The sequence below is a fragment of the Lentzea jiangxiensis genome (genome assembly GCF_900104175.1).
Lineage (GTDB): Bacteria > Actinomycetota > Actinomycetes > Mycobacteriales > Pseudonocardiaceae > Lentzea > Lentzea jiangxiensis.
Window position 1 is genome coordinate 56439 of record NZ_FNIX01000013.1, and the last position, 111819, is coordinate 168257.

General features: G+C 70.7%; 113 protein-coding genes, 1 tRNA gene, 3 pseudogenes and 2 riboswitches (2 of these 119 running past the window's edge). Of the genes and pseudogenes, 72 read left to right on the forward strand and 45 right to left on the reverse strand.

The annotated features are described in order from the left end of the window. From BLQ91_RS27610 to BLQ91_RS27620, 3 genes are all read left to right on the forward strand, one after another. A protein-coding gene (locus tag BLQ91_RS27610) for a branched-chain amino acid ABC transporter permease (protein WP_090101297.1) crosses the window boundary here: on the forward strand, positions 1-93 show its 3' portion. The gene continues 1008 nt to the left of window position 1, outside the view; the window shows 93 of its 1101 coding nt (coding positions 1009-1101); the start codon falls outside the window, past its left edge; the stop codon is at positions 91-93. 13 nt (positions 94-106) lie between these two features. Continuing rightward, on the forward strand, positions 107-1393 hold the full coding sequence (locus tag BLQ91_RS27615) for an ABC transporter substrate-binding protein (protein ID WP_090101299.1): 1287 nt from the start codon (positions 107-109) through the stop codon (positions 1391-1393). A gap of 125 nt (positions 1394-1518) precedes the next feature. Beyond that, entirely contained in the window at positions 1519-1782 is a 264-nt protein-coding gene (locus BLQ91_RS27620; RefSeq protein WP_143022840.1) for a hypothetical protein, read from the forward strand. Here BLQ91_RS27620 and BLQ91_RS27625 read toward each other — a convergent pair. From BLQ91_RS27625 to BLQ91_RS27645, 5 genes are all read right to left on the reverse strand, one after another. Further along, positions 1771-2673, reverse strand: a complete 903-nt coding sequence (locus BLQ91_RS27625; protein WP_090101303.1) for an alpha/beta hydrolase — start codon at positions 2671-2673, stop codon at positions 1771-1773. The genes BLQ91_RS27620 and BLQ91_RS27625 overlap by 12 nt on opposite strands. Then, on the reverse strand, positions 2673-2978 hold the full coding sequence (locus BLQ91_RS27630; RefSeq protein ID WP_090101305.1) for a putative quinol monooxygenase: 306 nt from the start codon (positions 2976-2978) through the stop codon (positions 2673-2675). Before BLQ91_RS27630 ends, BLQ91_RS27625 begins: the two co-directional genes overlap by 1 nt. Positions 2979-3092: 114 nt before the next feature. Further along, positions 3093-4046 (reverse strand): TolB-like translocation protein, encoded by a 954-nt coding sequence (locus BLQ91_RS27635; protein ID WP_090101307.1) that lies wholly within the window; start codon positions 4044-4046, stop codon positions 3093-3095. After that, positions 4031-5248 (reverse strand): MFS transporter, encoded by a 1218-nt coding sequence (locus tag BLQ91_RS27640; protein ID WP_090101309.1) that lies wholly within the window; start codon positions 5246-5248, stop codon positions 4031-4033. The genes BLQ91_RS27635 and BLQ91_RS27640 overlap by 16 nt, the downstream gene beginning before the upstream one ends. Positions 5249-5267: 19 nt before the next feature. Next, entirely contained in the window at positions 5268-6626 is a 1359-nt protein-coding gene (locus BLQ91_RS27645; RefSeq protein ID WP_090101311.1) for a CBM96 family carbohydrate-binding protein, read from the reverse strand. 168 nt (positions 6627-6794) lie between these two features. On the opposite strand from BLQ91_RS27645, the gene BLQ91_RS27650 reads away from it, so the two are divergent. Continuing rightward, entirely contained in the window at positions 6795-7373 is a 579-nt protein-coding gene (locus tag BLQ91_RS27650) for a hypothetical protein (RefSeq protein ID WP_090101313.1), read from the forward strand. On the opposite strand, the gene BLQ91_RS27655 is transcribed toward BLQ91_RS27650, so the two are convergent. Further along, positions 7336-8322 (reverse strand): PHP domain-containing protein, encoded by a 987-nt coding sequence (locus BLQ91_RS27655; protein ID WP_090101315.1) that lies wholly within the window; start codon positions 8320-8322, stop codon positions 7336-7338. The genes BLQ91_RS27650 and BLQ91_RS27655 overlap by 38 nt on opposite strands. Before the next feature lie 73 nt (positions 8323-8395). On the opposite strand from BLQ91_RS27655, the gene BLQ91_RS27660 reads away from it, so the two are divergent. After that, positions 8396-11224, forward strand: coding sequence for a helix-turn-helix transcriptional regulator (locus BLQ91_RS27660; protein WP_218130434.1), 2829 nt, complete (start codon positions 8396-8398; stop codon positions 11222-11224). A gap of 14 nt (positions 11225-11238) precedes the next feature. Here the strand turns inward: BLQ91_RS27660 and BLQ91_RS27665 are convergent, their stop codons facing one another. Then, a complete protein-coding gene (locus BLQ91_RS27665) occupies positions 11239-12186 on the reverse strand; it encodes an MASE1 domain-containing protein (protein WP_218130435.1) in 948 nt (315 codons plus the stop codon). Positions 12187-12530: 344 nt separating this feature from the next. Here BLQ91_RS27665 and BLQ91_RS27670 point away from each other — a divergent pair, with 344 nt between their 5' ends. The 3 genes from BLQ91_RS27670 (at position 12531) to BLQ91_RS27680 (ending at position 17194) form a co-directional block, all read left to right on the forward strand. Next, complete coding sequence (locus BLQ91_RS27670) at positions 12531-13175, forward strand: zinc-binding dehydrogenase (RefSeq protein ID WP_143022841.1); 645 nt, start codon at positions 12531-12533, stop codon at positions 13173-13175. Positions 13176-13209: 34 nt separating this feature from the next. Next, positions 13210-15348, forward strand: a complete 2139-nt coding sequence (locus BLQ91_RS27675; RefSeq protein WP_090101323.1) for a molybdopterin oxidoreductase family protein — start codon at positions 13210-13212, stop codon at positions 15346-15348. 64 nt (positions 15349-15412) lie between these two features. Next, positions 15413-17194, forward strand: coding sequence for an AMP-dependent synthetase/ligase (locus BLQ91_RS27680; RefSeq protein ID WP_090101325.1), 1782 nt, complete (start codon positions 15413-15415; stop codon positions 17192-17194). Positions 17195-17373: 179 nt separating this feature from the next. Here the strand turns inward: BLQ91_RS27680 and BLQ91_RS27685 are convergent, their stop codons facing one another. After that, positions 17374-18357: a LacI family DNA-binding transcriptional regulator gene (locus BLQ91_RS27685; protein WP_090101327.1), complete on the reverse strand. Its 984-nt coding sequence runs from the start codon at positions 18355-18357 to the stop codon at positions 17374-17376. Positions 18358-18476: 119 nt separating this feature from the next. Further along, a complete protein-coding gene (locus BLQ91_RS27690; protein WP_143022842.1) occupies positions 18477-18800 on the reverse strand; it encodes a hypothetical protein in 324 nt (107 codons plus the stop codon). 262 nt (positions 18801-19062) lie between these two features. Here BLQ91_RS27690 and BLQ91_RS27695 point away from each other — a divergent pair, with 262 nt between their 5' ends. Continuing rightward, complete coding sequence (locus BLQ91_RS27695) at positions 19063-19299, forward strand: ribbon-helix-helix domain-containing protein (RefSeq protein WP_090101331.1); 237 nt, start codon at positions 19063-19065, stop codon at positions 19297-19299. A 97-nt stretch (positions 19300-19396) separates the two neighbouring features. After that, a complete protein-coding gene (locus BLQ91_RS27700) occupies positions 19397-20272 on the forward strand; it encodes an alpha/beta hydrolase family protein (RefSeq protein ID WP_090101333.1) in 876 nt (291 codons plus the stop codon). Here the strand turns inward: BLQ91_RS27700 and araD are convergent. From araD to BLQ91_RS27715, 3 genes are read right to left on the reverse strand one after another with little or no spacing between them, the layout of a single operon-like run. Then, positions 20269-21975, reverse strand: coding sequence for an L-arabinonate dehydratase (gene araD, locus BLQ91_RS27705; RefSeq protein WP_218130436.1), 1707 nt, complete (start codon positions 21973-21975; stop codon positions 20269-20271). The two genes, BLQ91_RS27700 and araD, sit on opposite strands and share 4 nt — an antisense overlap. Continuing rightward, complete coding sequence (locus BLQ91_RS27710; RefSeq protein WP_090101337.1) at positions 21972-22877, reverse strand: dihydrodipicolinate synthase family protein; 906 nt, start codon at positions 22875-22877, stop codon at positions 21972-21974. Before BLQ91_RS27710 ends, araD begins: the two co-directional genes overlap by 4 nt. Further along, entirely contained in the window at positions 22864-23511 is a 648-nt protein-coding gene (locus BLQ91_RS27715) for a GntR family transcriptional regulator (RefSeq protein WP_245733842.1), read from the reverse strand. The genes BLQ91_RS27710 and BLQ91_RS27715 overlap by 14 nt, the downstream gene beginning before the upstream one ends. 197 nt (positions 23512-23708) lie before the next feature. Between BLQ91_RS27715 and BLQ91_RS27720 the strand changes: the two genes are divergently transcribed. The 5 genes from BLQ91_RS27720 to BLQ91_RS27740 all read left to right on the forward strand — a co-directional run bounded on the left by BLQ91_RS27720 (position 23709) and on the right by BLQ91_RS27740 (position 27543). Further along, on the forward strand, positions 23709-24257 hold the full coding sequence (locus BLQ91_RS27720; protein ID WP_090101339.1) for a hypothetical protein: 549 nt from the start codon (positions 23709-23711) through the stop codon (positions 24255-24257). 298 nt (positions 24258-24555) lie between these two features. Then, entirely contained in the window at positions 24556-25227 is a 672-nt protein-coding gene (locus BLQ91_RS27725; RefSeq protein ID WP_090101341.1) for a GntR family transcriptional regulator, read from the forward strand. 2 nt (positions 25228-25229) lie between these two features. After that, the gene (locus tag BLQ91_RS27730) at positions 25230-26165 is read left to right on the forward strand and encodes a DUF1996 domain-containing protein (RefSeq protein WP_245733843.1); all 936 of its coding nucleotides are present in this window, start codon (positions 25230-25232) and stop codon (positions 26163-26165) included. A 122-nt stretch (positions 26166-26287) separates the two neighbouring features. After that, entirely contained in the window at positions 26288-26839 is a 552-nt protein-coding gene (locus BLQ91_RS27735) for a sigma-70 family RNA polymerase sigma factor (RefSeq protein WP_090101345.1), read from the forward strand. Continuing rightward, positions 26836-27543: an anti-sigma factor family protein gene (locus BLQ91_RS27740; protein ID WP_090101347.1), complete on the forward strand. Its 708-nt coding sequence runs from the start codon at positions 26836-26838 to the stop codon at positions 27541-27543. The genes BLQ91_RS27735 and BLQ91_RS27740 overlap by 4 nt, the downstream gene beginning before the upstream one ends. Positions 27544-27609: 66 nt before the next feature. On the opposite strand, the gene BLQ91_RS27745 is transcribed toward BLQ91_RS27740, so the two are convergent. Next, entirely contained in the window at positions 27610-28554 is a 945-nt protein-coding gene (locus BLQ91_RS27745; protein ID WP_090101349.1) for a zinc-binding dehydrogenase, read from the reverse strand. Between the two features lie 115 nt (positions 28555-28669). Between BLQ91_RS27745 and BLQ91_RS27750 the strand changes: the two genes are divergently transcribed. Then, on the forward strand, positions 28670-29458 hold the full coding sequence (locus tag BLQ91_RS27750) for an oxygenase MpaB family protein (RefSeq protein WP_176959983.1): 789 nt from the start codon (positions 28670-28672) through the stop codon (positions 29456-29458). Here the strand turns inward: BLQ91_RS27750 and BLQ91_RS27755 are convergent. Together BLQ91_RS27755 and BLQ91_RS27760 are read right to left on the reverse strand one after the other, a co-directional pair. After that, the gene (locus tag BLQ91_RS27755; RefSeq protein ID WP_090101352.1) at positions 29433-30821 is read right to left on the reverse strand and encodes an aminobutyraldehyde dehydrogenase; all 1389 of its coding nucleotides are present in this window, start codon (positions 30819-30821) and stop codon (positions 29433-29435) included. The genes BLQ91_RS27750 and BLQ91_RS27755 overlap by 26 nt on opposite strands. Further along, positions 30818-32470 (reverse strand): thiamine pyrophosphate-binding protein, encoded by a 1653-nt coding sequence (locus BLQ91_RS27760; protein WP_090101354.1) that lies wholly within the window; start codon positions 32468-32470, stop codon positions 30818-30820. Before BLQ91_RS27760 ends, BLQ91_RS27755 begins: the two co-directional genes overlap by 4 nt. A gap of 381 nt (positions 32471-32851) precedes the next feature. Here BLQ91_RS27760 and BLQ91_RS27765 point away from each other — a divergent pair. The 6 genes from BLQ91_RS27765 to BLQ91_RS27790 all read left to right on the forward strand — a co-directional run bounded on the left by BLQ91_RS27765 (position 32852) and on the right by BLQ91_RS27790 (position 37507). Beyond that, positions 32852-32923: transfer RNA gene (locus BLQ91_RS27765), tRNA-Glu, on the forward strand. 119 nt (positions 32924-33042) lie between these two features. Then, positions 33043-33705 (forward strand): SAM-dependent methyltransferase, encoded by a 663-nt coding sequence (locus BLQ91_RS27770; RefSeq protein WP_090101356.1) that lies wholly within the window; start codon positions 33043-33045, stop codon positions 33703-33705. Positions 33706-33815: 110 nt separating this feature from the next. Next, positions 33816-34472 (forward strand): DUF4383 domain-containing protein, encoded by a 657-nt coding sequence (locus tag BLQ91_RS27775; protein ID WP_090101607.1) that lies wholly within the window; start codon positions 33816-33818, stop codon positions 34470-34472. A 107-nt stretch (positions 34473-34579) separates the two neighbouring features. After that, positions 34580-35260 carry a M50 family metallopeptidase gene (locus tag BLQ91_RS27780; RefSeq protein WP_218130437.1) on the forward strand — a complete coding sequence of 227 codons (681 nt, stop codon included), beginning with the start codon at positions 34580-34582 and terminating at the stop codon, positions 35258-35260. A gap of 123 nt (positions 35261-35383) precedes the next feature. Next, a complete protein-coding gene (gene argS / locus BLQ91_RS27785) occupies positions 35384-37117 on the forward strand; it encodes an arginine--tRNA ligase (RefSeq protein ID WP_090101361.1) in 1734 nt (577 codons plus the stop codon). 72 nt (positions 37118-37189) lie between these two features. Further along, the gene (locus tag BLQ91_RS27790) at positions 37190-37507 is read left to right on the forward strand and encodes a WhiB family transcriptional regulator (RefSeq protein ID WP_090101363.1); all 318 of its coding nucleotides are present in this window, start codon (positions 37190-37192) and stop codon (positions 37505-37507) included. Here the strand turns inward: BLQ91_RS27790 and BLQ91_RS27795 are convergent. Together BLQ91_RS27795 and BLQ91_RS27800 are read right to left on the reverse strand one after the other, a co-directional pair. Beyond that, entirely contained in the window at positions 37480-38283 is an 804-nt protein-coding gene (locus BLQ91_RS27795; protein WP_090101609.1) for a SigB/SigF/SigG family RNA polymerase sigma factor, read from the reverse strand. The two genes, BLQ91_RS27790 and BLQ91_RS27795, sit on opposite strands and share 28 nt — an antisense overlap. A 23-nt stretch (positions 38284-38306) precedes the next feature. After that, a complete protein-coding gene (locus tag BLQ91_RS27800) occupies positions 38307-38675 on the reverse strand; it encodes an ATP-binding protein (RefSeq protein ID WP_240010175.1) in 369 nt (122 codons plus the stop codon). Between the two features lie 144 nt (positions 38676-38819). Between BLQ91_RS27800 and BLQ91_RS27805 the strand changes: the two genes are divergently transcribed. Next, positions 38820-39512, forward strand: a complete 693-nt coding sequence (locus BLQ91_RS27805; protein WP_090101367.1) for an ATP-binding protein — start codon at positions 38820-38822, stop codon at positions 39510-39512. On the opposite strand, the gene BLQ91_RS27810 is transcribed toward BLQ91_RS27805, so the two are convergent. Together BLQ91_RS27810 and BLQ91_RS42900 are read right to left on the reverse strand one after the other, a co-directional pair. Further along, positions 39509-39868, reverse strand: coding sequence for an STAS domain-containing protein (locus BLQ91_RS27810; RefSeq protein WP_245733845.1), 360 nt, complete (start codon positions 39866-39868; stop codon positions 39509-39511). The two genes, BLQ91_RS27805 and BLQ91_RS27810, sit on opposite strands and share 4 nt — an antisense overlap. 141 nt (positions 39869-40009) lie before the next feature. Further along, a complete protein-coding gene (locus BLQ91_RS42900; protein WP_143022843.1) occupies positions 40010-40678 on the reverse strand; it encodes an ANTAR domain-containing protein in 669 nt (222 codons plus the stop codon). Positions 40679-40931: 253 nt separating this feature from the next. Here BLQ91_RS42900 and BLQ91_RS27820 point away from each other — a divergent pair, with 253 nt between their 5' ends. The 8 genes from BLQ91_RS27820 to gcvP all read left to right on the forward strand — a co-directional run bounded on the left by BLQ91_RS27820 (position 40932) and on the right by gcvP (position 48343). Continuing rightward, the gene (locus BLQ91_RS27820) at positions 40932-41147 is read left to right on the forward strand and encodes a hypothetical protein (RefSeq protein WP_090101369.1); all 216 of its coding nucleotides are present in this window, start codon (positions 40932-40934) and stop codon (positions 41145-41147) included. A 108-nt stretch (positions 41148-41255) separates the two neighbouring features. Next, positions 41256-41837: a cardiolipin synthase ClsA gene (gene clsA, locus BLQ91_RS27825; RefSeq protein WP_090101371.1), complete on the forward strand. Its 582-nt coding sequence runs from the start codon at positions 41256-41258 to the stop codon at positions 41835-41837. Between the two features lie 42 nt (positions 41838-41879). Continuing rightward, on the forward strand, positions 41880-42263 hold the full coding sequence (gene gcvH / locus BLQ91_RS27830) for a glycine cleavage system protein GcvH (RefSeq protein ID WP_090101373.1): 384 nt from the start codon (positions 41880-41882) through the stop codon (positions 42261-42263). Between the two features lie 113 nt (positions 42264-42376). Further along, on the forward strand, positions 42377-42835 hold the full coding sequence (garA, locus tag BLQ91_RS27835) for a glycogen accumulation regulator GarA (protein WP_030476302.1): 459 nt from the start codon (positions 42377-42379) through the stop codon (positions 42833-42835). A 33-nt stretch (positions 42836-42868) separates the two neighbouring features. After that, a complete protein-coding gene (locus tag BLQ91_RS27840) occupies positions 42869-43423 on the forward strand; it encodes a MerR family transcriptional regulator (protein ID WP_090101614.1) in 555 nt (184 codons plus the stop codon). 152 nt (positions 43424-43575) lie between these two features. Next, on the forward strand, positions 43576-44049 hold the full coding sequence (locus BLQ91_RS27845; protein WP_030476304.1) for a bifunctional nuclease family protein: 474 nt from the start codon (positions 43576-43578) through the stop codon (positions 44047-44049). Between the two features lie 328 nt (positions 44050-44377). Further along, positions 44378-44944 carry a MerR family transcriptional regulator gene (locus tag BLQ91_RS27850; RefSeq protein WP_090101376.1) on the forward strand — a complete coding sequence of 189 codons (567 nt, stop codon included), beginning with the start codon at positions 44378-44380 and terminating at the stop codon, positions 44942-44944. Between the two features lie 261 nt (positions 44945-45205). Continuing rightward, positions 45206-45301, forward strand: a riboswitch (glycine riboswitch). A 3-nt stretch (positions 45302-45304) separates the two neighbouring features. Continuing rightward, a riboswitch (glycine riboswitch) is annotated at positions 45305-45404 on the forward strand. Between the two features lie 47 nt (positions 45405-45451). Next, positions 45452-48343, forward strand: coding sequence for an aminomethyl-transferring glycine dehydrogenase (gene gcvP / locus BLQ91_RS27855; RefSeq protein WP_090101378.1), 2892 nt, complete (start codon positions 45452-45454; stop codon positions 48341-48343). Between the two features lie 45 nt (positions 48344-48388). Here the strand turns inward: gcvP and BLQ91_RS27860 are convergent, their stop codons facing one another. The 4 genes and pseudogenes from BLQ91_RS27860 to BLQ91_RS27875 form a co-directional block, all read right to left on the reverse strand. After that, the gene (locus BLQ91_RS27860) at positions 48389-48571 is read right to left on the reverse strand and encodes a hypothetical protein (RefSeq protein ID WP_090101380.1); all 183 of its coding nucleotides are present in this window, start codon (positions 48569-48571) and stop codon (positions 48389-48391) included. A gap of 12 nt (positions 48572-48583) precedes the next feature. Next, a complete protein-coding gene (locus BLQ91_RS27865; protein ID WP_090101382.1) occupies positions 48584-49189 on the reverse strand; it encodes a class I SAM-dependent DNA methyltransferase in 606 nt (201 codons plus the stop codon). A 178-nt stretch (positions 49190-49367) separates the two neighbouring features. Next, a pseudogene (locus BLQ91_RS27870) lies at positions 49368-49859 on the reverse strand (maleylpyruvate isomerase N-terminal domain-containing protein); the annotation flags it as partial. Positions 49860-49861: 2 nt separating this feature from the next. Further along, positions 49862-50239, reverse strand: a complete 378-nt coding sequence (locus BLQ91_RS27875; RefSeq protein ID WP_090101383.1) for a DUF3224 domain-containing protein — start codon at positions 50237-50239, stop codon at positions 49862-49864. 49 nt (positions 50240-50288) lie between these two features. Here BLQ91_RS27875 and BLQ91_RS27880 point away from each other — a divergent pair, with 49 nt between their 5' ends. Continuing rightward, positions 50289-51260 carry a helix-turn-helix transcriptional regulator gene (locus BLQ91_RS27880; protein WP_090101384.1) on the forward strand — a complete coding sequence of 324 codons (972 nt, stop codon included), beginning with the start codon at positions 50289-50291 and terminating at the stop codon, positions 51258-51260. Positions 51261-51479: 219 nt separating this feature from the next. Here BLQ91_RS27880 and BLQ91_RS27890 read toward each other — a convergent pair whose 3' ends face one another. Continuing rightward, positions 51480-53186, reverse strand: a complete 1707-nt coding sequence (locus tag BLQ91_RS27890) for a substrate-binding domain-containing protein (protein WP_090101385.1) — start codon at positions 53184-53186, stop codon at positions 51480-51482. A gap of 63 nt (positions 53187-53249) precedes the next feature. After that, positions 53250-54065 carry a 3-methyladenine DNA glycosylase gene (locus BLQ91_RS27895; protein WP_245733862.1) on the reverse strand — a complete coding sequence of 272 codons (816 nt, stop codon included), beginning with the start codon at positions 54063-54065 and terminating at the stop codon, positions 53250-53252. Positions 54066-54141: 76 nt separating this feature from the next. On the opposite strand from BLQ91_RS27895, the gene BLQ91_RS27900 reads away from it, so the two are divergent. Next, on the forward strand, positions 54142-54582 hold the full coding sequence (locus BLQ91_RS27900) for an iron chaperone (protein ID WP_090101387.1): 441 nt from the start codon (positions 54142-54144) through the stop codon (positions 54580-54582). On the opposite strand, the gene BLQ91_RS27905 is transcribed toward BLQ91_RS27900, so the two are convergent. The 4 genes from BLQ91_RS27905 to BLQ91_RS27920 all read right to left on the reverse strand — a co-directional run bounded on the left by BLQ91_RS27905 (position 54579) and on the right by BLQ91_RS27920 (position 58392). Continuing rightward, complete coding sequence (locus BLQ91_RS27905) at positions 54579-54824, reverse strand: hypothetical protein (RefSeq protein ID WP_090101388.1); 246 nt, start codon at positions 54822-54824, stop codon at positions 54579-54581. The genes BLQ91_RS27900 and BLQ91_RS27905 overlap by 4 nt on opposite strands. 110 nt (positions 54825-54934) lie before the next feature. After that, on the reverse strand, positions 54935-55960 hold the full coding sequence (locus BLQ91_RS27910; protein WP_090101389.1) for a hemolysin family protein: 1026 nt from the start codon (positions 55958-55960) through the stop codon (positions 54935-54937). Beyond that, positions 55957-57267, reverse strand: coding sequence for a hemolysin family protein (locus tag BLQ91_RS27915; RefSeq protein ID WP_090101390.1), 1311 nt, complete (start codon positions 57265-57267; stop codon positions 55957-55959). The genes BLQ91_RS27910 and BLQ91_RS27915 overlap by 4 nt, the downstream gene beginning before the upstream one ends. A 108-nt stretch (positions 57268-57375) precedes the next feature. Then, entirely contained in the window at positions 57376-58392 is a 1017-nt protein-coding gene (locus BLQ91_RS27920) for a LacI family DNA-binding transcriptional regulator (RefSeq protein ID WP_090101615.1), read from the reverse strand. Between the two features lie 119 nt (positions 58393-58511). On the opposite strand from BLQ91_RS27920, the gene BLQ91_RS27925 reads away from it, so the two are divergent. The 3 genes from BLQ91_RS27925 to BLQ91_RS27935 are packed head-to-tail and all read left to right on the forward strand — an operon-like array spanning position 58512 to position 61469. Next, the gene (locus BLQ91_RS27925) at positions 58512-59654 is read left to right on the forward strand and encodes a Gfo/Idh/MocA family protein (protein WP_090101391.1); all 1143 of its coding nucleotides are present in this window, start codon (positions 58512-58514) and stop codon (positions 59652-59654) included. Next, positions 59647-60681 carry a dihydrodipicolinate synthase family protein gene (locus BLQ91_RS27930; RefSeq protein WP_425412551.1) on the forward strand — a complete coding sequence of 345 codons (1035 nt, stop codon included), beginning with the start codon at positions 59647-59649 and terminating at the stop codon, positions 60679-60681. Before BLQ91_RS27925 ends, BLQ91_RS27930 begins: the two co-directional genes overlap by 8 nt. Next, positions 60663-61469 carry a sugar phosphate isomerase/epimerase family protein gene (locus BLQ91_RS27935; protein WP_218130438.1) on the forward strand — a complete coding sequence of 269 codons (807 nt, stop codon included), beginning with the start codon at positions 60663-60665 and terminating at the stop codon, positions 61467-61469. Before BLQ91_RS27930 ends, BLQ91_RS27935 begins: the two co-directional genes overlap by 19 nt. Before the next feature lie 130 nt (positions 61470-61599). Here BLQ91_RS27935 and BLQ91_RS27940 read toward each other — a convergent pair whose 3' ends face one another. Further along, entirely contained in the window at positions 61600-62634 is a 1035-nt protein-coding gene (locus BLQ91_RS27940) for a serine hydrolase (protein WP_090101396.1), read from the reverse strand. 50 nt (positions 62635-62684) lie between these two features. Here BLQ91_RS27940 and BLQ91_RS27945 point away from each other — a divergent pair, with 50 nt between their 5' ends. Further along, entirely contained in the window at positions 62685-63368 is a 684-nt protein-coding gene (locus BLQ91_RS27945; RefSeq protein WP_090101617.1) for an SDR family oxidoreductase, read from the forward strand. Between the two features lie 40 nt (positions 63369-63408). On the opposite strand, the gene BLQ91_RS27950 is transcribed toward BLQ91_RS27945, so the two are convergent. From BLQ91_RS27950 to BLQ91_RS27960, 3 genes are read right to left on the reverse strand one after another with little or no spacing between them, the layout of a single operon-like run. After that, entirely contained in the window at positions 63409-64212 is an 804-nt protein-coding gene (locus BLQ91_RS27950; protein ID WP_090101398.1) for an alpha/beta fold hydrolase, read from the reverse strand. A 19-nt stretch (positions 64213-64231) separates the two neighbouring features. After that, a complete protein-coding gene (locus BLQ91_RS27955) occupies positions 64232-64663 on the reverse strand; it encodes a cupin domain-containing protein (protein WP_090101400.1) in 432 nt (143 codons plus the stop codon). Continuing rightward, positions 64660-66144 (reverse strand): GGDEF domain-containing protein, encoded by a 1485-nt coding sequence (locus tag BLQ91_RS27960; RefSeq protein ID WP_245733847.1) that lies wholly within the window; start codon positions 66142-66144, stop codon positions 64660-64662. Before BLQ91_RS27960 ends, BLQ91_RS27955 begins: the two co-directional genes overlap by 4 nt. 142 nt (positions 66145-66286) lie before the next feature. On the opposite strand from BLQ91_RS27960, the gene ruvC reads away from it, so the two are divergent. The 7 genes from ruvC to BLQ91_RS27995 all read left to right on the forward strand — a co-directional run bounded on the left by ruvC (position 66287) and on the right by BLQ91_RS27995 (position 72514). After that, the gene (gene ruvC, locus BLQ91_RS27965) at positions 66287-66853 is read left to right on the forward strand and encodes a crossover junction endodeoxyribonuclease RuvC (RefSeq protein ID WP_090101402.1); all 567 of its coding nucleotides are present in this window, start codon (positions 66287-66289) and stop codon (positions 66851-66853) included. A gap of 31 nt (positions 66854-66884) precedes the next feature. Beyond that, positions 66885-67466: a Holliday junction branch migration protein RuvA gene (gene ruvA, locus BLQ91_RS27970; protein ID WP_090101404.1), complete on the forward strand. Its 582-nt coding sequence runs from the start codon at positions 66885-66887 to the stop codon at positions 67464-67466. After that, entirely contained in the window at positions 67466-68476 is a 1011-nt protein-coding gene (gene ruvB / locus BLQ91_RS27975; protein WP_245733848.1) for a Holliday junction branch migration DNA helicase RuvB, read from the forward strand. The genes ruvA and ruvB overlap by 1 nt, the downstream gene beginning before the upstream one ends. A gap of 93 nt (positions 68477-68569) precedes the next feature. Then, positions 68570-68923 (forward strand): preprotein translocase subunit YajC, encoded by a 354-nt coding sequence (gene yajC, locus BLQ91_RS27980; protein WP_090101409.1) that lies wholly within the window; start codon positions 68570-68572, stop codon positions 68921-68923. Positions 68924-69052: 129 nt separating this feature from the next. After that, a complete protein-coding gene (secD, locus tag BLQ91_RS27985) occupies positions 69053-70843 on the forward strand; it encodes a protein translocase subunit SecD (RefSeq protein WP_090101411.1) in 1791 nt (596 codons plus the stop codon). Position 70844: 1 nt separating this feature from the next. After that, positions 70845-71999 (forward strand): protein translocase subunit SecF, encoded by a 1155-nt coding sequence (gene secF, locus BLQ91_RS27990; protein WP_090101413.1) that lies wholly within the window; start codon positions 70845-70847, stop codon positions 71997-71999. Positions 72000-72022: 23 nt separating this feature from the next. Further along, entirely contained in the window at positions 72023-72514 is a 492-nt protein-coding gene (locus BLQ91_RS27995; RefSeq protein ID WP_090101415.1) for an adenine phosphoribosyltransferase, read from the forward strand. Positions 72515-72566: 52 nt separating this feature from the next. Here BLQ91_RS27995 and BLQ91_RS28000 read toward each other — a convergent pair whose 3' ends face one another. Together BLQ91_RS28000 and BLQ91_RS28005 are read right to left on the reverse strand one after the other, a co-directional pair. Next, complete coding sequence (locus BLQ91_RS28000; RefSeq protein ID WP_090101417.1) at positions 72567-72890, reverse strand: hypothetical protein; 324 nt, start codon at positions 72888-72890, stop codon at positions 72567-72569. Positions 72891-72923: 33 nt separating this feature from the next. Next, positions 72924-73199, reverse strand: coding sequence for a hypothetical protein (locus BLQ91_RS28005; RefSeq protein ID WP_143022844.1), 276 nt, complete (start codon positions 73197-73199; stop codon positions 72924-72926). 236 nt (positions 73200-73435) lie between these two features. On the opposite strand from BLQ91_RS28005, the gene BLQ91_RS28010 reads away from it, so the two are divergent. From BLQ91_RS28010 to BLQ91_RS28030, 5 genes are all read left to right on the forward strand, one after another. After that, the gene (locus tag BLQ91_RS28010) at positions 73436-74743 is read left to right on the forward strand and encodes an HNH endonuclease signature motif containing protein (RefSeq protein WP_176959985.1); all 1308 of its coding nucleotides are present in this window, start codon (positions 73436-73438) and stop codon (positions 74741-74743) included. After that, on the forward strand, positions 74740-75612 hold the full coding sequence (locus BLQ91_RS28015; RefSeq protein ID WP_176959986.1) for a helix-turn-helix domain-containing protein: 873 nt from the start codon (positions 74740-74742) through the stop codon (positions 75610-75612). Before BLQ91_RS28010 ends, BLQ91_RS28015 begins: the two co-directional genes overlap by 4 nt. Beyond that, positions 75566-75742 (forward strand): DUF397 domain-containing protein, encoded by a 177-nt coding sequence (locus BLQ91_RS28020; protein ID WP_090101424.1) that lies wholly within the window; start codon positions 75566-75568, stop codon positions 75740-75742. Before BLQ91_RS28015 ends, BLQ91_RS28020 begins: the two co-directional genes overlap by 47 nt. Positions 75743-75864: 122 nt before the next feature. After that, complete coding sequence (locus BLQ91_RS28025) at positions 75865-78150, forward strand: RelA/SpoT family protein (protein WP_425412552.1); 2286 nt, start codon at positions 75865-75867, stop codon at positions 78148-78150. 77 nt (positions 78151-78227) lie between these two features. Next, complete coding sequence (locus BLQ91_RS28030) at positions 78228-79139, forward strand: DUF6891 domain-containing protein (protein WP_090101428.1); 912 nt, start codon at positions 78228-78230, stop codon at positions 79137-79139. 54 nt (positions 79140-79193) lie between these two features. On the opposite strand, the gene BLQ91_RS28035 is transcribed toward BLQ91_RS28030, so the two are convergent. Then, on the reverse strand, positions 79194-80051 hold the full coding sequence (locus BLQ91_RS28035; RefSeq protein WP_090101429.1) for a peptidylprolyl isomerase: 858 nt from the start codon (positions 80049-80051) through the stop codon (positions 79194-79196). Positions 80052-80165: 114 nt separating this feature from the next. Here BLQ91_RS28035 and BLQ91_RS28040 point away from each other — a divergent pair, with 114 nt between their 5' ends. The 3 genes and pseudogenes from BLQ91_RS28040 to BLQ91_RS28050 all read left to right on the forward strand — a co-directional run bounded on the left by BLQ91_RS28040 (position 80166) and on the right by BLQ91_RS28050 (position 82833). Continuing rightward, the gene (locus tag BLQ91_RS28040; RefSeq protein ID WP_090101430.1) at positions 80166-80861 is read left to right on the forward strand and encodes an MBL fold metallo-hydrolase; all 696 of its coding nucleotides are present in this window, start codon (positions 80166-80168) and stop codon (positions 80859-80861) included. Positions 80862-80866: 5 nt separating this feature from the next. Next, positions 80867-82114: pseudogene (hisS, locus tag BLQ91_RS28045) on the forward strand (histidine--tRNA ligase); the annotation flags it as partial. Positions 82115-82206: 92 nt separating this feature from the next. Beyond that, positions 82207-82833 carry a hypothetical protein gene (locus tag BLQ91_RS28050; protein ID WP_090101432.1) on the forward strand — a complete coding sequence of 209 codons (627 nt, stop codon included), beginning with the start codon at positions 82207-82209 and terminating at the stop codon, positions 82831-82833. A 51-nt stretch (positions 82834-82884) separates the two neighbouring features. On the opposite strand, the gene BLQ91_RS28055 is transcribed toward BLQ91_RS28050, so the two are convergent. Further along, complete coding sequence (locus BLQ91_RS28055; protein ID WP_090101433.1) at positions 82885-83721, reverse strand: spermidine synthase; 837 nt, start codon at positions 83719-83721, stop codon at positions 82885-82887. 46 nt (positions 83722-83767) lie between these two features. Here BLQ91_RS28055 and BLQ91_RS28060 point away from each other — a divergent pair, with 46 nt between their 5' ends. Continuing rightward, positions 83768-84121, forward strand: coding sequence for a DUF1304 domain-containing protein (locus tag BLQ91_RS28060; protein ID WP_090101434.1), 354 nt, complete (start codon positions 83768-83770; stop codon positions 84119-84121). Here the strand turns inward: BLQ91_RS28060 and BLQ91_RS28065 are convergent. The 3 genes from BLQ91_RS28065 to pnuC are packed head-to-tail and all read right to left on the reverse strand — an operon-like array spanning position 84048 to position 87047. Next, entirely contained in the window at positions 84048-85439 is a 1392-nt protein-coding gene (locus tag BLQ91_RS28065) for a YibE/F family protein (protein WP_342670669.1), read from the reverse strand. The two genes, BLQ91_RS28060 and BLQ91_RS28065, sit on opposite strands and share 74 nt — an antisense overlap. Then, positions 85417-86478 (reverse strand): AAA family ATPase, encoded by a 1062-nt coding sequence (locus BLQ91_RS28070; protein WP_090101437.1) that lies wholly within the window; start codon positions 86476-86478, stop codon positions 85417-85419. Before BLQ91_RS28070 ends, BLQ91_RS28065 begins: the two co-directional genes overlap by 23 nt. After that, positions 86475-87047, reverse strand: a complete 573-nt coding sequence (gene pnuC, locus BLQ91_RS28075; protein ID WP_245733849.1) for a nicotinamide riboside transporter PnuC — start codon at positions 87045-87047, stop codon at positions 86475-86477. The genes BLQ91_RS28070 and pnuC overlap by 4 nt, the downstream gene beginning before the upstream one ends. A 45-nt stretch (positions 87048-87092) precedes the next feature. On the opposite strand from pnuC, the gene BLQ91_RS28080 reads away from it, so the two are divergent. Beyond that, positions 87093-89069: an intein-containing Rv2578c family radical SAM protein gene (locus BLQ91_RS28080; RefSeq protein WP_090101439.1), complete on the forward strand. Its 1977-nt coding sequence runs from the start codon at positions 87093-87095 to the stop codon at positions 89067-89069. Here BLQ91_RS28080 and BLQ91_RS28085 read toward each other — a convergent pair. The 3 genes from BLQ91_RS28085 to BLQ91_RS28095 are packed head-to-tail and all read right to left on the reverse strand — an operon-like array spanning position 89056 to position 90692. Further along, positions 89056-89583, reverse strand: a complete 528-nt coding sequence (locus BLQ91_RS28085) for a DUF4865 family protein (RefSeq protein WP_090101440.1) — start codon at positions 89581-89583, stop codon at positions 89056-89058. The genes BLQ91_RS28080 and BLQ91_RS28085 overlap by 14 nt on opposite strands. A gap of 13 nt (positions 89584-89596) precedes the next feature. Further along, the gene (locus tag BLQ91_RS28090; RefSeq protein ID WP_245733850.1) at positions 89597-89941 is read right to left on the reverse strand and encodes a nuclear transport factor 2 family protein; all 345 of its coding nucleotides are present in this window, start codon (positions 89939-89941) and stop codon (positions 89597-89599) included. 19 nt (positions 89942-89960) lie between these two features. Next, positions 89961-90692: a putative protein N(5)-glutamine methyltransferase gene (locus tag BLQ91_RS28095; RefSeq protein ID WP_245733851.1), complete on the reverse strand. Its 732-nt coding sequence runs from the start codon at positions 90690-90692 to the stop codon at positions 89961-89963. 126 nt (positions 90693-90818) lie between these two features. Here BLQ91_RS28095 and BLQ91_RS28100 point away from each other — a divergent pair, with 126 nt between their 5' ends. From BLQ91_RS28100 to BLQ91_RS28135, 8 genes and pseudogenes are all read left to right on the forward strand, one after another. Then, positions 90819-91346, forward strand: coding sequence for a TetR/AcrR family transcriptional regulator (locus tag BLQ91_RS28100; RefSeq protein ID WP_090101619.1), 528 nt, complete (start codon positions 90819-90821; stop codon positions 91344-91346). After that, a complete protein-coding gene (locus BLQ91_RS28105; RefSeq protein WP_090101445.1) occupies positions 91343-92074 on the forward strand; it encodes a TIGR03084 family metal-binding protein in 732 nt (243 codons plus the stop codon). The genes BLQ91_RS28100 and BLQ91_RS28105 overlap by 4 nt, the downstream gene beginning before the upstream one ends. Then, positions 92071-93593, forward strand: a pseudogene (locus BLQ91_RS28110) (acyclic terpene utilization AtuA family protein). Before BLQ91_RS28105 ends, BLQ91_RS28110 begins: the two are co-directional and overlap by 4 nt. After that, positions 93590-94702: an acyl-CoA dehydrogenase family protein gene (locus BLQ91_RS28115; protein WP_090101455.1), complete on the forward strand. Its 1113-nt coding sequence runs from the start codon at positions 93590-93592 to the stop codon at positions 94700-94702. Before BLQ91_RS28110 ends, BLQ91_RS28115 begins: the two are co-directional and overlap by 4 nt. After that, entirely contained in the window at positions 94702-96252 is a 1551-nt protein-coding gene (locus tag BLQ91_RS28120; RefSeq protein ID WP_090101465.1) for an acyl-CoA carboxylase subunit beta, read from the forward strand. The genes BLQ91_RS28115 and BLQ91_RS28120 overlap by 1 nt, the downstream gene beginning before the upstream one ends. A gap of 5 nt (positions 96253-96257) precedes the next feature. Further along, positions 96258-98090 (forward strand): ATP-binding protein, encoded by a 1833-nt coding sequence (locus BLQ91_RS28125; protein WP_090101620.1) that lies wholly within the window; start codon positions 96258-96260, stop codon positions 98088-98090. After that, positions 98087-99226 carry an acyl-CoA dehydrogenase family protein gene (locus BLQ91_RS28130; protein WP_090101466.1) on the forward strand — a complete coding sequence of 380 codons (1140 nt, stop codon included), beginning with the start codon at positions 98087-98089 and terminating at the stop codon, positions 99224-99226. The genes BLQ91_RS28125 and BLQ91_RS28130 overlap by 4 nt, the downstream gene beginning before the upstream one ends. A 13-nt stretch (positions 99227-99239) precedes the next feature. Continuing rightward, on the forward strand, positions 99240-100043 hold the full coding sequence (locus tag BLQ91_RS28135) for an alpha/beta fold hydrolase (RefSeq protein ID WP_090101467.1): 804 nt from the start codon (positions 99240-99242) through the stop codon (positions 100041-100043). On the opposite strand, the gene BLQ91_RS42910 is transcribed toward BLQ91_RS28135, so the two are convergent. Beyond that, on the reverse strand, positions 99983-100888 hold the full coding sequence (locus BLQ91_RS42910) for a helix-turn-helix domain-containing protein (RefSeq protein WP_090101476.1): 906 nt from the start codon (positions 100886-100888) through the stop codon (positions 99983-99985). The two genes, BLQ91_RS28135 and BLQ91_RS42910, sit on opposite strands and share 61 nt — an antisense overlap. Positions 100889-101068: 180 nt before the next feature. Here BLQ91_RS42910 and BLQ91_RS28145 point away from each other — a divergent pair, with 180 nt between their 5' ends. The 9 genes from BLQ91_RS28145 (at position 101069) to BLQ91_RS28185 (ending at position 110596) form a co-directional block, all read left to right on the forward strand. Continuing rightward, the gene (locus tag BLQ91_RS28145; RefSeq protein WP_090101477.1) at positions 101069-101761 is read left to right on the forward strand and encodes a S8 family serine peptidase; all 693 of its coding nucleotides are present in this window, start codon (positions 101069-101071) and stop codon (positions 101759-101761) included. Between the two features lie 85 nt (positions 101762-101846). Then, positions 101847-102920 (forward strand): S8 family peptidase, encoded by a 1074-nt coding sequence (locus BLQ91_RS28150; RefSeq protein WP_245733853.1) that lies wholly within the window; start codon positions 101847-101849, stop codon positions 102918-102920. Between the two features lie 119 nt (positions 102921-103039). Further along, positions 103040-104209, forward strand: coding sequence for a S8 family peptidase (locus BLQ91_RS28155; protein ID WP_090101478.1), 1170 nt, complete (start codon positions 103040-103042; stop codon positions 104207-104209). A 59-nt stretch (positions 104210-104268) separates the two neighbouring features. Beyond that, on the forward strand, positions 104269-105300 hold the full coding sequence (locus tag BLQ91_RS28160) for a hypothetical protein (RefSeq protein WP_090101479.1): 1032 nt from the start codon (positions 104269-104271) through the stop codon (positions 105298-105300). A gap of 5 nt (positions 105301-105305) precedes the next feature. Continuing rightward, complete coding sequence (locus BLQ91_RS28165; protein WP_090101480.1) at positions 105306-105665, forward strand: hypothetical protein; 360 nt, start codon at positions 105306-105308, stop codon at positions 105663-105665. A gap of 84 nt (positions 105666-105749) precedes the next feature. Further along, positions 105750-107525 carry an aspartate--tRNA ligase gene (gene aspS, locus BLQ91_RS28170; protein WP_090101481.1) on the forward strand — a complete coding sequence of 592 codons (1776 nt, stop codon included), beginning with the start codon at positions 105750-105752 and terminating at the stop codon, positions 107523-107525. Next, entirely contained in the window at positions 107525-108466 is a 942-nt protein-coding gene (locus tag BLQ91_RS28175) for a DUF389 domain-containing protein (RefSeq protein WP_090101482.1), read from the forward strand. Before aspS ends, BLQ91_RS28175 begins: the two co-directional genes overlap by 1 nt. 112 nt (positions 108467-108578) lie before the next feature. Beyond that, on the forward strand, positions 108579-109760 hold the full coding sequence (locus BLQ91_RS28180) for a hypothetical protein (RefSeq protein WP_090101484.1): 1182 nt from the start codon (positions 108579-108581) through the stop codon (positions 109758-109760). Between the two features lie 53 nt (positions 109761-109813). After that, the gene (locus BLQ91_RS28185) at positions 109814-110596 is read left to right on the forward strand and encodes an SGNH/GDSL hydrolase family protein (RefSeq protein ID WP_245733854.1); all 783 of its coding nucleotides are present in this window, start codon (positions 109814-109816) and stop codon (positions 110594-110596) included. A gap of 17 nt (positions 110597-110613) precedes the next feature. On the opposite strand, the gene BLQ91_RS43430 is transcribed toward BLQ91_RS28185, so the two are convergent. After that, positions 110614-110748 (reverse strand): hypothetical protein, encoded by a 135-nt coding sequence (locus BLQ91_RS43430; RefSeq protein WP_281199653.1) that lies wholly within the window; start codon positions 110746-110748, stop codon positions 110614-110616. Between the two features lie 165 nt (positions 110749-110913). Between BLQ91_RS43430 and BLQ91_RS28190 the strand changes: the two genes are divergently transcribed. Then, positions 110914-111819 carry the 5' portion of a bifunctional metallophosphatase/5'-nucleotidase gene (locus tag BLQ91_RS28190; RefSeq protein ID WP_245733855.1) on the forward strand. 771 nt of this gene lie beyond the right edge of the window, so the window shows 906 of its 1677 coding nt (coding positions 1-906); the start codon lies at positions 110914-110916; its stop codon lies beyond the right edge, outside the window.

The window sequence follows — 111819 nt, forward strand, 5'->3', positions numbered from 1 at the left end:
ATCATCGTGTTCCTCATCGTCGAGCCACGAGGTCTGTTCGGCATCTGGGTCCGCGTCCGCAACTACTGGCGCACCTGGCCGTTCTCGTACTGAGGAGAGAAATCCCATGTCTGGTAAGAGACTCGCGGTCGTCTTCGTCGGGGCGTTGCTGCTCGCCTCGTGCCGGGGCGGTGACGGGGCGGCGCCGCAGGAGGGCGCGGGCGGTGTGAAGGTCGACGCCGGCGTCACGTCCGAGGCGTGCCCCAACGCCGTCGACAAGTCCAAGGGCTGCATCTACCTGGGCACCATCTCGGACCTCACCGAGGGTCCGTTCAAGACGCTGGCGGTGCCGATCACCGACTCGCAGAAGGCGTTCTGGAAGCGCGTGAACGACAAGGGCGGCATCGGCGGCTACGAGGTCGACGTCACCAAGTACGTCAAGGACAACAAGTACAACCCTCAGATCCACAACCAGGTCTACCAGGAGATCAAGGGCAACGTCCTGGCGCTGACCCAGACCCTCGGCTCGCCCACGACCGCGGCGATCCTGCCGGACCTCGAGAGCACCCAGATGGTTTCGGTGCCGGCTTCGTGGACCTCGTTGTGGGGCTTCGAGGAGGTCGTGCTGGAGTCCGGCGCGAACTACTGCGTCGAGTCGATGAACACCGTCGACTACGCCGTCGACAAGATGGGCGTGAAGTCCGTCATGGCCGTGCACCTCGCCGGTGACTACGGCGACGACGCGGCGGCCGGGGCGAAGATCGCGGCCGAGAAGCGCGGGCTCACGTTCGAGAGCGTGACCACGCAGACCGGTCAGGACAACCAGGGCGGCGCCATCGACGCCGTGGTGTCGAAGAAGCCCGACCTGGTCGTGCTGACGACCGGCCCGACCGACGCCGCCGTGATCATCGGCCAGGCCGCCGCCCGCGGCTACAAGGGCAAGTTCATCGGCACCTCGCCGACGTGGAACCCCGGTCTGCTGAAGTCTCCGGCCGCGCCCGCGATCAAGGCGCTCTACCTGCAGTCCGCACCGTGGAAGGCGTGGAACACCGAGTCCGTCGGCCACACCGCGATGCGGGCGGCCCTGCCCGGTGTCACGCCCAACGACGGCTACACCGCCGGCTGGGTGTGGGCGTACCCGCTGAAGGCCGCCCTGGAGAAGGCCGTCCAGAACAAGGACCTGACGCGGGCCGGCGTGCTCGCGGCCGCGCGCCAGCTCACCTCCGTGGACTACGAGGGCATGCTTCCTTCGGGTGCGGGTAATTTCTCCGCTTCGCCCCAGGAAGGGACTTTCCGCCAGAGCCTCATCTACCGGCCGGACGACGCCGCTCCGACCGGAGTCTCGCTGGTGGAGGAGTTCTTCACCGGTCCGACGGCGAAGGACTTCAAGTTCGAGAAGCCCTGCTACCAATGAACCGAACGGGTGACACTCGACGCTGATGCCCGCGAACTCTGGCTAGTCTCGCTGTGAGCTGGTCGTAGGAGGTAGTAGCGGTGTTGTCGTGCGTCGAGGTCCGCCGATCCGCCGGAGGCCTCCGGTTGTTCGTCCGTCCCCTGGCCGCGTCGCGCTGGAGCGCGCGGCTGGGGTACGAACGGGTGTCGGAGCTGTTGGTCGCGATTCGCCGGGCCGAGTCGTGCACCGTGCCGGACGTGGCGTTGCGGTACGTGCCGGACCAGCGCACCGGTGAGGCGGAGCTGGAGTGCGAGACCGGGTCCGTCCTCCTGGACGCGGACGAGGTGTCGGCGTTGCACGACGCTCTCCGCGCCCACATGCCCGACCGGATGAGGCCCCTACCCGCCTAGCTTGCGCGCCAGCCACTCGGTGCGCGTGCGCCGTGCCGCCGCCGAAAGCCGGGCTTGCGGGTAGAGCGCGTCGAACCCGTGGAAGCCGCCCGCCCACGTGTGCAGCTCGGCGTCGCCGCCCGCCGCCCAGATCCGGGTGGCGTAGTCGACGTCCTCGTCGCGGAACACCTCGGCGGTCCCGGTGTCGACGTACGTCGGCGGCAGCCCGGACAGGTCGCGGGCCAGCGCCGGTGACACGTAGCCGGGCACGTCGGTGAGATCACCGAGCACCGAACGCCAGCCGAACTCGTTCATCTCCCGCGTCCAGACACCGGGCTCACCGGAGTACTGCGCGCTGGACGTGGTGGCGTTGCGGTGGTCGAGCATCGGGCAGATCAGCACCTGGGCGGCGATCTCCGGTCCGCCGAGGTCCCTCGCCATCAGCGTGATGCCCGCGGCCAGACCGCCACCGGCGCTGATACCCGCGACGACCACCTGGCCGATGCCGAGCGAGCCGGCGTTCTCGACCGTCCACACCAGACCGCGGTAGCAGTCGTCGACCAGCGTGGTGCCGGTCGCCTCGGGAGCGAGCCGGTGTTCCACGGTCACCACGACGACTCCCAGCTCCCGCAACCACTCCAGCGGGATGTCGATCTGCGAGAAGCGGTCGCCCATCACCATGCCGCCGCCGTGGATCCAGTAGACGCACGGCGCGGGTCCGTCGAGGTTCGCCGGCCGGAAGACGGTCAGCGCGATCTCGCCGAGGGCGACGTCGTGCCGTTCGGCGTCGGTCTCGAAGGGAGGCGACGGCATGCGGCGGATCTGGTGGACCAGTTCGGGAGTCAGCTCGGACGACAGCGGCATGCCGGCGAGCAGCGTGCGCAGTTCGGGGTCGAAGGCGGGCTTGGTCATCAGAACGCCGCCTTGCCGCCGACGGGAACCGCGTCGAGGTGGGCCGGTTCGCCGTCGAGCAACGCCCGGAGTTTCGCGACGAGAGCCTGGGCCTCCTCGCTCGCGAAGAACGTGCCGTGCGCCTCCGCCGTGGTCCAGCCCTCGGTCACGTGGACGACGTCGGGGTTCGTCGCCGAGCGGCCGACGAGGAAGACCACGCAGCCGTCGTCGGTCAGCGACGGGGCGTCGAGCAGGAGCTCGACGACCTCGTCGCCCTTGCCCGGCCGTGCCGTCATCGTGGCGTGGAAACCGTGTGCGACCTTCATCTGTTCCTGCCTCCGTGTGGTTCTGCCGTTCTGGCACTGAACCCATCAGATCAGCTTGAACAGGGGTGATGGCAGGTCGATGCTGGCGCGCTCTTGCCTGATCCTCTCGGCTCGCTAGGTGATCGGTGCCGGCGAACTGGCTTCTGGAACGAGCACCGCGGGGGCGCCTGAGCCGTCCGCGGGCACCGCCCACACGTCGTTGAGGCCGTCGTCGCGCTGGATGCCGTACGCCACGGTCCTGTCGTCGACCCAGGCCGGCTGGTCGTCGACGCTGCGGGTCTCGGCGAGCTCGGTGACCTTCCGCGTCGCGAGGTCGAGGACGGAGACGCGCCAGCCCTTCTGCGGATCGCCGTCCACCGCCTTCTTGTAGGCGATGCGCGTGCCGTCGGGGGACAGCGACGGGCACTCGACGTCGTCCAAGCCGAGCGGTTTCACCTTGCGCGCCGCGAAGTCGCCCTCCAGCAGGTAGCGGTGCCCGCCGGTGGACATGGTGGCGTAGAAGCGGTTGTCGTCCGAGGTGAACGTGACGCCCCAGTAGTTCGTGTCGACGGGGCGTTGCGGCATGCCCTCGACGGCGAACTCCTCCAGCGACGTGACCAGCGCGCCGGTCTTCGTGTCGAGGATGCCCGTGCTCGTGGAGAACCCGTTGGCGGCGTAGGAATGTCCGTCGACGAACAGCGTCCACGCCACCATCCGGCCGCTCGCCGACACGCGCGTGCGGTTGGGGAACCCGGTCAGCGGAACGGTCTTCAGCTCCTTGAGGTCGCTGTCCAGCACGGCCAGCTCGCCCGCCTTGAGCGCGCCGACCGGTCGCAGGCAGGAGATCGTGCCCGCGGCGGAGTACGCGCGGTCGCAACGCTGTTCGGTGACCTCGCGCGAGCCCGCCGGGTCGCTGCGGGACACGGTGGACAGCTTGCCGTTGCTGAGCACCATCAGCCGTGGCCCGGCACCGGCCGGAACCGACCGCGCGGCGTCCTCGGGAGCGGCACCGGACAGCGCGGTGTAGCCGGTGGCGACGCCGCCGAGCAGCACGGCCGCGGCCAGGGTGACGATCAGGCGTTTGTCCACTTGCGACCTCTTCGGAGCAGAACGGCGGTGGTGACCAGGGCGAGGACGACCGCGACCGCGGCGGCCCTGGTGGCGGTCTCGGGGCTCGTGAACTGCCAGGCGAGGCCGAACAGCACGGACGAGCCGAGGTACGCGAGGGCCTGTCCGCTCTGGATCAGCGCGATCCCGGTGGTGCGCAGGCGTTCCGGCAGGACCGGTCCGGCGAGTGCCATCAGGACGCCGTCGGTGGCGGCGTAGAAGACGCCGTAGAGCACCACGACCGCGACCAGCAGCGGCCAGCCGCCGATCGGCCCGTGCAGCAACAGGTAGACGAGCGTGAGCGCGCCGTAGCCGCACAGCATGACCTTGAGCCGGCCGATCCGGTCGGCGAGCGCGCCCAGGGGTGCGGCGAGCAGCAGGTAGACGAGGCTCGTGCCGACGGCGAGCAGCGGGAACCAGCCGAACGCGAGCCCTTCCCGCTTCTGCAGCAACAGGTAGACGAACCCGTCGCCGATCGTGACGAGGCCCAGCAGGGACGCGGCCAGCACGATCCTGCGCACCGCCGGGTCCTTCAGCAGAGCGGGCTTCAGCGGTTCCTTGCGCCGCAACGGCTCCGGACGGTCCCGCACGTAGAGCACGAGGACCAGCACGCCGAACGCGGCGATGCAGGAACTGGTGACGAACACGGCGTCGAACGACTGCGCCGACGCCGCGAGCACGGCCATCGCGACGAGCGGTCCGGCGAACGCGCCGATGCCGTCCATGGTCCGGTGCACGCCGAACGCCCGCCCGAGGTCGCCGCTGGGGGTGGACAGGGTGATCAGCGCGTCACGGGGTGCGGTGCGCAGGCCCTTGCCCGCGCGGTCCGCGGTGATGACGAGCCCCAGTGCGGTCAGCGAGTTCCCGGCGGCCAGCAGCCCGAGCTTGGCCACGGCCGAGAGGCCGTAGCCGAAGCCCGCGACCGCCTTGCGTCGCTGGGTCCGGTCGGCGAGGTAGCCGCCGGCGAGTCTCAGCAGCGTCGTGGCGCCGGTGTAGACGCCGTCGATCAGCCCGTACGCCGCCGGGCTGAGCTGGAGGCCGATCACCAGGTACAGCGGCAGGACCGCGGCCACCATCTCCGACGACACGTCGGTGATGAGGCTGACCGTGCCGAGCGCGAAGACGTTGCCGCTCAGCCCCTTCCAGTTCGCCGTCCTGGGTTTGTCGAGGGTGGACAGGTACACGCCGGCCTCCAGCAGTCCGTCAGTGGCAGTGGGTGGTGCCGCTGTCGGTGTAGGTCTTGCCCGCCTCGGGGACGAACTGCCAGTCGAAGCTGGTGTCGTGCAACGTGAACTTCAGGACGCCGCGGGTGCCGGTGTTGCGGGCCTCGCTGTTGGGCCTGATGGTGCCGAAGCCGTAGGCACCGGCGCCGCCCATGCCCGCGACGAACGACCGGATGCCGCGCGCGTTGTCCAGCCCGCCGCTCGGGTTCTGCGGGGCGAAGCGCTCGTACTGGTGGTTGTGGCCGAAGACGACGAGGTCGGCGTTGGCGTCGTACAGCGCCTGGAACAACGGCCTGGTGGCCGTCGAGGGCGCGTGGTTGGCCCCGCTGGTGAACAGCGGGTGGTGCCAGTACGCCGCGGTGCACGGCTTCGTGCTCGCCGCGAGGTCCTGCCGCAGCCACTGCTCCTGCGCGCTGCCCGCGGCCATGCTGATGTTGGAGTTCAGCGACACGATGTGCCAGTTGCCGAGGTCGTAGGAGTAGTAGCCCCGCCCGGACGGACCGGCCTGCGCCCCGAAGTAGTTGTAGTACCCCGTCGCGCCGCTGGTGTGGTAGTCGTGGTTGCCCGGTGAGGGCCTGGTGCGCGCTTTGTGGCGGCCCCAGGTGGGCTCGTAGTAGGTGCTGAACTGCGAGGCGGTGCCGTCCGGGTAGACGTTGTCGCCCGTCGTCCACACGGTGCCCTGGATGGTGTCCAGCAACGCGGCGGTGGCGGTGTCACCGGAGCCGGAGTCGGCGATGTCGCCCGCGCCGACCCAGACCGGGTCGCCGGGTGGCGGCGTCGTCCCGCTGGTGACCACGAGCTGCGGCGCGGTGGAGCCGCTCTCGCGCGAGTCGTAGTCGGCGCCGTCCGTGCTGCTCGACGTGACGCCGATGCTGAACGTGCCGTTGCCCGTGACGTAGCCGGTGACGTCGACCTCGTACCAGGCGTTGCGGACCACCTGCCCGAGCGAGCCGAGGGTGGCGCCGTCGATCGCCGGCTGGTTGTTCCAGGTGACCGCGGTCTCGGTCCAGCTGACGTTCGACATCGCCCGGAACGAGCCGCCGTTCGGGCTCTCCGAGCCGGAGACGTCGTCGGTGTGGATGCGCAGCTTCGCGTTGCTGACCGCGCCGCTGACCCCGGAGACGGTGAACTTGATGAACGACCGCTTGACCGGCGAGTTGTCGACGCCGAGCTGGCCGGACGTGCCGTGGTTCGTCCCGGTGGAGCCGTTGTCGACGTAGGTGTCGGCGGTGGGCGTGAACGTGGTCGTGGCGGCCTGGGCCGCGGTGGAGGCGGTGAGGGTGGCCGCTGTGACGATGACCGTGGAGAGCACGGCCAGGGGAGCCCTGCGACGTGACATGCCTGTCCTCGGTGTGGTGGGCGGACGTGGGCCGTCGGAAGGGTAGGGCTCAAATGAGCCCTGTGCGGTGATCGTGGGACGGCCACTGGGTGAACGGCCGGAAAATCCCCCTCAGGGGTGGTTGCGCGGCCGACGTATCCACCGGCCGCCTGGGCGCTCCGCACAGGTATGGGAGTCGAGGTCCACGACCCGCGCTGGCTCACCGCCGTGCCGGGAGCCGAGCTCGTGGTCGCGCTGGACGAGGTGGGTCCGCACGCCGCCGACGGGCACCGGGTCACGGTGCTGATCGACCTCGTGCCGGACAACGTGCCGCTGCTGCGCGGCCTGGCCTCCGAGGCCGTGGGCGAGGGTGCGCGCAAGGTCCGCGTGCGGCCGCACGGCGTCGACCGCGTCGACCTGGTCTACGCGGCCGTCGAACTGGGCCGCGTCGCCGAGGACGACGCCGTCGAGGTCCAGTTCGACGTCACGTCCGCCGCGTTGCTCAGAGCCGATCCCACGGCGTTCGTGCGGGCCGACCCGCTGGTGGTGAAGGCCGACGGGACGGTCGTGCCCATCTGCGCCGGGCTGGAGCGGTACGCGCTGGGCGCGCTGGGTTCGTTCGACTCGCTGGTGGCCGACTGGGACCCCGAACCCGTCCGGGACCTGTGCCGGGTCGCGCTGACCCGGGCGCTCGCCGACACCGGGCCGCTCGTGTCGTGGTACGAGCACCTCATCCGGACAGCAGACGAGATGCGGGCCTCGTGTTGATCACCGTCTCCGGCGTGACACCACACTCCTCGGCCCGTGCGCAGCCGTAGTTCAGCCAGTCGAGCTGGCCCGGCGCGTGCGCGTCGCTGTCGATCGAGAACGTGCAGCCGGCGTCCGCGGCGAGGCTCAGCAACCGGCGCGGGGGGTCGAGGCGTTCCGGCCGTGAGTTGATCTCGACCGCGGTGCCGTGCTCGGCGCAGGCCTCGAAGACCTGCTCCGCGTCGAACTGGGACTCCGGGCGGCCCTTGCCCACGACCAGCCGGCCCGTGCAGTGGCCGAGGATGTCGACGTGCGGGTTCTTGACCGCGTTGACCATCCTGCGGGTCATCTCGGCGCGCGGCATCTTCAGTTTCGAGTGGACGCTCGCGACCACGACGTCGAGCCGTGCCAGCAGGTCCTCGTCCTGGTCCAGCGAGCCGTCGTCGAGGATGTCGACCTCGATCCCGGTCAGGACCGTGAACGGCGCCAGCTCCGCGTTCAGCTCGGCGACGACCTCGAGCTGCTCCTCCAGGCGGTCCCGGCTCAGCCCGTTGGCGACGGTCAGCCGCGGCGAGTGGTCCGTCAGCACCATGAACTCGTGGCCGAGGTCGCGCGCGGCCTCGGCCATGTCCCTGATCGGGCTGCCGCCGTCGGACCAGTCGGAGTGCACGTGGCAGTCGCCCTTGAGCCTCGCGCGCATCTCCTCGCCGCCGGTGATGTCGACGTGCCGCAGCTTCGCGAGGTAGGCGGGCTCGCGGTCGGCGAGGGCGTCCAGCACGACCCCCGCCGTCGACTTGCCGACGCCCTTGAGGTCGGTGAGCGTGCCGAGCTTCGCCCGCTTCTCGACGTCGGCGGGGTCGAGACCGGCGAGGACGGCGGCCGCGTTGCGGAACGCCTGGACGCGGTAGGCCGGCTCGCCCGCCCGCTCGAGGTGGAAGGCCACCTGCTTCAACGCCTTGACCGGATCCATACCCCTTCCTACCCCATCAGGGTCGTGCACGCGCTGCACGCGATGGGCGGCGTCGCGGGCCACGCGCCGGGGTGTGGGTCGCGTCTCGCCTCCGGCGGTGGTCGGCCGTGGAAGACTTCGGGCAGACCACCGCCGGGAGGCCGTCATCGCCGACACCCTGCCGCGTGCCGCGACGCTCGTGGGCCGCGAACCCGAGTTGCGGGCCGTGCTCGACCTGGTCGAGCAGGCACCGGCGATCGGGCTCGTGCTCGTGCGGGTCAGCGGTGAGCCGGGGATCGGCAAGACGTCGTTGCTCGCCGAGATCGCGCGGCTGCTGCGGGAGCGCGGCTGCCCGGTGCTCGCGTCGGCGTCGGACGTGCTCGGCAGGCGGATCCCGTACGGGGCGGTGGCGGCGCTGGTGCGGTCGTTGCCGCCCGGTGGGCTCGGGGCGGAGGTCCTGGCCGGGCTGGAGATCACCGAGGACTCCGGGGCGTGGTTCGGGCGGGCCTGCGACCGGGTGGTGCGGCTGCTCACCGGACTCGCCGCCCCACGGCCCGCCGCGGTGCTGATCGACGACCTCGACCACGTCGACGACGACTCGCTCGCGTTGCTGGGGCTCGCGTTGAGGCGCGTGCCGGCGGCGCCGCTCGTGGTGGTGACCGCGAGCCGGTCGGCCGAGGACGGCCGGCTGGACCGCGTCGAGCAGCACGCCGAGGTGCTGCGCCTCGAACTGGCCCCGTTGTCGGGTGCGGACGTCGCCCGGATCGTCGAGGCCGTGCTCGAGACCCCGGTGGACGACGGGCTGGCGCGCGAGGTGCGGCAGCGCGCCGACGGGAACCCGTTCTTCGTCACGGAGATCGCCCGGTCGTTGCGCGAGCTGGACCTCGTGGCGGTCGTGGGGGACCGGGCCCGGCTCGCGGTGCCGCCGGACGCGATCCGGCTGACCCGGCGGGAGGCGTTGCTCAGGAGGGTCGCGCCGCTGGAGGGCGAGGTCCGCGTCGTCGCCCGTGCGGTGGCGGTGTTCCGGCGAGTGCGGCTCGACCAGATCTCCCTGCTGGCTCGCGTGGCGTCGTTGCCCGAGGAGACCGTGGTCGCCGCGTTCGACGAGTTGCTGCGCGTGCACATCGTGGTGCACGACGACGAGCGCGGTTATCGGTTCTCCCACGCTCTTGTCGGTGAGGCGCTCTACCAGGAGGTGGGTCCCGCGCAACGGCGGCACCTGCACTCGGTGATCTCCGCGCGGCTGCTGGACGACCGGGAACGGGGCCTGCCGGTCGACCTCCTGCAACTCGCCTGGCACCTCGCGGAGTCCGCCGTGCCCGGTGACCGGGTGGCGGTGGGCGTGCTGGCGGAGGCGGCCGCGCAGGCCCGCGGGTCCGCGCCGGAGACCGCGGCAGCGTTGTGCGCCAAGGCGCTGCGGCTGTTGCCGCGCACCGCGTCCGAGCGAGCCGGCCTGCTGGCCCTGCGGTGCCGGGTGCTGGCTCGGGCGTCACGGCCCGCGCAGGCCGTGGAACCGGGACTGGCCGCCCTGGAGTCGCTCCCGGACGGTTCGGAACGTGCGCGGGTCGCCACGGCGGTGATCGCGTCGCTGTTCTCGGTCGGACGGACCGGGGAAGCCATGGCGCTGGCGGACGTCGAGGTCGCGCGGGCCGGCGCGCCCGCGTCGTTGCAGGCCCTGCGCGCCGTGCTGCTCGTCCACAACGGCCGGCACGACGACGCCGTCCGCGAGATCGCCAGGGTCGAGGCGCTGCCGATCAGCTCACCGGCCGAGGGCGTGATCGTCTTCGAGCACCTCGCGATGCTGACGTCGCTGGTGTTCCGGCACGACGAGACGGTCGAGTTCGCGAACCGGGCGCTGGCGTGCAGCGACGGGCAGCCGGTGCTGGAGCTGCAGGCGCTGTCGGTGTGCGCCTCGACGACGGCGCTGGCGGGGCTGGTGCACGACGCGTCCTGGCGGTTGCGCCGGGCCGGGGAACTGGCCGAGCAGGTCGGGTCGCACGGCTTCCGCGCCGAACGGGTCGCGGCCCGCGTCGCGCTCGACTGGCTGGGCGGGCGGTGGGACGAGGCGCTGGACGGCATCGGGCGGTGGCGGCCCGACGTCGAGGCCGCGCAGGCCGACCAGGCGCTCGGGGTGCTGCAGGCGGTCGAGCTGTCGATCAGGACGTGGCGCGGTGAGCTCGACGTCGCCGCGCGGCTCGCGACGCTGCCCGCCCCGCGGTCGGTGAACATCTCGCGCCTGCACGCGGTGTCGCTCGCCGAGTACCTGATCGCGCGCGGTGAGGTCGACGAGGCGTGTGCGTTGCTGGAAGACAATGCGGGCGCACGGCTGGAGGCCGCCTACTCGTGCGTGCTGATCGCGCGGATGATCGAGGCCGACCTGGAGCGCGGGCAGCCGGAGGCCGCGGAGAAGGCGTGGGCGAGGCTGACCGAGGTGGCGCCCGCGAGGGTGTCGCCGTGGTCGCGCACCACCCTCCGCCGGATCGGCGGGATCGTGCGCCGGGACGGGGAGTCGTTGCGGGAGGCGGTGTCCGAGGCCGCGCAGGGCGGGCTGGTGTTCGAGGAGGCACGCGCCCGGCTCGCGCTGGGGGAGGTCTGCGACGACGAGGTGCCGGCGCTGGTCGAGGCGTACACGACGTTCCAGCGCCTCGGGGCGCACGGGCTGCGGCGCCGGGCGGGCAGCAGGCTGCGGGCGTTGGGCGCGAAGGTGCCCAGGGCGAGGTCGAAGGCGCCGGGGCTGCTCACCGAGGCCGAGGAGAACGTGGCACGGCTGGTGCAGCAGGGGATGCGCAACCGGGACATCGCGGCGGCGTTGCACTACAGCCCGCGCACGATCGAGGTGTACCTGTCGCGGATCTACGCGAAGCTGCACGTCTCCTCACGGCTGGAGCTCGCCCGCGTGCTGGACGGGATGCGGAGCCGCTGAACCCGGCCGCCGCGTCAGGCCGGTGGCACGAGCCGGCCGAGCCGCTCGCGCACACCTTCCTCCTGGTAGCGCGCCACGGTGTCGGCCAGCTGCTCGCACGCGTGCTCGACGGTCCGCCTGGCTTCGTCGCGCTCGCTGGTGATGGCGCTCAGGATCAGCCCGGTCAGCGCCACCGAGCCGTTGAACGCCTGCAGCACGATCATCGTGGTCGGCAGGTCGCCGGTGGCGAAGCTCCCCGCGGCGGCGGACATCACGGCGGCCAGGGAGATGATCACGGCGCACGGCGCGGCGATCGCGTGCTGGAACCGCAACGCCGCCCAGATCAGCATCGGGAACACCAGGAACAGCAGCCGCGACCCCGACGTCGTCACCCACGACGCGATCACGGCGGTGGCGGCGAGGAGTGCCGCGGCCTCGGCCATCCGGGCGGGCGGGACGCGCCAGTGCCGGGGCAGGATGAGCAGCAACGGCGTGAACACCAGCACGCCCATCGCGTCGCCGGTCCACCACACCGACACGACCGCCGGCACGTCGCTCCACGGGACGACGCCGCCGATCCCCAGCGCCGCCGTGCCGATCAGTGCGCTGATCAGCATCGCGCCCAGCGCACCCGCGAAGACGAGCAGCAGCGCGTCCTTCAGCCGGTCGAGCGCGGGGCGGAACCCGAACCGCGTCAGCAGGTACCACGCGAGCAGCGGGGCCGCCGTGTTGCCGGCCGTGACCAGCAGGGCCGGTGCGACGGGCGTGCCCAGGGTGAGGTTGGTGGCGAACGCGCCGAGGGTGATGCCGGGCCAGATCCGGCGACCGGACATCAGCAGCGCCGCCACGGCGATCCCCGTCGGCAGCCAGAGCGGGGTGACCTGACCCTCCACGAGGGCCAGGACCAGGCCGACCTGCGCGGTCGCGAAGTACGCGACCGCGACCGCGACGATGGTGACGGCGGTGCGAAGTGCGGCGCTCACCCACACATGCTCCACCCGTGCACCCGTGTTGGCCATACGCCTTCACAGGACGTACCCGCCCGGGCCCACTCCGCAGGTCGGTACGTTCGCCGGATGACCACGACCGGGTGAAGCCTGCTCGACGACGCACGCCGGGCCGTCCGGCCCCTGCTGGAGCGGGAGGTCGGCCGGTTCCCCGCCGCGTCGGCCTCGCGCTGGCGTACGTGCAGGAGTACGAATCGTCCGAACTGACCACTCTCGCGAACCTCGCCTTCGCCTACTACCGGTCTCCGAGCAGCGCCGGTTCTTAGCTGTTGTGGAACCCGCACTACAGCGCGTCCCGCCCAGCCGGTGAGGTGGACCGCATGCGCACAGCCGAGGCGGTCGACGAGGTCCGCGTGGAGGACGGGCGCCGCGTGCTGGTGGTCGCCGGCCGTCTCGCGCTGCCGGTCCCGGCGGGCGTCACCGACGCGCAGGCGCTGGCGCTGGCGAGAGCGGGCATCACGGCGTGGCACCTCCTGCGCACGTGCGCACATCTCAGGCCGGACGAGTCGATCGTCGTGCACGACGCCGCGAGCGAGATCGGTGCCATCGCGGTCCAGTTGGCGCGCAGTTTCGCCGCCGGACGGGTCGTCGCGACCGAGTCCACCCCCGCCGGCCGCGACCGGGCCTTGGAACTCGGCGCGGACGTCGCCGTCGACTCGGATCGGGACGGGCTGGCCGCGCGGGTGGTCGGGGCGAACGAGGGCGTCCAGGTCGACGTCGTGCTCGACCCGGGAGGTGCCCTCACGGCCTCGCTGGACGCGCTGGCGCCGTTCGGCAGGATCGTCTGCCACGGCGCCGACCAGGACGAATCCGTTGCCCTCACGGGTCTTCTCGGTGGTTCGCGAGCCGTCATCGGGTTCCGCTTCGAGCACGTCCTCGCTCGGCCGCACATGATCGCGCGAGCGGTGAGTGAGCTGTTCGGGTTGACCTCGGCCGGGCGGTTGCGCCCGGCGGCGGGCGACTAGTACTCGTTGGTAACAAGCTGACTTGAGGGGACGCATGAAGACGGTGTTCACGACCTGCCCGCTCTGCGAAGCGACCTGCGGGCTGGAGCTGACGGTCGAGGGCGACCGGATCACCAGGGTGCGCGGCGACCGCGAGGACGAGTTCAGCAAGGGCTTCCTCTGCCCCAAGGGCGCCTCCCTCGGCGCGCTCGACGCCGACCCCGACCGGCTCACCGTTCCGCTGGTCAAGCGCGACGGCGAGTTCCGGGAGGTCACGTGGGAGGAGGCGTTCGCCCACGTCGACGAACGCCTGAAGGACTTCCCGGACCGCGACACGGTCGCCCTGTACCTCGGCAACCCCGTCGTGCACTCGCTGGCGGGCGGCCTCTACGCCGGACCGCTGCGCAAGGCGCTGGGCAGCCGCAACGTCTTCACCGCGAGCACCGTCGACCAGATGCCCAAGCACGTCCAGGTCGGGCACATGTTCGGCGGCGTCTTCTCGATCCCCGTGCCGGACATCGACCGCACCGACTTCATGCTGGTGCTGGGCGCCGACCCGTTCTCGTCCAACGGCAGCCTGTGGACGGTGCCGGACGCGCCGGGCCGCTTCCGGGCGCTGCAGAAGCGCGGCGGCCGGTTCGTCGTCGTGGACCCGCGCCGCAGCCGCACCGCGCAGGCGGCCGACCAGCACGTGGTGATCCGGCCGGGCACGGACGTGTTCCTGCTGCTGGCGCTGGTCCACGAGCTGTTCGCGCAGGACCTCGTGGACCTGCGGGACCTGGCCGGGCACGTCACCGACCACACGGTGATCCGCGCGCACGTGGAGCCGTTCGGCCCGGACGCGGTCGCGGGACGCACCGGCGTCGACGCCGAGACGATCCGTGCGCTGGCACGGGAACTGGCGGGCGCGGACCGCGCCGTGGTCTACGGCCGCATCGGCACGACGACGATCGAGTTCGGCACGGTCGCGTCGTGGGCCGTCGACGTCCTCAACGTCCTGACCGGCAACCTCGACCGGCCCGGCGGCGCCATGTGGCCGCTGCCCGCGCACGGCGGGCGCGGACCCGGACGCGGCAAGGGGTTCACGACGGGGCGCTGGCACAGCCGGGTCAAGGGACACCCCGAGGTGATGGGGGAGTTCCCGGCCGTCACGCTGGCCGACGAGATCGAGACGCCCGGCGAGGGCCGGGTGCGGGCGCTGTTCACGATCGGTGGCAACCCCGCGCTGTCGTTGCCGAACTCCGCCCGCGTGAACGATGCCCTGTCCTCTTTGGACTTCATGGTCAGCGTCGACCCGTACCTCAACGAGACCACGCGGCACGCGGACGTCGTCCTGCCCACGCCTCCCCCGTCCCGCCGCGACCACTACGACATCGCGTTCCTCAACAACTCCACGCGCAACGTCGCGAAGTACTCGCGCGCGGCCATCCCGCTGGAGGAGGGCAGGGTCGACGAGACGGACATCTTCTTCCGGCTCGCGACCATCTTCAGCGGCCTCGGCCCGGCGGCCGACCTCGACGCGGTCGCCGCGTTCCAGCTGGCGGAGCTGAAGAAGAAGGCCGGCGCCGACTTCGAACCCGAGGGTGAGACGCGCGAGGAACGCCTGCTGGACCTCAAGCTCCGCACCGGCGCGTACGGCATTTCGCTGCGGCAGCTGCTCGACAACCCGCACGGCATCGACCTCGGCCCGCTCACCCCGCGGCTGCCCGAGATCCTGCGCACGCCGTCCGGCAAGGTCGAGCTGACGCCGAAGCCGATCGTGGACGACCTGCCGCGCGTGCTCACGGCCCTGCGGACGCCCGAGACCGAGATGGTCCTGGTCGGCCGCAGGCACCTGCGCAGCAACAACTCCTGGATGCACAACGTGCCCGCGCTGGTGAAGGGCAAGCCGTTGTGCACCTTGCTGGTGAACCCCGCCGACGCCGTCCGGATCGGTCTCGCCGACGGCGCCACCGCCCAGGTCACCTCGCGCGTCGGCAAGGTCGAGGTGCTGGTCGAGGTCACCGCCGACATCGCGCCCGGCGTCGTCTCGATGCCGCACGGCTGGGGCCACGACCAGCCCGGCACCCGGCTCACCGTCGCCCGCGAGCACGCCGGCGTGAACGTCAACCTCCTCACCGACGACCTGCGCATCGACCCGCTCTCGGGCACCGCCGTGCTGAACGGCACCCGCGTGCAGGTCGTGCCCGCCTGAAGTTCCCCGCCTGAAGTTCCCCTGCCTGAAGTTCCGCCGACACCAGCGCCTTCGAGGAGCCGCCATGACCGCCGGAGTCACCAGCCCGACCGCGGTGCGAGCCGTCCGCCGGATAGCCGACCTGCCGTTCCTCGCGGAGCAGGCGTACGGCGACGCGGTGGCGTGGCGGTTCAAGAAGGACGGGCGGTGGCACGAGCAGACCTACGCCGAGGTCGCGGAGCTGGTGCTGGACCTCGCTTCCGGGTTCGTCCACGCCGGACTCCGGGCGGGCGACCGGGTGTGCGTGCTCGCGAACACCCGTCCGGAGTGGACGGCCGTCGAGCTGGCGGTGCTCGCCGCCGGCGGCGTCGTCGTGCCGGTCTACCCGTCCTCCACGTCCGAGGAGATCGCCTGGGTGGCGGGCGACTCCGGCGCGTCGATCGTGGTGGGGGAGAACGCCGAGCAGTGCGCCAAGGTCGACGCCGTCCGCGCCGAGCTCCCCGAGCTGCACACCGTGCTCACGATCGACCCCGCGGGCGACCGGCCGACGGTGGCCGGGCTGCGGGACGACGGCCGCACCTCGCCGCTCGCCGCGGAGCTCGACTCGCGCCGGGCCGTGATCAGGCCGGAGGACCCGAGCCTGATCATCTACACCTCGGGCACCACCGGCCCGCCCAAGGGCTGCGTCCTCACCAGCGCGAACTGGGTCGCGCTCTGCCGGGTCGCGGAGGAGACCCGCATCGACGCGATGATCGGGACCGTTTACCTGTTCCTGCCGCTGGCCCACGTCTTCGCGCAGATCACCATGTTCGCGACGATGTACCGCGGTGGCGCGCTCGCCTACTTCGGCGGTGACGTGAAAGCGGTCGTGCCGGAGCTCGCCGAGGTGCGGCCCACTTTCCTGCCGTCCGTGCCGCGCATTTTCGAGAAGATCTACACCTTCGTCACCTCGGCCGTGCCCGCCGACCAGCTCGCGCAGGCCGTGGCATTGGGACTGGAGGTGCGGCGGCGTCGTTCGGCCGGTGAACCCGTCCCGCCGGAAATGGCGGCGGCGTTCGAACAGGCCGACGCGTTGTTCGCGAACGTGCGCGCGGTGTTCGGAGGCCGGCTCGTGCAGGCCCTTTCCGGTGCCGCGCCGATTTCGGAGGAAGTGCTCCAGTTCTTCCACGCCGCCGGAGTGCCGGTGTTGGAGGGCTACGGCATGACGGAGTCGACCGCCGTGGGCACCATCAACACCCTTGAGCGCTTCAAGCTCGGCTCGGTCGGCGCGACCGGCGTGGCGGGACTGGAGATGACGGTCGCGGAGGACGGTGAGCTGCTCATGCGCGGCCCGCACGTCTTCGCCGGGTACTGGCGCAACGACGAGGCCACGGCCGCGACGCTGCGGGACGGGTGGCTGCACACCGGCGACCTGGGCGAGATCGACGCGGACGGTTTCGTGACGATCACCGGGCGCAAGAAGGACATCATCATCACCGCGGGCGGCAAGAACATCGCGCCGGCGAACGTGGAGAACGTGCTGCGGCAGTCCCGCTGGATCTCGCACGCGGTGTTGTTCGGCGATCGCAAGCCCTACTGCGTGGCGCTGATCACACTCGACGCCGACGAGATCGTGCCGTGGGCGACGGCCCGCGGTTTGCCTTCCGACGTCGAATCATTGGTGGGTCACCCGGAAGTGCGAGCGCTCGTGCAGGAAGTCGTCGACGAAGCGAACTCGCACTTCGCCAATGTTTCGCAAGTGAAGAAGTTCGTGCTGCTCAGCAGGGATCTGTCGCAGGAGGAGGGAGAACTGACGCCAACGTTGAAGGTCAAACGAAACGTCGTTCATCGACTTCACTCTGCGTTGTACGAAGGGCTCTACGAGTAACCCGTACGTACGAGAAATCCAAAAACAGGTACATCCACCCTGGCGGATTCCTTCCGCTCAGGGCAGAGTGGGACACCAAGCGGCACCAGGCCCCCTCCCCCTCGGGCCAGCCGCTTCGCGGCCCCGGTCACGGCGTACTCCCCCCAGACGCCCTCGCCGGGGCCGCCTTGCGTTCGCGGTCACGTCCGCGGCGGCGCGGTCGTGCCCCGCACGATCAGCTGCGTCTCCGCCACGACCTGCGGTGCCCCGGTCCCGTCCGCGCCGAGCCGGTCGAGCAGCAGGTTCACCGCCGTGCGCCCGGCCTGCGCCACCGGCATCGCCACCGTCGTCAGGCCGGGGGAGCTCAGCGCCGCGTACACGAGGTCGTCGAACCCGGTCACCGACACGTCGCGGGGCACGGAGATGCCGCGGTCGCGCAACCGCGCGATCACCCCGAGCGCCATGACGTCGTTGTAGGCCATGACCGCCGTCGTGCCGGCCGCCACCGCCAGGTCGGCGGCCTGCAGCCCGCCCTCGTAGCGCGGCGCGAACGGCCCGAGGTCGGCGAGGTGCACCCCGTGCCGTGCCACGGCTTCCGCGAGCCCGCGGCGACGCTCCTGGTTGGACCAGGAGGTGCGAGGCCCGTTGAGGTAGGCGATCCGCCGGTGTCCCAATGCGACGAGGTGGTCGACGACCGACCGCATTCCCCCCGCCGAGTCCATCAACGCCGCGGGCACACCGGGCAGCCGCCGGTTCAGCAGCACCAGCGAGGTCACCCCCGCCACCTCGTGCACCCGCGAGTCCTCCAGGCCGGGTGAGCAGAGCACGACGCCGTCGACCTGCTTCGCCATGGCGCGCACCAGCTTCGCCTCGAGGACGGGGTCCTCGTCGCTGTCCGCCACGAACACCGCGTGGTCCGCCTGCATCGCCCGCGCCTGCACGGCCTTGAGCACGCCCGTGAAGAACGGGTTGCCGAGGTCGGGCACGACGATGCCGATGTTGCCGGTCTTGCCGGTGATGAGCCCCCGCGCGGCCCGGTTGGGCTGGTAGCCGAGGTCGGAGGCGGCGGCGAGGACCCGGGCCCTGGTCTCCGGCCGCACGAGGTCGGGGGACGTCAGCGCACGCGAAACGGTGGCCACCGACACGTGCGCTCTTCGAGCCACGTCGCGGATGGTGACTGCCACTGGTACCTCACCCTCAGCTGCCGGTTGGGCCAATCATGACCGGTGGGGTGTGAAGCGGGGCTGCGAGTCCGCGGGGCTTCGACGCCTCGAGGGGCGCCCCGTGCGAGGCGCCCCCCGGCTCAGGCGGACCGGGTCCGCCGCTGCCGCACGAAGATCGTCGTGACCACGTACGCCAGGAACACCAGCTGCGCGCCGGCCACGGCACCCGTCAGCCACACCGGGGTTCCGTCGGGAAGTGCTCCCAACGCCAGCGTGGGACCGGCCGCACCACCAACGGTGGCAACGGTCAGCGACATCGAGTCGGTCAGCTCGTGCAACCGGCTCGACGGTCCTCTCACGTCCACGGCCTTGTCATCGAACTCGATGCGCAGCTGCGCCGTGTCGCCAGGCTCGTCGTTCGGCTCCGGCTCGCCCAGGTCCGGAACCACAACACCTGTGTTCACAAGTGTTCCCTTCACCCGACGGCACGCCGTTGCGCCCGACTTGAGCGCGGCGACCGGGGGGACCTCGGCGGTGTCGTCACCTGACGACGCCGCGTCACGCGGAGCTGCCTGCGGCTCGGTTCCCCCGCCCCAAGCCGCACTCCGGATCCGCGCACGGTCCAGCCTCAGGATAACGGCGGCACGGTGACCTTACGCAACCGATTTGCCACATTTTCTGTGTAAAAAATCAGCCTGCGATGTGGCAGGGTGCGAGGATGGAGGCATGAGCACCTCCAAGAACCCCGGCAAGCCGGCTGTCGTCGAGCGGGTGAACGTCGCGCTGATCGCCGACTCCGCGGCGGCGCTGGGCAAGCTCCAGGCGCGGACCGGCATGAAGAAGGTCGACATCGTCAACCGGGCCGTGCAGCTCTACGAGTTCCTGGAAGCGCAGATGCGCGAGGGCAGGGAGTTGGTGGTGCGCGACGAGAAGGGCATCGACCGCATCGTCAAGGTGTTCTGAGGTGGCATCTCGGGCGCGGTTGACAAAGCGGAACAGCGCTCCATATGGTTCCGGAACGTCGCTCCGCTTGAGTCGGCCGCATCCCAGGAGGAACCCCATGACCGTCTTCACGGTGAGCCCCGTCGTGCTCGAAGTACCCGGCCGTCCCGTCGACCTGCAGCTGAAGGTCTCCGCGCCGACCGTGGGCGACGAACTGCCGATCGTCCTGCTGTCCCACGGGCAGGGCTACTCGAACCACCTCTCCTCGCTCAACGGCTACGCGCCGCTCGCGAACCACTGGGCCGAGCAGGGCTTCGCCGTCCTGCAGCCCACGCACCTGAGCAGCAGGTCCCTGGCCCTGCCGCAGGACACCCCCGGCGCACCGCTGTTCTGGCGGGAGCGCGCCGAGGACATGACCCACGTCCTCGACCGGCTCGACGAGGTCGAGAACGCCGTGCCGCAGCTGCGGAACCGCTTGGACCGCACCAGGATCGCGGTCGTGGGTCACTCGATGGGCGGCCACACCGCGAGCCTGCTGCTCGGCATGCGGACCGAGGGCGTGAGCCTGCGCGACGACCGGATCAAGGCGGGCGTGCTGCTCGGCTCGACCGGTCGCGGCGAGGGGCTCACCGACCTCGTCCGGGAGCGCTACCCGTTCATGACGACCACGGACTTCAGCGAGATGACCACGCCCGCGCTCGTCGTGGCGGGGGACAGGGACGGGTCGGAGCACCTGTCGACGAACGGCCCGGCGTGGCACGAGGACCCGTATCACCTCTCGCCCGGCCCGAAGGACCTGGTCGTGCTGTCCGGCGCGGAGCACGGCCTCGGCGGCGTCTCCGGCTACGACGTCGCGGAGACCACCGACGAGAGCCCGGAACGGGTCGCGGAGGTGCTGCGGCTGACCACGGCCTACCTGCGCGGCCAGTTGCTGGGAACCACCGACTGGGAGGAGGCCGGCCTCACCTCCGGCCGCATCGAGTCGAAGAGCTAGTGCGCGTTCGGCTCGGGGTTGCGCCCGGGCCGTGACAGGAACTCGAAGTCGCAGCCCTCGTCGGCCTGCGTGATGTGCTCGTAGTACAGGGCGCCGTACCCGCGTTCGAACTTCGGCGGCGGCGCCGTCCACGCGGCCCTACGCCGTTCCATCTCCTCGTTGGAGATCTCCACGCGCAACACGCGCGCCTGCACGTCCAGCGTCACGAGGTCGCCGTCCCGCACCAGCGCCAGCGGCCCGCCGACGTGCGCCTCGGGTGCGACGTGCAGAACGCAGGCACCGTAGGAAGTTCCACTCATCCGCGCGTCCGACACGCGCACCATGTCCCGGACCCCCTCGCGCAGGAGCTTGTCCGGGATGGGCAGCATCCCGTACTCCGGCATGCCGGGCCCGCCCTTGGGTCCGCCACCGGCCAGCACGATCACCGACTCCCTCGTCACGTCCAGCGACGGGTCGTTGATGCGCGCCTGCAGGTCCCGGTAGCCGTGGAAGACCACGGCGGGCCCGGTGTGCCGCCAGAGCGCGGGATCAGCCGCCACGTACTTGACGACCGCGCCGTCCGGGGCGAGGTTTCCCCGCAGCACGGCCACCCCGCCCTCGGGGGAGATCGGGTTCTCCCGGGGGCGGATCACCGAGGGGTCGTGCACCTCGGCGCCTTCGAGGTCCTCGCCGAACGTCCGCCCGGTGACCGTGATCCGCTGGAGGTGCAACGACTCCCGCAACCGCGACAGCAGTCCGCGCAACCCTCCGGCGAGGTAGAAGTCCTCCATCAGGTGCTCGCCCGCGGGCTGGACGGACGCGAGCACCGGCGTCTCCCGCGACAGGCGGTCGAAGTCGTCCAGCGACAACGGGATCTGCGACCGCCCGGCCATCGCGATCAGGTGGATGTACGAGTTCGTCGAGCCGCCCAGCGCCAGGACCGTCCGGATCGCGTCCTCGTACGCCTGCGGTGACAGGACGTCGGCGATCGTCAGTCCCTCGCGCACCATCTCGACGGCCCGCGTCCCGGACGCCGCCGCCATGCGGTGGTGCGCCGAGTCGACGGCCGGGATCGACGACGCCCCCGGCAGCGTCAGCCCCAGGACTTCCGCGGCGGCGGTCATCGTCGAGGCCGTGCCCATCGTCATGCACGTGCCGGGGGAGCGGGCCAGCCCCGACTGGATCTCCGCCCAGTCGCCGGACGAGATCGTGCCCGCGCGCTTCTCGTCCCAGAACCGCCACATGTCCGTGCCGGACGCGAGCTCCTCGCCCCGCCAGTGACCGCGCAGCATCGGACCGGCCGGCACGAAGATCGTCGGCAGGCCCGCGGAGGCGGCACCCATCAGCAACGCGGGCGTGGTCTTGTCGCAGCCGCCCATGAGCACGCAGCCGTCGACCGGGTAGGAGCGCAGGACCTCCTCGGTCTCCATCGACAGCATGTTCCGGTACAGCATCGGGGTCGGCTTCTGGAAAGTCTCCGACAACGTGGAAACCGGGAACTCCAAGGGGAATCCGCCCGCCTGCCAAACGCCGCGCTCGACCTGCTGCGCCCGTTCGCGCAGGTGCATGTGGCACGGGTTGATGCCGCTCCACGTGTTGAGGATCGCGATCACCGGTTTGCCGAGGTGCTCGGACGCGTTGAGCCCGAGCTGGCGCATGCGGGCGTTGTGCGAGAACGCCCTGAGCCCCTCGCCGTCGAACCACTGCCCGCTGCGCAGCGTCACAGCAGGCTCCACGAGTTCAGCAGCACGCCGACGGCCGACCGGCCGGCCTCGTCCAGCACGCTCGCGGGAGGCCGGACGTCCCGGCGGCACAACCCCAGCTGTGCCAACGCTTCCTTCACGACGGACACGTTGCCCGCCGACTCCTCCGCCGCCCGCAGCTCCTCGAACCTCCTGATGAGCTCCCAGAACTCCATCGCCGCCCCGAACTCGCGCACCTGGAGCGCCTTGAACATCTGCACCGACAGCTGGGGGGCGACGTTGGCGAGCCCGGACGTGAACCCCGTCGCCCCGACGGCGAAGCAACCCGGAGCCGACAGCTCGGCGAGCCCCGCGACCCACGTGAACCGGTCGAGCCCGGCGTCCCGCGCGACCGACGCGAACCGCACCGGGTCGGGCACCGCGTACTTCACGCCGACGACGTTCGGGCACGCGTCCGCCAGCGCCGCGATCTGCGCGCCGCCGATCCGGGGGTTCCGCACGTACAGGACCACGCTGAGCTCCGGCACCGCTTCGGCGATCGCCCGGTGGTAGTCCACCCACCCGTCCAGCGACACGTACGGGTGCACCGGCTGGTGGATCATGACGCCCCGAGCCCCCGCCCGGTCCGCGAACCGGGCGGCCCTGGTCGCCGAGTCGAGGTCGTGCCCGACGCCCGCGACGATCGAGGCCCTGTCCCCGGCGGTGTCGACCGTGATCCGCAACGCGCGCTCGGTCTCGGCGGCGGACAACGCGTAGAACTCGCTCGTGTTGCCGTTCGGCGTGACGACCGAGACACCGCCGTCGACCATCCGGTCCACGATCGCGGCGTAGCTCTTCTCGTCGACCGCGCCGTCCGCGTCGAACGGCGTGACGGTGATCGCCACGACGGACGCCAACTGCTCGGACAGGTCATCGAACGACATCGGGGAGCTCCTCGGCAACTCGGTCGGCGAAGGTCTGGACGTGGCGGCGCAGCAGGTCGGCCGCCTCGTCGGCGAACCCCTCCTCGGCGACGACGAGGATCGCCCGGTGCTCGGCGTCCTCCGCCTCCCAGGTCGGGCAGAGCCCCCAGCCCGCCACGGTGATCAGCGCGGTCCGGTCGCGCAGCCCGTCGAGGACCTCGACCATCAACGGGTTGCCGCACCCCGCGTAGAGCGCGCGGTGGAACCGCCGGTTGGCGAGACTGCGTCGCGCCAGGTCCCCGGTGTCGTCGAGCGCGGCCCTGGCCTCGGAGAAGTCGGCGCGCCGCTGCACCGCGCGGCGGAGGGCCTCGGGCTCCAGGAGCAGACGCACGTCGTAGACGGACGCGGCCATCTCGGCGTCCACCACCCGGACCGTGGCGCCCCTGTAGGGGCTCATCACGACCAGTCCGGAGCCGGCGAGCGTCTTGAGCGCCTCCCGCACCGGCGTCTTCGAGACGTTGAGCGTCGCGGCGAGTTCGCTTTCGACGAGCGCCTGACCGGGTTTCAGCTTTCCGTGGAGAATCGCTTCTTTGATCGATTCCAGAACGAAGTCCGTCCGCGACGCCGGAAGCGTTCCAGCGCGGTCATACATCATATATGAGAGCGTAAACGCAGGTAGACGGCTTGGTCAAGATCGTGGTGTGGGCTCCACGACCTCTATGTATCCCAGTTGAACCAACTTCCTCGTCGGCTCGTTCTGAAGGTGTTGGTCACCGCTGTGCGCGGGGCCGAAAGGAGAAATGTGAGTGGTTCGTTCCGCGTGACCGTGTCCATTGCCGCGTCCGCCAGCGCATGGCACCGAACGTCCTGGACACCGACGAGTTGAACGAGAACGACATGCTGATGGAAGAACTGCCACCGGAGGCCGCGCTGGACGGGCCTCCGCCGAACGCGGACGACCTGCTCCGGCGCACGTTGGGCACAGTCCGCGAAGAACGACACCAGGCCGTGCGCCGCCGTGGGCGCATCACGGCCGTGTCGTCGACCCTGGTCGTCGCCGGCGTGCTCGCCGGAGGCGTCTGGATGGGTCAGGGGATGGGCGTGGGCGGCACCGACGACGCGGTCCTGCAGGGGACCTCGGCCGACGGCGCCCACATGGCCGTGCGGGTCACCGACACCGAGGGCGGCCTGAGGCTGGTGGCGACGGTCGACGGCCTGCGGGACGGCGAGGCCTGCTGGCTCGTCGTGCACACGAAGGACGGACGGACCTTTCCCGCGGGCTCCTGGAGGGCGCACGAGGGGGAGGTGACGCTGGCCGGGTCCGCGATGGTGCGGGCGGGGGACGTGGCCGGGGTCAGCGTGGTGAACCACGACCGGCAGCCGCTGGTGACGGCAGGGTAGGGCGGGCGCCCGGCCGGCTGGGGGAGCGAGCACCGGCTCTCCGGGGGAGCGGGCCGGGCTCGGGTCGTGGGCCGGGTTCGTGGGCCGGGCGAGGTGGGGACTTGCCCGGTTGTCCGGCCGGTGCGTTCCCTCCGCCGCCCTCGCCACCCCGTCACCCTCCGCACCGAGCCCTCGCGCACCGAGCCCCCGCGCGCCGAGTCTGCGCCGCGCGCCGAGCCCACCTGAGCGACGACCCTGGCGGCCACCCCTCCACCCAGCGCGTTTGACCCCCCACTTGGAGCAATGTCAACATTCGTACATGCCTGTCCCTGCCGCTCCGCAGGCCTCGCGCAAAGGCGTGGCCGGCCAGGCAGCGGACCACATCCGGGCCGCCGTCCTCGGCGGCGAGCTGCCCGCCGGCACCCCGCTCAGGGAACCGGGCCTGGCGGCGAAGCTCGGCGTCGGCCGCCGCACGGTCCACGAGGCGCTGAACCTCCTCGAACGCGAGGGCCTGGTCGTGTCGGAGCTGCACTGGGTCGCCGAGGTCCGCGAGCTCACGCCGCAGGACGTGGAGGAGCTGTATACGCTCAGGGCGGCGCTGGACGTCCTCGCGATGCGGACGGCAGCCGGGAAGGACACCACGGCACTCGAAGCGGTCGTCGAGAAGATGCGCCACGCCCGGACGGACGCTGAACGGGTAGCTCTCGACATCGAGTTCCACGACGCCGTGTACGCGGCGACCGGTCATCGGCGGCTGGTGCAGGCGTGGCGGGCGATCCGCAGCCAGGTGCACCTGTTCCTGCTCGCGCGGGCCGTCGGTGACACCGCCTACCGGAACCTGCTGGTGCCCGAACACGCGGAGCTGGTCGCTGTCCTGAACGGGGAGGACGCCGCCAAGGCGGGTCAGGCGGCCGAGGACCACCTGCGCGGGTCGTACGCGAAGCTGGTCGACCGTTCTGGTGGTTCCCGCGAACCCGCCGGCAGGCCGTAGCCGTGGCACCGAACAAGCCGGCGGCGCTCGTGGTCGCGGTGCTGGCGGTCCTGGTCGTCGCGGGCGCCGCGGTCCTGTTCGGCGGCACGTCCAACGGCGCGCCGTCGCGCGACCAGTACGTCAGTGAGCTCGACCGGCGGCTGGACGAACCCGCGGCACCGCACGTCGTCATCCGGTGCGGCGCGAACGAGGAGCGCCACCTCAACGCGGACAACCCCGTCGTCTCGCCCGGCATCCCGTTCGGCGCTCATCACACGCACGAGTACGTCGGCAACAGGTCGGCGGACGCCAGGTCGACGGACGACTCCCTCGCGGCCGCGTCCACGACGTGCGAGAAGGACGACCTGTCGACGTACTACTGGCCGGTGCTGCGTCTGACCGACGGCACGGGGCACGACGCGCACGCGGACGGCGGTGGCCTGCACGGCAACACCGGTGAGGTGCTCGAGCCGAAGAGCGTGGAGGTCCGGTACGGGGGCAGCCCGGTCAGCCCCGTGCTGCCGATGCCGCGGTTCCTGCGCCTGATCACCGGCGATCCGGCGGCGTTAACCCACGACTACGGCCCGGACACGCGGGCGCGGTGGGGCTGCTCGGACCAGCCGGGTCGCTACACGACGAAGTACCCGTTGTGCGGGAGCGCGACCACCTTGCGCAGCTACGAGTTCGGCAGCTGCTGGGACGGCAACAACACCGACAGCGCCTCGCACCGCACGCACGTGGTGTTCCCGCTGGCCGGGGGCACCTGCCCGCCGAAGACGTTCCCGATCCCGCGGCTGCACGTCACGGTGGGCTACGACATCCCCGCCGGCAGGCCGTTCGCGATCGACAGCTTCGCCGAGGAGCTGCGCGACCCGGCGACCGACCACGGGATGTTCATCAACGTCATGCCGGAGGCTCGGATGGCGGAGCTCGTCGGGGAGCTCAACCGCTCCCGCTAACATCCGGCTTTCTCTTGTTTGGTTGAAACCCGTTGAACCGAAGTCCTCCGCTGCTCGTGTCAGGGCTGAGGTCTTGAACAGGACGCCCGCACGAGGTCTCGCGGGCGGGGAGGAGTGGGTGGATGGCGGCTTTGTTCTCCCGCAAACGGGAGACCGCGGCCGACGAGGCGCTGATCCGATCGCTCTACGAGGAGCACGGTCGGGCGTTGCTGGCGTACGCGACGCGGTTGACCGGCGATCGGGCGGCTGCCGAGGACGTGGTCCAGGAGACCCTGGTCCGAGCGTGGCGCCATCCCGACGCCCTCGTGAACGGCAAGGGATCGGTGCGCGGCTGGCTGCTGACGGTGGCGCGGAACATCGTCACCGACCGCGTGCGCGCCAGGGCCGCGCGCCCGCAGGAGGTGGCCGAGTCCCCGGCGACGCCACCCGTGCAGCGCGACCACGCGGACCAGGTGGTTGACTCGGTGGTGGTGCTCGAAGCGCTCGACAGGCTTTCCTCCGACCACCGCGACGTGCTGATGGAGATCTACTTCCGCGGCCGCAGCGTGACGGAGGCGGCGGAGGCGCTCGGGGTGCCACCGGGAACGGTGAAGTCGAGATCGTATTACGCGTTGCGAGCCTTGAGGGAGACCTTCGGAGGTCAGAAGGTCGCACTGAAGGGGGTGGCCGGATGACCACGCAGCACGACCCGCAACTGCTCGGTGCTTACGTTCTCGGAGCGCTCGACGAGCAGGAGGTGCGCGAGATGGACCAGCACCTGGCTTCCTGCCCGGACTGCGCGCGCGAACTCGAAGAGCTCCGCGACATGGAGGCCTTCCTCGGCGAGGTGCCGCCGGAGGCCATGCTGGACGGGCCGCCCGAGGGCGGCGATTTGTTGTTGCAGCGCACCTTGCGCCAGGTGCGCGCCGAACGGGGCGGCGTCGCACGACGTCGTCAGTTCGCGCTTGGTGCCGCAGCGGCCGTCGTGGTCGCGGTGGTCCTGGGCGCCGGTGTCTTCGTCGGTAAGGCCACTTCGCCCGATGCGAACCAGGCCCTTCCCACCCCGACTGCGGCACCGGACCCGACGGGCACCAGGCTCGCCACGTTCACCGACCCGGTGACGAAGGCGTCGATGACGGTGAAGGTCGTCCCCGCCGCCGGATGGGTCCGGACGAACATGGCGATCAGCGGCATCCCCGAAGGCGAGAAGTGCCGGATCTTCGTGGTAGCGAAGGACGGCAGCCGCCAGGAGGCGGGTTCCTGGGTGGTGTCCAAGAAGGGCGCCGCCGAGGGCACGAACCTGGACGGTTCCGCGTTGGTCGACCCCAAGGACGTCAAGTCCGTGGTGGTCGAGAACTTCGCGGGCAAGAAGTTCGTCGAGGTGCCGGTTCAGGCGTGAGATGAGGGAATGGGGCCGTCCACTCCGGACGGCCCCATCCCCTCGTGCCCGGTCGTCGGGCCGACGTCACGGCTTGAGCACGACCTTCCCCACCGCGGCCCGCGACTCGAGCGCCACGTGCGCCTCCGCGGCGTCCCGCAGGGCGAACGGCGGGTTGACCAGCGGCACGAACCGCCCTCCGGCCAGCCCCGCCAGCGACTCCTCCTCCAGCACCCGCAACCCGCGCCGCAGCAGCCCCGGCCCGAGCGCGACGGTCGCGGTGAGGCTGTTGGCGAACAACGCCTCCGTGCTGATCGGCGTCATGGTCCCGGACGCCCAGCCGTAGATGACGTGCCGCCCACCCGGCCCGAGCGTCTTCAACGCCTGCGCGCCCGCCTCGCCTCCGACGCCGTCGAGCACCACGGTCGTGTCCTCGAGGCCGTCCGCCCAGCCGGGGCGCGTGTAGTCGATGGCGGCGTCCGCGCCGCCGGCCAGGACGTGGCCGAGCTTCCCGGGGCTCGCGAGGCCGATGACCCGCGCGCCGACGTTGCGGGCCTCCTGCACGAACAGCGCGCCCATGCCACCCGCCGCCGACGTCACGAGCACCACGTCGTCCCCGGTGAGCTTCGCGGCGTCGAGCACCGCGACCACCGTGCGGCCGGTGCCGATCATGGCGACCGCCGCCTCGAACGACACGTCGTCGGGCAGCGCGTGCAGGGACGGCACGGAGGCGACGGCGAGTTCGGCGTAGCCGCCGTTGGCCTGGCCGAGGTGCGCGACGACGCGGCGGCCGAGCCAGTCCGGTGAGACGTCGTCGCCCAGGGCCGTCACAACGCCGGCGACCTCGCGGCCCGGGGTCATCGGGAAGTCGACGGGGCCGAACCCGCCCCGGCGGATCGTGGTGTCGACGAGGTGGACACCGGCCGCCGCCACGGTGATCCGCACCTGACCTGGGCCGGGCTCCGGGTCGGGGACCTCCTCGAAGAGCAGGTTCTCCGCCGGGCCGAACTCGTGCTGCCGAATCGCGAACATGCCGCCGACGCTACGAACTCCACCTAACTGGAGGTCAACAGCCGAATCCGTCCGGCGGTAACTCGATCGGGTGGTGATCATCGTCGGTACCGCGCCGCCGGGTGATGATCACGGTGTGACGCTGGGACCTGAGTCGGTGACGTGGCGGCTTGGCTGGTACACGCGGCTGGAGCTGGTGGTGCTCGGGCGCGCGGTGCTGATGCAGGTCGCGCACCCGGTCATCGCCGCCGCCGTGCGCGACGGCTACCGCGCCGACCCGTTCGCGCGGCTGTCGCGGACGATCACGTCGTCGCAGCTGCGGCTGTTCGGCGGCGAGCTGGCCGAGCGGGAGGCGGAACGGTTGCTGCGCGCGCACTCCCGGATCCCGGGGGCGGGCGAGGAGCTGTTCCGCTGGGTGCACGCGACCAGCTTCGACTCGCTGCTCACGGCCTACCGGCTGCTGCGGCCCAGGATGCCCGCGATCCGCGAGGAGCGGCTGTACCGCGAGTGGCGGGAGACGGGGGAGACGCTCGGCATCAGCGCGATGCCGGGTGATCTCGCCGCGCTGCGCGAGTACCTCGACGACGTGGTCGCCACGCAGCTGAAGGCGACCGACGGGGTGCAGGGGCTGCTGGAGGCGTTCGAGCTGCGGACGGGCAGGGCGCCGGGCTCGGAGCACCTGCCGAGCGCGCTGTGGCCGCTGGTGCGGCCGGTGGCGGCACGGGTGCTGCCGGACTTCGCCGTGGGCACGCTGCCGGTCCCGTTGCGCGACAAGCTCGGTCTGGAGTGGACGGACCGCGACGAACGCAGGCTGGGCCGGTGGATCCGGATGATCCGGGTGGCGTCCGCCGTCGTCCCGGCCCGCCTGCTGCACTACCCGATGCCGTACCGGGCGATGCTCAGTGCGCGGTCATCACGTGCTTGACGCGCGTGTAGTCCTCCAGTCCGTGCAGTGACAGGTCCTTGCCGTACCCGGAGGCGCCGAAACCGCCGTGCGGCATCTCGGCCGCGACCAACCCGTGCGTGTTCACCCAGACGATGCCGAAGTCGAGCCGTGCCGGCAGTGCCGCGGCCCGCCCGGCGTCGCGGGTCCAGATCGAGGACGCGAGGCCCTGCGCGACCCCGTTCGCCAGCGCCACGGCCTCGTCGTCGGAACCGAACCGCTGCACGGTGATCAGCGGGGCGAACGCCTCCTCCTGGACGAGCTCGTCGTCCTGGGTGAGGCCGGACACCACGGTGGGCTCCAGGAAGAAGCCCTCGGAGCCGTGCCGCTTCCCGCCGCAGTGGACGGTCGCGCGCGACCGGGAGAGCAGGCCGAGCACGCGGTCGAGCTGGGCCTGGCTGTTGAGCGGGCCGAAGTCCGTGCCGGGCACGCGGGCCGACGCCGTCTCCACCAGCGCGGCGACGAACTCGTCGTGCACGGCCGAGTGCACCAGCACGCGGCTCGCGGCCGTGCAGTCCTGCCCGGCGTTGTAGAAGGCCGCACCGACGACGCCCTCCGCCGCCGCGGCGACGTCGACGTCGTCGAACACCAGAACCGGCGCGTTGCCACCGAGTTCGAGGTGCGTGCGCTTCACGGTCGCGGCGGCGCTGCGGGCCACCTCGACCCCGGCGCGCGTGGAACCGGTCAGCGCGACCATCGCGGGCACGGGGTGCTCGACCAGCAGGCGGCCGGTGTCGCGGTCACCCAGCACGACGTTGAACACGCCCGGCGGCAGCACCCGCGCGGCCAGCGTGGCGAGCAGCACCGTGGACGACGGCGTGGTGGCGGCGGGTTTCAGCACCACCGCGTTGCCCGCCGCGAGCGCCGGGGCGATCTTCCACACGGCCATCATCAGCGGGTAGTTCCACGGCGTGATCTGGGCGATCACGCCGACCGCCTCGCGCCGCTGGTACGAGGTGTGACCGGCGACGTACTCGCCCGCCGCGGCGGTGCCGAGCGCGCGGGCGGCACCGGCGAAGAACCGGATCTGGTCCACGCACTGCGGGATCTCCTCGTCCAGCAGCACCGAGCGGATCTTGCCGGTCTCGCGCACCTCGGCGTCGGCGACCTCGCCGGCGTGGGCCTCCAGCAGGTCCGCGAGCTCCAGCAACGCCCGCTGCCGTTCGGCCGGTGTCGTGCGGGACCAGGCGGGGAAGGCGCGTGCGGCGGCCCGGACCGCGGCGTCGACCTCGGCGGCACGGGAGACGACCGCGCGACCGAACTCCTCGCCCGTGGCGGGGTCGACGAGCGGCGAGGTCTCCTCCGCGCGGACCGGTGAGCCGTTGACGAGGTTCGCGACGATCACAGGTGCTCCAGGTGCGTGGGGGCGAACATGCGCAGCACCGAGGGGAGCACGACCACGTGCGGACCGTCCCCGGCGAACGCCCCGGCGAGGTCGTCGCGCAGCGACTCGGGTGTGCTGCGGGTGGCGGGCACCCCGAACGCGGCGGCGAGCGCCACGAAGTCCGGGCGGCTGAGCTCGGTGCCGGTGGCCTCGCCGAACGCGTCGGTCATGTACTCGCGCAGGATGCCGTAGCCGCCGTCGTCGACGATCAGCCAGACGACCCGCGACCCGTGCTGCGCGGCCGTGGCGAGTTCCGCGATCCCGTACATGGCGCCGCCGTCACCGGACACGGCGAGCACCGGCCCGTCGACCGCCGCGGCGACGCCCAGCGCGGCGGGGAAGCCGTACCCGAGCCCGCCGGCGCCCTGGGCCGAGAACTGCGCGCCACCGCGCGGGTCCCACGCCGACCAGGCCCAGTACGCGAGGATCGTCATGTCCCAGCAGGTCGGCGTCCCGTCCGGGACCGCCGCCCGCAGCGCGTCGAGCACCTGCCACTCCAGGTCGAGCTCCTGCGCGGCGAACCGGTCGCGCACCTTGCCGAGCAACGCCCGGACGCGCGCTTCCGCGACGCCGTCCGCAGGACGCGCCGTGACACCGGAAGCCAAGGCGGGCAAGGCGTGCCGGGCGTCGGCGTGGATGCCGAGCGCGGGGTGGTTCGACTCCAGCTTGCCGAGGTCGGCCTCGACCTGGACCACCCGGCCGCGCGGCTGGAAGGTCCGGTAGTTGCTCGACAGCTCGCCGAGGCCCGATCCGACGACCAGCAGCACGTCGGCGTCCGCGAGGAACTCGGTGGTGTGCCGGTCCTCCAGCCACGACCGCGCCGACAGCGGGTGCTCCCACGGGAAGTTCCCCTTGCCGCCGAACGTCGTCACGACCGGTGCCCGCAGCTTCCCGGCCAGCTCCAGCAGTGCGTCGCGGGCGTGCAGCGCGCCGCCGCCGGCCAGGACGACCGGCCGTTCGGCGCCGTTCAGCAGCCGCACGGCCTCCTCGACCAGCTCCGCGCGCGGCCGCAGCTCACGCGCGGACCACGACACCGACGTCACCGGCGGCACGGAGGCGGGCCCCAGCAGCACGTCCTGCGGGATCTCCACCCACACCGGCCCGAACGGCGCGGTCAGCGCGATCTCCCACGCCTCGGTCAGCGCCGAGGGGATCTGCGAGGCGTGCCGCACGACCCGCGTGTGCTTGACGACGTGGCGGAACGACGCCACCTGGTCGGTCAGCTCGTGCAGGTAGCCGCCGCGCACCCCGCCGAGGCCGGCGGACGGGATCTGCGACGAGATGCCCAGCACGGGGGCGGAGCCGGCGGCGGACTCCTGCAGTCCGGCCAGGGTCTGCAACGCGCCGGGGCCGGTCGAGACCAGCAACGGCGTCACGGAACCGGTGATCCGCGCGTGCCCGTCGGCGGCGAACGCGGCGTTGAGCTCGGTCCGGGAACCGACGTACCGCAGCTCCGACCGGCGCAGGGCGTCGAAGAGGCCGAGGGCGTGCTGGCCGGGGATGCCGAACACGGTGTGCGCGCCGAGCGCCTCCAGGGTCTCGACGACGACGTCTCCGCCGTTGCGCGAAGTCACACGCCCTCCTTCAACGCCAACAAGCTCACGCCTCATGAGCCACGTGCGAGGCTGCCACAGACGTGTTGTCCGCGTGGTCGTAGGTCCGGTCGCGCCGAACTGCTCGACACGCCGGGGTGGCGCAGCAGCCGGGTCCGGACCGCGGCGGTGCTCGGTGTGCACCGCACCGGCGCCCGTCACCGGATCTCGTACGTGGAGCGCGTGCTCGACCGTGTCCTCGCCACGGCCGCCGCACGCGCCTCGCCCCGGCTCGCGCCGATGTCGCCCGATTAATTCCTTTGCGGCGTGGTCGCATCCTCGGTCATCATTGTTCCATGATTCACGCAGACGAATGGACCGGAGCGCCCTCGAAGCGCTGACCAGCAAGTTCACTTTCTACTATTCTCTGCGAGCATTTGTGCATCAATGCTCGTTCTCGGCGTGTTCGTCTAGTGGTCAGGACGCTGGACTCTCAATCCGGAAACACGGGTTCGATCCCCGTACGCGCTACTCGGCCCGGTCTCAGTGGGGTGGACCGGGCCGTCTCCCTCGGTGGTCAGTGTCAGACGGACCCAAAGAATCTTCGAAAACTTCGCCCGAATGGTCTAGGCGCCAGTTACGCTCTGCAAATGGCCGCGGTCCCCGCCTTCGCACGCTACGAGGTCGACGTACGTCGGCCGAACGCCGCGCGGATCCATGACTTCTACCTGGGCGGCGCGCACAACTACGCCGCCGACCGGGCGTTCGCCAAACAGGCCGTCCGGATCGACCCGGGGCTGCCGCTCGTGACGCGGGCGCAGCGGACGTTCCTGCGCCACGCCGTGCGCCACTGCTGGGAGGCGGGCGTGCGCCAGTTCCTCGACCTCGGGTCGGGCATCCCGACGTGCGGCGCCACGCACCAGACGCTGCCCGAGGCCCGCGTCGTCTACGTCGACTCCGACCCGGTGACGGTCGCGTTCTCGCGCGGGCTGCTGCGCGGCGAACCGCGGGCGTGCGCGGTCGAGGCGGACCTGCGCCGGCCCGACCAGGTGCTGCGGCATCCGGGTGTGGTGTCCCAGCTCGACCTGCGCGAGCCCTACGCCGTGCTCATGGTCGACGTCCTGCGCTACGTCGACGACGCGACCGGACCGGGCCGCGTCGTGCGGCGGTACCGGCACGCGCTGCCCGTCGGCGGGTTCCTCGTGGTGTCGCACCCCTCCCCGGTCGAGCAGCTCCTGGAGGGGCTGTCGGCCGAGGCACCGTGCGTCGTGCCGGGCGCGCATGCGGGAATCGGGCGCAAGAGTCGCGTCTGACAGCGTTGTCCATTCCGCAGGAGCACGTCGGCGTGTCTCCGGCCTGTTTGGTCGCTGTGAGGGCCGGGTAGTCAGCCGCCGTGCGACAGAAACGGAGCCTGGAGGGCGACATGACCCACCGCATCAAGGTCGCCGGTCTGCAGCCGGTGCAGGTGCTGGCCGGACTGGCCGGTATCGCGTTCATCGTGTTCGGTGTCGTGGGTTTCACCCGCACCGGGGTCGGCGACTGGGCCGCCCAGTCCCACGTGCTCGGGTTCTCGGTGAACCCGTTGCACAACACGGTGCTCGTGGCCGTCGGCGTGCTCGGTCTGCTCATGGCTCTCGGTTCGGGCCTCGCGAGGCTGTACGGCTGGCTGCTGTTCGCCGGCTTCGCGGCGCTCTTCGTGTGGGACCTGATGATCACGGGATTCCTCGCCAGGAACCCGGTGGAGCAGTACGGCAACCCGTTGGCGGTCAACACCAACGACAACTGGCTGCACCTCGGCATCGCACTGTTCGGACTGCTGCTCGCGGTCATGCCCGCGCGCCGCAAGCTGGTCGAGGACGAGGAGCCCGTGCTGCCCGAGCAGCGCTCGCGGGAGCTCCGCGGTGACCGCGACGGTTCGCCGCACGTCGAGCCGACGGACCCCGCCGTGAGCAGGCGGACCAGCACGGCCATCACCGAGCCGATCCCGACCGGGCCCCGGGGTGCCGAGCCGGTCACCAAGGAGCAGGCCGTGGTCGACCCGAAGACCGAGCGGGTGAGCAAGAACAGGATCAAGCACTGAGCCGGTCGAGCATTCGAGTGTGACAGCCGGACAACCCCCCCGTCCGGAACAGACGCGTCGTGAGAGCCCACATGCGGCTCTCACGACGCGTCTGTTTCCATGTCGCGATGCCTTCCGAGTTGCTGACCGGCGAAGTGCTGATCACGTGGGGAACCGCGGCCGCCGCCTTCCTGGCCGTTGCGGTGCACGGGATCTGGCGGATCACCCGCAACGTCATCACGATCGCCCACGAGGGCGGGCACGCGCTGCTGGCCGTGCTGACCGGGCGGCGGTTGAGCGGGATCAAGCTGCACTCCGACACGTCCGGGCTGACCGTGTCCCGCGGGAAGCCCCGGGGACCGGGGATGGTGCTGACGGCTCTCGCCGGGTACGTCGCGCCGTCGTCGCTCGGGTTCGGGGCGGCGTTGCTGATCACCAACGAGCAGGTCCAGCTGATGTTGTGGATCTCCATCGGGTTCCTGGCCGCGATGCTCGTGATGATCCGCAACGTGTTCGGGGTGCTGTCGATCATCCTCACCGGCGGGGCGTTCCTGGTCGTCTCGTTCCACGCCTCCGCGGAGACCCGGGATGTCGCTGCCTACGTGTTCGCCTGGTTCCTGCTGCTGGGCGGGGTCCGGCCGGTGTGGGAGCTGCAGGTCAAGAGGTGGCGGCGGCAGGCTCCCCGGTCCGACGCCGATCAGCTGGCCTGGCTGACCGGGGTGCCGGCCCTGGGGTGGGTGCTGCTGTTCGGGGTCGTGAGCACGGCCGCGTTGGTGGGTGGCGGGGCGCTGTTGCTGGGGCGGTGGTGAGCCGCTCGGCTCCGCCTTCGTCCGGGGCTCGCGTCGCAGCGGGGGCGGAGCGGGCGGTTGGTACCCGGCTCGGCGCTGGTGAAATACTCGGGTGAACTAGCCAGCTGTCGAGAGGTGGGTTCAGTGCTGCGTGGAGATGTCGGGCTTGAGCTGGGACAGCGGGTCGCGCGGGCGTTGCGCGCCGCCCTGGACGTGGACATCACCGCGGAGGAAGCGCTGATCCGACCGTCCCACCGCGACGGTGCCGACTACCAGTGCAACGTGGCGATGAGCCTCGCCAAGAAGGTCGGGAAGAACCCCCGCGAGGTGGCGGCGTCGATCGTCGAGCACCTCGACGCCGACGACGTGCTGGAGACGCCGGAGATCGCGGGGCCCGGCTTCATCAACCTCAAGCTCAGGCGCGAGTGGCTGGAGGCGCAGGCGGCGCGGTTGCTGGCCGACGAACGGCTCGGCGTGCCTCGGGTCGAGCGGCCCCGGCGGATCGCCATCGACTACAGCAGCCCGAACGTCGCCAAGGAGATGCACGTCGGGCACCTGCGTTCGACGATCATCGGCGACGCGTTCTGCCGGCTGCTGACCTTCGCCGGGCACGAGGTGATCCCGCACAACCACCTCGGTGACTGGGGGACGCCGTTCGGGATGCTGATCGAGCACCTCACGGACCTCGGGCACGGCGCCGACCACGAGATCGGCGACCTCAACGCGTTCTACCAGCAGGCCCGGCAGAAGTTCGACAACGAGCCGGGGTTCGCGGACCGGGCGCGGCGCCGGGTCGTGTTGCTGCAGGGCGGCGACGAGGCGACGCTCGAGCTGTGGCACGAGCTGGTGGGGGAGTCGCAGCGGCACTTCAACCAGGTCTACGAGATGCTCGGGATCGGGTTGTCGGCCGCCGACAATTACGGGGAGAGCTTCTACAACCCCTACCTCGCCGACACGATCACCGAGTTGCAGCAGAAGGGTCTCATCGAGACCAGCGACGGTGCCCTGTGCGTGTTCCCGCCGGGGTTCACCAACCGCGAGGGCGACCGGCTGCCCCTGATCGTGCGCAAGAGCGACGGCGGGTACGGCTACGCCACCACGGACTTCGCGACGGTGCGGTACTGGGTGCGGGAGCGGGAGGTCGACGACCTGGTCTACGTCGTCGGGACGCCGCAGGCGCAGCACTTCCAGATGATCTTCGCCACGTCCCGGCAGGCGGGGTGGCTCGACGACGCGCACACGGCGGTGCACACCGGGTTCGGCACGATCCTGGGGTCTGACGGGAAGACGATCCGCACCAGGGCCGGCGGGACGATCAAGTTGATCGACCTGCTGACCGAGGCCGTCGAGAACTCCTACAAGGTGATGCCCGAGACGTCCGAAGTGGAGGGTGAGGAGAAGGACGCGCTCGCCCGCACCATCGGGCTCGGGGCCGTCAAGTACGCGGACCTCTCCAACGACCGGGAGAAGGACTACGTCTTCACCTGGGAGAAGATGCTCGCGACGACCGGTGACACGTCGGTCTACATCCAGTACGCGAACGCCCGGATCCTGTCCATCGGGCGCAAGGTCGGGCGTGAGGCTCCCGCGGACGCTCCGCTGGTGCTGCGGGAGCAGGCCGAGCGGGACCTCGCGCTGAAGCTGTTGCAGCTGCCCACGGCCTTCCAGGCGGCCATCGACGAGTTCGCGCCGCACAAGCTCACGAACTACCTGTTCGAGACGGCCACGGCGTTCTCGACGTTCTACAACCAGTGCCCGGTGGCGACGGCGGAACCGCGGGAGTTGCAGGACTCCCGGCTGCACCTGCTCACGCTGACTTCACGCGTGCTCACGCTGGGTTTGTCGTTGCTGGGTATCGGGGCACCCGAAAGGTTGTAACAGGTTTATCCCCGGGCATGCAGAGGTACGCAGTGATCGCAACTCTTTCCCCCCAGTCCTCAGGGAGTCGCGATGACCTGCACCACCCGCCTGCCCAAGCCGGTCACCGAGGTGTGGGACTGGCAGATGGAAGGACTGTGCCGCGGGCAGAACAGCGCCGTCTTCTTCCACCCCGACAACGAGCGCGGGTACGCGCGGGCGGCGCGGGAGGAGAAGGCGAAGGCCATCTGCGGCCACTGCCCCGTCTTGCAGCAATGCCGCGCCCACGCGCTTGAGGCTCAAGAGCCGTACGGCGTGTGGGGCGGCATGGGGGAGGACGAGCGGCGCCAGATCGTTTCCGCGGCCCGGCGCCGTGTCCGTGCTTACTCCTCCAGCACGTCCCTGAGCTGACGCAGCGTCTTCGCGAGCAAACGCGAGACGTGCATCTGGGAGATGCCGACCTTCTGCGCGATCTGCGTCTGGGTCATGTTGCCGAAGAAGCGCATGATCACGATCTTGCGTTCGCGCTCGGGCAGCTTCTCCAGCAACGGGTGCAGCGCCTCGCGTTGCTCGATCATCGCGATCTCGGGGTCTTCCTCGCCGATGGTGCTGCCGAGGGAGATCGACGAGTCCTCCGACATGAGCATGTCGTCGAGTGACGCGCTCTGGTAGGCGTTGCCCGCGGCGAGACCCTCGTGGATCTCCTCGCGGGACAGGCCCAGGTGCTCGGCCAGCTCCGACGGCGTGGGCGCGCGGCCCAGCGACTGCGACAGGCGCGAGGTGCCCGCGTTGATCGCCAGGTGCAGTTCCTTCAGCCGGCGCGGCATCCGGACCGACCAGCTGGAGTCGCGGAAGTACTTCCGCACCTCACCCATGATCGTCGGCACCGCGAACGACAGGAAGTCGCTGCCGCGTTCCGGGTCGAACCGGTCGACCGCGTTGATCAGGCCGACCGTCGCCACCTGCACGAGGTCCTCGTGCGGTTCGCCGCGGTGGCCGAACCTGCGGGCGATGTGCTGGGCGACCGGCAGGTGCTCGGTGACGAGCCTGTCCCGCAGCGTGTCGCGCGCGGGACCGGCGGGGGTCTGCGCGAGCTCGGCGAACAGCGGCGCCAGGTGGTCGTAGTCACCGGACCTGGAGGACTTCGTCTCCTCGGTCTTGGTGTCCTCGCCTCTGGCGTCCTCGATCTTGGTCGCCTCTTCCGCCCCGGTCACGCATCCACCGCCCCTGCCGTGGACTTCACGAGGCCGATGTGGACCACGAACCCTTCGGTCTCCTCGACCCGCGTCTGCACGGAGTCGACGAGCGCGGTCAGCACACGCCAGCCGAAGCTGGCCTCGTCGGGCCCGGCCGCGGACTTCGCGGAGACCTTCGCCGAGACGTGGACGGCGCCCTTGGCGTCCACGTCGAAGTGGCAGCTCAGGACGGCGTCGTGCGCCGCCAGCGTGATCAACGTCGAACACGTCTCGTCGACGGCGAGCTTCAGGTCCTCGATCGAGTCGAGGTCGAAGTCCTGCCGCATCGCGATGTCAGCCGCGACCGCCCGTGCGATGGACAGCTGCGTGGGATCCGCGGCCATCCGGAGTTCGACCCCTGACAATTGAGTCACAGCCACCTCGTAGTCCGTTCTTCTGAAGGTCGGCACGTCATTGCCGTACCCGAAACGTTCTCAATTCACACGTGTAGTAATGCCCTTCCCCGGGAAAACACCTGCTGAAGCACGATGAGATCACCAGGGAGGGGCGTTGTGCTGGTGCACCAAGACATTCTCGCCCTCCGCTTTCCCGCGGACGCACACGAGGTGGTGTCCGTGAGGCACCGGCTGCGCGATTGGCTGCGGAGCGGAGGCCTTTCCGAGGACGAGGCGAACGACCTCGTTCTCGCGGTCAGCGAAGCGGTCAACAACTCCGTCGAGCACGCTTTTCCTGGTTCCGCCCGCGGCACCGTGGAAGTGCGGGCGCGGGTGGACCCGGACGGGTCCGTCGAGGTCGACGTCACCGACGACGGGCAGTGGCGCGTGCCACCGCCGGCGCTGACGATGCGCGGCCGAGGTCTCCTGCTCATGCGGGAGAGCGTGGACGAGGTCGAGATCCGGCGCAGTGCGAGCGGTACGACCGTGCGGCTGCGCCGGGGGCGTTCGCCCGTGGTTCCCGCGGCCCGGGCCTCGTCCGAATGCGACGTGCAGGTCCACGAGACCTCCTCCGGCGTGGTAGCGGTGGTGCGCGGGAACGTACCCCGCGAGGCCGGCCCGTTCCTGCGCCGGACGCTGATCGCGGCCGCGCGGGGTGGCACCGTGCCGCTGACCATCGACCTCAGCGGGCTCGGCGACGAGAGGAGCGGGGTGGAGCAGGCCCTCCGCGCGGTCGCCGACGCTCTGCGGTCCGCGGGCAACCGCCTGACCGTCCGGACCGTCTAGGCGAGGGCCTCCTCGACCGTCTGGTGCAGGCTCAGCACCTCACCGAGTCCCGTGGCTTCCAGAGGACGCGTCACGGCTCGCGCCTTGGCCACGACCTTGAGAGCCGCCTCGTGCTGCTGAGCCACACGCGCGGCCTCCACGAGCACGGCCAAGCCCGCGGAACCGAGGAAGGTCACGCCGGTCATGTCCACGACGAAGGTGCCGCCGTCGCCGAGGCCGTTGACCAAGGCCTCGCGCAGCGTGGGCGCGGACACCATGTCGACCTCGCCGGACACGGCGAGAACCGTGACACCGGGCGCCGGCTGCCTCACCGACAGCTCGATGGTCTGATCCGCTCGCGGGTCCTGCACAGTCACCGATGTACTCCCTCTCGCGATAACAGGAAGCCGCCGTGCAGCGGCCCCGGTGCGGCTGCTGGCTCAACCGCTGCGGCCACCGTACGGGAGCGGCCGCTCGACAGGACAGGTCGAGCGGTCAATACCCGGACAATGGTCGGTTCAAACACGCAACGCGTCCCAAAGCCGCTCGGCCACGTCGAACGCCGCACGCGGCGGTTCGGCGACCTCAGCGGCGTCGTCCTCCAGCGTCCCGCCGACCACCAGCACCAGTGCCGTCGCCACGTCCCGCAGCTTCACGTTGGCGTTCTGGCTGGCCCTGACCAGCAGTTCGAACGCCTCACCGGGCTGGCACGGCCGCGCTCCCATCACCAGGCCCTTGGCCTGCTCGATGTAGCGGCGGTGCTGCACCATCCGCACCATCTGGTCGGCCCGCAGCACCTCGCCCGCGCAGAACTCGATCACCGCGGCCGCCGTCGCCACGAGCGGCTCGATCTCCTCGATCGCCTTCAGGTCGTCGATCCCCGGCGAGTGCGACAGGTACACCGTCAGCACCGCCGGGCCGCTGTCGCCCCAGCTGCCCGGCACCGCCACGACGTCCAGGTCGCGGACGCGACCGGACACCTGCCGTTCCTCGCGCGAGGCCTCGACGAGCGGTCCCTCACCGCTGTCGAGCTGGACCTGGTCGAGCTCGACCGCCGCTCCGGTGGCGCGCAGCAGCTCTCCGTCGGGCCACACGCTGAGGCCCACCCCCTCACAGCCGGACAGCTGTGAGCACAGGTGGTCCATCAAACGGGAGATGAGCTCGGGACCGAATTTCACCTGGTTCACGCCAGAAGGTTAAGCCCAGCCGATCCCGGGCAGACGTTGTGCGGTCATCGTCGTACGACGAACGGTTGCACAGGCAAGGACCGGCGCTTCCGCTGCGCTTCGGACCCGAACAGCTCGGCGCGCCGTTCGGTCCAGTCAACGCTTCCGACCCGGAGAGGACACGTGTTCTGAACCACAGTCGGACAGAATTCGTTCCCAGGGATAACGCCGGAGCCCCGGTGCGCGACATCCCTGATGTCACGGAGGGACTGAGATGAGAACCGCCATGGAGACCGAACCGCAGCAGGACGAGAAGTCCGGTTCAGCGCTGCCGACCACGCCGTGCAGCGTGGTGTGGAGCCGGGGCCACGCCTACGTGCTCGAAGGTTCCCGCGCTCGCTGGGTGGGCCGTGACGACCGCGGTCGCCCGCACGCCATCACCGGCGCCGAGATGCAGCGCCGCGGCTGGACGTTCACACGGACAGTCTGACTTTTCACCCGTACGAACCGAACGATCCGCACCACCCGCAACCAGTCGCACCGCGTGCCGTGACGCCATCCGGCAGCCCCTGCGCAGTCACTCGTTTAGAGTGCGGGTGTGCGTGACCCGGCTGATCGCCTGCTGACGATTCCGAACCTGCTCAGCGTGCTGCGGCTGGCCGGTGTTCCGCTCTTCCTGTACCTGCTGCTCGGACCCCGCGCGGACGGCTGGGCGCTGCTCGTCCTGGTCTTCGCGGGGCTGTCCGACTGGCTCGACGGCAAGCTCGCGCGCTGGCTCGACCAGATGAGCAACCTCGGCGCGCTGCTCGACCCCGCCGCGGACCGCCTCTACGTGTTCTGCACGCTGCTGGCGTTCGTGATCAGGGACATCGTCCCGCTGTGGATCGCCCTGGTGCTCGTGGGACGTGAGGTCGTCGTCGGGATCTGCCTGCTGGTGCTGCGCGGGAGGGGCTGGGGCCCGTTCGAGGTCACGTACCTGGGCAAGGCCGCGACGTTCAACCTGCTGTACGCCTTCCCCCTGCTGCTCCTCGCGCAGGGCGACTCGGCGTGGGCGCAGGTCGCCCTGCCGTTCGCCTACGCGTTCACGGCCTGGGGCGGAGCGCTCTACCTGTGGTCGGCGCTGCTGTACGTCTACCAGTTCTTCCTGGCCCTGCGGGTCACACCCCGCGCGGTCGCGTGAAAAGATCACCCCATACAGGTTCAGCACGAGGAGCGCAGTCAGTTGATTCCCGAGGAGCTTCGTTACACCGAGGAGCACGAGTGGGTCGCCACCGCCGGCGAGAACACAGTGCGCGTCGGCATCACCGACTACGCCCAGGAACAGCTCGGTGACGTCGTCTTCGTCCAGCTGCCCGAGGTCGGCCACACCGTGGCCGCCGGGGACACGTTCGGCGAGGTCGAGTCCACCAAGAGCGTGTCGGACCTCTACTCGCCGCTCGACGGTGAGGTCGTCGCCATCAACGACGCCCTGGTCCAGACCCCCGACTCGGTGAACAGCGACCCGTACGGCGAGGGCTGGATGGTCGAGATCCGCGTGAGCGACCCCGAGGCGGTGGAGGGCCTGCTGGACGCGGACGGGTACAAGGCCTTGGTGGAGAAGGAGTGACGTCGATCTTTCGCCGGATCTTCGGCAGGAAGGGGAGCCGCGGGCAAGGCGGTGACCCCAACGCGATAGGTTTTACCGGAAGTGACGGATCCAGCAGCAGGAGGAGAGCTCAGGTGAGCACGAACGACGGCCCAGGCGTTCCGCCGGAGCAGTCCCCGGAGCGGACCTCCGTCTTCCGGGCGGACTTCCTCCAGGAGATGGAAGGCGGCGCCGAGGCGCCCGCACAGGAGCCGGCCGTTGCCGGTGTTGACGCCCTTCCCGCCGGTTCCGCGCTGCTCGTGGTGAAGCGCGGCCCGAACGCCGGTTCCCGGTTCCTGCTGGACCGAGACACGACGAGCGCCGGGCGCCACCCCGACAGCGACATCTTCCTGGACGACGTGACGGTCTCGCGCCGCCACGCCGAGTTCCGCCGGGAGAGCGGCGAGTTCGTCGTCATCGACGTCGGCAGCCTCAACGGCACCTACGTCAACCGCGAGCCGGTCGACCAGGCCGTCCTCGCGAACGGCGACGAGGTCCAGATCGGCAAGTTCCGCCTCGTCTTCCTGACGGGTCCTGGCTCCGCGGGAGCCTGACGCGTGACGGCCGGGCGGCCACAGCGCGGGGTGATCGGCATCGGGGCGGTGCTCGCACAGCTCCGTCCCGAGTTCCCCGACGTCACCATCTCCAAGATCCGCTTCCTGGAAGCGGAGGGGCTGGTCCGCCCGGCACGCACCGCCTCCGGCTACCGCCAGTTCAGCGCGGCGGACGTCGAGAGGCTGCGGTTCGTGCTGTCCGCGCAACGCGACAGGTACCTGCCGCTCAAGGTGATCCGCGAGCAGCTCGACGCCGCCCCGGTGGACTCCACCGCGGTGTCGCGGGCCGAGCTGCTGGCGCAGACCGGCTTCAGCGCCGACCAGCTGACCCAGCTGGAGCGCGACGGCCTGCTGCGCCCCGGCCCCGGTGGCCGGTTCACCACCGACGACATCACCGCGCTCCGCACGATCCGGACGATGACCGGGCTCGGCGTCGAGCGCGAACACCTGCGCGCGGTCCGCGCGGCAGCGGACCACGAGGTGGTCCTGCTGAAATCTTTCTCGGATCCCGGCACGGTGCGGGAATTGGCGGGCCTGTTCACCTCGTTGCACACGTTGCTGGTGAACGCCGGCCTGCGCCAGTCCTGATCTCCGCGGGACCGGGTGCAGTCTTGATCACGATCTGTCCGCAACGGTTGAGCACTCGGCCCGCTTGGCGGGTAGCGTCGGACAGGTACGCCGGGGGATGCTCGGGGGTGGATCCGGGTCGTCCCCGAACGAACAGAGGGAGGCGAGGCCCGATGAGCGAAATGCGCGTCGTCGGCGTGCGGGTGGAGCTGCCCCAGAACCAGCCGATCCTTCTTCTGCGCGAAACCGAGGGTGAGCGGTACCTGCCGATCTGGATCGGCTCCGTTGAGGCCACGGCGATCGCGCTCGAGCAGCAGGGCGTCCGTCCTGCCCGCCCGCTCACGCACGACCTGCTCAAGGACGTCATCGGGGCGCTGGGCCGCAACCTCGAACAGGTGCGCATCACGGATCTGCAAGAGGGCACGTTCTTCGCCGAGCTCGTGTTCGACGGTGACGTGCGGGTGTCCGCACGGCCCTCGGACTCGGTGGCGCTGGCGTTGCGGGTGGGTGTGCCGATCCACGCCGAGGAGTCGGTGCTGGCCGAGGCCGGCCTGATCATCCCCGACGAGCAGGAGGACGAGGTCGAGAAGTTCCGCGAGTTCCTCGACTCGATCTCGCCGGAGGACTTCCGCGGAGCCGACACCTGAGCGGTGCCGCGGGCACTGACACTCGAACGGACCTGCGTCGCTGTCTGTCTCATTTGGGTCGGCGTGCTCCGCTCGCGTATCACTCAGGTGGGCTACTTTCCGCTGGAAATCAGCGCTAAACGATCACTAAACGTCACTTGAACGTCCTGGATCGGGTGACGGTATGACTCTCCACCTGAGGTTGAGGGTCGACACTCCCCGCGCGTCGCGTTGACCTGCCCTCGGAGCGGTCTTACCGTCGAACTCGAGTGGACGTCGCCGGTTCACGAGAGTGGACGCGGTGGCTTGACGGTCATGAGTTTCGTGGCCGTTCCGAGGGGAGGCAGGCGTGGTCGAGGAAGCGCCCTTGAGGGCCGGATCCGGGCTGCAGGGTGAGCTGTTCCCGGACTCCTCGCTGCCGGACGAGCTCGTCGGCTACCGGGGGCCCGCGGCGTGTCAGATCGCGGGCATCACGTACCGGCAGCTCGACTACTGGGCCCGCACCGGGCTCGTCGCCCCGACGGTCCGGATGGCGCACGGCTCGGGCAGCCAGAGGCTGTACTCGTTCAAGGACATCCTGGTCCTGAAAGTCGTGAAGCGGCTCCTGGACACCGGTGTCTCGCTGCAGAACATCCGCGTCGCCGTCGACCACCTGCGCCGGCGCGGCGTGCAGGACCTGGCGAAGATCACGCTCTTCTCCGACGGCACGACCGTCTACGAGTGCACCTCGCCGGAGGAGGTCGTGGACCTGCTGCAGGGCGGTCAGGGCGTGTTCGGCATCGCGGTGAGCGGTGCGATGCGCGAGATCTCCGGCACGATCCACGAGTTCCCGGCCGAACGCGCGGACGGCGTCGAGATCGCGCCGATGACCGAGGACGAGCTGACCCGCCGCCGCCGCGAGCGCGCCACCGGCTGACCGGCCCGGTGACCATGGCCGACCGGCGCCTCCCCGTGGCCGGTCGGCAGCAGCGCCGGGGACGGGTCCGTCCCTGGCATGGCGCACACTCCTTCGTCGCAGGTGGTCGCGGTTCTGGCCGCGGCCGTCCGGCGCGCCTCCCGCGGTCGTGGGCACCGCGCACCTGCTGGCGGTGGCGCTCACCGGTCTCGCCGTTGAGACGTAGGTCGCGTCTCTAGCGACTGGGCGGGCTGCCTGCGGGTATTCTTCCCGGGTAGTCGCTGAACTCAGGCGGGAGAGACCGGGCTTCGAACCCGGCGCCGAAGGAGCAAGTCCCTCCCCGGGAACCTCTCAGGCATCCAGGACCGCCGAGCGAGACGCCTCTGGAAAGTGGATCCCCGCAAGGGAATCCCGCCGACGGTGAAAGCCCGGTCCCGTACCGGGTGAACCTCTCAGGCGCCCTTGAAGGGTACGGACAGAGCGGGGAGGGCACCAGGACACGTGTGCCCTCAGCCCCGGAGGCGTTTGATGACGCAGGACCGCATTCCGCTCGCCGCTCTCGAGCACGGCACCCCGTTCGCCGACCGCCACGTCGGTCCGCGTCCCGCCGAGCTCGCGCGCATCCTCGACGTCATCGGTGTCGGATCGCTGGAGGAGCTGGCGCAGCACGCGGTGCCGTCGTCCATCCACGAACGCGACCTCGTGCTGGACCTGCCCGCCCCGGCCACCGAGACCGAGGCGCTCGCGGAGCTGCGGGAGCTCGCGTCGCGGAACCGGCCGATGACGCAGATGATCGGCCTCGGCTACTACGACACCGTGACGCCGGGCGTGATCCTGCGCAACGTCCTGGAGTCGCCCGCCTGGTACACCGCGTACACGCCGTACCAGCCGGAGATCTCCCAGGGCCGCCTGGAGGCCCTGCTGAACTTCCAGACGATGGTCGGCGACCTGACGGGCCTGCCCGTCGCGAACGCGTCCATGCTGGACGAGTCGACCGCCGCCGCCGAGGCGATGACCCTCGTGCGCCGCGCCGGCCGCTCCAAGTCGAACAAGTTCGTCATCGACGCCGACACGCTGCCGCAGACGCTGGCCGTCATCGAGACGCGCGCCGAGCCGCTGGGCATCGAGATCGTCGTCGCCGACCTGTCGCAGGGCATCGAGGGCCTCGGCCTGGGCGGCGACTTCTTCGGCGTGCTGCTGTCGTACCCCGGCGCGTCCGGTGTGGTGCGCGACCAGAAGGCGCTCATCGAGGAGATCCACGCCGCCGGTGCGCAGGCCGTCGTCGTCGCCGACCTGCTGGCGCTGACGCTGCTGCGCGCGCCCGGTGAGATCGGCGCGGACGTCGTCGTCGGCACCACCCAGCGCTTCGGCGTGCCGATCGGCTTCGGCGGCCCGCACGCCGGCTACATGGCCGTCCGGTCCGGTCTGGAGCGCCAGCTTCCCGGCCGTCTCGTCGGTGTCTCCGTCGACGCCGACGGCTCGCTGGCCTACCGCCTCGCGCTGCAGACGCGTGAGCAGCACATCCGCCGTGAGAAGGCCACGTCGAACATCTGCACCGCGCAGGTGCTGCTGGCCGTGATCGCCTCCATGTACGCCGTCTACCACGGTCCCGAGGGCCTGCGCGCCATCGCGACCCGCGTGCACCGCCTGGCCACCGTGCTCGCCACGGGCCTGTGCGAGGCCGGGCTGGACGTCGTGCACGGCGAGTTCTTCGACACCGTCGAGGTCCGCGTTCCCGGTGAGGCCGCGGCCGTCGTGGCCAAGGCCCGCGAGGCCGGCATCAACCTGCGGCTCGTCGACTCCGACGTCGTCGCGATCGCCTGCGACGAGAAGACCACGCGTACGCACGTCGTCGCGGTGTGGGAGGCGTTCGGCGTCACCGGGTCCGATGTGGACGCGATCGACGCCGACACCGCCGACGGCATCCCGGCCGACCTGCGCCGCACCTCGGACTACCTGACCCACCCGGTCTTCCACTCGCACCGCTCCGAGACGGCGCTGCTGCGCTACCTGCGCGCGCTGTCCGACAAGGACGTCGCACTGGACCGCAGCATGATCCCGCTCGGCTCCTGCACGATGAAGCTCAACGCCACCGCGGAGATGGAGTCCATCACGTGGCCGGAGTTCTCGACGCTGCACCCGTTCGCCCCGGCCGAGGACGCCGCCGGTCTGCTGAAGATCGTGTCGGACCTGGAGGCCTGGCTCGCCGAGGTCACCGGCTACGACGCCGTCTCGCTGCAGCCGAACGCCGGGTCGCAGGGTGAGTTCGCCGGTCTGCTGGCGATCCGCGCCTACCACCGCGCGAACGGCAACGCCGACCGCGACGTCTGCCTGATCCCGTCGTCCGCCCACGGCACGAACGCCGCGTCCGCCGTCATGGCCGGCATGCGCGTCGTCGTCGTCAAGTGCGACGACAAGGGCAACATCGACATGGGCCACCTGCGCCAGACGGTCGCGGAGCACGCGGACGACCTGGCCGCGATCATGATCACCTACCCGTCGACCCACGGCGTGTACGAGGACACCGTCCGCGAGGTCTGCGGCCTGGTCCACGACGCGGGTGGCCAGGTGTACGTCGACGGCGCGAACCTCAACGCCCTGATCGGCCTGGCCCGCTACGGCAAGTTCGGTTCGGACGTCTCGCACCTGAACCTGCACAAGACGTTCTGCATCCCGCACGGCGGCGGTGGTCCCGGCGTCGGCCCGATCGGGGTGAAGTCCCACCTCGCGCCGTTCCTGCCGAACCACCCGCTGCAGCCGACGGCGGGACCGGCCACCGGTGTCGGCCCGATCTCGGGCGCCCCGTGGGGTTCCGCGTCGATCCTGCCGATCTCGTGGGCCTACGTGCGCATGATGGGCGGCGACGGCCTGCGCCGCGCGACCCTGACCGCCGTGGCCGCCGCGAACTACGTGGCCCGTCGCCTGGACGAGCACTACCCGGTCCTCTACACCGGTGAGGGCGGCTTCGTCGCCCACGAGTGCATCCTCGACCTGCGCCCGATCACCAAGGCCACCGGCGTGACGGTGGACGACGTCGCGAAGCGCCTCGCCGACTACGGCCTGCACGCCCCGACGATGTCGTTCCCGGTCGCCGGCACGCTGATGGTCGAGCCGACCGAGTCCGAGGACCTGGCCGAGATCGACAGGTTCATCGACGCCATGATCGCCATCAAGCGCGAGATCGACCGCGTCGGCGCCGGCGAGTGGCCGGTGGAGGACAACCCGCTGCGCAACGCCCCGCACACCGCGGCCAGCGTGACCGTCGGCGAGTGGAACCACCCGTACACCCGCGAAGAGGCCGTGTACCCGGCTGGCACCGCGGCTCCGAAGATCTGGCCGCCCGTCCGCCGCATCGACGGCGCGAAGGGCGACCGCAACCTGGTCTGCTCCTGCCCGCCGCTCGAGGCGTACAGCAGCTGATCCCGGACCGGTGAAGGGGGCGCACCCGCGGGTGCGCCCCCTTCCTCATGCTCCGACGGGGCAGGCCTCGTCGCCGCAGTTCTCCTGCTCGGTGATTCCCGGCCGGTTCAGGTCGTGCTCGAACGCGAAGTGGAAGCAGTCGGGGTGCATCCGCTCGAACAGTTCGAAGTCGTCCTGGTCCAGCTCCACGATCTCACCGCACCGCTGGCACGTCTGTTCCTCTGACACCGCCGAATGGTCTCACCCGCGCCGTGCGAACAGCACCGCGCCGTCCTCGCCGAGCAGCCACCGCGCCTCCACGGTGAACCCGGCGGCCCGCAGCCACTCCGCCACGCGCTCCGGCTGTCGCAGGTGGACGTGCACCTTCATCGGATGCCCGCCGTAGCCCCGCGTCTTGAGGTTCGTCCGGTCGCCGACGTGAAAACCGAGCTGCAGCAGGCCGTCCGGCCGCAACGCCCGGTGGAAGTGCGAGAGGACCACGGGCACGAGCTCGTCCGGCACGTGGATCAACGACCACCACGACAGGACGCCGCCCAGCGGGCCGGGCAGCGGTTCCGTCATCGACCCGACCTCGAACCGCAGCCCGGGGTGGTCGCGCCGGGCCAGCTCGACCATCGCGGGGGAGAGGTCGATCCCGAACGCGTCCACGCCGAGCCCGGCGAGCAGCGCCGTGGTGGTGCCGGGCCCGCAGCCGACGTCCGCGACGGGTCCGCTGACCTCCTCCGCGAACAGCCGCAGCGCCGCCCGCAGGTGGGGGAGGCCGTCCAGGAGGCCGCGTGTGTGTTCGGCGTAGCTGGCCGCCACGGTGTCGTAGGAGGTCCGCGTGTCCGCCAGCCAGTCGCTCACGACCGGCGACCCTACTCCTCGAACGGCTCCGCGCGGTGCCGTCCGGACAAGCCAGCGACGAGATCCACACGTCCGGATCACCGTCCCAGTCGAGCGCCTTGATCTGGTCGGCCGACCGCCGCCCGCCGATGGCCCGCAGCAGCTCGAACGACGTCGTCCGCAGCGTCCCGGCCGGTTCGCCGTGGCCGAGCACCCGGTCGCCGTGCTCCAGGGAGATCCGCAACGCCGGCACGTCGTTCTCGCGCAGCCGCTGGTCGAGCTGCTGCAACGGCCTCACCAGCGCCGCCCGCACCTCGACGCCGCCCCGGTCACCGGGAACGCCCAGCGCCGAGCGGAGGTCGTGCTCGTGCGCGACCACCTCGGACACCAGGACCGGGCCCATCGGGGTGTCGAACAGCTCCGCCGCGCGCACGAGGTTCTCGTCCCACTCGGCGAAGGCGTCCTGCAGCGTGTTGTCGCGGCGGTCGCGCACCTGCCGTTCGCCCCACTCGCCGGACTCCACGCCGTCGAACCGGCGGTCAGCGAAGTCGCGCAGACCGCCGGCGAGGTGCGCCACCACGTCCTTGACCGACCAGCCGGGCGTCGCCGGTACGGGCGTCAGCGGATCGGCACCCCGGACGAGTGCGGTGATCCGAGCCTTGGCCGCGTCGTAGACGGGGGCGTTGGTCATCGTCAGACCTCGTACTCCAGGGTGTAGGTGCCGCTGCCATCCTCCGCCCAGTCGACGACGAGCGCACCTCGTGCGTTCAGGTACCTCCCGGTGCCGTCGACGACCTCCGTCGCTCCCTCCACAGAGGACCGGTAGGCGCCGACGTGCCGCAGCACCAGCGTGCCCTCGTCGGTGACGACCTCCTCGATCGCGGTTGTCCACGCCACGTCGTCGCCGTAGTACATGAGGTACCGGCAGTTGCCGGTACCGCTGACGTCACCCGTGTACGAGAACCGGACGTGCGCCTCGGTGAGCTTGCGGCCCTCGACCTCCTTGTACGACCGGCCGTCCCAGGTCTTCTCGTCCCAGCTCGTCACTTCGATGGTTCCGGTTGCCTTCATGCGGGCCACTCTGCTGGCAGAACCTGACAGGTCGTGTCAGGTTTGACGCGTGAAATCCGGCAGGCTCATCCAGGTCCTCCTGCTCCTCCAGTCGAGGGGCCGGATGACGGCCGACGAACTGGCCCGCGAGCTGGAGGTCTCGCCGCGCACGATCTACCGCGACGTCGAGTCGCTGAGCGCCGCGGGCATCCCCGTCTACGCCGACCGCGGTCCCGCCGGCGGGTACCGGCTCGTCGACGGCTACCGCACCCGGCTGACCGGTCTCACCACCGGCGAGGCGCGGTCGCTGTTCCTCGCCGGGCTGCCCGGCCCCGCCGAGGCGCTGGGGTTGAAGGAGTTCGCCGCCGCCGCCCAGCTCAAGCTCCTCGCCGCGCTGCCGACCGAACTGCGCTCCCGCGCCGAGCAGATCCGCCAGCGCTTCCACCTCGACACCCCGACGTGGTTCCGCGACGACGAACCCACCGGGCACCTCGCCACGATCGCCGACGCCGTCTGGGAGCAACGCCGCGTGCGGATGACCTACCAGCGGTGGGGCAGCCAGACCGTCGAACGCGAGGTCGACCCGTACGGGCTCGTGCTGAAGGCCGGCACCTGGTACTTCGTCGGCAGCGGCCGCACCTACCGGGTGTCGCGCGTGCTGGCGCTGCGGCCCACACCGGACACGTTCGAACGGCCCCGGGACTTCGACCTCGCGCGCCACTGGGCCGAGTGGTCGGAGCAGTTCGAGGCCCGCATGTACGGCGAGCGCGTCGCGGTCCGCATGACCCGCGCGGGCCTCGACAAGACCCAGTACCTGCTCAGCGGCTTCCAGGCGCGCCTCATCCGCGACCTCGCGCCGCAACCGGGGCAGGAGTTCGGCTTCCCGACCGAGTCGACCCGTCACGTCGTCGCCGACCTGCTCAAGTTCGGCGCGGACGTGGAGGTGCTGGCACCGGACGAGGTCCGGCGTGAACTGGTCGGCACCATCAGGGCGATGCAGGACGTTTACGACGATGCGAAGCTACGCACATGGTTCCGTTGATCTCGTTGAACAACGGAGTACGGATCCCCCAACTCGGCTTCGGCGTCCACCAGGTGCCGGAGGACCAGGTGGCCGGTGCGGTCACGACGGCCGTCGAGGCCGGCTACCGCGACCTCCACCTCATCCACTGGCCGGCCCCCGAACGCGCGACCTGTACGCGGACTCGTGGCGCGCGTTGGAGCAGCTCTACGCCGACGGCCGCGTGCGCGCGGCGCTCGGTCAGGCCTTCGTCGAGAGCACCTGACCGAGCGCCGCCTCGACGCCGTCCACGTCCTCCACCACCGACACCGAGCCGCCGGTCGTCTGCGCGACGTCCGTCAGGGCCGCCTTGTCGACGTCGCCGCCGATCGCGATGAAGCTGATCGCCAGGTCCGTTCCGTGCAGCCGCGACTTGAGGCCTTCCAGGTCGAGCCCGCCGTCCGAGGTGCTGTCGGTGATCACCACGACGCGGTTGACGCGCCCGGCGACGAACCCGTCGTGCGCCGCCTCGTAGCAGGCGGCCAGCGCGCTGTAGAGCTGGGAGCCGTCCGCGGTCTTCATCCCGTCGATCGACCGGCGCAGCGCGTCGCGCTTGTCGCCGACCGGGCCGGTGCCGACGAGCTGCCGGTAGGGCTTCGAGCCGTCGAGGTCGCGCGCGAACGTCCACAGCCCGAATGAGCCCGACACCGACCTGTCGACCTGACCGCGCAGGGCCGCCTTCACCTTGTCCAGGCGGGGTTTCATCGACGTGGAGACGTCCGCGAGGACCGTGACGACCTGCCCGCCGCGGTCCGCCGAGGCCCAGGCGGACGAGATCTGCTGTGTGGTCGTGGCGTCCGCGGGGACGAGGTTCTCCGTGACGGGCGACCAGGCCACGCCGGGCGACGGTGCCGGACGGTCCTGGGTGGACTCGACGCGCAGGCCGCCGCGCGCGAGGATCGCCTGCCGCGGGGGTTCGGTCATGAAGTCGCGGAACGCCTGCGCCGCACGTTCTTCGGCCTCGCCGACCTCTGTGCCGCCGAGGGCGACGTACGGGAAGTCCGCCACGGGCGCGGGGCCCGCGGGCAGCACGCCGACGAGCGGCTTCGACGGGGCGTCCTTGCCCGTGTTGTGCCGGAAGAGGTCCACTTCGGACACCGGGGTGGCGGAGAAGCCCGCCGCGTTGACCGTGGCGCTGTCACCCAGGCGCGCCAGCGCGTCGCGCGTGGTCGCGGGAACTTCCGGCGGCACGGTGGCCGCGAGCTTCGTGAGAGCGGACTTCGTGGCGTCCGACCCGAGCGACTCCGCCGTCACCGGGCCCTTGCCGCCGGCCAGCGCGGACTGGATCGCGAGGGCGGAGGCGGTGTTCGCCGACGGGTCGGGCATCGCGACGCTGAACCGGCCCCAGGGCTGGCCGAACCTGTTCCAGTCGGTCACCTCGGGCAGGTCGGACCACCGGAAGTCCTCGAGCACCGGCGCGGCGGCCTCGGGCGCGGCGAGCAGCACCGGCGACGTCCCGACCGACTTCGGCGCCGAGCCGACGAGCTTCGCGTTGAGGGCCGTCAGCCGGTTCGCCCAGAGCGTCGAGTCGGGCAGCCACGCGTGCGGCCGCTTGCCGAGCTTCGTCTCGTCCCAGGTCGTCGTGAGGCCTTCCAGCACCGCGGAGGAATCGGTCGAGATCACCTCGATGGCGATGCAGTGGTCGTACACGACGGGCCGCGTCCTGCTGTACTCCTGAGCGACGTCCCGGACGGCGCCGGCGACGCTGGGCGTCACGGCGACGCGCAGGACGGAGTCGCCCTCGCTGCAGTTCTGGGCCAGCGCCTGGGAGCGACGGTCGAGCACTCCGCCCGCCCACGACAGGGCGAGCCAGCTCAGGCCGAGGAGCACCACGAGCACGACGACGAGCACGGGCCACTTGGCGATTCCGCGCTTCACCTTCGCCCGCAGAGCGCGGTGTCGAGACATCGATCCCTCACAACTACTCAGCGGCCCCCGACGACCGCCGATGACGCTAACAGGTGAACTTGGTCAGCGAAGTGAAGTCACTGCAAGTAGCGACTGGCACACGGAGACGAGCTGTTCTCGCAACGGTCTCGCCCGTTCGGCGAACTCCGCCTGCCGCCGCACGTACTCCGCACGGCCGTCCGGTGTCTCGATCCGCACCGGTTCGTACCCCAGGTCGGCCAGGTCGTAGGGCGAGGCCCGCATGTCCAGTTCGCGCACGTCAGCGGCCAGTTCGAAGCAGTCCGCGACCAGGTCCGACGGTGTCGCCGGCTCCAGCTTGTACGCCCACTTGAACAGGTCCATGTTCGCGTGCAGGCAACCGGGCTGCTCGTTGGCGACCTGGTCCTCCCGCGTGGGCTGCAGGGTGTTGCGCGGCCGTGCGGGCTCGGTGAAGAACCGGAACGCGTCGAAGTGCCCGCACTGGATCCGGCTGGTCTCGACCACCTGGTCCGTTCCACCGCTGCCCAGGCGCAACGGCCACGCGTTGTGCCGGACCTCCTCGGGCCGCTGCCGGTAGACCATCGCCCACTCGTGCAGCCCGAAGCACCCGAGCCGCGCGGGCCTGCCGAGCGTCGCCGTGAGCAACGCCCGCACGAACTCCAGCGTCTTCTCTCGCTGCCCGAGGAAGCTGCCGGCGTCGAGCGTCACGCCCTCGGCGACCCGCCTGTAGTGCGGGAACTCCAGGTACTCGTCCGCGTCTTCGAGGACGAGGCCCGGCCCCGGATGCCACCGTTCGAGCCGCACGGGCCTATGGCTGTAGTACGTGAAGAGGAAGTCCATGACGGGGTGCTTCTCCTTGCGAAGCTTCCGCTCCTGATGCGGCCCCGTGAACCGGCGCATGCGCGCGACGTGAGAATCGCGCAGCTGGTGCCATTCGGCTCGGGTCAAGACCTCCACGGGCGATTACCGTACGCGCATGGTGCGGAGCAAGGCCTCGACGGTCACCGAGTACCTCGACGAACTGCCCGACGAGCAGCGTGCCGAGGTCAGCGCTGTGCGCGACGTCGTCCTCGCCCACCTCCCCGACGGCTACGCCGAGGGGATGATGTGGGGGATGATCACCTGGTACGTGCCGCTGGAGGTGAGCGGGCCGACGTACAACAAGCAGCCGCTGGGCTACGTGGCGCTCGCCGCCCAGAAGCACCACTTCTCGGTCTACCTGACCGCCGTGAACGGCGAGGGCGAGGAGTCGTTCCGCTCCCGGTACGCGGCCACCGGCAAGAAGCTCGACATGGGCAAGTCGTGCGTGCGCTTCAAGCGCGCCTCGGACCTCGCCCTGGACGTCATCGGCGAGGAGATCGCCAGCTTGCCGGTGGAGGCGTTCCTCGGCTGGTACCGCCGGCACCATCCGCTCTAGAGCGGCGGCACCAGTCCGGTGAACGTCCGCGCGCCGTTGCAGTGCGGGCACTCCCGGCCGTTGTCCACGGTCCGCGAGGCGCCGCTGATGATCGCCAGCGTCGGGGCCGCGATGTAGCTCGCGCCGCCGCACAGGTGGCAGACCGTGCGCGGTTCGGGGGTGACGGCGAAGAGGTCGTCCGGGTCTTCCTCTTCCTCGAAGTTGTCGTCCTCGGCGAACTCGTCCTCGTCGTCCTCGCTCATGAGCACAACCTAGTGGGTCGGCCGCGACGCCCGCGCGAGCCGCCGTCCGGGCACGCCGGTCCCTGCCGGACGGACATGGGCTCCCTCATGCTGGAAATCCGCACCGCGCCCTACACCCAGCGCACGTGGGTCCCGTCCCGCACGGTCCCGACGTACTCCTCCAGCAGGTCCTCCAACGCCACCACCCCGAACACGGTCCCGTCAGCGCCCACGGCACGGGCGAGGTGCGACTGCGCCCGGCGAAGAGCCGCCAGGGCCTCGTCCAGCCGGGCGTCGACCGGCACCTCGGGCAACCCGCGCACCCGCGACCGCGGCACCGGGGTGGCAGTCCCCTCCAGGTCCAGCACGTCCTTGACGTGCAGGTAGCCGACCAGGCCGGAGTCGGCGAGCACCGGGAACCGCGAGAACCCGGTGGTCGCCACGGCGGACTCGATCTCGCCCAGGGTGGGGGAGGCGGAGATGGTGGTCAGCCGGTCCAGGGGCACCAGCACGTCAGCCACCGTGCGCTCGGCGGAGGACAGGGTCTGGGCCAGGCGCCGGTGCTCGGAGTCCTCCAGGAGCCCCTCCGACCGGGACTGGCCGATCAGCAACGCCAGCTCGTCCGGCGTGTAGGCCGACTCCAGCTCGTCGACGGGCTCCACACCGAAGCGGCGCAGCACCCAGCGGCCCACGGCGGTGAACAGCGCGAGAGCCGGAGCGATCATCCGCGAGAACCCGTAGTGCACCGGCACGAGCCACACCGCGGCTCGCTCCGGACCCGCGATCGCGAGGTTCTTCGGCACCATCTCACCGAGGATCGTGTGCAGCGCGACGACGATGACCAACGCCACCGCGAACGCCACGCCGTGCACCACGGCCAGAGGCAGGCCGACGGCGTTGAGAGGCGCTTCCAAGACCGAAGCCAGAGCCGGTTCGGCGATCGCACCCAACCCCAACGAGCACAGCGTGATGCCCAGCTGCGCGCCGGCGATGAGCAACGGCAGCTGCTGCGACGCCTTGATCGCGGTGCGGGCCCGTGCGGAGCCCTTGTCGGCCAAGGCCTCCAGGCGGTCGCGGCGCGCGGTGATCACCGCGAACTCGGCGCCGACGAAAAAGGCGTTGCCCGCCAACAGGAAGATGATGATGAGGAAGTTCACGAGGACGCCACCACCCGCAGGTCCGCCACGCGGTGCTTGTCCATCCGCATGACCGTCACCCTCCAGCCTTCGACGCGGATCTCGTCCCCGACGTCGGGGATCCGCCCCAGCCTCGCCAGCACGAGGCCGGCCAGGGTCTCGTAGTCGCCCTCGGGCATGTGGAAGCCGGTCGCCTCGGCCACCTCGTCGTCGCGCAGGAGGCCGGAGACGAGCCAGCTGCCCTTGCCGAGCGGGCGGACCGGCAGGGCCTCGCCCCGGTCGTGTTCGTCGCGCACGTCGCCGACGATCTCCTCGACCACGTCCTCCAGCGTCACCATGCCGGCCGTGCCGCCGTACTCGTCGACGACGAGCGCGGTCTGCAGGCCGGACGCGCGCAGGCGGTCGAGCAGGGCGTCGCCCTCCAGGGTCTCGGGCACCGAGTAGACGGGGCGGGTCAACGCCGACAGAGGGGTGGACACGCGCAGAGCGGTCGGCACGGCGAAAGCCTGCTTCACGTGCACGATGCCGCTGACCTCGTCCAACGAGCCGTTGTGCACCGGGAACCGTGAGAAGCCGGTCTCGCGCGCTTTCATCACGAGATCGGCCACGGTCGCGTCGGCGCGTAGGGCCTCCACGCGCACACGCGGTGTCATCAGTTCGCCGGCCGTGCGGTCGCCGAAGCGCAGTGAGCGGTCCAGCAGCGCCGCGGTGCTCTCGTCGAGGGTGCCGTGTTCGGCCGACGTGCGGACCAGCGCGCCCAGCTCCTCGGGTGACCTCGCGGACGCCAGCTCCTCGACCGGCTCGACGCCGAAGCGCCTGACCAGCCAGTTCGCCGAGTTGTTCATCCCGTGGATCAGCCAGCGGAAGACCGTGGAGAAGCCCGCCTGCAGGCCCACCACGCCGCGGGCGGTCTCGAGCGGCTTCGCGATCGCCAGGTTCTTGGGAACCAGCTCGCCGAACACCATCGACAGCGCCGTGGCGATCGCCAGCGCGAGGACCAGCGACAGGCCGTCGGCCACCGCGTCGGGCACGCCGACCGCGGTCAGGCCGGGCTCGATCAGGTTCGCGATCGCGGGCTCCGCGATGTAACCGGTGATCAGCGTGGTCAGCGTGATGGCGAGCTGCGCGCCGGAGAGCTGGAACGACAGCGTGCGGTGCGCACGGTCGATGGTGCGCGCCTTCGCGTCACCGACCTCGGCGACGTGGCGCTCGACGGTGCTGCGTTCCAGCGCGGTCAGCGAGAACTCCGCCGCCACCGCGATGAAGGTGCCCGCGGTCAGCGCCACGACGGCGAGCAGACCGAGCACGCTCAGAAGGACTCCGGTCACCTGGACGCTCCAAAGCGACCAGGGACCGGGTTGGTATGCCAGCCGGGGCCAGACCCCATGGGGACGGCTCAACTCCTCAGACTCAAGTACGTGTACAGCCCGACGAGTCTAATTGTGAGCAGTCGACGCCCGGAGCACCACCTCGCCCGCCACGCGCACGGTGCGGGCCTCGTCACGCCCGCCGTCCAGCACGAGACCTGCGGCGATCTCGCCCATCTCCTCCAGGGGCAGGCGCACGGTGGACAAAGCGGGCACGGTGTCGCGCAGGGTCGGGATGTCGTCGAACCCGGCGATCGACATGTCCTCCGGCACGCGCACGCCCCGTTCGCGCAACGCCGCCATCGCTCCCATCGCCATCACGTCGGTGACCGCGAACACGCAGGTGGCGCGTGACTTCGACGCCAGCAGCTCCAGGGCGGCCTCGTAGCCGCCGTCACGGGTGAAGGCGCCGTTGACGACCACCGGCGGCGCGACCCCGGCGTCCGCGAGACCCGCCTTGAAGCCGGCCAGGCGGTCGCGGGCCACGACGAGTTCGGAAGGACCACCCAATACGGCGAACTTCTTGTGCCCGAGTCCCGCGAGCGCACGGGCGAGCGCGCGTCCTCCGGCACGATTGCCGGGCACGACCGTGTCGGTGCCGAGCTTCGCCTGCGACACGCACGCGACACGTCCGCCCTGCTCGGTGAACGCGTCGATCTCCGCGGCGAGCCGCGCTTGCGCCGCACGGTCCGTGGTCCGCGAACCGGCCAGGACGACCGCACGCGCCCGGTGCGCTCGCAGCGTCGACAGCAGCTCGGCTTCACGCTCCGGACGGCGCCCGGTCGTGCCGAGGACGACGACGAGCCCGGCCTCCTCGGCCACCCTCGTCACCCCCGCCGCGATGCAGGAGAAGTACGGGTCGGTGATGTCGTGGACCACGAGACCGACGAGCGAGCTGGAGTTGCGGGCCAGCGCCTGCGCGGACGCGTTCGGCACGTAGCCGAGCTCCTCCGCGGTGCGCAGGACGCGCTCGCTGAGGTCCCCGCTCACCTGCCTCGTGCTGCCGTTGAGCACGCGAGAAGCGGTCGCCAACGACACACCCGCCTGCCTCGCCACCTCGGCGAGCGTCACCTGTCGGGCGGACACGACCACCTCCGTCAACGCATGTGAGCGCTGAGACTAACTCGCGAGGAGGTTGACGACCGCGAAGTGCCGCCATTAGCGTGGCCGGAAAGCGCTTTCCAGTGCTGCTACCAGGAGGTGTGATGGCGGTTCGGACCATCGGAGTGGCGGTCAACGGCGTCACCGGGCGGATGGGACACCGCCAGCACCTGGTCCGGTCCCTGCTGCCGTTGCGCGAGGAGGGCGTGCGGCTGGCGGACGGGACCGTGCTGGAGGTGGAACCGGTCCTCGTGGGCCGCAACGCCGACAAGCTCAAGGAGATCTCCGAGCGCCACGGCGTCGCGAGGTGGACGACGGACCTCGACAGCGCGCTCTCGGACCCGTCGGTGGAGGTCTACTTCGACTCGCAGGTCACGTCGCGGCACGTCGAGTCGATCACCAGGGCGATCGGGGCCGGCAAGCACGTCTACACCGAGAAGCCCGTCTCCGGGACGGTCGAGGAAGCGCTGGAGCTCGCGCGCCTGGCCGACGAGAAGGGCGTCAAGCACGGTGTCGTGGCGGACAAGCTGTACCTGCCGGGCATCCGCAAGCTCAAGCGGCTGGTCGACGGCGGCTTCTTCGGCCGGATCCTCAGCGTGCGCGGCGAGTTCGGCTACTGGGTCTTCGAGGGCGACTGGCAGTCCGCGCAGCGCCCGAGCTGGAACTACCGCGCGGAGGACGGCGGCGGCATCGTCTCGGACATGTTCTGCCACTGGAGCTACCTGCTGCACGACCTGTTCGGCCGGGTCGAGGCCGTCACGGCCAAGGCGGTCACGCACATCCCGGCCCGCTGGGACGAGAGGGGCAACGCCTACGAGGCGACCGCGGACGACTCCGCGTACGGGATCTTCGAGATCGAGAACGGCGTCATCGCGCAGATCAACTCGTCCTGGTGCGTGCGGGTGCGCCGCGACGAGCTCGTCGAGTTCCAAGTGGACGGCACGGAGGGGAGTGCGGTCGCGGGGCTGCGCGAGTGCTTCGTGCAGCCCCGCGCCGCCACGCCGAAGCCGGTGTGGAACCCGGACCTGCCGGTCGCGCACCCGTTCCGCGAGCAGTGGCAGCGGGTGCCGGACAACGAGGACTTCGACAACGGCTTCAAGGTGCAGTGGGCCGAGTTCCTGCGCCACGTGGCCGAGGACGCGCCGTTCCCGCACGACTTCCGCGCCGGGGCGAGGGGTGTCGCGCTCGCGGCCGCGGGTCTCCGGTCCTCTTCGGAGGGCCGGCGGGTGGAGATCGCGGGTGTCTAGCGCGAAGTCGTTCAACCGCACCGTGTTCGCGGCGGCGCACGTCGTCGCGCGGGACGAGCGCACCGTCGACTGGGACGCCACCCTGGCGTTCCGGCACCACCTGTGGTCGCACGGTCTCGGCGTCGCGGAGGCGATGGACACCGCGCAGCGCGGCATGGGGCTCGACTGGCCCGCGGCCGCCGAGCTCATCCGGCGCAGCGCCGCCGAGAAGGCCGGGCGGATCTGCGCGGGTGTCGGCACCGACCACCTGACCGGCGAGGCGGGCCTCGGCGACGTCCTGGACGCCTACCTGCACCAGCTCGACGTCGTGCTGGAGGCCGGCGCGCAACCCGTGCTGATGTGCTCGCGCCGGCTCGCGGCGACCGCGCGGGGACCGGAGGACTACGAGGAGGTCGTCGGCACGGTGCTCGACCGCGTCAGCGAACCCGTGATCCTGCACTGGCTCGGCACCGCGTTCGACCCGGCGCTGGAGGGCTACTGGGGCGCGGCGGACGTCCCGCGGGCGACCCGGAACTTCCTGGAGATCATCCGGTCGCGGCCGGACAAGGTCGACGGCGTGAAGGTCTCGCTGCTCGACGCCGGCCACGAGATCGGGCTGCGGCGCGCGCTGCCGCCCGGTGTCCGCTGCTACACCGGCGACGACTTCCACTACCCGGACCTGATCGCGGGCGACGAGCAGGGCCACAGCGACGCGCTGCTCGGCATCTTCGACCCGATCGCGCCGGTCGCCGCCCGTGCCCTGGCGAAGCTGGCCGAGGGCGACACCGACGGGTTCCACAGCCTCCTGGCGCCCACGGTCGCTTTGTCGCGCCACCTCTTCAGCGCACCGACGTACCACTACAAGACCGGCGTCGTGTTCCTGGCGTGGCTCGCGGGACACCAGGAGGACTTCCGGCTGCTCGGCGGCCTGGAGTCCGCGAGGAGCGCCGAGCACCTCGCCGAGGCGAAACGCCTCGCGGAGATCGCCGGCGTGGTCGAGCCGGAGCTCGCGGAGCGGAGGTGGCGGCAGTGGCTCGCCTCTCGCTGAACCAGGCCACGGTCAAACGCGCGACCGTCGCCGAGGCCGTCGAAGGGTGCGCCCGGCACGGCATCGAGTCGATCGGGCTGTGGCGCGAACCGGTGGCGGACCACGGGCTCGGACGCACCGCGAAACTCGTCGCGGACGCCGGGCTGCGGGTGTCGACGCTGTGCCGCGGCGGGTTCCTCACGGCCGTCGACAACCGCGCCGCGTTGGACGACAACCGCCGTGCGATCGACGAGGCAGCGGCGTTGCGCACCGGCACCCTCGTCATGGTCGTCGGGGGCGTGGCGGGCGACAAGGACCTCGTCGGCGCACGTCAGCGCGTCGCCGACGCCATCGCGGAGCTCTCGGTGTACGCGGGGGAGGCGGGTGTGGTCCTCGCGCTGGAGCCGATGCACCCGGTGTTCTGCGCCGATCGAGGTGTGCTCTCGACGTTGTCGCAAGCGCTCGACATCGCCGAACGGCACTCGTCGGTCGGTGTCGTCGTCGACGCGCTGCACGTCTGGTGGGACCCCGACCTGGACGCGCAGATCGAGCGCGCGGGGCCGCGCATCGCGTCGTACCAGGTGTGCGACTGGCTCACACCCGTGCCCGCCGACGTGTTGCTGGGCCGCGGCTATCCGGGTGACGGTGACATCGACCTGCGCCGCCTGACCAGGCACGTCGCCGCCACCGGGTACTCGGGCGACGTCGAGGTGGAGATCTTCAACGCCGACATCTGGGCGGCGGACCTCGACGAGGTCGTCGAGGAGGTGGCGCGCAGGTTCCACGACGTCGTGGAACCGGCGCTGTGAAACCTGCGCTGCGGAACGTCCGCGCGGGGAAGCCGGTCGTCGACGGCGGCGACGACCGACCCCGGCGTGGTGCCCTGTATAGCCGAAATCCGGTGCCCGGTGGTCCGGAACTCGGAAAATTTCCGGAGGATCAGCCGCCGTTGAAGAACCGGTAGACCTTCTCGCGGTGGCGCGGACGCGTCGTCGTGATCTTGATGACCGCGTCGAACATGGACCGGCCGAGCTCCGCGCGGGCTGCGACGGCCGGGTGCGTGGTGCTGAAGTCCTGGTCGTTGGCGGCCTTGTCGCCCGCGAAGTCACCGGAGGCGAACATCGAGTAGACCAGGATGGCGCGGTTGTCCTCGCTGAACATGATCCCGGCCTCGTTGCGGCCGTCCTCGAACCAGCCGGCCTTCGTCGCGACGCGCAGGCGCTCGTTCGTCGTGAGGTTGAGCCGCACGCCGTCGGTGAAGCTCGCCGTCGCGCGCAGGATGTTGAGCAGGTAGGCCGTCGACGCGGCGGACAGCAGCTGCCCGTCGACCAGCTTCTGCAGCAACGTGTGCGTCTCGCGCGCCGTCGTGGTGCCGAGGAAGAAGCGGTTGGGGTTGGCCACCGGGACGACCTGGGTGTGCACGAAGCCCTTGGACCGCAGGATCTCGTTGAGCTCCAGCGCGGGCACGACCAGGCCGCACAGGCGGACGGCGGTGTTGTCGGAGACGGTGAGCAGGTTCGCGAGGGCGTGGCCGACGGTGACCTCGCTCGGGTACGCGCCGTCGAGCGCGAAGATGCCGTCGGTGTCCTGGATGACGATCGCCGCGGACACGGTGACCGTCTGGTCGAGCCTGATCAGCCCGCGGTCCACCTTGTCCAGCACGGCGACCGCGACCGCGATCTTGTTGACGCTGTAGGCCTCGACGACCTGGTCGGCGTTCTCGTCGACGGCGGCCCTCGTCGTCCCGTCGAGGTCGGCGACGGTGATCAGCGACGACCACGTGCCCCGCGCCCTGCGGGTCTGCCGCCGGTAGATCTGGGCGATGCGCTTGCGCGACCTGTCGGCGGTCGTCGGGAAGCGTTCGATCTCGGCCTCCGCGTCTTCCTGCGCCTGCGCTGCACCGTGGGAGCCGAGCACGGCCGTCGCGGCCGCGACGGTTCCCAGCCCGAACACGGACCTGCGGTTCAATGTCATGCGCGGTATCAAAACAGGCGGCACTGACGTTTCCCTGACTAGGGTTGCCGATCATGGAACACGTCTTCGTGGTGACCGGCGCCTCCCGGGGCATCGGCGCGGCAACCGCCTCCCTCGCGGCCCAGGCGGGCTATCGCGTGGTCAGGGCGTCGCGCTCGGCCGAAGAATCTGTCGGTGATCGCGGCTGGGACGCGCGATGCGACGTTTCTTCGTGGGATTCAGTGCAGGATCTGATGTCGCGAGTGGAATCGCGTTGGGGACGAATAGATGTCGTGTACGCCAACGCGGGCATTTCGGTGGACACGTCGTTCGTCTCGTCGTCAGGTGCCGAGCCTTCCGAGTGGACGGACATGGTGGTGACGAACGTCTGCGGACCGGCCTTCACGGCGCGTGCGGCGATGCCCGCCCTGCTGCGTTCGGGCGGTCATCTGGTGCTGACCGGCTCGGCGGCCGGGCGCGGGGTGCGGCCGGGCAACCTGTACTCGGCGACGAAGTGGGCGATCACCGGCCTGGCGCAGGCGATCCGGGCGGAGGCCGTCGGCACCGGCGTGCGCGTGACGGTCGTCCAGCCCGGACTGGTCGACACGGACGCCATCCCGGCGTCGCGTGTGGATGACCCGAAGCTGGAGCCGGAGGACGTGGGGCGGGCGGTGCTGTACGCGGTGTCGCAGCCGTCCACTGTGGATGTGAACGAGATCCTGATCAGGCCCACCGGTCAGGCGGCGCACCGCTGAGGGGTGCTCGCTCCTCGCGGCGGGCGGAGGCGGTGGCCGGTCACGCCTCGCCGAGGAACTCGACCAGCAGCCGGTTCACCTCGTCCGGCCGCTCCAGGTACCCGACGTGCCCCGCGTCCGCGACCTCGGCGTACCGGGCGCCCGGGATCGCCTGCGCCACCTCGCGCGACAGCCGCGGCGGCAGCACGACGTCGTCGGCGAACCCGATGACCAGCGAGCGCACGGTGATCGCGCGGTACGCGTCCAGCCTCGTGTCGTACTCGCCGAGGGAGAGCTGGACGCGCTCGCCCGCGGTCAGCGCGGAGCCGGCGAACTCGTACATCTGCAGCCAGTCGCGGGCGATGACCGGGTCGGCCAGCGTCGCCTGCGAGACGTTGCGGACCAGCGACGCCACCGCGTAGAACGACTGCGGGATCTCGACGCCCTTGTCGTGCAGGTCGCACAGCGTGGACGACCACGCCTGCTGCACCGGTTCGGGACGGCCCGCCGTCGCCATCATCACCGCGCTGCGCACCAGCGACGGGCGGGTCAGCGCCAGCTCCTGGGTGATGCGGGCGCCCATCGAGGTGCCGATCACGTGCGCCGGGCCGCCCAGGTGCTCGACCAGGGCGGCGGTGTCGGCGACCATGTCGTCGAGCGTGAAGCCGTCGCCGCACTCCGAGGACGGCCTGATGCCGCGGTTGTCGAAGTACGCGACGCGGTAGCCCGCCTTGACCAGCGCGGGCACCTGGTAGGTGCGCCAGACCCTGCCGGGGCTGCCGGTGCCCATCACGAGCACGACGAGGTCGCCGGAACCCTCGGTCTGGACGTTCAGGTCGATGCCGTTGAGCTGGACGAGCGCCATTCCGGAGATCCTAGTGACGTCAGAACCGGCACAGGGGCCGAATGACGGCAGCGTGTGAGGGATAACGCGCGCACAGGTCGTCCGCGTGGCCGAAGGTCACGATGTCGTCGGTGTACGGCGGCACGACGACGGTGCCGACCAACGACCAGTCGCCGGCCGGGGTGCTGCCCTGCCACACGCCGGCGGGCACCACGACCTGCGGGTTCGACGCGCTCAGCACCGGCTCGGCCACCGACCCGTCCGGGTGCAGCAGCAGCATCCGCAACGGCGACCCGGCGTGGAAGTGGTAGATCTCCAGGTGCTCCAGCACGTGCATGCCGGAGAAGTCCGGACGGCGCAACAGGTACGCGATCGCGGACACCTCGTCGGACCGGTGCGTCTGCGCGAAGTGGCCGCCCTCGACGGGCAGCTCCTGCATGCCGAGGGCGCTGATCAGCTGTTCGGGGGTCACGTCATCTCCGGGAGCGGGGAACCGTGCACGACGACCATGCCCTTGCCGAGCCGCTTCGCCGTGTACATCGCGGTGTCCGCGGCCCCGAGCACGTCGTCGGCGGTGATCGAGGGGTCGTACGACAACCGTTGCGCCACACCGATGCTGGCGTGCACCCGGTGCACCCGGCCGCGCACCTCGTGCGGGTGTCCCAGCACCGCGAGCAGCCGGTCGCCGAGCTCCTGCGCGTCGCCGCCGTCCACCAGCACGCCGAACTCGTCGCCGCCCAGGCGCGCCACGGTGTCTTCGGGCCGTACGTTGTTCTGCAACCGTGCGGCGACATTGCGCAGGACGACGTCGCCCTCGGCGTGGCCGTTGTTGTCGTTCACGGCCTTGAAGCCGTCCACGTCGATGAACAGCAGGATCAACGGCTTCTCGCGGTCGTGCACCGCGAGGGCGCGCTCCAGCCGTTCGCGGAACAGACTTCGGTTCGCGACGCCGGTCAACGGGTCGTGCGTCGCCTCGTGCCGTAGCTGCTCACGGGAGACGCGGAGCTGATCCATCAGACGGACGTTGTCCATCATCGTGAGCAACTGACGCACTATGACGAGACACACGACCAGGAGCCCGACGTAGATCTCGACGGGGTTGAGGCGACCGCCCGTCGCGGTGTTCCAGATGACGAACAGGCCGGTGATCGCGAGCGGCAGGTACGGCACGAGCAGGTGCAGCAGGTCGGCCATCCGCACGCGGCCGGGCGTGGGTTCGAGGTTGCGCACCGGTGCCAGCGCGCTGAGCAGGAAGAACGCCGGGCACAGCATGAAGCCGATGTCCACCGACGCAGGGATCGCCGTGATGCCCTTCGCGATGTAGAACGCGAACAGCCACCCCGACGACGACTGCGCGACGCCTGCCAACGCCACGAAGAACATCGGCCACTGGCGCACGGCCTGATGCGTCCACGACATCACCACGATCGCCACGAGCAGCACGAGGTACGCGGCGGGATGCGCGATGACCGTGGCGAACCCGGGACCCTCGGTCGCCCACGCGCGGGTCAGCGACTCCAGCGCCGACACCCACGTGAGCACGAACAGCGACCCGATGACGATCAGCCCGTCGAGCACGATCACCGTGCGGCTGCGGTAGTTCGGCAGCAGGTCGTCGGCACGGCGCTGCTGGGCCTTGGCGATCACCGCGGCCAGGCAGAGGACCGGCACCATCGTGAACCCGAGCGGCGCGATCGTCGAGGACGGCAGCTGCACGCCCAGGACCTGCTGGCCCCAGATCCACGCGGACAGCCCGACGCTCAGGCTGGTCATCGCCGCGGTCATCCACCGGTCGCGCCGGCGCGCGTAGGCGACGAGGGCCGCGACGGCGAAGGCGAGCTGGACCACCTTGTCGATCGCGATACCGATATCGCGAGGCGCGGTGAGGGCGGTGAGGATGGCGACGGCCATGAAGGCGCCGACACAGCCCGCGACAACCCAGAACCTCTTCACCCGCTGCTCCTGGTGATCGAAACCCGACCACCGTAGTGACGCCGACGCGGACTTGTCGAACCGTGTCGGTGCAAGTCACCCGTGGGCGCACCGGATATGGTTCGAACTGTTGTTCGTTCCTGCTTCGGGGGAGTTGGCTGGCGTGCGGGTGTTCGGGGTCGACCCCGGTCTGACGAGGTGCGGCTTCGGCGTGGTCGACGGCGGCCCGGGCCGAGTCGTGCGCCCGGTGGCCGTCGACGTCCTGCGCACGCCCGTTGACGCTCCTCTGTCCGTGCGCCTGCACGAGCTGTACATCGGTGTCTGTGAATGGCTCGACCGCTACGAACCTCAGGTCGTGGCCATCGAACGGGTCTTCGCACAGCACAACGTCCGCACCGCGATGGGTGTCGCGCAGGCGTCGGGCGTCGTCGCCCTGGCCGCAGCGCAACGTGGCCTGCCGGTCGAGTTCCACACGCCGTCCGAGGTGAAGGCGGCGGTCACGGGGTCCGGCCGCGCGGACAAGGCGCAGGTGACGGCGATGGTGACCAAGCTGCTCGGGCTGAAGGTCGCGCCGAAGCCCGCCGACGCGGCGGACGCGCTGGCGCTGGCCATCTGCCACCACTGGCGCGCGCCGATGCGGTCGCGGCTGGAGGAGGCGCAGGCACGGGCGGCGGAGCTGGCGCGGGTGCACAAGGCGAAGCTCGCCGAAGCCGCCAAGCGCGCCAACTAGTCTCGAAGCACGTCATGACCGGAGGAACCAGGTGATCTCGTCACTGCGCGGCCAGGTGCAGCACGTCGGCCTCGACCACGCCGTCGTCGAGGTGGGCGGCGTCGGGTTCGCCGTCCAGGCCACGCCCACCACCCTCGCCGGCCTGCGCCGCGGCGAAGAGGCCGCGCTCGCCACCACGCTCGTCGTGCGGGAGGACAGCCTGACGCTGTTCGGGTTCGCCGACGCCGAGGCGCGCGAGCTCTTCGGCCTGCTGCAGACGGTGAGCGGCATCGGGCCGCGCATCGCGCTGGCCACCCTCGCGGTCCTGGAGCCGGACAAGCTGCGGCACGCGCTCGCCGAGGGCAACATCACCGTGCTGACGCAGGTGCCGGGCATCGGCAAGAAGGGTGCGGAGCGGCTGATCATCGAGTTGCGCGACAAGGTCGGTCAGCTGCCCACGCCGACGACGCCGGCGCACAGCCAGACGCGTGACCACGTCGTGGAGGCGCTTCTCGGGCTCGGGTTCCCGGCCAAGGCCGCCGAGCAGACGGTCGACAGCGTGCTCGCGGACAACCCCGACCAGTCGACGGCCGCCGTGCTGCGCCGTTCGCTCGCCACGCTGGGACGCAAATGATGGAGGACGAGCTCAGCCCGTACGTCGCGCCGGCCGAGCGGGACGTCGAGACCAGCCTGCGCCCCGCCGACCTGCACGAGTTCGTCGGGCAGCAGCGGGTGCGGGAGCAACTCGAGCTCGTCCTGCACGGGGCGATGCGGCGGGGGACCGCGCCGGACCACGTGCTGCTCAGCGGCCCGCCCGGGCTGGGCAAGACCAGCCTCGCGATGATCATCGCGAAGGAGCTCGGCAGCGCCATCCGGATCACCAGCGGTCCCGCGCTCGAACGGGCGGGGGACCTCGCGGCGATGCTGTCGAACCTCGTCGAGGGCGACGTGCTGTTCATCGACGAGATCCACCGCATGGCGCGGCCCGCGGAGGAGATGCTGTACCTCGCGATGGAGGACTTCCGGGTCGACGTCGTCGTCGGCAAGGGGCCCGGCGCGACCAGCATCCCGCTCGACATCGCGCCGTTCACGCTGGTCGGAGCCACGACGAGGTCCGGGGCGCTCACGGGACCGCTGCGCGACCGGTTCGGCTTCACCGGGCACATGGAGTTCTACAGCCCCGACGAGCTCGACCTCATCATCAAGCGCAGCGCCAAGATCCTCGGGGTCGACCTGGACGCCGAGGGCGCGCTCGAGATCGCCGGGCGCAGCAGGGGCACCCCCCGCATCGCCAACAGGCTGCTGCGGCGCGTGCGGGACTTCGCCGAGGTCAGGGCCGACGGCAGGGTCACGGAGGAGATCGCGCGGCAGGCGCTCGAGGTCTACGACGTCGACCAGCTCGGCCTCGACCGCCTCGACCGCGCGGTCCTCAGCGCCCTGGTCAAGAGCTTCCACGGGGGTCCGGTCGGCGTGTCCACGCTCGCGGTCGCCGTCGGTGAGGAGCCGACCACGGTCGAAGAGGTGTGCGAACCGTATTTGGTGCGGGCTGGCATGCTGGCCAGGACACCGCGCGGTCGAGTGGCGACGCCCGCCGCGTGGCACCACCTGGGGCTGGAACCGCCCGCCGGTGATCAACTGTGGTGACCTGGCACAATCGGTGAAAGCACCTGGACATATCGGACGTGCGTCGAGGCATGTCCACTTGATCGGAGAATGATGGGCAACCTTTCGTCTTTGATGTTCCCGTTGCTCCTGGTTCTGCTCGCGGTGCCGCTGTTCCTCAGCGCGCGCAAGCAGAAGCGGGCGATGGCCGAGCAGCAGCAGCTGCAGAGCTCGCTCCAGCCGGGGGACAAGGTCATGACGACTTCGGGTCTCTACGGCACCGTCGCCGACGCGAGCCACGACACCACCATCGACATCGAGATCTCCGAGGGTGTCGTCACGCGGTGGCTGCGCGCCGCCATCCGCGAGAAGGTGGCCGAGACCGACGAGGCCGTGCTCGAGGACAAGACCGACGAGCCCGAGGCCGAGGTGACCACCGCCCCCGCCGCACAGGTCGCGGAGCCCTTGGACCACAACGTCAAGAAGTAACCGACAGGCTCGTGACACCTGGGGTTGGCAACTGTGAACACCGCCAACTCCAGGTAGTGACGCGCACCTCACCCGGCGCGCGTTACGCTGCGCGCTCGGAAACCATCGCTACTAGGAGACGGACGGATCGTGGCACCTCCGGCCGGGCAAATTCGCCCTGCGAAATATCTGGCGAGTTTTGTCCTCATCGTGGTCGCGCTCTACGCCCTGGTGTTCTTCACCGGGAACGGTTCGGCCAAACCCAAGCTCGGAATCGACCTCCAGGGTGGCACGCTCGTCACGCTGACCGCGCGTCAGGAAGACGGGGCCCAGCCCAGCGAGGAAGCGCTCAACCGCGCACGTGACCTCATCGAGGTCCGCGTGAACGGTCTCGGCGTTTCCGGTGCCGAGGTCGTGCGGGACGGCAACAACCTGGTGATCACGGTCCCGGGTGCGGACAGCGAAGGCGCGAAGGGCCTCGGCCAGACCGCTCGCCTCGCGTTCCGCAAGGTCATCGGCCAGCCGGTCCCCGCGGGCGCCGCCCCGAACCCGTCGCAGCCGTCGTCGAGCACCGCGCCGTCCAGCGGTGCGAGCACGCCTCCCGCGACCCCGCCGAGCCAGAGCGCCGGTCAGGCGCCGCCGTCGAGCGGTGCCCCGCAGGGCCGCCCCGCGCCGAACCTGGTCGCGCAGCCGTCCAGCACCCCGCCGAGCAGCGGCGCCGCGCCGTCCAGCAGCGCGAGCACGCCGCCCGCCCCCTCCAACGTCGACCCGAAGGTCGCGAAGGAGATCCAGGAGGCGAAGGCGCTGCGCCAGAGCACGGACCCGCAGGTCCTGCAGCAGGCCGCGCTCCTGCTCGACTGCACGCAGCCCGACCCGCTGCGCGGCAACGACGACCTGGACAAGCCGCTCGTCACCTGTGACGAGAAGGGCGAGTTCAAGTACACCCTGGCCCCGGTCAACCCTCCCAAGGAGGACACCCAGACCAAGGCCGACGACTACTCGAACTACTCCCGCCTCACCGGTGAGGACATCAACAACGCCGCGGCGAACAACAACCCGAACGGCACCGGCTACGTCGTCAACCTCGACTTCAAGTCCGAGGGTGGCAGCAAGTGGGCCAAGTTCACCTCCGCCAACGTCCAGCAGGCCGTCGCGGTCGTGCTCGACGGCGAGGTCATGTCCGCCCCGACCATCCAGTCGGCCATCGAGGGCGGCTCGACCGAGATCAGCGGCAAGTTCACGCTGAAGGAAGCCCAGAACCTCGCGAACACGCTGAAGTACGGCGCGCTGCCGCTGTCCTTCGACTCGTCCGAGGCGCAGACGGTCTCCCCGACGCTCGGCCTGCAGTCGCTCAAGGCGGGCCTGATCGCCGGCGGCATCGGCCTCGCGCTGGTCTTCGTCTACTGCATGTTCTACTACCGCCTCATGGGCATCCTGACGATCCTGTCGCTCGCCCTGTCCGCCGTGATCATCTACGGGGTGCTGGTCCTGCTCGGCCGCCTCATCGGGTTCACGCTCGACCTCGCCGGCATCGCCGGGTTCATCGTCGCGATCGGTATCACCGCGGACTCGTTCATCGTCTTCTTCGAACGACTGAAAGACGAAGTGCGTGAGGGCCGCACGTTCCGTTCGGCCGTCCCGCGCGCATGGGTTCGTTCCCGCCGCACGATCCTCTCGGCCGACGCGGTCAGCTTCATCGCCGCCGCCGTGCTGTACGTGATCGCGGTCGGCCAGGTGAAGGGCTTCGCGTTCACCCTCGGCATGTCGACGGTCCTCGACCTCGTGGTCGTGTTCCTCGTGACGCACCCGCTGGTCGCGATGGCGTCGAAGTCCAAGTTCCTGTCCAGCCCGAGCCTGTCCGGCCTGGGCGGTGCCGCCCGCGAGGGCGCCGCGCACCGCGCCGCCACGACCGGCAAGACCACCGCCGTGAAGGGGGCCTGACATGGGCAGCGTGCTCTCGCGCCTCTACGTCGGCAACGGCGCCTTCGACATCGTCGGCAAGCGCCTCCGCTGGTACATCACGTCCAGCATCATCCTGCTGGTCTGCATCGGCTCGATGGTGTTCAACGGCTTCAACCTGGGCATCGACTTCAAGGGCGGCACGAAGATCTCGATGCCGTCGGTCTCGGCCAGCGGCCAGTCCATCTCGACGGGCGCCGTCGAGGACGCGTTCGCCAAGGCGATCCCGGACAAGAAGCCGACCGCCGTGCAGGCCGTCGGTTCCGGTGCCAGCGCGACGATCCAGATCAAGTCGCCCGCGCTGAACATCCAGGAGGTCGCGGCCCTCAAGGCGGGCCTCACCCAGGACACCCAGCCGCAGGGCGGCCAGTCGGCGATCTCCGACAGCGCCGTCTCCGCGTCCTGGGGCGGTGAGATCAGCGGCAAGGCCCTGTGGGCCCTGTTCTGGTTCTTCGTCGCGGTGACGCTGTTCCTGGCGTTCTACTTCGAGTGGCGCATGGCCGTCGGCGCGCTCGTCGCCGTCTTCCACGACGTCATCATCACCGCGGGCGTGTACTCGCTCATCGGCTTCGAGGTGACGCCCGCGACGGTGATCGGTCTGCTCACGATCCTCGGCTTCTCCCTGTACGACACGGTCGTCGTGTTCGACAAGGTCAAGGAGAACACCCGCGGCCTGCTGGGCCTGACCCGCCGCACCTACGCCGAGGCCGCGAACCTCGCGCTGAACCAGACCCTGATGCGCTCGATCAACACCTCGCTGATCGCGCTCCTCCCGGTCATCGGCCTGCTGGTCGTCGGCGTCGGCATCCTGGGCGTCGGCACGCTGCAGGACCTCGCGCTCGTGCAGCTCGTCGGCATGTTCGTCGGTGCCCTGTCCTCGATCTTCATCGCCACCCCGGTGCTGGTGGACCTGAAGATGCGCGACCCGAAGTACATCGCGCAGGCCAGGCGCGTGGCCGCCCGCCGCGCCAAGGGCTCCGGCCCGCAGCCGGCCGAGGGCATCGAGTCGGCCGACGAGGACGCCCTCGCCGCCGACCTGCGCAAGGAAGAGGCGTACGCCGCCGCCGCGTCGGTGCCCCACCGCACCGCCAAGGCGGGCGACGCCCGCCGCCGTCCGACCGGGAAGCGCCAGCGTTGAAATTGGATCGTGCTCTGGGACTGATGCGCGAGGTCCCGGACTTCCCCCGGGCGGGGGTCGTCTTCCGGGACCTCACGCCGGTCCTCGCCGACCCGGACGCCCTGCGCGCCGTGGTCGACGCCCTGCAGGACAAGATCGACGACAGCACCCAGGTGATCGCCGCCATCGAGTCGCGCGGCTTCCTCCTGGGCGCCGCCCTGGGCTACGGCTGGCGCTACGGCGTCGTGCCGCTGCGCAAGCCGGGCAAGCTGCCGGTCGTCGCCGACTCGGTCTCCTACGACCTGGAGTACGGCTCCACGTCGCTGGAGCTGCCCGGCGGGGCGATCCAGCCAGGCCAGCGCGTGGTCGTGGTCGACGACGTCCTGGCCACCGGAGGCACCGCGGAGGCCGCCTGCACGCTCGTGGAGCGCGCGGGAGGCATCGTCACGGGTGTCTCGGTGGTGCTGGAGATCGCGGCGCTGGAGGGCCGCTCACGGCTTGCGGGCCGTGACGTCCAGACGCTCATGACCGTGTAGAGGTCGTGCTTCGGAAGGGCCGGTGACGAGTCGTCGCCGGCCCTTCCGCGTGTCAGCCGCTGACCGGCGTGACGATGAACCGGTAGGCGACCACGACGGTGATCGCCCACAGGAAGTAGAAGATCGGCAACGCCAGCACGACCAGCCGCCACGCCTTCATGCCGCCGTGCCCGACCCTCGTCAGCGCGGCGGACGCGCCGAGCCAGGGCACCACACCGAGCAGCAGCGCGCGCAACGCCTCACCACCGCCGTTGACGACCAGGTTGAGCAGGACGATCGCGGCGTACCAGATGCCCGCGAACGCCAGGCAGTGCCAGAGCGGCCGGTGCGAGTGCATGGCGTCAGCCTTCCAGGCGTGTTCGAGCACGCTGCTCACCCGCCCATCGCCTGGCTCGCGAGCAGCCGTTCATCACGCCACCGGCGGAGGGGCCACGAGCGCGGCGCCGATGCTCACGAACACCAGCGTCACGAGCGACGCCGGCGCCGTGACGACCGCGATCTCCCACAGCCTCGGTGCCTTCGCGCGGCGCAGCACCAGCCAGCTCAGGGTGGTCGCGACCACCCAGCCCACCGACGAGCCGATGATCGACCTCGGGTCGATGTGGCCCGGGGCGTCGAGGGCGAGGTACGCCATCGTGCCGAGCCACACGAACGTCATGGCGGCGCACCAGAGCAGGGTCCTCACGGGTTCGAGTCTGTCAGGTGCCCCGGCGGTACCGGTCCGGCACGTGAGCTTCTTCGCCGGACGTATGTCGAACGGATTTCTTTTGTCCGTTCTCTTGCGTGTTCGCTAACTGCTGATTGTGTCGCGTATAGAGAGATGCGCACTAACGGCGCCTATAGCGTTTGTCCTGGTTGTTCACTCGATCGTGTGTGCTCTGACGTGCTTTTATGATGCGATCTTGCGATACGGTCGAACGCATGAGCGAACCTGACTTCCGCCTCCTGGCCACCGACGAACTGCCGAGCGCGGTCGTCGGTGATGTGGTGGGAATTCGTGTTCTCGAGAATTCGATGATGCAGAAGATCGCCGAACTTGAGCGGCGTGGCGCCGCATCCGAGCTGGGCTATCGGAATGTGGCGCAGGTGCTGCGCCATGCCGTGCGGTGGGACCTGAGGACCGCGCGGCAGTGGGTCGCCCGCGCCGGCGAGCTGGCTCGGGAGGTCACGCCGTCGGGCTCGGTGCTGGAGCCGGAGCTGCCGGCCACCGCCGCCGCGGTCGCGGAGGGGATGCTCTCCGGTGAGCACATCTCGGCGGTCGCCGAGGTGGTGGAGGAGTTGCCGCCCGAGGCCGAGCGGCCCGTGGTCGAGTTCGCGTCGCGGCACGAGCCCGCTGCGGTGCGCGCGTTCGGCAAGGAGCTCGCGTACCGGCTCTACCAGCAAGACGAGGAGCCGGGCTCCGCCGAGCAGGTGGCGCCGGTCAACCGGCTGCGCATGCAGTGGAAGGGCGACTGGCTGGAGGTGTCGGCCAAGCTCGACAAGGTCACCGGTGCGAAGTTCGAGGCGATGATCGACCCGCTGGCCAAGCCCCGCCCGGCCACTCCGGAGGAAGGCGTGGACCCACGTTCGCGCGGCGAGCGGGAAGGCGACGCGTTCGCCGACCTGATCGACCTGGTGCTGCGCGCCGACCTCCTGCCCGAGCACGGCGGCGAGCCGGTCACCCTCACCATGACGATGCCGTACGAGGCCCTGGCGGCGCGGACGGGCTTCGCGACGCTCGACAACCGCGTCCGCGTCCCGGCCACCCTGGTCCGCCGCCTCGCCTGCAACGCGGGCGTGATCCCGGTGGTGCTGGGCGGCCGCTCCGAACCGGTGGACATAGGCCGCAAGAGCAGAACGTTCCCCGCCGCCGTCCGCCGCCTGCTGGTGGCGAGAGACCAGGGCTGCACCTTCCCGGGGTGCGACCGCCCGCCGAAGCACTGCGACGCCCACCACGTCAGGTTCTGGTCGGAGGGCGGCGAGACATCCGTGCACAACGCGGCCCTGCTGTGCCGCCACCACCACACTCTGATCCACCAAAGCGAGTGGGAGGTGGAGCTCCACGGGGAGTCCCGGTCTTCATCCCGCCAGCCTGGCTCGACCCGGACCGTACCCCGCGAACGAACACCGCACACCACGCCGCCCACCACGTCGCGGCCTAGCCCGTGCCACCAGGGCTTTCGAGCATCCGTTTTCACCCGAAGGAGCTGGTTCGTGGAGGAGGGCCAATGCCTACCGTCGGACGAATGACTGCGATCACTTCCACCGCCTACAGCCGGGACCTGGGCGACGAGCTGCGCCGCCTGCGCGAGAAGTTCACGTCGCTGACCGGCCACGCCTTCGCCGAACAGCTCGGGTGGGACCCGAGCAAGGTCTCGAACATCGAGAAGGGCAAGGCGCGGGCGAGCGAGATCGACCTCGTGCAGTACCTGATGATGTGCGGCCGGGACAGCGCTCATTTCGAGGCCTTCCGCGAGCGGTACCGCTACGCCTTCGACCCGTACGTGCTGATCGTGCCGGACAACTTGCGCACGCTCGCGATGGCGGAGGCCCAGGCGCAGAAGATCACCTCTTACGACGTGTTGTCGGTGCCGGGCCTCGTCCAAATCCCCGGCTATGCGCGCGCACTGCTCGAAACCGGGCGCAAGACACCGGCGGACGTGGAGAAGAGCTTCCGGTGGCGGATGGACCGGCAGGCGGTCCTGAGGCGACCGAACCCACCGGAGTGCCGCTTCTACGTGCACGAGCTCGCCCTGCAGCTCCAGGTCGGCGATGAACGGATCATGGAAGAGCAGTACCTCCGCATGCTGTTCAACACGCACATCATCCGAATCGTGCCGATATCCGCTGGTCCAGGTCCCATCCGGATGTCGCCGAGGATGTTGCTCAGCTTCGAGAAGCTGGTGCCGCTGGCGTACAGCGAGACCGATCTGGCAAGGGTGTTCGCGCAAGACGGCGCCGCCATCGCGGACAGCCGGGAGTTCTTCAAGTGGTTGGATGCCCGCGCTTTGGATGAGGGACAATCGAAGAGCTTGCTGACGAGCTACATCAGCAGACTTCGGAAGGACCCGCATGAGCCACCGGCGGAGCTGGCGCAAGAGCACCTACAGCGGTCCTGAGGGCGACACCGCGTGCGTCGAGGTGTCGCTTTCGCGCGACGCCTTGGTGCGTGACTCGAAGGCGGCCGGGGGTGACGTCCTGGTGTTCTCGGCGCACGCCTGGAGGGCCTTCGTGAAGGCCGTCGCCTGATCGGCTCAACGGAAGTTCGGTTCGCGTTCACCGTGTGAGCTGCGCCGCTCAGCGAGCCAACGGAAGTCTCGTCTGCGTCAACGCGTTATCCTCGGTACTCGCGAGACCCGAGGAGCGTGGGGTTGAGTCAAAACACCGAACCCGCTGCGACGGTTGTTCAACCGTCGGCTACCCGGCGTGTGCGCGCCCGCCTGGCGCGGCGCATCACCGCCCAACGTGCGGCCCCGGTGAAGCAGGTCCTCGAACCTCTCGCCGCCGTGCACCGTGACCTCCATCCCAAGGCCGATCTGGCGCTTCTGCAGCACGCGTACGACGTTGCCGAGGAGAAGCACCGCCCGCAGCGCCGCAAGTCCGGCGACCCGTACATCACCCACCCGCTCGCCGTGGCGACGATCCTCGCCGAGCTGGGCATGGACACCACGACGCTGGTGGCCGCGCTGCTGCACGACACCGTGGAAGACACCGACTACTCGCTGGGGCAGCTGAAGGACGACTTCGGCGAGGAGGTCGCCCGCCTCGTCGACGGCGTCACGAAGCTCGACAAGGTCAAGCTGGGGGCGGCGGCCGAGGCCGAGACCATCCGCAAGATGGTCATCGCGATGGCGAAGGACCCGCGCGTCCTCGTCATCAAGCTGGCCGACCGGCTGCACAACATGCGCACCATGCGGTTCCTGCCGCCGGAGAAGCAGGCCCGCAAGGCCCGCGAAACGCTCGAAGTGCTCGCACCGCTCGCCCACAGGCTGGGGATGGCGACGGTCAAGTGGGAGCTGGAGGACCTCGCGTTCGCGATCCTGCAGCCCAAGAAGTACGACGAGATCGTCCGCCTGGTCGCGAAGCGCGCGCCGAGTCGCGACACGTACCTGCGCTCGGTCGTCGACGAGCTGAACGGCCAGCTCGAGAGCGCGCGGATCGTGGCGAAGGTCGAGGGCCGGCCGAAGCACTACTACTCGATCAACCAGAAGATGATCGTCCGCGGGCGGGAGTTCGACGACATCCACGACCTCGTGGGCGTCCGGATCCTCGTGGACGAGGTGCGCGACTGCTACGCCGCGATGGGCGTCGTGCACGCCGCCTGGCAGCCGATGCCGGGCCGGTTCAAGGACTACATCGCGCAGCCGCGGTTCGGCGTGTACCAGTCGCTGCACACGACCGTCATCGGTCCCGACGGCAAGCCTCTCGAGGTGCAGATCCGCACCCACGAGATGCACCAGCGGGCCGAGTACGGCATCGCGGCGCACTGGCGCTACAAGGAGACCAAGGGCACGCACAACGGCAAGTCCGTCGAGATCGACGAGATGGCGTGGATGCGCCAGCTCCTCGACTGGCAGCGGGAAGCCGCGGACCCCGGCGAGTTCCTCGAGGGGCTGCGCTGGGACCTCGCCGCGCGCGAGATCTTCGTGTTCACCCCCAAGGGTGACGTCGAGACGCTGCCGACGGGCTCCACGCCGGTCGACTTCGCCTACGCCGTGCACACCGAGGTCGGTCACCGCTGCATCGGCGCCCGCGTCAACGGGCGTCTCGTCGCCCTGGAGCGCAAGCTCGAGAACGGCGAGGTCGTCGAGATCTTCACCTCCAAGGCGGAGGGCGCTGGCCCGTCCCGCGACTGGCTGAGCTTCGTCGCGTCCCCGCGCGCCAAGGCGAAGATCAAGCAGTGGTTCGCCAAGGAGCGCAAGGAAGAGGCGATCGAGCAGGGCAAGGACGCGATCACCAAGGAGGTCCGGCGCGTCGGGCTCCCGATCCAGCGCCTGGTCTCGGTCGACTCGATGCAGGCCCTCGCCAAGGAACTGCACTACCCGGACATGAGCGCGCTGTACGCGGCGGTCGGCGAAGGGCACACCTCGGCGCGCCACGTCGTGCAACGGCTCGTCGCGCAGCTCGGCGGTGTCGACCACGCCGAGGAGGAACTGGCCGACCGCGCCACCCCGTCCACGGTCACCCGGCGCCGCCCCACCGGCGACGCGGGCGTGATCGTCAAGGACGCGGGGGACGTGTGGGTGAAGCTCGCCCGCTGCTGCACCCCGGTGCCGGGCGACGACATCCTCGGCTTCGTGACGCGTGGCGGCGGCGTGTCCGTGCACCGCACCGACTGCACGAACGCGGACGAGCTGCTGAAGTCGCCGGAACGCCTGCTCGACGTCGAATGGGCGCCGTCGGCCTCCAGCGTCTTCCTGGTCGCCATCCAGGTGGAGGCGCTCGACCGGCACCGGCTGCTCTCGGACGTCACGAAGGTGCTGGCCGACGAGCGCGTGAACATCCTGTCGGCGTCGGTGACGACGTCGCGCGACAGGGTGGCCGTCAGCCGGTTCTCGTTCGAGATGGGCGACCCGAAGCACCTCGGGCACGTCCTGAAGGCCGTGCGCAGCGTTGAGGGCGTGTACGACGTGTACCGCGTGACGTCGGCGTCGTAGAGCTTCACGGGGAAGGCACAGGAGCCTCCTGCCGGATTCCGGCAGGAGGCTCCTGTGCCGTGTGCCAGAGTTCGCGGATGCTCAACATCGCGGTCAGGACGGAAAACTCGGAGCGGCACGTCCGCGTGTCCGCCGAGGAGCTCGCCGCGCTGGTCCGGCGCATCGGCGGGGAGGGCGACCACTTCCTGGTCCTGCAGCGCGTGCCGGACCTGCCCGACGTCTTCGCGCAGGTCTGGCACGAGACCGGCGGCGACTGGGCGGTGGAGCACCGCGACGGCCGCGGGTACTTCGAGGCGACCGCCGACGGGCCGGACGCGGTGGCCTCGGTGCTCGTCGGCTGGGCACGGCAGGAGCCCGGCTGGGACGCCCGGCTGACCTGGTCGCCGCTCGACGCCGGTCCCGCGCGGGTGGTGCCGCCGCTCGACCTCGGCGACCACGAGCGCGAGGCGCTGGAGGACCACGTGCGCGGGGTCCTGGCCGCCGGCTACGCGACCCGCGCCGGCCTGGCGGAGGTCGCCGAGGAGTACCTGGCGACCGGGGACCGGCGGCCGGTGTCGCGCCACCAGGCGCGGGAGCTGGCCGACCGGCTGTGGCTCGAGCGGGTGGCGGAGCAGGCGTCGTGGCGGGGAGAGACCGACCCGGAGCGGCTAACGCGCGCGTTCGAGGCGCTGGACGCCGCCGGGATCACCGCCCGCGAGAACTTCACCTGCTGCCGCACGTGCGGCCAGGCGGAGATCGGTGACGAGGCCGGGCCCGGTGCGCGCGGGTTCGTGTACTTCCACGGCCAGAGCACGCAGGCGGCCGCGGCCGGGCGCGGGCTGACGCTGCACTACGGCGGTTTCGACGACTCGGCCGCGACGACCACGGCCGTGGGGCTCGAGGTCGTGGCCGCGCTGGAGGCGGCCGGGCTCGCGGCCGAGTGGAACCGCGACCCCGGCCGGGCCATCACCGTGACGCCGCTCGACTGGCGTCGCCGCCTGGTCGGGTAGGAAGAAGCGAAAAGCCCCCGGGAACCGCTCCCAGGGGCTTTTCACTGTGAAGAACTAGTTCGCGACCAGAGCCGACTTGATGTCGACCGGGGTCTTCGGCTTGCCGTCGCCCTGACCCGGCTGCTGCGAGATCGTGCCGGTCTTCGCGACCTCGTCGACCTTCTTCAGCGACTCCTCGTCGACCGTGCCGAAGACCGTGTAGTCCGGCTTCAGGCTGGCCGCGTCGCCGTAGACGATGAAGAACTGCGAGCCGTTGGTGTTCGGGCCCGAGTTGGCCATGGCGAGCACGCCGCGGCCGTAGCTGAGCTCGGGGTAGGTCTCGTCCTTGAACGAGTAGCCGGGGCCGCCCATGCCGTTGCCGCCGGGGTCACCGCACTGCAGGACCTGGATGCCGGTCACCGTGAGGCGGTGGCACGTGGTGTTGTCGAAGTACTTCTGCTTCGCCAGCTCGACGAAGTTGTTCACGGTGCAGGGCGCGAGCGAGCGGTCCAGCGTGAGCTTCAGGTCGCCGATCGAGGTGCCGAGCGTGACGCCGACCGTGCCGGTGGCGGGCTGCTCGCCGTTCGCGGGCGGCGTGTTCTGCTTGGCCGCCGGCTCCTGGCCCTTCGTGTACTCGCAGCTCACCTTCCCGGGCAGCGGCGTGGGCCGCTTGGCGACCTGGTGCAGCGCGGTGGGGATGTTCTCCGCCTTGTCCACCGACTCCTGGGTCGGAGTCTCCGACGCGGAGGCGTCACCGTTGCCGAAGACGTCGTTGGTCGCGAGGAACCACACGCCACCTCCAACGAGCGCAACAACGACGACCGTCGACACGACGGCGATGATGCGACGCTTCTTGGCCCGCTCCTGGCGGTAGACCATCTGACGCTCAAGCTTGCGCTTGGCTGCCGCGCGTCGCTGCTCGTTGGTGGGCACGTGCTCCCTCCCCAGGGACTCATGCGAATAGGGCGGTCGGCTCGGCAGTCTAGGGCCTGGGCATATGAGCTTTGTGTGGTGGCTAGGCTGTGGTTGAACAGGGAGGTCATTTTCGTGCTCGTGATCGGGTTCCCCACCGGGGCGCTCCAGGCGAACTGCTTCGTCCTGGCGGCCGGTGAGGGCGAGCCCTGCGTGATCGTCGACCCCGGTCAGGACGCGGTCGAGCCGATCGAGCAGGCCTTGCGCAAGCACCGTCTCGCACCTGTCGCCGTGCTGCTCACGCACGGGCACTTCGACCACACCTTCTCCGTCGCACCCGTCTGCGACGGCAACGACATCCCCGCGTACATCCACCCGGACGACGTCGAGATGCTCGCCGACCCGTTGAAGGGCATCAGCCGCGAGTCCGCCGCGTTCTTCGGGGGCAACCTCGAGATGCGGGAGCCGTCCGAGGTCCGCACGCTCGACGACGGTGCCGACCTCGACCTCGCCGGGCTGCGCATCACCGTCGACCACACACCGGGCCATACCGGCGGGTCGGTGATGTTCCGCTCCGGCGCGCAGGAAGGCGGTCGCCTGGTGATCTCGGGTGACACGCTCTTCGCCGGTTCGATCGGACGCACCGACCTGCCGGGTGGCGACCACGCCGCGATGCTGTCGTCTCTGCAGAACAAGGTCATGACCTTGCCCGACGACACGGTGGTGCTGCCCGGCCACGGCCCGACGACGACCATAGGTCGTGAGCGCGCGACGAACCCATACCTGCTGCAACTGCAGGACGCTCCGGCCGCCCCGCACCGAGGACTTTGAGACACGTGTTTTCCGCACCCAAAGGCGTTCCCGACTACATCCCGCCGACCTCCGCTGCCTTCCTGCACGTCCGGTCGACGCTGACCCGCGCCGCCGAACTCGCGGGCTACGGCTACGTCGAGCTGCCGGTCTTCGAGGACACGGCGCTCTTCTCGCGCGGCGTCGGCGAGTCCACCGACGTCGTGACGAAGGAGATGTACACCTTCCTCGACCGCGGTGAGCGCTCCATCACCCTGCGCCCCGAGGGCACCGCGGGCGTGATGCGGGCCGTCATCGAGCACAGCCTCGACCGCGGCTCGCTGCCGGCGAAGCTCTACTACGCGGGCCAGTTCTTCCGCGCCGAGGCCCCGCAGGCCGGCCGGTACCGGCAGTTCCACCAGGTCGGCATCGAGGCGATCGGCGTCGACGACCCGGCCCTGGACGCCGAGGTCATCGCCGTCGGCGACGCGGGCTTCCGCGCCCTGGGGCTCACCGGCTACCGGCTGGAGCTCACGTCGCTGGGCGACGCGAACTGCCGTCCGGCGTACCGGGAGAAGCTGCAGGCGTTCCTCGCGGACCTGCCGCTCGACGAGGCGACCCGGCAGCGCGCGGAGCTGAACCCGTTGCGCGTGCTCGACGACAAGCGCCCCGAGGTGCGCGAGATGGTCGCCGAGGCGCCGCTGATGGTCGACAACCTGTGCGACGCGTGCCGCGAGCACTACGAGCTCGTCAAGGGCTACTTGACCGAGCTGGGCGTGAAGTTCGTCGAGAACCCGCGCATGGTCCGCGGCCTCGACTACTACACGAAGACGACGTTCGAGTTCGTCCACGACGGTCTCGGCGCCCAGTCGGGCATCGGCGGCGGCGGGCGCTACGACGGCCTGATGGAGCAGCTCGGCGGCCAGTCGCTGTCCGGCGTCGGCTTCGGCCTCGGCGTCGACCGCGCGCTGCTGGCCGCGCAGGCCGAGGGCGTGCTGCCGGAGTTCTCCCGCGTCGACGTGATCGGCGTGCCGCTCGGCGAGGCCGCCCGTGCCCGCCTGGTCGCGGTGGCCGGCTCGTTGCGCGCGGCGGGGATCCGCACGGACCTCGTCTACGGCGGCCGGTCGATGAAGGCGGGCTTCAAGGCGGCGGACAAGTCGGGCGCGAAGCTCGCGCTCGTGCTCGGCGAGCGCGACCTGGAGGCCGGCGTGGTCGGCCTGAAAACGCTGGCGACCGGTGACCAGATCTCCGTGGCGCTGGCGGACGTCGTCTCCGCGGTGCGCGACGGCCTGCGGGCCCCGGCCCTCGTCGCCGCCGTGCCGGGTGGAGCGGAAGGGCTGGCGTCCGACGCGGGTGCCGTCGTGGCCGAGGCGGTGCGGGAGAACCCGTGAGCGACGACAAGCTCGTTCTCGACCTGCTCGACAAGACGACGGTCCGCAAGCGTGCGCGCATGGTGGCGATCGGCGGCATCATGGTCGCCCTCGCCTTCGGCGCCGTCGTCGGCCTGATCGGCGGCCGCTGGCCGGGCGTGATCGCCGCGCTGATCGTGTCGGTGCCGGTGGTCCTGCTGGCGCTGTCCGAGGCCCGCCGCACGGTGTGGCTGCAGGGCACGACCGTCCACGTGCGGGCGTTCGGCACCCGGCAGGTCGACCTGGCCACGGCCGACGGTCTCGACCTCCTGGTGACCGACCTGCGCGGCGCGCGGACCGTCGGGCTGTTCGTGCGCGGTGGCAAGAAGGCGATCAACGTCGCCCTGTCGATGTACGCGGGAACGGGCGGGCGCGAGCTCGGCGTGTACCAGTTGCGCCGGCTGGCCGACGCCGTGGCGGCGCGGGGGGACACCCCCGGGCTGGTGTTCTCGGAGCTGCTCGTGGCCCAGCTGCGGGCGGAGGCCCGGGGGGCCTCGGCCGCCGAGCGGCCGTTGTACCGGTTGGGGTCGCTGGCTCCCGCCGGGCGGATGGCGCAGAAGCTGCACCCGGACGCGGTGTCGAAGTTCGTCACCTCGCTCGACTGATGTCGCTGTGGGGAACGCCCGTCGCGCAGGTCGCGGCGGGCGTTCTGCCGTCTAGGTGCCCCAGAGGCCCGAGGGCGGGGCGGGGGAGAGGGTCGCCGTCGCGTCCGTGGTGACCGGAGCGCCCCCGATGAACTTCGTCAGCCCCGTCCCGTGTTCCACCCTGCCCGGGAACGGGTCGCCCGCCGTCGCGCGGGTCAGCTGCTGCATCGGCAGGCCGGTGTGCGAGGCCATGATCACGAAGTTGCCGAAGCGGCGGCCGCGGAAGACACCGGGCTCGGCGAGCACGCAGACGTGTTGGAACACCGCGCGCACGGTCGCGCATTGGGCTCGTGCGAACTGCAGGCCGTTGCCGTCGCCGACGTTCGCGGCGTAGATGCCGTCCGGGGCCAGGGCGTCGGAGGCCTGGCGCACGAACTCCACCGACGTCAGGTGCGCGGGGGTGCGGGCGCCGGCGAAGCAGTCGGAGACGATCAGGTCGAACGAGCCGGGGCGGGCCTTGACCAGCACCGCGCGGGCGTCGCCCGTCGTGATCCGCACCCGAGGCGGTGGCGGGAGCTCGCGGCGGATGAAGGCGATGAGACCGGCGTCGATCTCGGCCACCTGCTGAGACGCACGAGGCAGTAGATCGGCCACGTAGCGCGCTAGCGTGAGAGCGCCACCACCGAGGTGGAGCACGCGGGAGGGTGCGGTGAGGTCGACGAGGTGACCCAGCCGGCGGACGTACTCGAACTCCAGGTACGTCGGGTCGTCCAGGTCCACATGCGACTGCGGGGTTCCGTTGACCCGCAACGTCCACGAGTTGCGTCCACCCAGATCGGGGACCAGTTCGGCGACGCCGGAGTCGATCGACTCGGTGATCGCCTCTGTGCCGGGCCGCTGTCTTCCCACCGCTCTATTGTCTCATCGCGTGTGTCAGCTCTGAGGAGGAACCCAAGTGCAGGTCATCGCAGGCGTTCTGCTCGCCCTCGTGGCGTTGATCCACATCTACATCGTGGTCCTGGAGATGTTCCTCTGGACGACACCGCGCGGGCGCAAGGCGTTCGGTCTGACGCCCGAGTTCGCCCAGGAGTCGAAGGCCCTCGCGGCGAACCAGGGCCTCTACAACGGCTTCCTCGCCGCCGGCCTCATCTACGCGCTCGTCCGGCAGGACTTCGGCGCGTCGGTGCTCTTCACGGTGTTCGTGATCGTCGCCGGCGTCTACGGCACGTTCACCGCTAGTCGGAAGATCTTCTTCGTGCAGGTGGTGCCGGGCGTGCTGGCGCTGCTCTTCGTGCTCTTGGCGCGCTAGGGCGCTCCCACGGCCCCTTGTCGGCGTCGTAACCGAAGAGGTCGCCCTCGATGCGGGCCGCCCGTGGCTTCGCGGGCTCCGGGGCGGGCTTCCTGGCCTTGACCGTGGTCTTCTCGGGCTCGGGCTCGGGCTCGGGCTCCGGTTCGGGCTCGGGCGCCGGGGCGGCCTCCTGGCGCACGGCGATGAGGGCCGCCAGCGCCGTCGTCACCGGGATCGCCGCGACGAGGCCGATGCTGCCCACGAGCGTGCGGACGATCTCCTGCGCGATCTGCTGGGCGGTCAGGATCTCGCCCATCGACCGCCCGGCCAGCGAGATCGCGAGCAGCAACGGCAGCGCGGCACCCGCGTAGGCCATCACGAGCGTGTTCACGACGGACGACATGTGGTCGCGCCCGATCCGCGAGCCCGCCGCGAAGAGCTCGCGCCACGTCAGCTTGTCGTTGGCGCGCCGCAGCTCCCAGACGGCACTGGTCTGCGTGACCGTCACGTCGTCGAGCACTCCCAGCGCGCCGATCAGCGTTCCGGCGAGCAGCAGGCCGCGGGTGTCGATGCCGGTGCCGAGGATCGTGACGAGGTTCGTGGTGTCCTCGTCGAGGCCGGTCAGCTTCGCGGCGGCCGAGAACAGCGCGCCCAGCACGCCGATCAGCGCGAGGCTGACCAGCGTTCCGAGCACGGCGGTGGACGTGCGCGCGGAGATCCCGTGCGTCAGGTACAGCACCATGAACATGATCAGCCCGGCGCCGACCACCGCCACCATCAACGGGTTCTCGCCCGCGAGGATCGACGGCATGATGAACAGCACGAGCACCACGAAGCTCAGCAGCAACGCGCCCAGCGCCGCGAGGCCCTGCCACCGCCCGAGCAGCAGCACGGCCGCGGCGAACAGCAGCGCCAGCACCCAGAGCGACCAGCCGCGCTGGAAGTCGACGATCTGGTACGACTCGGCGGCCTGCGGCTGACTGCCCGCATAGGACAGCACCACCTCGTCGCCGATCCGGAAACTCGGTGCGCCGGGGCCGTTCACGCTCGGGATCGTGATGCTCTGCCCGTTCGCGGCGCCGTCGGTCATCCGCACGGTGATGGCGACGCACTTCTCGCCGCAGTTCTCGGCGAGGCCCGTGACGACGGCCGCGACCGGCGTCTGGTGCAGCCCGACCTGCGCACCGGTCTTCTGCTCGTGCCCGAACGGGTAGAGCAGCGCCGCGCCGATGATCGTGGCCAGCGCCAACGGCACCAGCAGCCACATCAGCAACGTGCGCACCCGTTGCGACGCCGGTTCCGCGCTCAGCGCGTGGCTATGCCCGTGACCGTGACCCACGCGCGACATCCTGCCCCATGAGGTGTTCGACCGCAGTGATGGCCGCCGCCAGCCGGTCTTCGGTGAGCTTGAGCCACGGCACGCCACGCCGCGTCAGCTCCTGGCCGAACAGGCCGGTCATCCACTCCCGCAGGTGTTCGCCATCACGCCAGCCGTCCTGTTCGAACGGAACGCCGACGTGGTCGGTCAGCAGGTACAGGTCCGGTTCGGTGCCGGTGAAGATCTCCGGCCGGAACCCGAGGTAGCGCTCACCCCACACCGTCGCGGCGAACGCGTCGTTGTCCGCGACGACGAGCGGCGCGGTCTCGGCGCGGATGCGGCGTTCCTGTTCGCGCGCAACGTCCTCGAAGTCGCCGAGCGTCCACACCAGACCGTCCGCGGTGGCCGCCGGGTCGAACGCCCGCGCGGCCGCCAGCTTGTGCTCGGTGTGCTCGCGGCCGTACTCGGCGATCCAGGGGACCCCGAAGTGCTGGGCGAGCTGCTTCGACAGGGTCGTCGTGCCGGTGCTCTCCGCGCCGAGGACCACGACCTTCCGGCCGAGCCCACGCCGGGTGGCGGGGGCGAGGTGGTGCCAGTTCGCGACCGGGTCGGTGCGCAGCGCCGTACCGGACACGGGGTGGGTGAGGCGGTCGAGGTCGACGAGCACGTGCCGCGCGCCGAGCCGCCGCGCCAGTTCGTCGCCGTACTTCTCGCTGGAGAACACGACGTCGACCGGCGCGGCGGACGGGTCGCCGTCCGCGATCGCGCGCCTGGCCAGCACCGCGCGTGTCAGGGCTACGTGCAGCTCCCAGATCTCGTCGGAGTCGAAGTCCACCGGGTGGTCGTCGAGGTCGCCGACGATCCGGACGCCCGGAGTCGCCGCGTGCGTCTCCGCGAGCCAGCGCACGCGGTGGTCGAGGGGAATCGTCTCGGACGTCGCCGCCAGCACCGTCACGGTCGTGCGACGGCTCCGGGAGGCCGCCGTCTCGATGAGGTGATGGTGCCCGTTGTGCGGTGGGTAGAACTTTCCGAGCACGAGCGCGTGGTCGAATTCCTTCACGCCCGCACCTCATTGCTCTTGAGGTCCTTTGTCCAATTGCGCAACCCGAGCACGCACAACACCATGAACCCCACGTACAACACCGCTGTCAAGTACAGTTCCTTGTACGCGTAGAGCGGCACGTAAATCACGTCCGCGGCGATCCACAGCCACCAGCACTCGACCTTTTTGCGCGCCTGCCCCCACGTCGCGAGCAGGGACAGCACGGTCGTGATCGCGTCCCAGAACGGCACCGTGGACTCGGTGAACGTGACGAGAACCCAGTGCAGCAGACCGGTTCCGAGGACGCCGGCGACCGCGAGCCAGAGCCACTGGGGCGTCGTGGTGCGGCTGACGTGCAGCGTCGAGTGCCGCTCGCCGCCGCGCACCCACGCCCACCAGCCGTAGACCGCGAGTGCCATGTAGACGATTTGCAGGCCCGAGTCGGCGTACAGGCCGCTGCCCCAGAACAGCACGAGGAACGCGACGTTGTTGGCAATGCCGATCGGCCAGTTCCAGGGGTTTTGCCGGGCGACGAGCCATACGCACAGAGCGCCGGTGACAAAGCCTGCTACCTCAACGGGTGACACGTGCACTCCTTGACCGCTGTTCGAACATGTGTTCGAATCGATGCTGTGCGATGGGACGGACAGAAACTCGAGGCAGAGCCGCAGCAGGCACTACCGGGGCTACCGGGACTGGTGCGCAGCGTACGAACTCCTGAGTTCGCGGACGTGGTGTTCCACGAGGTCCGCGCCAAATCCGTGCTCAACGGGGTACCGGGGTCGTCGCTGCCCTTCTCGTGGACGGTCAACCCGTACCGCGGCTGCTCGCACGCCTGCACGTACTGCCTGGCGGGCGACACACCGGTCCTCATGGGCAACGGTCGCACGAAACCGTTGTCCGAGCTGAGGGAGGGCGATGAGATCTACGGCACCGAGCTCGTCGGCAACTACCGGCGCTACAAGCTCACGACCGTTCTCGCGCACTGGGAGACGCGCAAGCAGGCGTACCGCCTGACGCTGGAGGACGGCACGAGCGTCGTCGCGTCCGGCGACCACCGCTTCCTCACCGACCGCGGCTGGAAGCACGTCACGGGCGACACCGCCGGCACCGGCCGCCGCCCGCACCTCACGACCGGCAACAAGCTGATGGGCACGGGGGCTTTCGTCGAGCAGCCCACCGTGACCGACGACTACCGCCGCGGCTACCTGCGCGGCATGGTGGACGACGAGACCGAGTTCCACATCCCCCTGGCCGACATCGAGGCCATGGAGCGCACGCAGGAGTACCTCGACTACTTCGGCGTGCGAGAGGGGAGGGGATTTCTGCACCAGGTGCGCGAGCTAGCGCACTGGCAGATAGCCCCGAACCCCGACTGGCTCAAGGGATTCCTGGCCGGCGCGTTCGACTACCTCGGGACCTGCTCGCGCAGCATCCTGCGGCTGTCCACGCGCAACGCCACCGTTCTGGAAGCGATCTGCCTGGCTCTCAAGCACTTCGACTTCGACTTCGCGATCGAGGAGCTGCGCCGCCGCCGCGGCGTGCGGGTCGTGCGGCTGCGTGGCGGGCTGAGGGAGAACCTGAGGTTCTTCCACACCGTCGACCCGGCGATCACCCGCAAGCGCGACATCGACGGCGTGGCGATCAAGTCGCGGCAGCCGCTCGGCGTCGTGTCCGTGGAACCGCTGGGGGAGATGACCCTCTACGACATCTCGACCGGCACGGCGGACTTCATCGCGAACGGCGTCGTGTCGCACAACTGCTTCGCCCGCAAGACGCACTCGTACCTGGACCTCGACACCGGCGAGGACTTCGACAACCAGCTGATCGTCAAGGTCAACGCGGGCGAGGTGCTGTCGCGCCAGCTGCGGTCGCCGAAGTGGAGGCAGGAGCACGTCGCGCTCGGCACCAACACCGATCCGTACCAGCGGGCGGAGGGGCGGTACGCCTTGATGCCAGGGATCATCGAGGCGCTGACCGCCTCCCGCACGCCCTTCTCGATCCTCACGAAGGGCACGCTGCTGGCACGGGACCTGCCGCTGCTGTCCGCCGCGGCCGAGGTCGTGCCGGTCGGGATCGCGGTGTCGCTCGCGCTGATGGACCGGGACCTGCACAAGTCGCTGGAGCCCGGCACACCCACGCCGGCCGCGCGGCTGGAGCTGGTGCGGAAGGTGCGTGACGCGGGCTTGCCGTGCGGTGTCTTCGTGGCGCCGGTGCTGCCCGAGCTGACGGATTCCGTGGAGCAGCTGGACTTCCTGCTGGAGCAGATCGCCGCCGCCGGTGCGACGGGCGTGACCGTGCTGCCGCTGCACCTGCGCCCCGGCGCGAAGGAGTGGTTCGCCGCGTGGCTGCGGCGCGAGCACCCGGACCTGGTCGAGACGTACCGGTACCTGTACGGCGCCCGGTCCTATGTGGACAGGCGCTACCGCGACCGCCTCGCGGCGCGGGTGGCTCCGCTGGTCGAGAAGCACGGCTTGGCGCCGCGCGGACGGTCCGCCGACGCCGTCACCGGGGTTCCCGGTGACGACGAGGGCGTGTGGCCCGACGGCAGCCTGCCCGTGGGCGTTCCGGCACCGCGGGTGGACCAGGAACAGCTCAGCCTGCTGTGATGTCGGCGAGCTCCGGCTCGCTCAGGTGGAGGACCTCGAAGACACCCTCTTCCCCGGGGTGTTCCTCCCACAGTTCGAAGCGCACGACCTCCCACGTGCGCGGGTCGACGCCCACGGCCGCCGAGTGCAGGCCGGGCGACTCGCGGAGCTCGATCCCCGCCACCACGTCGATCGGGTTCGCCTCCGGTGCGAGCCTCGTGATCGTCCGCGTCGCGTACCTCGCCGTGGCCGCGCCACCCCGCAGGAACGCCACGCCCGGCCAGTGCCGCACCTCCGGCCGGCCGAAGTCCGCGAGGATCCCCTGGAAGCCACCTCCGCGGTAGAGGAAGTTCGCCATCCCCGCCGAGGTGTTCCACACGTAGAACGGCGCGTACGTCGTGTCGCGGACGAGGTACGCCTTGAACCCCAGGCCTTCGAACCGGTCGAGCGCGTGACCGCGGGTGCGGACGCGTTCCCGGACGATGTCCATGTCGTAGTTCGACGGCAGCCTGATCTCGTACTGCATTGCGATCATGCTTCTGTTGTACCTACGCCCAGCCGCCCTGGGCCATCGTCTGGAACTTCCACTCGCCGTCCACGCGCGTGAGCAGGTCGCCGTAGCGCACCGTGATCCCGTTGATCGTGCCGTCGGTGATCACGAAGACCAGGTTGTCGTTGATGAAGTGCGGCGTCCTCTTCGACTCCATCTGCACCTCGCCTCCCAGTTGCGCCCCCATCTGCTCGATGAACGTCGCGCGGTCCCACGACGTCGCGGACCCGTCGGTGACCGCGTTGATCGGGAACAGGGCCATGTCGGCCATCGCCTCGACGTCGCCCGCGACCGCGAGCGCGTCCCACTTCTCGAACCACTGCACAATCTCGTCGTACGACATACCGTACATTGTACGGAACTTAGCGTGATCCGACCACCGCATTGGCGTCTTCGCTGGTCACGAGCTTGGCGGTGAGTCCGGCGGCGGTGAAGGCGGCCAGTGCGGCCGGTGCCTGGCGCTCACTGGTCTCGCTCAGCAGGTGTCCGCCGGGGCGCAGCCAGGTCGTCGCCTGCCCGGCCACGCGGCGCAGGACCTCCAGGCCGTCCGCGCCGCCGTCGAGTGCCATGCGCGCCTCGTAGTCGCGGGCCTCGACCGGCATGAACGCTATGTCGTCGGTCGGCACGTACGGGACGTTGGCGACGACGACGTCGATGCGTCCGCGCAGGTGCGTGGGCAGAGCGTCGAACAGATCCCCTTCGAACACGTTCGTGAGGTTCTTGCGCGCGCATGCCACCGCCACGGGGTCGATGTCGGCGGCGTAGACGGTGGCAGCGGGGAGTCGGTGCCGGAGCACCGCGCCGACCGCGCCGGAGCCGCAGCACAGGTCGACCACGACGCCCGGCTTCAGGCCGACGGCGAGGTCCACGAGCAGTTCGGTGCGGTGGCGGGGCACGAACACGCCCTTGGTGACGACGATCCGCTGCCCGCAGAACACGGCCCACCCGACGGCGTGTTCCAGCGGCAGACCGTTGACCCGCTGGGTCACCAGTTCCTCGAGGTGCTCCGGGCCGGTGGCGGCTTCTTCGAGGAGGGCGGCCTCGTCCTCGGCGAACACGCAGCCGGCGGCCCTCAGTCGTTCCACGATGCTCATCGGGGCGGACGGTACTCGCGCCATTTACAAGCAGTCTTGACTGTTTGTTTGTTCGGCGGAACACTCGGCCGCGTGGAGACGAGGCAGCGCCAGGCCGACCGCAGCCGCGGGACCAAGCGGAAGCTGATGGAGGCGACCGTCGAGTGCCTGGTGGAACGCGGCTGGTCCGGCACGACGACGACCGAGGTGGCCGAGCGGGCCGGGGTGTCGCGCGGCGCGCAGCTGCACCACTTCCGCACGCGCGGGGAACTGGTGGCCGCGGCGGTGGAGCACGTGGGCGCGGAGAGCGTCGAGGCGCTCAAGCGGCGTGCGGAGATCGCCGAGAAGAGCACGCACGCCGTGGTCGAGCTGATCGCGGACTTCCACGCCAGCGACCTGTTCACCGCCGCCCTGGAGCTGTGGGTGGCCGCGCGGACCGATCCCGAGCTGCGCGAGCAGGTGCTCGAGCTGCAGGCACGGCTGGGGCGCGAGGTGTACGGGCTGGCGCTCGAGCTGCTCGACGTGGACGACAGCCGGCCCGGTGTGAAGGACGCGGTGCAGGCAACCCTTGATCTCGTGCGCGGGCTGGCGCTCGCCAACCAGCTCGCCGACGACACCAAGCGCCGGGCGCACGTGGTGCGCTACTGGGCGCGGATGCTGGAGGAGCAGCTGTGATCACGGAACTGCTGGCCGACCTCGACGCGGAGTCGCGGGACCTCGACGCGCTCGTCGACGGGGCCGACCGGAGCCTGCCGACCCCGGCGCAGGGCTGGACGATCGGCCACCAGATCGGCCATCTCATGTGGACGGACAAGGCGGCCGTGCTCGCGATCACCGATCCCGAGGCGTTCCAGGCGCAGCCGCTGACCGCCGACATCGTGGACCGCACGGCGGCGGAGGCGGCGGTGCTGCCGGACCTGCTGGAGCTGTGGCGCGACAGCAGGAGGTCGTTGCGGGAGCACCTCGCGCGGGCCACGGGGAAGATCGTCTGGTTCGGGCCGCCGATGAGCCCGGCGTCGATGGCCACCGCGCGGATCATGGAGACCTGGGCGCACGGGCAGGACGTCGCCGACGCGCTCGGGGTCGTGCGGGAACCGACGTCGCGGATCAGGCACGTCTGCCACCTCGGTGTGCGGACCATGGGGTTCGCCTTCCTGCTCAACGGGCTGGCGGCGCCGGACGCCGAGGTGCGGGTCGAGCTGACCGGACCCGGTGGCGAGTCGTGGACGTGGGGTCCCGAGGACGCGGAGAACCGGGTTTCGGGGCCGGCGCTGGACTTCGCGTGGCTGGTGACGCAGCGCCGCGACCGCGAGCAGCTCGCGGTCGAGGCCACGGGGCCGGTGGCGCGGGAGTGGCTGCCGATCGCGCAGGCCTTCGCCGGGCCGCCCGGAGGTGGCCGGTGATCCGGATCGGCAACGCCTCCGGTTTCTACGGCGACCGGCTGTCGGCGGTGCGCGAGCAGCTGGAGGGCGGTGACCTCGACGTCCTGACCGGCGACTACCTCGCCGAGCTGACCATGCTGATCCTCGGTCGCGACCGCGTGAAGGACTCCTCGCTCGGCTACGCGAAGACGTTCCTGCGGCAGATGGAGGACTGCCTGGCGCTGGCGCTGGACAAGGGCGTCAAGATCGTGGTCAACGCCGGTGGCCTGAACCCGGAAGGCCTGGCGCGCAAGCTGGACGCCAAGGTCGGGTACGTCACCGGTGACGACCTGAAGGAGCGGTTCCCGGATGCGTTGACCGCCAACGCCTACCTCGGCGCGTGGGAGATCGCGGAATGCCTGCGGCAGGGTGCTCAGGTCGTGGTCACCGGCCGCGTCACCGACGCGAGCCTCGTGGTCGGACCCGCCGCGGCGCGCTTCGGGTGGAAGCGCGACGACTGGGACCGCCTGGCCGGCGCGACGGTCGCGGGCCACGTGCTGGAGTGCGGGACGCAGGCCACCGGCGGCAACTACTCGTTCTTCACCGAGATCGACGTGACGCGGCCGGGGTTCCCGATCGCGGAGGTCGACGAGGACGGGTCCTGCCTGATCACCAAGCACGACGGCACGGGCGGCGCGGTCACCGTCGACACCGTGACGGCGCAGCTGTTGTACGAGATCGGGGCGCCGGAGTACCTGGGACCGGACGTCACCACGCACTTCGACACGATCCGGCTGGCCGCGCACGAGCGCGGGGTCAGGATCAGCGGCGTCCGGGGGTCTCCGCCGCCGGACACGCTGAAGGTCTGCCTGAACGCGCTGGGCGGCTTCCGGAACTCCACGACGTTCGTCCTCACCGGGCTGGACGTCGAGGCCAAGGCGGAGCTGGTGCGGCGGCAGCTGCACGACGCGATCGGCACCGAGGGCCTGACCTGGACGCTGGCGCGGACCGACCAGGCCGACGCGGCCACCGAGGAGCAGGCCAGTGCGTTGCTGCACGTGACGATCAAGACGACGGACCCCGAGCGGGCCAAGGGGTTCAGCCGGGCCGCGATCGAGCTGGCGCTCGCCAGCTACCCCGGTTTCCACGTGACGGCACCGCCGGGCGACGGGACGCCGTTCGGCGTCTACCGGGCGGCGTACGTGCCTCGCGACGAGGTCAGCGCGAAGGCGGTGCTGCTGTGAAGCGGCCGTTGGGAACGATCGCCGGCGCGCGCAGCGGGGACAAGGGCGGCGACGCCAACCTCGGTGTGTGGGTGCGGTCGGACGCCGCCTACGACTGGCTGAACGGGTTCCTGACGGTCGGGAGGCTGAAGGAGCTGCTGCCGGAGGCCGGTGAGGTCAGCCGGTACGAGCTGCCGAACCTGCGGGCGCTCAACTTCGTGTTGCACGGCCTGCTCGGCGAAGGGGTGGCGAGCAGCACCCGGTTCGACCCGCAGGCCAAGGCGCTGGGCGAGTGGTTGCGCAGCAGGGAAGTCGAGATCCCCGAGGAGCTCCTGTGATCACGAAAGACCTGTACGAGCGCGAAGAGCTCAGGGAGCTCGTCCGCGACTTCACGCGCAGGGAGATCGCACCGCACCTCGACCGGTGGGAACGCGACGGCGAGGTGCCGCGCGAGCTGCACCGCAAGGCGGCGGAGCTCGACCTGCTCGGCATCGGGTTCGAGCACGGCGACCTGCTCGACACGGTGGCGCTGACCGAGGAGGTCATCCAGAACGGCGGTTCGTCCGGCGTGATGGCCGCGCTGTTCACCCTCGGCATCGCCATCCCGCACATCTGGCAGTCCGGGAACCAGGAGCTCGTCGAGCGGTTCGCCAAGCCCGCGATCCGCGGCGAGAAGATCGGCAGCCTCGCGGTCACCGAACCCGGCGCCGGGTCGGACGTCGCGGCGATCAGGACGAAGGCCGTGCGCGATGGCGACCACTACGTCGTCAGCGGCGAGAAGACGTTCATCACCTCCGGCTGCCGCGCGGACTTCGTCACGACGGCGGTGCGCACCGGCGGCGAGGGCTACCAGGGCATCTCGCTGCTCGTCGTCGAGGACGGGTTCACCCGGCGCAAGCTCGACAAGATGGGCTGGCACTGCAGCGACACCGCCGAACTGCACTTCGACGAGGTGCGGGTGCCGGTCGCGAACCTGGTCGGCGAGGAGAACCAGGGTTTCGCGCTGATCATGCAGCAGTTCCAGGTCGAGCGCGTGACGATGGCGGTCGAGGCGTACGCGACGGCGCAACGGGCGCTCGACCTCACCGTCGAGTGGGTCCGGAACCGGGAGACGTTCGGCAAGCCGCTGATCAAGAACCAGGTGGTGCGGCACAGGCTCGCGCACATGGCGCAGGAGATCGAGCTGGCGCGGACCTACACGCGCGAGGTGGCCGCGCGCGTGAACCGCGGTGAGGACTGCGTCACCGAGGTCTGCTTCGCGAAGAACGCCGCCGTGCGGGCCTGTTCCGAGGTCGTCGACGCGGCGGTGCAGCTGCACGGCGGCATGGGCTACATGCGGGAGTCCGAAGTGGAGCGCCACTACCGCGACGCCCGCATCCTCGGCATCGGGGGCGGCGCGAGTGAAGTGATGACCGAGCTCGCGGCACGACGATTGGGGTTCGCCTGATGGGCAACAGGGAGGCGCTGCTCGCGAAGATCGCGCAGCTGGACGCCGAGCACGCCAAGGCGCTCGCGGGAGGCGGGCCGAAGTACGTCGAACGGCACCACGGGCGCGGCAAGCTGCTCGCCCGCGAACGGGTCGAGCTGCTGATCGACGAGGACAGCCCGTTCCTGGAGCTGTCGCCCCTGGCGGCCTGGGGCACCGACTTCCCCGTGGGCGCCTCGGTCGTCACGGGAATCGGGCGGATCGAGGGCGTCGAGTGCGTGATCGTCGCGAACGACCCGACGGTGCGCGGCGGTTCGTCGAACCCGTACACGCTGCGCAAGTCGCTGCGGGCCAACGACATCGCGTTGCAGAACCGGCTGCCGCTGGTCAGCCTCGTCGAGTCCGGCGGCGCCGACCTGCCGACGCAGAGCGAGATCTTCATCCCGGGCGGCCGGGCGTTCCGCGACCTGACCAGGCTCTCCGCCGCGGGCATCCCGACGATCACCGCCGTGTTCGGCAACGCGACGGCCGGTGGCGCGTACGTGCCCGGCATGTCCGACTACGTGATCATGGTCAAGGACCGCTCGAAGGTGTTCCTCGGCGGTCCGCCGCTGGTCAAGATGGCTACGGGCGAGGACGCGGACGACGAGTCGCTGGGCGGCGCGACCATGCACGGCGCCACCTCCGGCCTCGCGGACTTCGTCGCCGAGGACGAGACCGACGCCATCCGGCTCGCCCGCCGGGTCGTCGCGCGCCTGAACTGGCGCAAGCAGGGGCCGCGGCCGGCGGCCGTCGAAGAACCGCTGTTCGACGCCGAGAGCATCCTCGACCTCGTCTCCGAGGACCAGCGGGTGCCCTTCGACCCGCGCGACGTCATCGCGCGCCTGGTCGACGGATCGAAGTTCGACGAGTTCAAACCCTTGTACGGCACCAGCCTCGTCACCGGCTGGGCCCGCGTCCACGGCTACCCCGTCGGCATCCTCGCCAACGCACGCGGTGTGCTCTTCAGCGAGGAGTCGCAGAAGGCCACGCAGTTCATCCAGCTGGCGAACCAGAGCGACACGCCGTTGGTCTTCCTGCAGAACACCACGGGTTACATGGTCGGCGCCCAGTACGAGCAGGGCGGCATCGTCAAGCACGGCTCGATGATGATCAACGCCGTCTCGAACAGCCGGGTGCCGCACCTGACGATCACGATGGGCGCCTCCTACGGCGCCGGCAACTACGGCATGTGCGGCCGCGCGTACGACCCCCGGTTCCTCTTCACCTGGCCCAACGCCAAGTCCGCCGTGATGGGTCCCGCGCAGCTCGCGGGCGTGCTGTCGATCGTGGGGCGGCAGGCCGCCGCGGCGAAGGGGCAGGAGTACGACGAGGAGCACGACGCCGCCATGCGCAAGATGGTGGAGGCGCAGATCGAGGAGCAGTCGCTCGCGCCGTTCCTGTCCGGCAAGCTCTACGACGACGGCGTGATCGACCCGCGCGACACCAGGACCGTGCTCGCCCTCTGCCTCTCCGCTGTCCACAGCGGACCGATCAAAGGCGCCGACGGCTTCGGCGTCTTCCGGATGTGATCGCCATGATCAAGACGCTGCTGATCGCCAACCGCGGCGAGATCGCCCGCCGGATCATCCGCACCTGCCGGGACAGCGGGATCCGCGCGGTCGCCGTGTTCTCCGATCCCGACGCGGACTCCCCGCACGTCCGGGAGGCCGACCTCGCGGTCCGGCTGCCGGGTGCGACGCCCGCGGAGACCTACCTGCGCGCCGACCTGCTCGTCGAGGCCGCCCTGCGAGCCGGCGCGGACGCCGTCCACCCCGGCTACGGCTTCCTGTCCGAGAACGCGGACTTCGCGCGGAAGGTGCAGGCGGCGGGACTGACCTGGGTCGGCCCCGAGCCGGACTCGATCGAGGCGATGGGCTCCAAGGTCGCCGCCAAGAAGCGGATGGCCGCCGCGGGCGTGCCCACCCTGCCCGAGCTGGACCCCGAGACCGTCACCGAGTTCCCGGTGCTGATCAAGGCGTCGGCCGGTGGCGGTGGCCGCGGCATGCGGATCGTCCGGGAGAAGGCCGGGTTCGCCGACGCTCTCGCGAGTGCGCGGCGCGAGGCGGAATCCGCCTTCGGCGACCCGACGGTGTTCTGCGAGCCCTTGCTGGAGCACGCGCGGCACGTCGAGGTGCAGGTCCTCGCGGACAGGCACGGCACGGTGTGGGTGCTCGGGGAACGCGAGTGCTCGATCCAGCGCCGCCACCAGAAGATCGTCGAGGAGTCGCCCAGCCCGGCGGTGACCGGCGAGGTGCGCGAACGCCTGTTCGCCGCGGCGACGGCGGCGGCCGAGTCGATCGGGTACGTCGGCGCGGGCACCGTCGAGTTCATGCTGAAGGGCGAGGACTTCCACTTCCTGGAGGTCAACACGCGCCTGCAGGTCGAGCACCCGGTGACGGAGCTGGTCCACGGCGTCGACCTCGTCGACTGGCAGCTGCGGATCGCCGAGGGGGCCGCACTTCCCGCGCAGGCACCGCGACCGCGGGGCCACGCGATCGAGGTCCGCCTGTACGCCGAGGACCCCGCGAACGACTGGCGTCCCGCGAGCGGCACGCTGCACCGGTTCCACGTGCCCGGCGACGTCCGGCTGGACAGCGGCGTCGAGGACGGTTCGGTCGTCTCCGTGCACTACGACCCGATGCTGGCCAAGGTGATCGCGCACGCACCGACGCGCCGTGCCGCCGCCCGCAAGCTCGCGACGGCGCTGGAGAGCGCGCGGATCCACGGCCTGGTCACGAACCGCCGGCTGCTCGTGGACGTCCTGCGCGACGACGCCTTCCTCCGCGGGGACACGCACACCGGGTTCCTGACCGAGCACGACTTCACCCGGACCGTTGACCCGCAACCGTTTGCGCTCGCCGCGGCGCTCGCCCAGGCGGCCACGCGCCGGATCGGGACGCTGCCGCTCGGCTGGCGCAACGTGCGGTCGCAGCGGCCGAAGGCGCGGTTCCTGCACGGCGAGGAGCTGGTCGAGGTCGAGTACGACCCGGCGCAGGCCACCGCGGACACCGCGGTGCTCGACCTGGACGGCGTGCGGGTCCCGTTCCACGTGGCCCGCTACGGGGACCTGGTGGAGGTCGACTCGCCGCGCGGGTCGGTGAGCCTCACGGTCGTGCCGCGCTTCCCCGAGCCGGAGGCGAAGCTCGCGCCGGGCGCGACCGTCGCGCCGATGCCCGGAACCGTGGTCCGGGTGAGCGTCGCGCGGGGCGACGTGGTCGAGGCCGGCGCCGAGTTGCTGGTGCTGGAAGCGATGAAGATGGAACACCGCGTGCTCGCGACCAGCGCGGGCACGGTCACCGAACTGCTCGTGGAGAACGCCCGGCAGGTCAACGCCGGAGACGTCCTGGTCGTAGTGGAGGAACAGTGAGCTTCGTCGAGTCCGAGGAGCGGATCGCGCTGCGCAGGGCGGTCGCCGAGTTCGGTGCGAAGTACGGCCACGACTACTTCACCGCCAAGGCCAGGGCGGGGGAGAAGACCACCGAGCTGTGGGCGGAGGCCGGCAGGCTCGGCTACCTCGGCGTCGCGGTGCCGGAGGAGTACGGCGGCGGTGGCGGTGGCATCGGCGACCTCGCGGCGGTGTGCGAGGAGCTGGCGGCGGCGGGATGCCCGTTGCTGCTCATGGTGGTCTCGCCCGCGATCTGCGCGACGGTGATCGCCCGGTTCGGCACGGACGAGCAGAAGACCAAGTGGCTGCCCGGTTTCGCGGACGGCACGCTCAAGATGGCGTTCGCGATCACGGAGCCGGACGCCGGGTCCAACGCGCACAAGCTGAAGACGAACGTCCGCCGCGACGGCGACGACTGGGTCCTCAAGGGCGCCAAGACCTACATCTCCGGCGTCGACGAGGTCGACGCCGTGCTCGTCGTCGCGATCCAGAAGACCGGACCGGTGCTCGTCGTCGTCCCGACGGACGCCGAGGGCTTCACGCGGCAAGAGATCGACATGGACCTGTTCCTGCCGGAGAAGCAGTTCACGCTGTTCTTCGACGACGTCCGGCTGCCGTCCGACGCCGTCGTCGGCTCGCCCGACCAGGGACTGCTGCAGGTCTTCGCCGGGCTCAACCCCGAGCGGATCATGGGCGCGAGCATGGGAACCGGGTCGGCCCGGCTCGCCATCGCCAAGGCCGTGTCGTACGCGAAGCAGCGCACGGTCTGGGACACCCCGATCGGCGCGCACCAGGGCCTCGCGCACCCGCTGGCGAAGATCCACGTCGAGGTCGAGCTCGCCCGGCTGATGACGCAGAAGGCCGCCGCGCTCTACGACTCCGGTCACGACAGGGAGGCGGGCGAGGCCGCGAACATGGCCAAGTACGCGGCGGGCGAGGCCGTCGCGGCGGCGGTCGACCAGGCGATCCAGATCCACGGCGGCAACGGCCTGAGCCGCGAGTTCGGCCTCGCGTCGATGCTCGCGTCTTCCCGCCTTTCCCGCATCGCGCCCGTGTCGCGCGAGATGGTGCTCAACTTCGTCGCGCAAAACTCGCTGAAGCTGCCCCGCTCGTACTGACACACTGCGGGACATGGGGACTTTCAGGAACGCGGACGGCGCCGGCCTCGCCTACCACGGCGAGGCCACCGACCCGTTGATCTGCCTGCCGGGCGGGCCGATGCAGGCGTCGTCCTACCTGGGCGGGCTGCCGCTGCGGGACGTGGTCCGGCTCGACCTGCGCGGCACCGGGGAGTCGGAGAAGACGGGCCACTACCGCGTCGACCGCCAGGTGCACGACGTCGACGCGCTGCGCGGGCACCTCGGCCTCGACCGGATCAGGCTGCTCGGCCACTCGGCGGGCGCCACGCTCGCCGTCCTCTACGCCGTGCGTTTTCCCGAGAGGGTCGAGGAACTCGTGCTCGTCGCGCCCAGCCCGCGCGTCGTCGGCGTCGACGTCACCGACGCCGACCGCCGCGAGGTGGCCCTGACGCGCAGCGGTGAGCCCTGGTACGCCGAGGCGGTCAGGGGGTTCGAGGAGATCTGGGCGGGCAGGGTGACGCCCGAGGCGTTCGCGAAGATCAGCCCGTTCTTCCACGGGCGCTGGGACGACGCGGCGCGGGCGCTGGACGACCACCCGCGCAACCCCGAAGCCGCGGCGGAGTACTACGCCGACGGCGCGTTCGACACCGCCCGCGTCCGCGAGGAGCTCGCCGGGCTCGACGTGCCGGTGCTCCTGGTCACCGGTGAGGTCGACGTCTCGCTCCCGCCCCGGCGCGCGCGGGAGTTCGCGGACCTGTTCCCGCGCGCGACGCTCGTCGTGCAGCCCGGGGCCGGTCACTTCCCCTGGGTGGACGACCCCGCGGCGTTCGCGGCGGCGGTCCAGCGCATCCCGTAGAGACCGGGACCGAAGTCGAGAGCGGCGGCGTGCGCGTAACCCCCGTCGTCCACCGGGGCGGGGCGCGTGCCGCCGGACGATTCCGCACCGGCCGGGCCGGAGGCGAATTGTTCGCACGACTCGGGCGGCGACCCGGCCGGGAATTTGATCTCCAGAACGTAGTCGTGAACGCGTTCGGCGAACCGCCGGAAATGCGTGTGCTCCGCGGTCGGGTGCGGATAGATCAATTCGTACTCGATCGCGACGGAGTCACCCGCGGAGATCGGTTCGTCGAACACGAGCTCCGCGACGAGCACGCCGTTCGTGCGTTCCCGCGCGACCCTCCCGACCTGGCAGGAACGCACGGCGGTGAGCGCGGGCTGCGCCGAACCCGTTTCCTGGCACAGGATCCAGCGGTCCACATCGGCCGACCTCGCCTGCATGACCTGGCGTGAGCGGACGCCCAGCACGCCTCCGCACGGCGCGACCTCGACCCTGTCGTGCTGGGCGGTCAGCACCAGCCCGGACCCGTCCCACGGCGTCCGTGCCGAGGTCTGCCGCCTGCGCGAACGGCCCCGCGGCCGCGGCGGGCCGAGCAGGCGGCTCAGCGCGGTCTCCGGCAGTCCCAGCACGTCCTCCAGTTGCGCCAGCGCCCTCAGCGACTCCGGCCGCTCGGGTCTGCGCCTGCCCGACTGCCAGTAGCTCAGCGCCGTCACGCTGACCGGCGCGCCGCGCAGTTTCAGGCGGTGCTGCAGCCGTTCCAGGCTGAGTCCCCGCACCTGGATCGCGACCCTCAGCGCGTCCGCGAACGGACCCGTCACCAACAGGTCGGCGAGCTCCTCGTGCGGTGGGTGAATCGTGAGCATCGGTCCTCCGTTTCACGGAGTCAAGATCGGAAGGCTATCGGCGGCAAAGGGAACGCGGTACAGCCGATCGGCGGTTTTGCCCGGGTTCGGAACTCGGCAGGTTCAGATCTCGGGACTATTACGCCGCCAATGTCCTCGGTCGGGTTCCTGAGCATCCCTGCGACGAACAGGACTTGTGCAATGCGCAAGACAGCGACGCTCCTGGGCTCGGCGGTCGTGGTCGCCGCCTTCGCCGCGCCCGCCACCGCCGCCGGCGAGATCCGCGTCTCGCCCGGTGAGAACATCGCCGGCAGCTTCATCGTCAAGCTGAAGGACGACGCGGTCGCGGTGAGCGCGCAGACCCTCGGATCCCGGTTCGGCGGCCAGGTCGGGCACGTCTACGACGCCGTGTTCCAGGGCTTCTCGATCAGGACGAGCGACGCGCGGGCCCGCGGACTCGCCGCCCACCCGTCGGTCGAGTACGTCGAACGCGACCAGGTCGTGAGCATCCAGGCGACGCAGACGAACCCGCCGTCGTGGGGTCTCGACCGCATCGACCAGCGCAACCTGCCGCTGGACCAGCGCCACACCTACAACACCACCGGTTTCGGCGTGAACGCCTACATCTACGGCGCGATCGTCGACGTCTTCGCGCCCGGCAGCGGCATCACCTCGGCCTGGCACACCAGTGACACGGCCACGAACACCATCTCGGGCACCTCGATGGCCTCGCCGCACGTCGCCGGCGTGGTGGCGCGGTACCTGCAGGGCAACCGGAACGTGACGCCCGCGCAGGTGGCGACCGCGATCACCTCCAACGCCACCGACGGCAAGGTGACCAACCCCGGCCCGAGCACGACCACGAGGCTCCTGCACTGGGCCCCGACCAGCTGAGTCCCGTGCAGCGCGCGGCCCCGGTTCCCCGTGGACCGGGGCCGTTGTCTCCCCGCACAACCCTGCACCGAAAGGAAACCTGCCCGTGAGAGCCCTGCTGGCAGTCGCCGCCGTCGCGGCAGCGGTCGTGGTCGCCCCGGCGTCCGCGGCCACGTCGTCCTACATCGTGGTCCTGCGCGACGGGACCGTGTCGTCGTTCGGCGGGAAGGTCGAACACACCTACTCCGGTGTCTTCAACGGATTCAGCGCTCACCTCACCGCACGCCAGGTCCGTGAGCTGAAGGCCGACCCGGACGTGTCCTCTGTGGAGCGCGACGGGACCGTGCACGCCAACGGCGTCCAGCTCGACCCGCCCTGGGGCCTGGACCGCGTCGACCAGCGGGCGTTGCCGCTGGACCGGCGCTACGAGTACACGACCACCGGCCGCGGCGTGAACATCTACGTGATCGACACCGGGCTTCGCGTGACGCACGCGGACTTCGGCGGCCGTGCGCGCAACGGCTGGGACACCGTCGACAACGACGCGATCGCGCAGGACGACAACGGTCACGGCACGCACGTCGCCGGCATCGCCGCGGGAACCACCCACGGCGTCGCGAAGCAGGCGACGGTGTGGGGCGTGCGCGTGCTCAACGGGTCGGGCTCCGGCACGATCTCCGGTGTCATCGCCGGAGTGGACTGGGTGACGCGCAACGCGGTCAAGCCCGCCGTGGCCAACATGTCGCTGGGAGGCGGCGCTTCCGCCGCGCTGGACACCGCGGTGAAGAAGGCGATCGACTCGGGCATCTCGTTCACGGTCGCCGCGGGCGGCGGCAACACCGATCCTTCGGGCTCGTCGCCGCAACGGGTCTCGCAGGCGATCTGCGTGGGTGCGTTGACGCAGAACGACACCAAGTCGTCCTCGTCGAACTACGGGCCGCTGGTGGACATCTGGGCACCGGGGGTCAGCATCCCGTCGGCGTGGAACACCTCGGACACCGCGACCGCGACGCTGAGCGGCTCGTCCATGGCCGCGCCCCACGCGGCCGGTGTCGCGGCGCGTTTCCTGGAACGCGACCGCGCCGCCACTCCCGCGCAGGTCGAGCGCGTGCTGGTTACCACGGGCACGCCGGGAACGCCACCCGTCACTCGTATCCTCCACTGGCCGCCATCGCTGTGAAAGTGAATTGTTCGGCAATGCAAGGGCGTCTTAATCTTTAGGACACCCTTGGCAGGAACCGGATCTCTCCATAACGTCGAAAGCGCTTCGTTCCCCTGCAAAGAACGGAAAGCGACACCATGACGCGAAAGATCCGGTTCCTGGCCGGTGCCGGCGTGGCGAGCCTCGCCCTGTCGGTTCTGATGGTTCCCAGCGCTTCCGCCGCCGAAGGCGAGGTGTTGTCCCTCGACGCCCCCGAGAAGATCACCGGCAGCTTCATCGTGAAGCTGAAGGAGGGCAAGGGCAACTCGCACGCCCTCGCCTCCCGCTTCGGCGCGAAGGTGGAGCGCGACTACACCAGCTTCGGCGGCTTCAACGTGAAGCTCACGGAGAAGCAGGCCAAGCGCCTCGCCGCCGACCCGTCCGTCGAGTTCGTCGAGGCCGACCAGGTCGTGCGCACGCAGGCGACGCAGACGAACCCGCCGTCGTGGGGTCTCGACCGCATCGACCAGCGCAACCTGCCGCTCAACAGCTCCTACAGCTACACCTCGACCGGCAGCGGCGTGACGGCGTACGTCATCGACACCGGTGTCCGCGTCAGCCACTCCACGTTCGGCGGCCGCGCCACCAACGGCCGTGACTTCGTGGACAACGACGCCGTCGCGCAGGACGGCAACGGCCACGGCACGCACGTCGCCGGCACCATCGCGGGCGCGCAGTACGGCGTCGCCAAGAACGCGCGCATCGTCGCCGTCCGCGTGCTCGACAACAACGGTTCCGGCACCCTCGCCGGTGTCGCCGCGGGCATCGACTGGGTGGGCAACAACGCCGTCAAGCCGGCCGTCGCCAACCTGTCGCTCGGCGGCGGTGCCAACGCCACCCTCGACACGGCCGTCCGCAACGCCGTCGCCAAGGGCGTGACCTTCGCCGTCGCCGCCGGCAACTCGAACGCCAACGCCTCCGGCTTCTCCCCGGCCCGCGTGACCGAGGCGATCACCGTCGGCTCCACCGACCGCACCGACGCCCGCTCGTCGTTCTCGAACTACGGCTCGGTGCTCGACATCTTCGCCCCCGGCCGCGACATCACCTCGTCGTGGCACACCTCCGACTCGGCCACCAGCACCATCTCCGGCACGTCGATGGCCACCCCGCACGTCGCGGGCGCGGCCGCCCGCTACCTCTCGACGAACCCGTCGGCCTCCCCGGCCGCGGTGGCCTCGTACCTGGTCGCGCAGTCGACGCCGTCGAAGGTGACGAACCCGGGCACCGGTTCGCCGAACCGCCTGCTGTACCTCGCGCCCACCGCGTGAAACCGCTCTGAGTGAAGGGCCGCGACCCCGGTCGCGGCCCTTTTCCTATTCTGGGGTCCATGGTGGAGGGTCTGAAGAGGATCGACTGGTACCGGTTGCGCAGCCACGACGGGTACGGCGACGACCTCCCCCGGCTGCTCAGGCAGGCCCGGACCTCGGTCGAGCCGCACGAGGAACTGGTGCGGCACCTGTGCGGCGACGAGTCCGAGGTGAGCGAGGCGACCGCGGCGGCGTGGCCGTTCCTGCTGGACCTCGTCGCCCACGACAACACCCCCGGCCGCGAGTGGCTGCTGGAGAACGTGTGCGGCGCGATCGCGGTCGCCGGGGGCAGCGGCTCCGACGGCGTCCACCCGAGCTGGCCACCCGCCTGGGAGGCCTCGAAACCGGCGCTGCTGGCCCTGCTCGACCACAGCGCGGTGGCGGTGCGGCGGGGCGCGCTGTTCGTGCTGGGGCAGGGTCGTGGGGACAGCGCGCCGGTGCTGGCGGCCCTGGCGCCGCGGTGGGACGAGGAGACCGATCCCGCCACGCGGTTGTGCCTGGTGGTCGTCGCGACGGAGTTCGCGGGGCGGGGCGACGAGGCCGCGCTCTCGTGGTTGCGCGAGCTGGAGGTGCCGGACGACGAGCCGCTCGCGCGGATGCTCGTGTCGGCGGCGACCCGGCCGGACGCCGGGGTGGTCCTGCGCGGCCTGACCGGCGACCTCGGGCTGTTCCTGGAGACCGGTCAGTTCGAGATGGGCTACGACGAGGTGCTGGAGCACGTGCTCTGGCTGGTGCGGCCCCACGACTTCGAGGGCATGGACCTCGTGCTGGCGCTGGTGGACGTGCTGCCGTGGCGCACGGAGGCGCTCGACTACCTGAGGAGGCTCTTCGAGCGCGACACCGCGGACGTGGGCCTGGTCGTGCCGTACGTGCCGGTGTGGGCGGCCGATCCGGACGTGCGGCTGCGGGCCTTCGCGGTGTGGCTGGTCGGTGTGGCACGGGCTCGCCAGTACCGGCGCCTCGTCGAGGCGGCGGTGCACGACCACGCCGTGACCTCGCTGGGCCAGCGCGTCTCGTCCCTGGCCACGTCGGTGCTGCTGGACCTGCGGTGAGGCCTGTGCTGCAAGGACTCGACGACGTCGCGTGGCACGCGGTCGACCACGCCTACGGCCCCGCGCTGGACACGCCGGGCCACCTGCGGGCGCTGCTGTCCGACGACCCGGAGGTGGTCGCCGGGGCCATCGGCGACCTCGACCGGACGATCCACGAGGAGGGCGGGTTCGTGTGCCCGGCGGCCACGGCGGTGCTGCCGTTCCTCGCCGAGGTCGTGCCGCTGCTGCGGGAGGACCACCGGGCGGCGGTGCTCGACCTGGTCGCGCGGATCGCGGACGACGGCGAGAACGCCGAGCAGGTCGACGACGGGTGGCACGCCGCGTGGGTGAAGGCGGAGCCGGTGCTGGGGAGATCATCCGGGTAGCCGGAAAGCCCTGCGTGAGAATCTGTCGGTGGCTCCGGCTAGCCTTGACGGCAAAGCTGACTTCGTCTACAAGGAGCCACCACCGTGTTGCGCACGCACGAGGCCGGGTCACTCCGGGCCGAGCACGCCGGGCAGTCCGTCACCCTCACCGGGTGGGTCGCTCGCCGGCGGGATCACGGCGGTGTCATCTTCATCGACCTTCGCGACGCGTCCGGTGTCGCCCAGGTCGTGTTCCGCGAGGGCGAGATGGCCGAGCGCGCGCACCGGCTGCGCAGCGAGTACGTCATCAAGGTCACCGGAGAGGTGAGCAAGCGCCCCGAGGGCAGCGAGAACCCCGAGCTGCCGACCGGCGCCATCGAGGTCTACGTGAGCGACCTCGAGGTCCTCAACGAGGCCGCGCCGCTGCCGTTCCAGGTGGAGAGCGACGTCGAGCCGGGCGAGGAGGCCCGCCTCAAGCACCGCTACCTCGACCTGCGTCGCTCGACCCCGGCCAAGGCCATCCGCCTGCGCAGCGAGGTCAGCCGCATCGCCCGTGAGGTGCTGCACGCCGAGAAGTTCGTCGAGGTCGAGACGCCGACCCTGACCCGTTCCACGCCCGAGGGCGCACGCGACTTCCTGGTGCCGGCCCGGCTGCGCCCGGGTTCCTGGTACGCGCTGCCGCAGTCGCCGCAGCTGTTCAAGCAGCTGCTCATGGTCGGCGGCCTGGAGCGCTACTACCAGATCGCGCGCTGCTACCGCGACGAGGACTTCCGCGCCGACCGCCAGCCGGAGTTCACCCAGCTCGACATCGAGATGAGCTTCGTCGAGCAGGACGACGTGATCGGCCTGACCGAGAAGCTCCTCGCCGCGATCTGGAAGGAGACCAAGGGCGTCGAGCTGCCGCTGCCGTTCCGCCGGATCTCCTACGCCGACGCGATGGCGAAGTACGGCTCGGACAAGCCGGACCTGCGCTTCGACCTCGAGCTCACCGACCTGACCGAGTACTTCAAGGACACGACGTTCCGCGTGTTCCAGGCGCCGTACGTCGGCGCCGTCGTCATGCCCGGTGGGGCCTCGCAGCCGCGCCGCACGCTCGACGCGTGGCAGGAGTTCGCCAAGCAGCGCGGTCACAAGGGTCTCGCGTACGTGCTGGTCCAGGAGGACGGCACGCTCGGCGGCCCGGTCGCGAAGAACCTGACCGACGCCGAGCGCGACGGTCTCGCCAAGGCCGTGAACGCCAACCCCGGCGACTGCATCTTCTTCGGTGCCGGCGACCCGAGGGACGCGCGCGCCCTGCTCGGCGCCGCCCGCGTCGAGATCGCGCACCGCGTCGGCCTGGTCGACGAGAACGCGTGGGCGTTCGCGTGGGTCGTCGACTTCCCGATGTTCGAGTCGGTCGACAAGCTCGAGTCCGGTGACGTCGCGGTCGGCGGCAGCAACTGGACGGCGCTGCACCACGCGTTCACCTCGCCGACCCCGGAGTGGATCGACAACTTCGAGTCCGACCCGGGCAACGCGCTGGCCTACGCCTACGACGTCATCCTCAACGGCAACGAGCTCGGTGGTGGCTCCATCCGCATCCACCGCGCGGACGTTCAGCAGCGCGCGTTCAACGTCATGGGCATCGGTGCCGAGGAGGCGCAGGAGAAGTTCGGCTTCCTGCTCGACGCGTTCAAGTACGGCGCCCCGCCCCACGGCGGCATCGCGCTCGGCTGGGACCGCCTCTGCATGCTGCTCGCGGGGGTCGACTCGATCCGCGAGGTCATCGCGTTCCCGAAGTCCGGCGGCGGCTACGACCCGCTGACCGCGGCCCCGGCGCCGATCACCGCGTTGCAGCGCAAGGAAGCCGGCGTCGACGCCAAGCCGGACCAGAAGGCGTAGTGCTGCGGCTGCGGGTGGTCTGCCCGGCAGACCAGACCGAGGCCGCTCTGGAAGTCCTCCGCGACCACGCGGGAGCCACCCACCTGGTGCTCCTGCGTGGTGCCGCGGTCGACCCCCAAGGCGACCTCATCACCGCCGACGTGGCCCGTGAGGCCGTCGACGAGGTTGTCGGCGCGCTGTGCGAGCTGCGGATCGACCGCTACGGCGGTATCACGATCGAGACGATCGACACCTCGCTGTCCGACGCCGCCGACCGCGCGCAGGAGGACGCGCCGGGCGACGGGTCGGACGCGATCGTGTGGGACGAGCTGATCGGGAAGACCGGCGAGGAGTCCAAGCCGAGCGTCACGTTCCAGGCGTTCCTCACCATCTCGTGCGTGCTCGCGGCGGTCGGCATCGCCACGAACTCGACGGTGACGCTGGTCGGCGCGATGGTCGTGGGGCCGGAGTTCGGTCCGCTCGCCGCGATCGCCGTCGGCCTGGTCGCGAAGCGCTGGGACCTGGTGCGCAGGGCCGCCGCGGCCCTCGCGATCGGCTTCCCGGTGGCGATCGTGATCACCTCGGTGCTGACGTGGCTCGGTGCCCGGTTCGGGCTGCTGGACCGCGAGACGCTGCTGCACGGGACCGAGTCCGAGTTCATCTACCAGTTCGGCGTCTTCTCGCTGGTCGTGGCGCTGCTGGCGGGTGCGGCGGGCATGCTGTCGATGACGTCGGCGAAGTCCGCGGCGCTCGTCGGCGTGTTCATCTCGGTCACCACCGTGCCCGCCGCCGGCTACGCCGCGCTGGCCGCGGTTCTCGGAGTGTGGGACAGGGTGGGGCCCGCCGTCGCCCAGCTGGGCATCAACTTGATCGGTATTGTCATCGCCGCCGCGCTCGTGCTGTTGATCCGCAGGCGTGGGGCGGCGGAGGGTGTTTCCACACGTCCGCTGTCCAGGGGATGATCACCGAGCAACCTCCGGGCAGCCCGAGCCGTTATCAACGAGTGGTGGCAGTCGCGGCCTCGCCCGATTAGCGTCGGTCGGGCTCAGGGGCTGGGGAGTAGGGTCGGAGGGGATGAGCGTGGAGATCACCGCGGGCTCTCCCGAGACGACCTCACCTGAGATCGCCGAAGCCGTCGGGGCTGCCGAGCGGGTACTGACCAGGCGACTGGGCGCACAGGTGCGCCTTGCGGACCCCGAGGCCCTCGGGGGTACAGGTCGTTCCGTCGTGATCCGTGTGAGAGTCGCCTCCTCGCCGTTCTCCATGCCGCGCACGCTGGTCGTGAAGCAGTACCCGGCCGCGAGCGGCGACCGCGACCCGTGGGCGCACGAGGCCGTCAGCCACCAGCTGCTCACCGCCCTCCCCGCCGAGGAACGGGCGACGCCGGAGCTGTTCGCGCACGACGCCAAGTTCCGACTCGTCGTGCTGGAAGACCTGGGCCGGGCGCCGCGTCTGTCGGAGAAGCTGCACGCCAAGGACGCGCGCGCTGCCGAACGAGGCCTGCTGTCGTGGGCACACGCCCTGGGTCGCCTGCACGCCACCACGGCCGGCCGTGACGCCGACTTCGACGCGTTGATGCGCCGGGCGGGCGCGCAGTGCTGCCAGGACCCGATCGCGGTCGACGTGCACGCGGCGATCGCGGGCTTACCGGCCCTGCTCGAGACCACCCTGGGCGTGGCGACGTCCTCGCAGGCCACCGAGTTCGCCGCCCGGGCCGCGCGGGCGTTCAGCACCTCGCGGCGGCGCGCGTTCAGCCCGTCGACGTCCTGCCCGGACAACCACCTGGTCACCTCGCGCGGCGTCCGGTTCGTCGACTTCGAGGGCGGCTGCGTCCGCGACATCGTGTTCGACGCGGCGGCGCTGCGCGTGCCGTTCCCGTCGTGCTGGTGCGGCTGGGGCCTGCCGCCGGGCATGTCCGAGGCCATGGTCGCCGCCTGGCGGGCCGAGGTCGGGTCGGTGTGGCCCGAGATGGACGACGACGCGGTGCTCCTACCGCGCCTGCTGGAGGCCCAGCTGCTCTGGGTGTGGCTCGCGACGTGGCGGGCCCTGTCCAAGCCGATGCCGGTGGCCGCCCCGGTCGGCAACGCCCCGCCGCGCACCGTCGTGCTGGCCGGCCGGTGGGTCCGCCTGCGGTTCGACGCGCTGGTGCTGGGCGAGAAGACGGTCGCGTCGCACGCCGACGCGGTGATCGGCGCCCTGGCCGACCGCTACGGCTCCGAGGTGCTCGAACTCCCGCTTTACCCAGCATTTCGCTGACCGGTTCCCGCACGGTCATTCCGGCATCACCGGGCGAGCCGAAGCTGGTCCGCGTGCTGGTGTTGCTCGGTGACTCCACAGCGGTCGGGATCGGCGACCTCGTTCCCGGTGGCTGGCGCGGCTTCGGCCCCCTGCTCTCCTCGGCGTTCGAGGACAACGGCTACCGCAACTTCGCCGTCTCCGGCGCACGCGTGGCCGACGTCCGGCACTCCCAGCTGCCGGAGGCGTTGCGCTGCGGCCCCACCGCCGCCGTGGTCATCGCGGGCGTCAACGACACGCTGCGGTCCGACTTCTCGGCCCGGCGGATGCACGAGGACCTCGACCACATCTGCCGCTCCCTGACCGCCGCGGGCGCCTCCGTGGTCACCGTGCGGTTCCACGACCAGGGCCGCGTGTTCAAGCTGCCGGGCAGGCTGCGGCGGGTGCTCAAGGACCGCATCGACGAGTACAACCGCGTGGTCGACGTCGTCGTGGCGCGGCACGGTGTGCGGTGCGTCGACCTGCACGCGCTGCCCGGCGCCTACGAGCTCGAGACGTGGGCGGTCGACCGCCTGCACCCGTCCGAACGCGGCCACCGGATGCTGGCGCGGGCGTTCGCGGCCGAGCTGCGGGCGGCTGGGCACCGGGTCGGGGACGTGGGCCTGGAGTGCTCGGGCGGGCGCGAGCTGACGGTGTGGCACCACGTGGCGTGGTTGGTGGTGAAGGGGATTCCGTGGCTGTGGCGCAGGGGTGCCGACCTGGTGCCGCTGCTGTGGGGTGACGAGGAGAGGGCGGAGCCGCCCGTGGCGGTGCCGGTGCCGGGGGACGTGCTGCCTGCCGACACCGGCCTGGCGTAGGGGACCCTCCCGGGGGCTCAGCCGGCCGTGCTCAGGTCGTAGAGCGTCCGGCCGCCCACCGTCGTCGCCTCCTGCCGTGAGACCGGCACGAGGACGTACGTCGTCGACGCCGACACCGTGGTGGAGGGCGTCGAGAAGGGTGAGACCGTCACCGTGATCGCCACCGCGGAAGACGGCCGGTCCGTGGCGTCCAGCGTGGTCGAAGCCGGTCAGCGGGTCCAGCGGGACGGGCAGGCCCCGCCAACGAGGTGATTTGGGGTCAAGTGTGAGCGGTTATGGTCGGGTGATCAGCCCGACCACAACCGGAGGTGAGCGTCGTGCGCACGTTCACCCTGACCGTGATGGGCTCGACGGACCTGCACGGCAACCTGTTCAACTGGGACTACTACCTCGACCGCGAGTTCGACGACTTCGCGCACAACGACGTGGGGCTCGCGAAGATCTCCACGCTGGTGAACGACGTGCGGTCGTCCGTGGGGCGGCATCGGACGTTGCTGCTCGACGCCGGTGACACCATCCAGGGCACTCCGCTCGCGTACTACTACGCGAAGGTCGAGCCCATCACGCGCGGTGCCCACGTCCACCCGATGGCCGCCGCGATGAACGCCATCGGCTACACCGCCGCCGTTCTGGGCAACCACGAGTTCAACTACGGCCTGCCCGTGCTGCGGACCTTCGAGCGCCAGCTGGAGTTCCCGCTGCTGGCGGCCAACGCCGTGGACGTCACCACCGGGCTGCCCGCCTTCCAGCCGTACGTGGTGAAGACCGTGTGGCGCACGGGCGGACCGCCGTTGCGGGTGGGGATCCTCGGTCTGACCAACCCCGGCATCGCCGTGTGGGACCGGGCGCACGTCGACGGCGTGCTGACGTTCCCCGGCCTGGTGGAGCAGGCGCTGCACTGGGTGCCGGAGATCCGGCGCAAGTCCGACCTCGTGGTCGTGGTGGCGCACTCCGGGGCCGACCTGTCGTCGTCGCTCGGCGACCAGGTGCCGTTCCCGGAGAACTGCGCCGAGCTGGTGGCGGAGACCGTGCCGGGCATCGACGCGATCCTCGTCGGGCACGCGCACGTGGAGATCCCCTCGCGGTTCGTGACGAACAAGGTCACCGGGCGGCCGGTGCTGCTGACGGAGCCGCTGTTCTCGGGCAAGCGGCTGTCGCTGATGGAGTTCGACCTGCGCCACGACGGGCGCTGGGAACTCCAGGCGTCGCGGTCGTCGGTGCTG

Excerpts from the sequence above, each read along its gene's own strand:
- BLQ91_RS27630 (WP_090101305.1), bottom strand. The coding sequence starts at position 2,978 with ATGAAGGTCGCACACGGTTTCCACGCCACGATGACGGCACGGCCGGGC.
- BLQ91_RS27940 (WP_090101396.1), bottom strand. The coding sequence starts at position 62,634 with ATGACATTGAACCGCAGGTCCGTGTTCGGGCTGGGAACCGTCGCGGCC.
- gcvP (WP_090101378.1), top strand. The coding sequence starts at position 45,452 with ATGACGCAGGACCGCATTCCGCTCGCCGCTCTCGAGCACGGCACCCCG.
- BLQ91_RS27770 (WP_090101356.1), top strand. The coding sequence starts at position 33,043 with ATGGCCGCGGTCCCCGCCTTCGCACGCTACGAGGTCGACGTACGTCGG.
- BLQ91_RS27805 (WP_090101367.1), top strand. The coding sequence starts at position 38,820 with ATGAGATCACCAGGGAGGGGCGTTGTGCTGGTGCACCAAGACATTCTC.
- BLQ91_RS28095 (WP_245733851.1), bottom strand. The coding sequence starts at position 90,692 with ATGAGCATCGTGGAACGACTGAGGGCCGCCGGCTGCGTGTTCGCCGAG.
- secF (WP_090101413.1), top strand. The coding sequence starts at position 70,845 with ATGGGCAGCGTGCTCTCGCGCCTCTACGTCGGCAACGGCGCCTTCGAC.
- ruvB (WP_245733848.1), top strand. The coding sequence starts at position 67,466 with ATGGAGGACGAGCTCAGCCCGTACGTCGCGCCGGCCGAGCGGGACGTC.
- BLQ91_RS27890 (WP_090101385.1), bottom strand. The coding sequence starts at position 53,186 with ATGTCTCGACACCGCGCTCTGCGGGCGAAGGTGAAGCGCGGAATCGCC.
- BLQ91_RS28015 (WP_176959986.1), top strand. The coding sequence starts at position 74,740 with ATGACTGCGATCACTTCCACCGCCTACAGCCGGGACCTGGGCGACGAG.
- BLQ91_RS27695 (WP_090101331.1), top strand. The coding sequence starts at position 19,063 with ATGAGCACCTCCAAGAACCCCGGCAAGCCGGCTGTCGTCGAGCGGGTG.
- BLQ91_RS27735 (WP_090101345.1), top strand. The coding sequence starts at position 26,288 with ATGGCGGCTTTGTTCTCCCGCAAACGGGAGACCGCGGCCGACGAGGCG.
- BLQ91_RS28010 (WP_176959985.1), top strand. The coding sequence starts at position 73,436 with ATGAGCGAACCTGACTTCCGCCTCCTGGCCACCGACGAACTGCCGAGC.
- BLQ91_RS27680 (WP_090101325.1), top strand. The coding sequence starts at position 15,413 with ATGACCGCCGGAGTCACCAGCCCGACCGCGGTGCGAGCCGTCCGCCGG.
- BLQ91_RS28030 (WP_090101428.1), top strand. The coding sequence starts at position 78,228 with ATGCTCAACATCGCGGTCAGGACGGAAAACTCGGAGCGGCACGTCCGC.
- BLQ91_RS27675 (WP_090101323.1), top strand. The coding sequence starts at position 13,210 with ATGAAGACGGTGTTCACGACCTGCCCGCTCTGCGAAGCGACCTGCGGG.
- BLQ91_RS27745 (WP_090101349.1), bottom strand. The coding sequence starts at position 28,554 with ATGTTCGCGATTCGGCAGCACGAGTTCGGCCCGGCGGAGAACCTGCTC.
- BLQ91_RS28090 (WP_245733850.1), bottom strand. The coding sequence starts at position 89,941 with ATGTCGTACGACGAGATTGTGCAGTGGTTCGAGAAGTGGGACGCGCTC.
- BLQ91_RS28145 (WP_090101477.1), top strand. The coding sequence starts at position 101,069 with ATGCGCAAGACAGCGACGCTCCTGGGCTCGGCGGTCGTGGTCGCCGCC.
- BLQ91_RS27740 (WP_090101347.1), top strand. The coding sequence starts at position 26,836 with ATGACCACGCAGCACGACCCGCAACTGCTCGGTGCTTACGTTCTCGGA.
- BLQ91_RS28180 (WP_090101484.1), top strand. The coding sequence starts at position 108,579 with ATGAGCGTGGAGATCACCGCGGGCTCTCCCGAGACGACCTCACCTGAG.
- BLQ91_RS27790 (WP_090101363.1), top strand. The coding sequence starts at position 37,190 with ATGACCTGCACCACCCGCCTGCCCAAGCCGGTCACCGAGGTGTGGGAC.
- BLQ91_RS27925 (WP_090101391.1), top strand. The coding sequence starts at position 58,512 with ATGGCGGTTCGGACCATCGGAGTGGCGGTCAACGGCGTCACCGGGCGG.
- yajC (WP_090101409.1), top strand. The coding sequence starts at position 68,570 with ATGTTCCCGTTGCTCCTGGTTCTGCTCGCGGTGCCGCTGTTCCTCAGC.
- BLQ91_RS27655 (WP_090101315.1), bottom strand. The coding sequence starts at position 8,322 with ATGGATCCGGTCAAGGCGTTGAAGCAGGTGGCCTTCCACCTCGAGCGG.
- BLQ91_RS28020 (WP_090101424.1), top strand. The coding sequence starts at position 75,566 with ATGAGCCACCGGCGGAGCTGGCGCAAGAGCACCTACAGCGGTCCTGAG.
- BLQ91_RS28120 (WP_090101465.1), top strand. The coding sequence starts at position 94,702 with ATGGGCAACAGGGAGGCGCTGCTCGCGAAGATCGCGCAGCTGGACGCC.
- BLQ91_RS27820 (WP_090101369.1), top strand. The coding sequence starts at position 40,932 with ATGAGAACCGCCATGGAGACCGAACCGCAGCAGGACGAGAAGTCCGGT.
- BLQ91_RS28085 (WP_090101440.1), bottom strand. The coding sequence starts at position 89,583 with ATGATCGCAATGCAGTACGAGATCAGGCTGCCGTCGAACTACGACATG.
- BLQ91_RS27710 (WP_090101337.1), bottom strand. The coding sequence starts at position 22,877 with ATGTCGTTCGATGACCTGTCCGAGCAGTTGGCGTCCGTCGTGGCGATC.
- BLQ91_RS28100 (WP_090101619.1), top strand. The coding sequence starts at position 90,819 with ATGGAGGCGACCGTCGAGTGCCTGGTGGAACGCGGCTGGTCCGGCACG.
- BLQ91_RS28125 (WP_090101620.1), top strand. The coding sequence starts at position 96,258 with ATGATCAAGACGCTGCTGATCGCCAACCGCGGCGAGATCGCCCGCCGG.
- BLQ91_RS27615 (WP_090101299.1), top strand. The coding sequence starts at position 107 with ATGTCTGGTAAGAGACTCGCGGTCGTCTTCGTCGGGGCGTTGCTGCTC.
- BLQ91_RS28135 (WP_090101467.1), top strand. The coding sequence starts at position 99,240 with ATGGGGACTTTCAGGAACGCGGACGGCGCCGGCCTCGCCTACCACGGC.
- BLQ91_RS27950 (WP_090101398.1), bottom strand. The coding sequence starts at position 64,212 with ATGGCGCTCGTCCAGCTCAACGGCATCGACCTGAACGTCCAGACCGAG.
- BLQ91_RS27905 (WP_090101388.1), bottom strand. The coding sequence starts at position 54,824 with ATGAGCGAGGACGACGAGGACGAGTTCGCCGAGGACGACAACTTCGAG.
- BLQ91_RS27995 (WP_090101415.1), top strand. The coding sequence starts at position 72,023 with ATGCGCGAGGTCCCGGACTTCCCCCGGGCGGGGGTCGTCTTCCGGGAC.
- BLQ91_RS28160 (WP_090101479.1), top strand. The coding sequence starts at position 104,269 with ATGGTGGAGGGTCTGAAGAGGATCGACTGGTACCGGTTGCGCAGCCAC.
- BLQ91_RS27725 (WP_090101341.1), top strand. The coding sequence starts at position 24,556 with ATGCCTGTCCCTGCCGCTCCGCAGGCCTCGCGCAAAGGCGTGGCCGGC.
- BLQ91_RS27760 (WP_090101354.1), bottom strand. The coding sequence starts at position 32,470 with ATGAGGCGTGAGCTTGTTGGCGTTGAAGGAGGGCGTGTGACTTCGCGC.
- BLQ91_RS27645 (WP_090101311.1), bottom strand. The coding sequence starts at position 6,626 with ATGTCACGTCGCAGGGCTCCCCTGGCCGTGCTCTCCACGGTCATCGTC.
- BLQ91_RS27700 (WP_090101333.1), top strand. The coding sequence starts at position 19,397 with ATGACCGTCTTCACGGTGAGCCCCGTCGTGCTCGAAGTACCCGGCCGT.
- BLQ91_RS27625 (WP_090101303.1), bottom strand. The coding sequence starts at position 2,673 with ATGACCAAGCCCGCCTTCGACCCCGAACTGCGCACGCTGCTCGCCGGC.
- BLQ91_RS27845 (WP_030476304.1), top strand. The coding sequence starts at position 43,576 with ATGAGCGAAATGCGCGTCGTCGGCGTGCGGGTGGAGCTGCCCCAGAAC.
- BLQ91_RS42910 (WP_090101476.1), bottom strand. The coding sequence starts at position 100,888 with ATGCTCACGATTCACCCACCGCACGAGGAGCTCGCCGACCTGTTGGTG.
- BLQ91_RS27800 (WP_240010175.1), bottom strand. The coding sequence starts at position 38,675 with ATGGCCGCGGATCCCACGCAGCTGTCCATCGCACGGGCGGTCGCGGCT.
- BLQ91_RS27650 (WP_090101313.1), top strand. The coding sequence starts at position 6,795 with ATGGGAGTCGAGGTCCACGACCCGCGCTGGCTCACCGCCGTGCCGGGA.
- BLQ91_RS27670 (WP_143022841.1), top strand. The coding sequence starts at position 12,531 with ATGCGCACAGCCGAGGCGGTCGACGAGGTCCGCGTGGAGGACGGGCGC.
- BLQ91_RS27720 (WP_090101339.1), top strand. The coding sequence starts at position 23,709 with ATGGCACCGAACGTCCTGGACACCGACGAGTTGAACGAGAACGACATG.
- BLQ91_RS27715 (WP_245733842.1), bottom strand. The coding sequence starts at position 23,511 with ATGATGTATGACCGCGCTGGAACGCTTCCGGCGTCGCGGACGGACTTC.
- BLQ91_RS27900 (WP_090101387.1), top strand. The coding sequence starts at position 54,142 with ATGGTGCGGAGCAAGGCCTCGACGGTCACCGAGTACCTCGACGAACTG.
- BLQ91_RS28155 (WP_090101478.1), top strand. The coding sequence starts at position 103,040 with ATGACGCGAAAGATCCGGTTCCTGGCCGGTGCCGGCGTGGCGAGCCTC.
- BLQ91_RS27875 (WP_090101383.1), bottom strand. The coding sequence starts at position 50,239 with ATGAAGGCAACCGGAACCATCGAAGTGACGAGCTGGGACGAGAAGACC.
- BLQ91_RS27780 (WP_218130437.1), top strand. The coding sequence starts at position 34,580 with ATGCCTTCCGAGTTGCTGACCGGCGAAGTGCTGATCACGTGGGGAACC.
- BLQ91_RS27775 (WP_090101607.1), top strand. The coding sequence starts at position 33,816 with ATGACCCACCGCATCAAGGTCGCCGGTCTGCAGCCGGTGCAGGTGCTG.
- BLQ91_RS27895 (WP_245733862.1), bottom strand. The coding sequence starts at position 54,065 with ATGCGCCGGTTCACGGGGCCGCATCAGGAGCGGAAGCTTCGCAAGGAG.